Origin of the sequence: Amycolatopsis sp. SB7-3, from assembly GCF_041021335.1 — a bacterium.
Taxonomy (GTDB): domain Bacteria; phylum Actinomycetota; class Actinomycetes; order Mycobacteriales; family Pseudonocardiaceae; genus Amycolatopsis; species Amycolatopsis japonica.
On the sequence record NZ_JBFPJQ010000005.1, the window covers coordinates 287,332 to 399,413 of the forward strand.

The window sequence follows — 112,082 nt, forward strand, 5'->3', positions numbered from 1 at the left end:
AGGTCGCCCGCCTGGCGGGGTATTCGGTCCAGCAGGTGCGCAACCTCGAACGCGACGGCGTGCTGCCGGCGGCGTCGCGGACGGATTCGGGCTACCGGAGTTACGGCGAGATCCACCTCCGGTCCGCGCTGGCCTATCGCGCGCTCGCCGCCGCGGTGGGGCCGGTCGAGGCCAAGAAGATCGTCCGCGCCGTGCACCGGGATCCGCTCCCCGAGGTCCTCGCGCGCCTCGACGCGGCCCACGCCGGGCTCGACGCCGAACGCGCGGATCTCCGGGACGCCAGGGAAGCCGCCCGGGTGATCTCCGGGGAACCGATCGAAGACGTACGCGGCTCGGACTCGATGAGCGTCTCCGAACTCGCGTCGGCGCTCGGCGTGCGCCCGTCGACCCTGCGGCACTGGGACACGGAACAGCTCGTCGTGCCCGGTCGCGATCAAAGGGGGACGCGGCGGTACACGCCGTCGCAGGTGCGGGACGCGCGGATCGTGCATCAGCTGCGGCTGGCGGGCTACCGTGTCGCGCCCCTGCGCGCGCTGATGCCGGAACTACGGCGATCCAGGCGGCTGGAGGACGTCGCTTCCGCGCTCGCCGCCAGGGACGCCGGGATCACGGCCCGCTCGCGGGCGCTCTTCGACGGCACGGCCGCGCTTTCCCGCCTCGTGAGTGGCGAGGACCGCGTCAGGCGCTGGGAGTCCGTTCCCGCAGGGTCGTGAGCGCCTTGTCGGCGTGGACGTCGAATTTCAGCTCGCTCTTGATCACCGCGAGGATCCGGCGGTCGGTGTCGATCACGAAGGTGCGCCGCTTGGCGTGCAGCGGGCTGAAGCGGCGCCAGACGCCGAAGAGTCTGGCGACTTCTCCGTCCACATCGGACAGAAGCGGGTAGTCGAAACCGTGCAGGGTGGAGAATCGCCGCTGCTTGGTGATCCCGTCCGGGCTGATCCCGACACGGTGGGCGCCGACCTCGCGGAACTCCGCGGCAAGGTCGCGGAAGTGGCAGCTCTCGGCCGTGCAGCCCCCGGTCATCGCGGCGGGGTAGAAGAACAGCACGACCGGGCCGGTGGCCAGGAACTCCGACAGCGTGCGGTCCTGGCCGGTGTCGTCGGGCAGGGTGAAGTCCGGGACGAGGTCTCCTTGATCCATGTCCGGTATTCGGAGCCGCGGGCGCGCCGGATCGGTCCCGGCGCGAATTCGATCCGTGGCCGGGGCGCGAAACGGATATCGTCGCGGCATGTCCTCTCGCAAAGTGGGAACCCAGCGCGCCTTCGACGCGGCCGCCGCCGATTTCGCCGCACTCGGGCGGCATCTGTGGGAGCCGATCGGCGCGGCCACGGTGGCCGCCGCCGGGCTCGCCGAGGGAGACCGTGTCCTCGACGCCTGCTGCGGCACCGGGGCTTCGGCGATTCCGGCGGCGCACGCGGTCGGCGCGGGAGGTGTGGTGGACGCGCTCGACCTCTCCGGTCCGATGATCGGCGAGCTGCGCCGTCTTGCGGCAGGCTTGCCGCAGTTGCGCGCGCACGAGGCCGACGCGACGGCGTGGGAGACCGGCGGCTACGACGTCGTGCAGTCCGCGCTCGGCATCTTCTTCTTCCCCGACATGACGGACGGGACCGAGCGCCTGATCGCCAGGGCCCGCTCCGGCGGCCGGGCCGTCTTCACCATCTGGCGCGGCGGGGCCATGGTGGCCGCGGGCCGCCATCTCGGCCGCGCGGTCGCGGCGGTGACCGAGTCCGCGCCGCCGCCGGAGCGTGAACCGAGCCTGATCGATCGCGTCGACCAGGCGGGTCCTTACGCCGAGTGGCTTTCCGAGCGGAATCTGTCCGATGTGGACGTCGTGGTCAACGAACTGCGGCTGACCATGACGCCGGAGATCGCCTGGCTGGTCGTCATCGGCTCCGGCTTCCGGGGACTGCTCGACGATCTGGAGCCCGACGTCGTCGAGCGGGTGCGCGAGCGCTATCTCGAGTCCTTGCGCGCCGACGGGCTGACCGAACTCGACGCCACCACCCTGATCGGCTCCGGCACCGTCCGCTGACGGGTACGGCCCTTTCGGTGTACAGTCGTTCACTCAAACCGGGGTGAACGGCGGGACACGGGTGCGATCAGACAACGACTCCTCTGTTCGGGGCCGCGGGCAAGGGCCGTTCGGCTCCTGGCTGCTCGGCCCGCTCGCTCAGGACCCGGCCGTCTTGCGCCGTCGCGTCCAGGGGCTGCTCACCGGGACCCTGATCGCGACCAACGTCATCGGCGCGCTGGTCGTGGTCGGGCTGGCGGCGCTGCTCATGCCCGCTCCCGGCATGTCCGGCGAACTCATCCGGGTGACCGCGATCGCGGTCCCGGTGTACGTGGTCTCCGCCGTGGTGGTGGGTGCGCTGTGGGGCACCCGCGGCGCGCTGCGGACGTTGCGGTGGGCGGCCGAGGGCCGGACGCCGAGCGACGAAGAACGCGCGTCGAGCCTCCGGGTCCCGCTGCGCCTGACGCTGGTCCAGGCGGTGTTGTGGGGTATCGCGACCGTGGTGTTCGGCGTGCTGGCCGCGCTGGTGCAGCCGCGGGTCGTGCTCACCGAACTGCTCGTGGTCGCGTTCGCGGGAGTGGTCGTCTGTGCGATCGCCTACCTGGCCGGGGAATTCATCCTCCGGCCGTACGCGGCGCTGGCGTTGTCCGGCACGGTGCCGGCGCGGCCGCTCAGCGGCGGGGTGAATCTGCGGATGCTGCTGTTCTGGTGCCTCGGCACCGGGGTGCCGGTGGCGGGGCTGGTGGTCACGGCGGTGCTGGCGTGGGCGCGCGGCGACGTATCGACGACGAAACTCGCCATCTCGGTGATCGCTCTCGGGCTGGTGGTACTGGTCTTCGGACTGCTGGTGACGGTGTTCACCGCCCGCGCCGTGGTGAACCCGATCCGATCGGTGCAGCACGCGCTGGGCCGGGTCCGTGCCGGTGACTTCACCGTCGAGATCCCGGTCTACGACGGCACCGAACTCGGTCTGCTGCAAGCGGGTTTCAACGGGATGGCCGCCGGTCTCGCCGAACGCGAACGTTTGCGGGATCTGTTCGGCAGGCATGTCGGCGAGGACGTCGCGAGCGAGGCGATGCGCACGTCGGCCGAACTCGGTGGCACGGTCCGGACGGTGTCGGTGCTCTTCGTCGACCTGATCGGCTCGACCGCGCTGGCCGCGAGCCGTCCGCCCGAGGAGGTCGTCGGCCTGCTCAACCGGTTCTTCGCGGTGGTGGTCGACGAGGTCGACCGCAACCACGGGCTGGTCAACAAGTTCGTCGGCGACGCCGCGCTCGCGATCTTCGGCGCGCCGGTGCGGCTGGAGGACCACGCGACCCTCGCGCTTTCCGCGGGACGGGCGATCGCGCGCAGGCTGGCGGCGGAGGTGCCGGAATGCCCGGCCGGGATCGGCGTGGCGACGGGTGAGGTGGTCGCCGGGAACGTCGGCGACCCGCGGCGGTTCGAGTACACGGTGATCGGCGATCCGGTGAACGAAGCGGCCCGGCTCACCGAGCTGGCGAAGAACGTCGAAGCCCGGCTGCTCGCTTCGTGGACGGCGATCGAGTCGGCGGCCGAAGCCGAGGCCGCGCAGTGGAAGGCGACGGAGGACGTCACCTTGCGGGGCCGGTCCCGGCCCACCACGCTCGCGACACCCGTGGCGGATTCACAGCCTTTGTGAAGGCGCCGTGAATCTTGCGCGGTAGCCCGGACTCCGCCGGTGGCGGACCGTGAACGATCACAGCGGCTCCTTCGCGCCTGGTGAGGGCGTTGTTCCCGCAGCCCGGGCGGCGCACGGTGATCTCCCCACCCCCCGTGTCAAAGGAGACATCTGTGAAGAGCCTTTCGAGGGCCGTGCTGGCGACCGGAGCCGCCGTCTTCGCGCTGAGCATGCTGCCCGCCACCGCGTTGGCGCAGTCCGGCGACGGGGACCGGCCCAGCGGCCTGATCAAGACCCAGACCCACACTCAAGTGCGGGAGATCGCGCCGGTGGCCGGGACCGCGACGACGGTCGCCGCGACGGCCGCGTCCAAGCAGCTGAACTACACCCAGCAGGTGCAGCAGTACAACCAATGGTGCTGGGCCGCCGACGGTTCGAGCATCGAGCGGTCGCTGGGCGGCACCGCCACCCAGGCCCAGTTCTGCGCCGCGGGCAAGGGAACCTCGGCCGGATACTGCCCGAACCAGCCGGCCCAGATCTACGAGATCGTCCGCGGTTTCCGCGGCACCGGCTTCTCCGCGCAGGACGCGGGCGGCCCGATCGGCTTCAGCTCGGTCGTCAGCCAGATCGACTCCGGGATCCTGAACCTGACGGGCATCTACTGGACCTCCGGCGGCGGCCACGCCGAGGTGATCTACGGCTACGACTCGGCGAACCAGTCGATCATGGTCGGCGACCCGTGGCCCACCTACCAGCGCTACCAGACCTGGAACTACAACCAGTACCGCAGCAACGGCCAGTTCCGCTGGAACGACACCATCGTCAACATCCGGAAGGGCTGAGGCGCGGTCATGAACACGATCTGCCGGAAGTTCGCCGGTTGTCTCGCGGTGGCCGTCGCGACGCTGCTGCCCGCCACGCCGCCCGCCTCGGCGAGCGAGCGCGTCGTCCCGCCCTCGGACGGCGACCTCGCGGCGGCCGTACGTGTCGCCGGGCAGCCGGACGCGATCGGACTCGCGAGATCGAACTTCCGGCAGGTCGACCACATCGAACCGCAGCAAATCACCATGGCGGAGAAGGGAATCCCGGTCTACACCCTCAACCCCGACTTCGTCAGGGGCGTCGAGAGGGCACCGGCGGGCATGCTCAGATCCGTCGCCGTGACGGCCACCGCGGATTCCGGGCAGAAGGCCACGCTGCAGGCGATGCCCGAGGGACCGGGGAAGTGGGTCGCGGCGAGCGTGTTCTCCGGGAACGACGAAGAGACCCTGAGCGCGCGGCTGAAGCCCGGTGCGGTCCTGCTCAACGAACCCCAGATCAACGGCTGGTACGAACTGGGGCCCGACGGTGTGGTGCTGCTGCAGGCGAGCCTGCCGCAGTCGCCGGTGGGGAAGTTCGTCCCGCTTTCCGACTACCAGCGGGCAGTGCACGGCCGCTACGCCGACAAGCTGCCGGGATCGGACTACCAGCGCGGCGGCGGGATCGGCTTCACACAGCCGGTGGCCCCGCCCGCCGAAACGGGGATTCCGGCCGGGATCGTGGCCGGCCTGATCACCGCCGGGGTCGCCGGAGTGGGTGTCGTACTGGTCGCGGTGTGGCGGCGGCGCCGTCTCACTCCCAGATGAGGTCGATCCCCGCGATGCCGACGTCGAGTTCCTCGAAGTAGGCACTGACCGTCGCACCCGGTCCGGGATGCAGCGGCTCGCTGACCACGGGGGCGAGGTCTTCGCGCTCCCGCACGGTTTTGACGCATCGCGCCGGGAGCGCTCCGCCGTCGAAACGCATGCGGAGCAGATACGCCGACATGCGCGACCGCACCGTCCGGTGGAAGCAGGTCGAACGGACCGACGCGGCCAGCCGCAGGGTGAACGCGAAGGTGTGCGTTTCCCCTTCGGCCAGGCTGCGGTCGAAGAGGAGCTCGAAGACCATCCCCGGCGATGTGGCGCTTCGGCGCACTCTGCCTCTTCGGCAGCCGTCGGTGGCGAGGACGGTCGTGGCCTCCATGTCGGTGCCGGGTTCGTCTTGATGGGTCACCACGAAACCGTCCGCGCCGGGCTCCCGTGCCCGCACCACCATGGTCGAGGTGATCTCCGAGATCCGTCCTTCGCCGGTCATGGTGAGCACGTCGACGACGGTGACGACGTCGAGCTTCGCGTTGCCCTCCGTGCCGGGAGACGCGCTCAGCTCGTCCAGCAGCGAACAGGTCTCGGCCCAGCTCTGCCGCAGTTCGGCGACCGAGGGCCTGCGGTCGTCGCCGGGGGAACGTCGTTGCGGGCCGATCAGGACGATGAGGCTGTCCGGCGGCAGGCCCAGCACGGCTTCGAGCGCGCGGACGATGTCGAGCGAGCGCGGCGTCGACGGATGGCGGAGGCCGCGCTGCCAGTAGCTCAAGGTCGATTCGGCCACGGAAACGCCGCGTGCCGCCAGATGCGCGCGGATCCGGGACAGGGAAAGGCCGCGATGCTCCACCGCCTCGGAAAGCGCGCGATGGAACGAGCCGGTTCTGACCTCGCGTTCCTGGTACATGGGCACCCCCACCGACGCCGGATTGGCGCAAAGCATGCGCAGTCCGGCGCCGGTCGGCAACCGCCTAAGGTCGAAAACCGGACTTTCAGGCGAATTCGAGCCGCAGGCTTTCGAGGCCGCGCAGCGTCACCTGCTTCACCCAGACCGGATCGGCGGTCCGGAGGAAGGCGCGGCCGGCGCCGAGCAGCGCCTCGAAGACGATCCGGCCCTCCATGCGCGCGAGCGGGGCGCCGAGACAGAAGTGGATGCCCTGCCCCAGCGCGAGATGCCTCGGCGAGGGGCGATCCACGTCGAAACGGTCCGGGTTCTCGTGCGTGCGCGGGTCGCGGTTGGCCGCTCCGAGCAGTACGACCGCCTGTGCGCCTTTGCCGACGACCTTGTCACCGATCGTCGTGTCCCGCAGGGCGAGCCGCGTCGTCAGCTGGACGGGGGAGTCGTACCGGAGCATCTCCTCGACCGCGTTCGGGATCTTCGACCGGTCCTCGGCCAGTTTCCGGTGCTGCTCCGGATGGTTCAACAGCGCGAGGATCCCGTTGCCGATCAGGTTGGTCGTCGTCTCGTGCCCGGCGACCAGCAGGAGCATCGCGGTGATCACCAGTTCGCCTTCGCTGAGCCGGTCGCCCTCGTCGGAGACCGAAACCAGATCGGAGAACAGGTCACCGGTCGGCCGCTTCCGCCGTTCCTTGGCCAGCTCACGGAAGTAGGCGACGAACTCACGCCGGGCCGCGACGGCCGCCGCGACGGTCTCTTTCGCGATGAGGAAGGACGGGTCGAGTGCGCGCCCCATGGCGTGCGACCAGCCCTCGAAACGCCCGCGGTCGGCGAGGGGCACCCCGAGCATCTCGCTGATGACGACGACCGGCAGCGGTTTCGCGATCTCGGTCATCAGGTCGAATTCGCCCCTTTCGAGCGCTTTCGCCACGAGCTCCTTCGCCAGCTCCTCGATCCTCGGGGCGAGCTGCTCGACCATCCTCGGCGTGAACGCCTTGGAGACCAGCCGCCGCAGCCGCGTGTGATCGGGCGGGTCGAGCGCGAGGAACGACCGGACCACCCGGCCCTGCTCGTCCACCGGCTCGTTCTCGTGCGGATCCGGCAGCACCTCCGGCTCCCCATGGCCGAAAGCGGGGTTCTTGAGCAGGGCGGACGCCTCTTCGAACCCGCTGACCACGAAGAATCCGTCGGCGGCCGCGAAGACCGGCCCGCGGTCGAAGACCTGACGGTAGAACGGGTACGGATCGGTCCTGGTCTCCGGGGTGAGCAGGTTCTCGAGCATGAGCCGATCCTATGCTCAGCCGTCGAGGATCTCCGTGGGTTTCGCGAAGCGGTACCCCAGCGCGCGCAACGAGTTCACCAGGTCCCGCAGGCCGCCCTCGCCGAGGAACGGGTGGTAGAAGAAGCTCGCGACGTTGTCCCGGACGACGAGCGCGCTCTGCGCGTCGGCGAGCATGTCGACGGCGGTGCGGGAGGCGTGCTGGTTGAACGCGACGGGCGCCACGTTGCCGATGTTCTCGGGGACGACGTTCGCGCCGTAGACGTCGCGCACCGGATACGGGAAGAACTGGCCGTACACCTGTTCCGTGGTGGCGGTGGCCGTCGCGCCGCATCGCCCGCCGGGACAGAAGCCCGCGTAGTAACTGCCGCGGTCGTAGCGTGCCTGGAAGATCTCGGTGACCCGCTGATAGTCCACGGCCGAACCGCCGTAGTGCGGGAACTCGAACAGCGTCGGCTCCGGGAGGCCCACGCGCCGGAACTCGCCGAGCCCGGTCGCGACGCGGTCGTCGAACCACCGGGCGGAATCCTCGGGCATCGGGCCGTCCAGCCGGACCGTACCCGCACCGTCCACACTGGACTTGTAGAACTCGAAATCGCTCGCGCTGACCCCGTCGTACGGGTTCGGGCCGCTGTCGCTCTGATGGCTGTAACCGTGCATCACCAGCGTCGCGCCGGCCTGGACGGCTTCCTTGAGCACGGCGACCAGGTCCGGCGAGTCCACCAGCCGCGCGGACGTCGGTACGCCGTCGTTGGCCCGGCCTTGGGGGTCCGAGTAGTACGGGTACACCGCGAGGGAGAACGGGATCTTCTCCCGGACGAGGAAATCCGTGACGCGGCGGAGCTCTTCCGGTTTCGTCCGCGGGCCGACGTCCTCGAGCCGGATCAGCGCGCGGTGCCGGTCCGGCGCCTGCGGAGACAGGGCACCGAGCAGGATGTCGGCCGCCGCGAGGTAGCGGTCCTGCGCTCCGGCGTAGGCGTAGGGCACCTCGGCCACGTACGTCAACTGTCCTGATTGGACGGCCCAGGGTGACGGCTCGCCGCCTGGAGCGCTCGCCTCGGCCAGGATCTGGACCCGCGTCCGATCACGGACGTCGATCGCGACGACCCCGGTGCCCGAACGGGGATCGCGGCGCAGGGGAGTGCCTTTGTAGGTGACGGTGGTGGGGTTGTCGTCGCGGTAGCCCTCCGCGCGCCAGCCCGCGTCCGCGCGGAGTTGCCAGATGTTGGCGCCGATCCAGACCACCGGGACACGCGCGGCCGCGACGTCGTTCAGGAACGCCTTCGGCAGCGCCGCGTCGGAGACCGAGCCGACGTACACGATCGATTGGAACGCGTCCGCCTGCCGCTGCCGGTAGTCGGCGGCGGGCCGCAGTTCCCAAGCGGTGCCACGGGAAACCAGGTTCGCGGTGAACATCGCGTACGCCTCGGCCGTCCGGACCTCTTCGGGCGGTGAGACGGTCCCGTCCTTCTTGCGCCCGTCGTCGTAGAGCACAAGGGTCTTCCTGGCCGGATCCCCGCCGGGGCCGGGCAGCCCCGCTTTTCCCGCGCCGGGAAGGCGATCGGCCAGCGACACCGGAGCCGCGGCCGGCGACGCCGTGACCGGATCCTTCTTCGTCACCTGGACCAGGACGACCACGGCGACGGTGACGGCGACGACCGCGACGACCGCCAGCCGGAACCAAGCGGGCAGGCGAAAGCGCTGCCCGCCGTTGTCCTTCGTCATCGGGTCAGACCTCGGCCGGTTCGTTCGCGGAGGCGGGCCGGAACGGGGTGGGCGGCTCCGCGGCCAGGCCGAGGAGATACGCGAGGGCTTGCTCGGTCCGTTCGGCGGCGGCACCGTCGCCGAACGGGTTGCCCTTGCTCATCATCCGGGTGCGCGCCGCGGGGTCGTTCAGCAGCAGGCTCGCGGTCGACACGATCTTGTCGTGGTCCGTCCCGACGAGCAGGGCGCAGCCCGCGTTCACGGCCTCCATACGCTCGGTGACGTCGCGGAGCACCAGGACCGGGACGCCGAAGGTCGGGGCCTCTTCCTGGATACCGCCGGAATCCGAGAGCACGAGTGTGCTGGCGGCCAAGGTCGCCGCCAGTTCGGGATACGGCAGCGAACCGGTGATCAGCGCGCCCGGCGAATCCGCCAGTTCTGCGCGGACGAGATCACGCACCTCCGGATTCGGATGCGCGGGAAGCACCACCCGCAGTTCCGGATCGGAGGCCATCAACCGGGCCACCGCGCGCAGGACCCGGCGCATCGGCTCGCCCCAGGATTCGCGGCGGTGGAGCGTGACCAGCATCAGTTTGACCGCGCCGCGGGTGGCGTTTTCCAGCAGAGTCGCCAATTCCGGATCGTGCACGGTGGTGGAGCCGTCCGTCACCGTGAGGATCGCGTCGACGACGGTGTTGCCGGCGACGAGCACGTTCTCCTCGGGCACGCCTTCGGCCAGCAGGTTCGCGGCGGCGTCGGGAGTGGGGGCGAGGTGGAGCGCGGCCGCCTGGGTCACCAGTTTCCGGTTGAGTTCCTCGGGGAACGGGGCGCCGAGGTCGAACGAACGGAGGCCCGCTTCCAGGTGCACGACGGGGACGCGGAGCCAGAACGCGGTGAGCGCGCCGGCCAAGGTGGTCGTCGTGTCGCCCTGGACGATCACGGCGGTGGGCGGCCGCCGGCCGGCCACTTCTTCCAGCCCGGTGAGAAGTCCGGAAAGGAGTTCCGGCTGGGAGCCCGTTCGCCGATTCACCGTCAGATTTTCATCCGCCGTCAATCCGAACGTCGCCAAGGCCTGGCCGACCATTTCGGGATGTTGTCCGGTGGCGATGAGTACGGGCCGCATCCGCCCGCCGGAAGCCAATGCCCTGGCCACCGGAGCCAGTTTCACGGCCTCCGGCCGGGTTCCCACGACGAGCCAGATTTCGGGCATGACGTCGGTCTCGTTCTGTGCGTTACGCACCTGGTCCTTCTTCCGGGTCGCGCTTGGTACGGCGTGAATTCGTCAGTGAAGTCACGAAAGAGTGGTGGGTGAGGCGAGGATCACTAACTGATGGTCACCTTTATGGGGGATCCGTCGCTCCTGAACGTTAACACAAGCGGGGTAACGTACCCACTCGAAAGGCTGAATATCGCTTACCAGGGTGACCCGCGACTCGCCGTTGAAAACTGTGAGTAGATGTTTGTGGTGCCCGCCGCCCGGAGGAAAAGACATGTCGATGGTGCCGGTGGGCCCGGTCAAGGTTTCCGCGCTCGGAATCGGCGCGACCATGGCGGGCGCGACGGTGAGCACCGTGCTCGCGCTCGTGATCGGGGTGGTCGCGGTGCTCCTCATGGCGCGTTCGCTGCATCTTCGCCTGAAGGACTGATGGCGAGCCCGGCCTTCGCCGCGACCATGATGCTGTTGCTCCTGTGGTGGCCGGCGCACAATCTCCTGCTCGCGGCGTTCGCGTGGCGCACCGGCCGTCCGCGCCGGTCCGTCGCGGCGCGCGGAGAGGGTCTGGAGTTCTGGATCGTCATCCCGGCGCTCAACGAGGAACGCGTGGTCGGCAACACCGTCCGGAACGCGCTTTCGCTTGGCACGGAACGGAATCCGGTGCGGGTGCTGGTGATCGACGACGGTTCGGACGACGGCACGCCCCGCGTTCTCCGCGAGGTGGCCGACCCTCGGTTGCACGTCCTGCGCCGTGAGCTCCCGCAGGCGCGGAAGGGCAAAGGCGAGGCGTTGAACGCCGGCTACCGCTACATCCTCCGGCTGTGTGAGGCCGAGGGGAGTGTGGCGCGCACGATCGTCGGCATCATCGACGGTGACGGGCGGGGCAGTCCGGGGATGCTGCGTGAGGTGGCCGACGTGTTCGGCGACCGCGGCGTCGGCGCCGTGCAATGCCGGGTGCGGATCCACAATCGGCGCAGCGTGCTCGCGCTGTTGCAGGATCTGGAGTTCGGCGCGGTCGCCGACGCGTCCCAAAGCCTGCGCGATCTCGCGGGCAGTGTCGGAATGGGCGGGAACGGGCAATTCACGCGACTCGGCGTGCTGCGGCGCTTCGATCCGGCTCCGTGGTCGGACTGTCTGGTCGAGGATCTCGAACTCGGGCTGAGGCTGCACGTCGCCGGTATCCGGATGCGATACGTGAAATCGGCGTGGGTGACGCAACAGGGCCTGGTCGATCTGCGCCGGTTGCTGCGGCAACGCACGCGATGGGCACAAGGCAATTTGCAATGTGCGAGACATTTGCGGGAATTGCTGGCCTCACGGCATGTGGGCAGTATCGGTCTGCTGGATTTCCTCGCCTATCTCGTGACCCCGTGGTTGACCGTGCCGTTGTCCTTGGTGGTTTCCCTGTTGTTCGTGGGCACGCTCGTCGCTTCCTGGTCGGGGGTCACGCTGGGCGGCCTGATCGCGCCGCCCTCGGCGTTGCCCGGCGCAGCCTTGATCGGCGTGGCCGTGCTGCTGGTGCCGGGGGTGGTGTGGGCGATCGTGCACCGGCTGCGGCTCGGTGAGGAACCGCTGCACCGCTGTCTGCTCGCGGGTCTGCTCTACCCGGGATTCCTGGTGCTCGGGGTGGTCGCGACCTGGCGCGCGCTGTTCCGGGTGGTCGCCCGCCGCAACAGCTGGACCAAGACGGAACGATTGAGCGAGGAGCCGCCTGAGAAGGTGTCCGTGTGACTGTCGGCGCGCTTGAACGCCAGTTCTTGCCCGATTTCGGGCAAGAACTGGCGCTTCGCTAGCCGGATGTGCATGATGAGCTCCGTGGAGGACGCGGACATCGTCGAGCAGGTGGCCTTGTCGACAGGTTTGTCGACGGCCATCGCCGCCCGTGTCGTCGAGGACGTCCTGGCGTACTACCGGCAGCCCGCCGAGCAGTACGTCCGGTCCAGGCATGCCCAGTTGCAGGCGGAGGGCAGGAAGAACCCCGAGATCTTCCCCCAGATCGCCGGTGAGCTGAGCCGCCGTCTCGTCGCGCCTCCCGACCTGTCCGAGCGGCAACTGCGCCGCATCGTCTACGGCTGACGGACCACACCCGTCCGTTTTCTTTGTGAGGTTGACTCGTCATGTGCGGAATCGTCGGCTACATCGGCGGCCAGAACGCCGCTCCGATCCTGATCGAAGGGCTGACGCGGCTTGAGTATCGCGGCTACGACTCGGCCGGGATCTCCGTCCTCGGCGGTAAGGGCGCCCAGGTGCACCGCATCGTGGGGCGGGTGCGGAACCTGACGGCCGCGCTGCCGAAGCGGCTCGCGGGCAAAGTCGGCATCGGGCACACGCGGTGGGCGACGCACGGTCCCGCGACCGAGGCGAACGCCCATCCGCACGTCTCCGAAGACGGCCGGATCTCCGTGGTGCACAACGGGATCATCGACAACGCCGACGCGCTGCGGGAGCAGCTCACCCAGGCGGGGGTGACGCTGTCGTCGGAGACCGACACCGAGGTGCTCGCCCACCTGATCGCGCGCTCGGGTGCGAAGACGCTGGAAGACGCGGTCGTCGAGGCCGTCTCCCGCGTCACCGGCACCTACGCGATCGCCGTGACCGACACCGAGCACCCCGACCGCGTCGTGGTCGCGCGGAACGGCTCGCCGCTGATCATCGGCGTCGGCGACCGGGAGATGTTCGTCGCCAGCGACCTGTCCGCGCTGGTCCGGCACACCTCGCAGGTGGTGCACCTCGACGACGGCGAGTTCGCCAGCGTCTCCGCCACCGGCTACCGCACCTTCACCGTCGACGAGAGCGACACCGGCAAGGCCGCGACCGCGATCGACATCCAGGCCGACGACCTCGACCTCGGCGGCCACCAGCACTACATGTACAAGGAGATCCAGGAGCAGCCGGAATGCCTGGAGCGGATGATCCGGGGCCGTCTCGACGACCGGTTCGGTGTGTCCCGTTTGGACGGTTTGAACCTGACTCCCCGTGATCTGCGCGGATTCGCGCGCGTGAAGATCCTCGGCTGCGGTTCGGCGTACTACGCGGGCCAGATCGGCGCCACCATGATCGAGGACCTGGCGCGGGTCCCGGCCGACGCGGAGGCGGCGTCCGAGTTCCGCTACCGCAACCCCATCATCGAAGCGGACACCCTCTACATCGCGGTCAGCCAGTCCGGCGAGACCGCGGACACCGCGTTCGCCGTCGAAGAGGTCAAGCGCAAGGGCGGCCGGGTGGTCGGCCTGGTGAACGTCGTCGGTTCCACGATCGCGCGGGCCTGCGACGGTGGCCTGTACCTGCACGCCGGTCCGGAGATCGCGGTCGCTTCGACCAAGGCGCTCACCAACATGGCCGTCGGCTTCGCGATGATCGCGCTGGCCCTCGGCCGCGTCCGGGACCTGTCCAACGCGGACGGGCAGCGTATCGTCGCGGCGTTGCGGGCGCTGCCGAAGCAGGTCGCGGCCATCGTCGAAGCCGAGTCCCAGATCGCCGAGCACGCCAAGATCTGCGCCGACGCGCGCAGCCTGTTCTTCATCGGCCGGGTCCGGGGCTTCCCGGTGGCGCGGGAGGGCGCGCAGAAGTTCAAGGAGATCTCGTACCGGCACGCGGAGGCCTACCAGACCTCGGAACTCAAGCACGGCCCGCTCGCGCTGATCGACGAGGAGCTGCCGACGGTCGCGATCGTGCCGTCCGACGACCTCGCCGACCGCAACCTGGCCGCGATGCAGCAGATCAAGGCGCGCAAGGGTCAGGTGCTGGCGATCACGCACGACGACGTGGACTTCGGCGATCTCGACGTGCCGCGGTTCGTGGTGCCGCGTTCGGAGCCGGAGCTCGACCCGATCCTGCTCACGATCCCGCTGCAGCTGCTGGCCTACCACGCCGCGCTGATCCTCGGCCACGACATCGACAAGCCCCGGAACCTCGCGAAGTCCGTCACCGTGGAATGATTTCCGCCCTCAGCGATCGAGGGAGTCCGCGATGAGGCGATACCTGCTCGCCGTCCAGCTCGACGAAAGCGAGCGGGACGCGCCCGAGGACGAGGTCCGGGCCATGCTGGCCAGGACGGGCAAGGTCACCGACGAGATGAAGGCCGCCGGGTCGTGGGTCTTCGTCGGCGGGCTCGAGCACTCGGACGTCTCCACGGTCGTCCGGCCCGCCGGCGGCACGACCACGATCACCGACGGCCCGTTCGCCGAGACGAAGGAGCAGCTCGGCGGATTCTGGGTGATCCAGGTCGAGGACCTCGACCAGGCGCTCGCGTGGGCGCGGAAATGCGCGCTGGCCTGCGGACAGCCGATCGAGGTGCGGCCGTTCGGCGACCCGTCGCTCCGGCAGTGATGGACTTCGCCGGGATCTACCGGGCGGAGTACGGCCGGTGCGTCGCCACCCTGACCCGCCTCCTCGGCGACATCTCGCTCGCCGAGGAGGCGGTTCAGGACGCGTTCGCGACGGCGGTCGAGAAGTGGGAGAAGACGCCGCCCAATCCGGGCGCGTGGATCGTGACCACCGCCCGCAACCGCGCGATCGACCGGCTGCGCCGGGAATCCACCCGCGAGGCACGGCACGCCCAGGCGTTGCTCCTGCACACGCCGGACGAGCCGCGGGAGACGGGGCCGGTCCGCGACGACCAGCTCCGCATGATCTTCACCTGCTGTCATCCGGCGCTTTCGCCGCCCGCGCGGGCGGCGCTCACCCTGCGCCTGCTCGGCGGGCTGGAGGTGGGGGAGATCGCGCGGGCGTACCTCGTCCCGGAAACGACCGTCTCCCAGCGGATCGTCCGCGCGAAGAAGAAGATCCGCGACGCGGGCATCCCGTACCGGGTGCCGGGGGAGGGCGAACTGCCCGAGCGGCTGGACTCCGTCCTCACCGTGCTCTACCTGGTGTTCAACGAGGGTTACGCGTCCACGTCGGGTGAGCTGCTGCGGACGGACCTCTGCCTGGAGGCGATCCGGCTCGCGCGGGCGCTCGCCGAGCTGATGCCCGGCGAGCCGGAGGTGACCGGGCTGCTGGCGCTGCTCCTGCTCACCGAAGCGCGGCGGCCGGCGCGGGTGGGGCCGTCCGGTGAGCTGGTGGTGCTCGCGGAGCAGGACCGGTCGTTGTGGAACCGGGAACTGATCGCCGAAGGACACGAGCTGGTGCGGCATTGCCTGCGTCTGGACCGGCCTGGTCCGTATCAGGTCCAGGCCGCGATCAACGCCGTGCACACGGACGGCGACGCGACCGACTGGACGCAGGTGCTGGCGCTCTACGACCAGCTGTGGCGGCTCGCCCCATCGCCGGTCGTCGCGCTCAACCGCGCGGTCGCCGTCGCCGAGGTGCACGGCCCGGCGGCGGCGCTGGCAGGCATCGAGGAACTGGACCTGCCGGGCTATCACCACCTGCCGGCCACGCGGGCGAATCTGCTGTCCCGCCTCGGCCGGACCGCGGAAGCCGTCGCCGCCTACGACGAGGCGATCGCCTTGGCCACCAACGACACGGAACGCGCTTTCCTGGCGGCCAAACGGGCAGTCCTAACGTAGCTTCGGGCAACACTCTGTCCTCAATGGACGGAGGGGGTTCCGTTGTCGGACCGGCGGGAAACCAACTATTGTCGCCATGACCGCTCGTCCGCCACGGCAGGAGGTGACCGTTGTACGCCGAAGAGCGGCAGCGCGCCATCCTCAAGCAGGCCAGGCGGAACGGCCGTGTCGACGTGGCGACGCTCGCGGCGGCCTTCGAGATCACCAGCGAGACCGTCCGCCGTGATCTGACGGCGCTGGAACGCAGCGGTGTGGTGCGGCGGGTGCACGGCGGCGCGATCCCCGTCGAACGGCAGGGTATCGAGCCGGGCCTCGACGCCCGTGACGCGGTGATGACCGCGGAGAAGGACCGTATCGCCGCCGCGGCCCTGGAGCAGCTCCCCGACAGGGGCGCGATCCTGCTCGACGCGGGCACCACGGTGGGCAGGCTGGCGACTCTCGTCCCCTCGGACCGTGAACTGACCGTGGTCACCCCTTCGCTGCCGAACGCGTGCGCGCTCGCGAACCGGCCCGGCGTCACGCTGATGCTGGTCGGCGGGAGGCTGCGCGGCCACACCATGGCCTCAGTCGACGGCTGGGCGCTGGACGCGCTCAAGGACACCTACGTCGACGTCGCTTTCCTCGGTACCAGCGGCCTTTCCGTCGAGCGGGGGCTCACCACCCCGGACACCGCCGAGGCGATGGTGAAGCGCGCGGCCATCGCGTCCGCGCGACGGACGGTGCTGCTGGCCGATCACACCAAGATCGGTGACGACCACTTCGCCCGGTTCGGGGACCTCTGCGATGTCGACACCCTGATCACCGACCGCGGTGCCGAACCGCGGGAGCTCGACGAGATCGGCCAGGCAGGCGTCAAGGTGATCATCGTTTGAAGCGTACGGGCGAGCGGCTCGCCGGATACCTGATGACAGCGCCGTTCTACGTCCTCTTCGGCGTGTTCGGCCTTTTCCCGCTGCTCTACACCGCGTGGGTGGCGCTGCATCACTGGCATCTGGTCAACGGTGACACCGGGTTCGCCGGCCTCGACAACTTCGGCGTCCTGCTCCAGGATCCGCATTTCTACAACGCGCTCTTCAACACGGTCAGCATCTTCGTCCTTTCGACCGTCCCGCAACTGTTCGCCGCGCTCGGCCTCGCCGCCCTGCTCGACCGTCCCCTGCGGGCGAGGACCCTGTGGCGGGCCAGTGTGCTGTTGCCCAACGTCGTCTCGGTGGTCGCGGTGGCGCTGGTGTTCAGCCAGCTGTTCGCGGAGGACTACGGCGTCGTCAACTGGGTGCTGGGCCTGGTGGGGCTCGATCCGGTGGATTGGCGGTCGGACCGGTTCGCGTCTCATGTGGCGGTGAGCGCGATGGTGATGTGGCGCTGGACCGGCTACAACGCCCTGCTCTACCTGGCGGCCATGCAATCCGTGCCGCAGGAGCGGTACGACGCCGCGATGCTCGACGGTGCCTCGCGCTGGCGGAGCTTCTGGTCGATCACGGTGCCCGCGATCCGGCCGACGATCGCCTTCACCGTCGTCGTCTCGACCATCGGCGGGTTGCAGTTGTTCGCCGAGCCGCAGCTGCTCGACGAAACCGGCGTCAACGGCACCGGTGGCGCCGACCGGCAGTTCCAGACTCTGGCCATGTACCTGTACGAGAAGGGCTTCGGCGAGTTCGATGCCGGATACGCGGCGGCCATCGCGTGGCTGCTGTTCCTGTTCTCGGCGGTGTTCGCGCTGGTCAATTTCTCGCTCGTGCGCCGGATGCGGGGCGGTGAATGACCGTGGCGGGGAGAGAACGGACCGGTTTCGTCGTCTACGGGCTGCTGCTCGCCGTCGTCGTCGCGTCGATCTTCCCGTTGTACTGGTCGTTCGTGGTGTCCTCGAAGGACAATTCCGCCCTCGGGGAGACGACGCCGCCGCTGGTGCCCGGCGGCAACCTGATCGAGAACGTCGAGCGGGTCTTCGGGACCGTCGATTTTTGGCTGGCGATGCAGAACTCGCTGATCGTCGCCGGCACGGTGACCGTTTCGAACGTGCTGCTCTCCAGCATGGCCGGATTCGCCTTCGCGCGGTTGCGGTTCCCCGGTCGCGACTCGCTGTTCTTGGTCGTCATCGGCACCGCCATGGTGCCCGCGCAGCTCGGCGTCATCCCGCTGTACCTGGTGGTCGGCGAACTCGGCTGGTACGGACGGCTGGAGGCGGTGATCGTGCCGGGACTGGTCGGCGCGTTCAGCGTGTTCTGGATGCGGCAGGCGTGCGAGGAGGCGATCCCCGGCGAGCTGCTGGACGCCGGCCGTGTCGACGGCTGCTCGACGATGCGGCTGTTCTGGAATGTCGCCATGCCCGCCATCCGCCCTCAAGCCGCGGTGCTTGGGATGTTGACGTTCATGACCGCGTGGAACGACTTCTTCTGGCCCCTGATCGTGCTCGACCCCAATGCGCATCCGACCGTTCAGGTGGCGTTGTCGCGGCTGGCCAGTGGGTACTTCACCGATTACTCGCTGATGCTGACCGCGGCGACCATCGGGGTGCTGCCGGTGGTCGGGTTGTTCATCGTGTTGGCCAGGAAGGTGGTCGACGGGGTTATGCGGGGGGCTCCGCGGGGCTGAGGTTGGGTTCTTGGCTGGGGTGTTGCCGTGGTTTGGCGACGGCTGGGGCTCGTTCGTCTTGGGCGGCTTTTGGTGATGTGGGTGGGGCGGCGAGAGGGACTTCGGGCCGGGCCGTTGCCGTATTTCGGCAACTTGGCGGTACTCGGTGGCTGTCGTCGTTTTTCGGTGATGGTTCGGGAAGAGGACGCGTTCGGGTTCCCGGCGTCGTGGCTGTCTTTCGGCGACGGGGGTGATGGGGCTCGGGTAGGGAGGTGGTCGGGTTCGCGACGCCGCGTCGTGCCGTTGCCGTTTTCCGGCGACGGCTCAGAACGGTGGTGCTTCGTCGCGGGGTTCGTGCAGTGGTGGAGGCGTGCTGTCGTAACTCTGCCCCGTGGGCGTGGTGATCGTGAGAGTCCCGTCGGAGGCCAACCGGTAGTTCCAGCCGGGCTCGTCTTTCAGTCGGTGGTCGCGGCGGCAGAGGTCGATCAGTTCGGTGTCTGTGGTGTGGCCGCCGTGTTGCCAGGGCAGGGAGTGGTCGAGGTCGCAGGCTTGGGCCACGCGGTGGCAGCCGGGTCTTCGGCACTCACGGTCTCGCACCCGCACGAACTCGTCCAGACCGGCGGTGGGTCGGTAGCGGTTCCGGCCGAGGTCGAGGACCTGTCCTGAGAGGGGGTCGGTGATGATCCGCCGCAGCACCGTGTTCGAACCACTGGCGATTTCTCGGGCCAGCGAGGCGGGGATATGCCCGTGTCCGGCCATTTCGGCGGGATCGTCGTTCAGCCCGAGGTAGGTGTTCAAATCCATGTAGAGGAACACCTCCGACCGTTCACTCTTCCCACCCTGACCACCCAGCAGAAGGTCAAGGGCGACATCAGCACGTAACTGGTCCAGAGTGCGCGTTTCCCCACCGGCTCGTAGGGCGCGGGCTTCGCGGTCGATCCGCGTGTAGGCGGCGGCCACCTTCTCGACCGGGCCGTCCTCGACCTCGATGGACGCGACGCCGGTGTCGCCTTGTCGTACTGTCACGCGACGTCCGCCGCGGTTGCGTTCGGCCCGGCGGGAGGCGCCGTCACGGTCGGCCATCATCGCCGCATGATTCGCCGCCTTCCGGATCTGATCGGCGTTCCGATCCGGGATCCGATCCTCCAGGACCGCGTCCACCGCACGGGCGTCCTCATCCGAAAGCCAGGCAGTGGCCGTGGCGACTTTCATCGCCCCATAGCCGCCCACCTTCCCCTGATCGAGCAACCCCAATGTGCGCGGCAGCCGAGTCGTCAACGCCTCAGCCGTCGAGACCAGCCCGGCGGCATGTCCGTCCACAACGGACAGAGCGAACGCGACCTCCTGCACCACGCTGGAAGCCCCATCGCGATGACGGCTTAAACGACCTAAAGCACGGAACCGAATTGCCTCCAAGCGTGCGATGCCCTCCGACGCAGCGACAGCCGCATCCACGGCATCGTTGTCCCCCAACGAATCCAGCGAAGCATTAACCTCCCGCAAAACTTCCGACGAGGTGATTTCCTTCAAACGCGCCACAGTGGCGTTGAGTGTGTCCACACACAGAACGTACAACCGACCACCGACAGTTTCCGTCGATGACGGAAGCAACCGCTAAAGACCGTTGCGCGCCACCACATCCGCATAGAACAGGGCGCTGTCCTTGAGTACTCGTTCCTGAGTCTCGAAGTCGACGTGCACGAGACCGAACCGCTGCGTGTACCCCATCGCCCACTCGAAGTTGTCCAGTAGCGACCAGGCCATGTAGCCGCGGACGTCGGCGCCGCGCTCGATCGCGGCGTGTACGGCGGCGAGGTGGTCGGCGAAGTACCGTACGCGTTTCTCGTCGTGTACGCGGCCTTCGATGACTTCATCCTCGAAGGCGGCACCGTTCTCGGCGATCACGAGCGGCAGGCCGTCGCAATGTTCTTGCAGCCAAACCAAAAGTTCGGTGAAGCACTCCGGCCGCTGCTCCCAGCCGAGCGAGGTCAGCTCACCGCGGGGCGGCTGGACGTCCATCCCGCGCAGGCCCGGCAGGGGGCAGTTGCTGTCGGCTTCGGGATCTTCGAGCGGCACCGCGCGGGCGGGCGCGTAGTAGTTGACGCCCAGGACGTCCAGCGGCTGCGCGATGATCTCCAGATCACCGTCGGCGATCGCCGGTTCCAGGGTGCCGAGATGCGCCAGATCCGCCAGCAGCTCGGGCGGATAGCCGCGGCCCAGCAGGGGGTCGAGGAAGAACCTGTTGTGCAGGAAGTCGAATTTACGCGCGGCCTCGCGGTGCGCGGCGTCGTCCACATCGGTCAGCACGGGGGTGAAGTTGAGCACGATGGACACTTCCTGCTCGCCGCCATTAGACCGCAACGCTTGAGCGGCCTTGCCGTGCGCGAGCAGGAGATTGTGCCCGGCGACGAGCGCCGCGCCCTCGTCCTGGATGCCCGGGGCGTGATCTCCGTTGCCGTAGCCGATGAAGGCGGCGCAGAACGGTTCGTTGATCGTGGTCCACTGCCGCACGCGATCACCGAGTGCTTTGTGGACGGTCAGTGCGTAATCCGCGAAAAGATCAGCGAGCTCGCGATTCGGCCAGCCGCCTTCCGCTTGCAGCGCCTCGGGTAGATCCCAATGGTAGAGCGTCACCATCGGGGTGATCCCGTGTTCCAGCAACGTGTCGACGAGGCGATCGTAGAAGGCGAGCCCGCGTGGCTCGACCGTACGGCCGTCCGGCATGACCCGCGACCAAGCGACGGAGAACCGGTAGTACGGCACACCGAGTTCGCTCAGCAGCCGGACGTCCTCGCGGTAACGCCGATAGTGATCGCAAGCCGGATCACCGGTGGCCAGGCCGGATCTCGTGGTGAACGTGTCCCAAATGGACGGTCCGCGACCGTCCGCCGTCGTCGACCCCTCGATCTGGTACGCCGCCGTGGCCGTACCCCACCGGAACCCGTCCGGAAACCCCAGTGTCACGCCGTCCCCGCTCAGTTGGCGGCCGCGGCGCGGCCTTCGGTGGCGGCCTGGTTCCAAGCCTCGTCGAGCGATTGCTTCCCCTCTTCGACGCGGCCGAGCGCGTGCCCGTACACCGGCCGCACCTCACCGTCGCGCAGCCCGCGGTAGTTGGGCCGCAAGGCCTCGGCGGACGCGGCGAAGATCTTGCCGATCGGCGCACCGCTGAAATACGGGCTGGTGTGGGAAAGCACGGCACTGTCCTGGTAGGCGCCCAGCGCGCTCGGCAGCAACCCGCTCTCCAGGAAGATCCGTTTCTGCTGTTCGGGAGCGGTGAGCCAGACGGCGAGGTCGTAGGCCTCCTTGCGGTGCGCGCCCTGCTTCGGGACGGTCAGGAACGAACCGCCCCAGTTGCCCGCCTTCCCCGGAACCGAGGTGACGTCCCATTTTCCGGCCAGCTCCGGGCCGCCCGCCTCCTGGATCTGGGTGAGCATCCAGGCGGGACAGGTGATGGCGGCGAACCGGCTCTGCTTGATCGCCACCGTCCACGGCTGGGTGAACGTGGTGACCGCCGCGGTCTCCTTCTTCAGCGCCATCCCGCCCGCGAGCTCGAAAGCCTTGCGCACGTTGGGATTCGTGTCGGCGATGAACTTGTCGTCCTTGGAGAAGTAGTTCTCCTGCGCCTGGTTGAGCATCGCCGTGTAGACGGTGCCCGCCGAGTCGGCGAACTTGACGTCGTCCGGTGCCTTGGCGCTGAACCGTTCCCCGGTTTCGGCGAACTTCTCCCAGGTCGGCCACAGCGCGGCCACCTGGTCGCGGTCGGTCGGCAGCCCGGCGTTCGCGAACAGGTCACGGCGGTAGCAGAGCGCGAGACTGCCCATGTCGGTGCCGAGGCCCATCACGAACTTCCCGCCCTCGGCGGTGCCCTGATCCCATTTCCAGGCGGGCCAGTGCTCACGGAGGCCCTGCGCGCCGAATTCCGAAAGATCGCTGAACTTGTCCGTCGACTGGCGGAACTTGGGAAGGTACTGCTCTTCGATCGCCACCACGTCGGCGCTGCCGCGTCCGGCGCCGAGTCCGGTGGCCAGCTGCCGGTGATGCGTCTCGAAGTCGGCGACCCGGCCTTCGACGGTGATGCCCGGATGGGCCTTTTCGTAGTCGTCGAAGAGTTTTTCGTACCCGAACTCGCCGAAGGTGGCGACGGTGAGCTTGATCGGGCCGCCGGCTTCCGGCGTGCCGGAACAGCCGGCGAGCAGCAGCACGAGGGCCGTCAATCCGGCCAGTACGCGGGTCATGGTTCTCCTCGATCGTGCGGTCACGCGAGTCGTCTCGGCAGCTGATCGCCGACGGTCAGCCGGGAGTCGGCGTGCAGTTTGGTCAGCACCCTGGACACCAGCGACTGCACCGTCCTTCGCGGAAGGCTCAGCTCCGCGGCGATCTCCGGGTTGGACAGTTTCGCCGCCACCAGCCGCGCGACCCGCAGTTCCAGCGGCGACAGGGCTCCGCTGTGCCGGGGACCCCGTTCCGCGCGGCTCAAGACGCCGTAGCGGCGCAGCCTGCTTTCCGCGCGGCGGATGCTCCAGGTGGCACCGACCGGCCCGAGCACTTCGCACGCCTCGGTGAGCGAACGGGTCGCCTCTTCGAGGTACCCGGCGCGGCCCAGCAGTTCGGCGGCGTCTTCCAGGGCGGACGCCAGTTCGATGGGACGACGGACCTCGCGGTAGTGATCGGCCGCGGCCCGCATGCCTTCGGGATCGCCGTCGAGCAGCGCCCGGCACCGCAGGGCGGCGGCGGTCGCCCTCGCCGGCACGGTCTCCTGGTTCGCCTCTTCGGCGCAGACGGCGAGCGCTTCCTCCGCGACGGCATCGTTCCCGGCGGCGATCGCGACGCGGACGACGTCGGGAAGCCATTGGTGGCGCAGCATCATCCGGGCGTAATCGGGGCGCAGCACCGGCGCGAACAGACGCAGCGCGTCGTCGAGCTCGCCGCGTTGTTCGGCGGCCATCGCCTGTGCCGCCAGGTAGAAGTCGCAGCTCTCGCGTTCGGACGAGTTCGACGGCGAATGCGCCTCGGCCGCTTCCAGATGAGCCCGGACGGCGACGCGTTCGTCGCGATGGCCCGCGATGAGCGCGGCGACCCCGTGCAGCAGCAGGGCGGCGGCACCCGGCTCGCGCACGCCGTAGAAGGTGATCGCCGGACCGTCCTCGGTGACCGAGTCCAGCTCGGCCAGCGCCTCGTCCCAGCGCCCGGTCCAGTAGTAGTGCACGGCCGCCGAGACCTGCGGACCGGTCGGCAGACCGTGCCGCGCCGCGGTCTCGTACCCGGCGTGCAGCGTGGCGTCGGCCTCGGCGAGCCGATCGAGGTTCTGCAGGGTGAAAAGCCGGTTGTCGAGCAGGTCGAACCGCAGCGTCGCCAGGTCCGCCTCGTGGCCCGCGGTCTCCAGCGCGGCGTCGATCGCGGTCAGCGCCCGGTCGTGCTCCCGGCGGATCGAGTGCACCAGCCACAACGTCTGCTGCGCGTGCGCGGCGGGGTAACGCTCACCCGCTTCGGCCGCCTCGGTGTGCAGGCCCCGCGCGATCCGTTCGGTCTCGTCGAGATCGGACAGGTCTCCACGGCGGAAGTTGGCGAGCAGCGTCCGGGTGCTGGTACGCCAGAGTTCCGGGATCGACGGATCGTCCGCGGTGTCACCGAGCGCCTCGATCGCGCCGGGCGTGTCGCCCCGGCGGTAGCGCAGCGCGGCCAGGAAATGCCGCATCTGCGCCAGATCCGCCTTGTCCACGACGGTCTTCACCGCCTCCTCGGCTTCGGCCTCGGGGGTGAGTTCGAGCCGGAACAGCACGCGGACCAGCGCGGCGATCAGCGTCTCCCGTTGCTCACGGGTGGGCACCGCGCTGTCGAGCGCGCCGCGCAGCAGGTCGGCCGCGATATGCGGGGCGCGGTTGGACACCGCGACGTGGTTCGCGGTGAGCCAGCCCGCCAGCCACGGGTCGAACGGCACCGGTCCGGCGGCCAGCTGTTCGGCGACCCGTTTGACCGGCGCGCCCGCCCGCGCGAGCGATTCGGCGGCGCATCGGTGCAGCCTGGCGCGAACCGGTTCGTCGATGGCGCCGTAGAGCGCCTGCCGCTGGAACGGATGGTGGAAGGCGAGTTTGTCGCCGGCGTACTCGATGACGCCCGCGGTGATGGCGGGTTCCAGCTCCTGCAGCACCTCGAGCGGGCTCTTGCCGGCCAGCGTGGCGATGTCCTCGACGGCGAACTCCGCGCCCAGCAGGGAGGCGGTGCGCAGGATCCCGGTCGTGGCCGGGGCGAGGGTCTCCAATGTCCTGGCCACGGCCGCGAGCAGCGACCGCGGCGCGTTCTCAGTGCCGTCCAGCGTCACCTCGGCCACGCCCGCCGTGATCCGTACCGCGCCGCTCCGGACCAGGTCGTGCGCGACTTCCCTGGCGTAGAGCGGATTCCCGGCCGCGCGCCGGACCAGCGAGCGCAGGCTCGGCCCGAGCTTCGCCTCGAGGATCGCCTCGAACACGGCGGCGATGTCGTCGTCGGTCAGCACCTCGACCGGCATGATCTCGCCGTCCCTCGCCTCGACCCCGCGACGCAGCTGGGCCAGATCCCGGCGGCCGTGCCCGGTGCGCGTGGCGGCGACCAGCAGCAACGGCAGCTGGCGGGTGGCGGCGGCCAGCCGCTGCCACAACAGCACACTGGCCTCGTCGGCCCAGTGGAGGTCGTCGATCACCAGCACCAGCGGGCCCGCCGCGCAGGTCTCGTCGACCAGCGTCAGCAATTTGTCCACAGTGGACAAGATCGGGTCGGTCGGCCCCCAGTCCCCGTGCGCGGGTTCGGCGTGCAGCTCACCGGCCAGCTTGGCCTTGGCCGGATCCGCCGCGCCGTGGTGCACGCCGAGGCATTCCATGATCACCTGCAGCGGGAACCGTTGCTGCAGTTCGTCGGCCGCGGTCCAGGCGAGCTGGCAGCCGCGCGCCGCGGCACCGGCCAGCCCGGCGATCAGCAGTTCCGATTTGCCGATACCCGGTTCGCCTTCGAGCCAGACCGGGCGGCCGCGACCGGCGAGCACATCGGTGACGAAGCCGTCCAGCCGCGCGACCTGCCGGGCACGGCCGGGCAGGTGGCCGTGCCCGCCGCGCTCGATCGCCTTGGCCACCGGCGGCGGTACGACGCGGACCGGCACCGGTTTCGGCGCGGTGACGGGCTTTTCGCTGCCGTCGAGGATGCGCTGGTGCAGATCCCGCAGCGGGGCGCCGGGTTCGACGCCGAGTTCGTCGCGAAGGATCCGCCTGGCCTCGCGATACGCGCCGAGCGCCTCGATCTGGCGCCCGCTGGCGTACAGGGCGCGCATGAGCGTCTCGTGCAGGGACTCGCGCAACGGATGCCGCTGCACCAGCGCGGTCAGCTCGGCCACCACTTCACGGTGGTCGCCGATGCCGAGCAAGGCGGTGGCGCGCAGTTCGGCGGCGGTGAGCTGGAGTTCGGCGAGCCGGACGCGTTCCGCTTCGGCGAACGGGCCGGGCACGCCGGAGTAGGCCTCGCCGCGCCAGAGACCGAGCGCGGAGGTGAGCCGCGCGGCCGCGCCCCGCTGATCGGCGTGTGCCGCTTTGGCGGCCGCGACGTCCTTTTCGAACCGGTGGACGTCGAGCGCTTCCCCGTCCAGCCGCAGCGAGTAACTCGATCCGGACGATCGCAGGATTCCGTGCGCGTCCCCGCCCGCCTTGCGGATCGCCCCACGCAGGCCGGAGACGTAGGTGTGGACACTGCCGGTGGCGCTGGCGGGCGCCGACCCGCCCCAGACGTCCGAGATCAGTTCGCCGAGGGAGATCGCCTGGCCGCGCCGCGTCGCCAGGGTGGCGAAGACCGCGCGCTGGCGGGCGGGCCCGAGCTTCAGCTCGACGTCGTCGAGCCAGGCACGAGGCGGCCCGAGCAGCTCGACGCGCAGCCCGTTCGTCACGCCGGCTCCATTTCTCGTGTTACAGCGAAAGTGGCCGGATCACTGGTGTGTCCCCGCAGTTTAGGACGTCCCCGGTGCGCTCGGGTTGCGCACCCGGGCGAGCGCGTGCAGCGGAGTGCACCAGGGCTGGGTGGGCCAGGAGGGCGCGGCGGCCGAGCCGGGCAGCAGCAGCGCGGCGAGCTCGCCGGTCAGCTCCTCGTGCTGCTCCTCGGTGAGATTCCGTTGGTGGGAAAGCACATCGAGTAGTTCGACGGCGGTCCCGGCGGACAGCGCGCGGACGTTGTCGAGCACCCAGCGGGGGATCCAGGGCGCGGTCAGCTCGTCGCCCGCCTGAAGCAGCTGTTCGGCGACACGATCCGCGGGCGCGCCGGAGTCCGCCATGGTCGTGGCGATCTCCTGGTGCAGCACGGCGCGGATGGCGGGCGGCGTGTTCCCGGCGAACACCGCTCGAACGAGCGGAACGCGGAACCGCAGGCGGTCTCCCTCGGCTTCGAGAACGTGCGCGGTGAGCGCCTCCTCGACCGCCCCGGCGAGCGACCGCGGTTCGCGGCCGGTGACGCCCGCCAGATCCGCGACGGTGAACGACGAGCCGAGCAGCGCGGCGGAATTCAGCGTTCGCTTGCCCGGCACGGAAAGCGTGGCGAGATGGTCTTCCACCACGGCGGCGAGCCTGCCGTGCGGCGTGGTGTCCGGCTCGTGGCCGTCGGCGAACTCGGCGAACAGCCCGCGCAGATAGCCGACATTCCCGGCGGTGTACTCGGCGGCGAACCGGAGGAAGTCATCACCCGGGGCCCTGGCCAGGGTCTCTTCGGCGAGCGCGGCGACGGCCGGGCCGTCGAACGGTGGCAGCGGGACGATCTCGCCGTCGAACTCCGAGCGAAGGACGTCGAGCGTGCGGCGCCGGGGGAGCGGGCGCGCCGAGCCGATCAGCAGCAATGGCAGGTGCGCGGTGAGCCGGTGAAGCCGCTGCCAGGCGAGCAGGCTTTCCTCGTCGGCCCAGTGCAGATCTTCGAAGACGAGCACCTGAGGCCCGTCTTCGCAGAGTTCGGTGACCGTTTTGCCGAGATCGTCGAGCGCCGCGGCGCCGAGGCAGTCGGCGATGAGGCTCATCGGGACCGCGCCGCTCAGCTCGTCGGCCACCACCCAGCGTGTCCTGCTCCTCGCCGTGGCCAGCGCCTCGGCCAGGAACGCGCTCTTGCCGCTGCCCGCTTCGCCGTCCAGCCAGACCGTTCCGCCGCGACCTTGGTCCAGCAGCGCGGAGAGGTGCCGTCGCAGGCGGCCGAGCTCGAACTCCCGGCCGACGAAAGCGGACGGCCGGGCGGGGACGGCGTGCGTCCGATGGGGACGTTCCGGCCGGCCGTGCAGTGCCGGATCGTCGTCCAGGATCCGTCGGCGCAGGTCCAGCAGCTCCGGGCCGGGTTCGAGGCCGGACCGCTCGATGATCGTCTCGCGGGCGCGGTCGAACGCGGCCAGGGCCTCGGCCTGCCTCCCGGACCGGAACAACGCGGTGATCAGCATGCGGTGCAGGCCTTCGCGCAGCGGATGACGCTCGACCAGCACGGCGAGCTCGTCCACGAGTTCGCGATGCTCGCCGAGCCGCAGCGCGACCTCGGCCTGACGTTCGAGCGCGCTCAGGCGCAGTTCGTTCAGCCGGGCACGCTGGGTCTCGGCGAACGGGCCGGGGATCCCGTCGAGCGCGGAGCCCCGCCATTGTCCGAGCGCGGACCGCAGCGACTCCAGCTCCCGCTGGTGCGCGCCGTCGAGCCGGTGCGCGCGGGCACGGTCCAGCTCGGCTTCGAAGACATGGACGTCGACCTGCTGCTTCGGCAGGTCTAGGCGGTAGCCCGCGCGACTGGCGACGAGCGGTTCGCCGGCAGGCTCCAGCGCGCGGCGCAGCGCCGAGACGTAGGTGTACACGATGCCGGTGGCGCTGTCCGGAGGCCGCTCGCCCCAGACGGCGTCGATGATCTCCCGGCGGGAGACGACCTGGCCTGCGTGCAGCGCGAGCGTGGCGAACACCGCCTGCCGCTGGGCAGGACCCAGCGCGATCTCGCCGTCGCCGTGGCGGGCGGGGGAACCGCCCAGCAGCCGCACCGTCAGCGAGGAAACCTCGTCCATGACCTGCCGCCCGCGCTTCCGACCGCCGAAAAAGAGTGTCCCGCCCGGCGAAAAGCCTAGTGGCGCCGATGTGGGTTTCGCAATCAATCGGACACTCACCGTGTGGGTTTGGCCGGCCATGATCGGATTTCGCCGTCCCTTGGACTATCGGATGTCCGTTCATGTGGTTTTCCGCCGCCCGGACGGGTGACGGGCGAGTGGGCAAAGCCGGACGTTCGCAGGGGCAAAGTGTCGTCCGGCGCTGGTGGCGGGCATCCGTGGCTGTGCATGCTGTGCCGGTGAGCCAGGATCAGGAGCTGTTCGCCGGTGATGTCCTGCTCAGTCTCGCCCAGAACGGCAGGCTGGTCGTCGACGCCGACGTGGCGGAAGCCCGCGTCGCCGAACTTCGCCGGACGCTGGCGTATGGCTACGCCCTCCTCGCCGACCCGGACTACACCGGCCCCGAGGGCAGGCTCCGCGAGCTCCTGGACGAACTCCCCAAGTACGTCGAGGCGTTTCAGCAGGCCACGAAGTCCTTCACGCCTCGTTGAGGTCTCGTGGAGACTTCGTGAAGAGCTCCTTCGCAGACTGTGTCCCATCCATCCGACTGGGGCCGCGGACAAGCGGAGGGGACGAAGTGGACACGGAAACCCGACAGATCACCGTGGCGGTGCACGCGCCCGACCCGATCACCACGGCGGGCCTGGCCAGCCAGCTGGGCACACAACAGGGGATCGACATCCGGGACTGGGAGCGGCGCGCCGAGACCGACGTACTGGTGTTCGCCGCCGAATGCCTGACGCCGGAGATCGTGCTCTGGCTGCGGCGGCTCGCCGCCGAGGACGGCAAACCGGTGGTGCTCGTGGTGAGCCAGATCAGCGAGGCGGAGCTCGTGCCCGCCATCGAATGCCGGGTGGTGGCGGTCCTGCCGCGATCGGCCACGACCGGCGAACGGCTGGCGCACGCGGTCCGCGCGGCGGCCACCGGCGGCGGCGTGCTCCCGCCGAGCCTGCTCGGCGAACTGCTCAAACACGTCGAACGGCTGCAGCGCGAGGTGCTCGACCCGATGGGCGTCAACACCGCCGGACTCACCACGCGGGAGATCGACGTGCTGCGGCTGATGGCCGAGGGCAAGGACACCGTGGAGATCGCCGGTGAGCTCAGCTACTCGGAACGCAGCGTGAAGCACATCATCCAGGGCATCACCGGACGGCTGAAGCTGAAGAACCGTCCGCATGCCGTCGCGTACGCCGTACGGGCCGGGGTGATCTGACCGCACGGTTCGCCAGGCGTTCGGCGACGACGGCCAGTTCGAGCGGCTGGTCTCGTTCGCGGGCCAGCCAGAGGCATTCGTCGGCGGGCTCTTCACCGAGGCAGGCCCGGACCAGATGCCGATGCAGCAACACGCGTCCCGTCGGCATCGCGGCGGCGAGTGCGTTCAGCGCGTCGAGCGCCTGCTGCGCCGACGCCCGGTCGTTCCTCCGCAACGCGAGGTCGGCGAGATCGGCCCAGGCGATGTCCGTGCCGACGGCGAGCCCGCGGGTGGCCGCGTGGAGGCGCCGGGTGGCCCGGTCGGTTTCACCCACCGCGATGTCGACGCGGGCTTCGGCGATGTCGAGCAGATGTGCCAGCGTCGGGGCCGTGGCGCGGGCTGCGGTCAGCAGTCGCCGTGCCTCGGTGGGCCGTCCCTGTGACAGCAGGACCGACACCGTCGACAGGTACATCGCGGACGCGCCGATGTCATGGCCGGGCCCGGAACGGCCGGCCAGGCTTCGGTGCGCGAAGTCGATCGCCAGAGCGGGCCGTCCGCGCATGGCGGCGAGCAGCGAACGTTCGCTGTCCCGCAGGCCGGATTCGGGGAAAGCCTCGTCGGCGAGCAGCTTTTCCGCGCGTGCTCGCTCGCCCAGCACCAGCAACGCGGCGACGTACGAGGTGATCTGGTCGTTCAGGTGTCGCGGTACCGTCCTCGACGGCCACCGCTCGCGCTCGGTCAGATTCGCGCCGAACCGCGCGGAACGGCCGTCCCAGAGCTCGGCCAGGCCGCCGAAGAGCTCGCCGAGCCAGGAATCGTTCCCCGCCAACAGTTCGGCCGCTTCCGTCCACCGGTCCCGCAGGCACAGCGCGATCGCGCGCGAGACCATCGAGTCGGCTTCCACGCGTGCCATCCTGAGCGGCCGGGGCGATGGCGGCGTGCCGGCCGCCCGGGGTCGGCCCGTATGGACGCGGGGTCCGCCCGAAAGCCGTCAGACGGCTAGCGGGCCGAAGACGAGGGTGCCCGGTGCCTCCGCGTCGTCACCCGCCCAGAACTCCAGCCACAGTGCGGCGAACTCGTCCCGGGACAGCATCCCGTCGCCGTCGGAGTCCAGCAGCGGGAAGGTGGCGTCGGTGTCGGTGGGGCGGCCGTTCCACACCTCGATCATCTGGTGGTACTCCGCCGCGGAGATCAGGCCGTCGCGGTTCTCGTCGACCGCTTCGAACATCGCGTCGGCCGTGGCGGTCACGGCCTCCGGCGTGTCCGGGAGCTTGTCGACCACCATCAGCACTTCGTCCAGGGTGACCTTGTTGTCGCGGTTCAGATCCGAGGCCGCCAGCAACGTCGTCCACCAGCTCAGCATGATGCCGGTCAGCCGCCGTTCGTCGCCCGGCCCGCGCCGCCGCGCCCAGCGGTCGGCCAGGGCCTGGAAGTCCTGCTCTTCAAGGAAACCGTCGCCGTCGACGTCCATCGCGGCGAAGACCCCCGACACCTTGCGCCGCTGCAAGTCGCTTGCCATGCGTCCGAACGATAGAACCGGACGCAGTAGCGGAACAGCGGCCATTCAGGGGCACGGGGAACCACGATCGGGGGACCATCGGGCACGATGGGTGGATGGTGGAGATCAGCTTCCTGACCGAGTCCGATCGCGCCTCCTGGGAAGCGCTGGCCCGCGACAACGACGCGTACTTCGCCGTGGAACGGGACGACGACGCCTACGACCGGACCTGGCGGCGCCTGGTCGACGACGGGCAGCCGATCGGGATCACCGCACGGCTGGACGGCGAGCCGGTCGGCTTCGCGCACTATCTGTTCCACGCGGGGGTCTGGGGAGCGCAGCGGTGTTATCTGGCGGACCTGTTCGTCGACGCGGGCGCCCGGCGGCGGGGTGTCGCGGCCGCGATGATCGCGTGGGTGGCGCGGGACGCCGAGGAGCGCGGTTTCCCCCGCCTGTACTGGAACACGCTGGAGGATTCCCCGGCCCGCGGGCTGTACGACAAGGTGGCCGAGGTCAACGAAGGACTGGTCGTGTACAGCTACCTCCGACGAGGTGTACGGAACTCTCCGCGCGGGTGAGACAACGGCCGAGCCGCGGCAGTGCGGTGGTCGCCGCGCCGTTTCCGTTGGCTGCGAACAGGACATGCCGATTCCGCCCGGGGAACGCCGGCGATACGCGTACCGTATGTACCCGTCAGGAGGTGGAGCATGACAGCCGGAATCGAGCGGGCGGCGCACGCCTACTGCCGGGTCTGCCACCCGGACCCCGGTCTCGGCGAGCCGGTCACCGCGCTCTGCGGAGCCACTCATCCCTACTGGGGCCGTCGTGAGCGGCCGGTGAACAACTGTCCGGCCTGTGCGGCGGTCGTCGCCAGGACGGAGTACCCGTGCGGCCACACGGGCGCCGGAAGGTGACGTGGCGGGCGCCACAGCGAATACGCCGTTTTCGGGGCCGTGAGCCGGGTATCCGTCGCTCAGCGGACAACGAAGGAGGCTCCGATGAACGACAAGGCCGAGAACAAGATCGACGAACTCAAGGGCAAGGCCAAGGAGGCCGCCGGGAACGCCACGGACAACGAGCAGTGGCAGGCGGAAGGCAAGGCCGAGCAGGGCAAGGCCAACGTCAAGCAGGCGGGCGAGAAGATCAAGGACGCGGTCAAGGGCGTCCGGGACTGACCTCGTGACCGCCGGGGCCCGCCTGCCGAGGCGGGCCCCGGTACGGTCCGGGGCATGGAGTTGCGGGATTTCGACGGCGTCAAGGTACGGCGGGCTTCGGTCGAGCGCGAAGACCTCGAAAGCGAACCAGCCGTCTTCAGCGGCTACTTCGATTTCGACACCGTCCATCTCGACGGCGGTGAGCAGGACGGCGTTCGCGGTGGCGGCGAGATCGCGCACTCCCTCGTCTCGGAAGTGAGCTTGGCGAACGCCCGGCTCGACAGGCTGACGCTTTCCGACGTGGTCCTCGAAGGCGTCGACCTGTCCAACGCGGCGATCCGCGACCTGTCGGCCCGCCGGGTCGAAATCCTGCGCTGCCGGGCGATCGGGCTCGGCGTGGCGATCACCGCCGCCACCGATCTGTACGTCGAGAACGCGCGGTTCGACTACGCCTCGGTGACGGTCGAGCGGGTGAAGGGCGCGGTCGTGTTCTCCGGATGTTCGTTCCGGGAGACGGTGTTCTCCGGCGACCTCTCCCGGCTGACCTTCGTCGACTGCGACTTCACCGAAACCGAATTCGCGGCGACCTCCGCGGTGGACTGCGACCTCCGCGGCTCACGCCTGTCCGGCGTCCGCGGTCTGCTGACCTTGCGCGGCGCGAAGATCACCGGTGAGCAGGCCGTCTCGGTCGCCGGGATCCTCGCGGCCGAGAGCGGCCTTTCGGTTCAGCCTTCGGGATAGAAGATGAAGAGCGTGCATCCGGTCGCCGACGCGGGCACGTGCCAGGAGCCGGCCGGAGCGTGCAGGAACGTTCCCGCCGGATAGTCGCGCGCGCCGTCGTTGAAGGTGCCGGAGACGACGAACACCTCTTCGGGGCCCGGTTCGTGGACGTCGCGGTGCGGCCAAGAAGTACCGGGATCCATTTCCAGCAGGTTCGCGTGTGCGCCGTCCGCGCCTGTCCACAGTGGACGAAGGCGGATACCGGGGAAGAGCTCGCGCACGGGGGATTCCTTGACGGAGAAGGAAGTGTAACCCTCTTGGGCGAGGATCTCTGGATGCATGACCCCATGCTGCCGGGGCCATCGGGCCGCCGGACAGTGTCAGGGAAGACATCATGGGGTACTTTCCTGCCATGCATCGGGTGAGGGCACTGGTGCGGCCGGTGCAGTCGACGTTCGAGCTCGGGATCGCCGCCGAGGTCTTCGGCACGGAGCGCGCCGGGGTGCCGCGGTACTACGATTTCGACGTCTGCACGGAGAAACCCGGCCCGGTGCCGACCACGGCCGGGTACGCGATGTCCGTGACGCGGGGTCTCTCCGCGCTGGCGGACGCCGACACCGTGCTCATCCCCGGCTGGTCCCCGGTCGAGGCGCCGCTGTCGGCGTCCGTTCGCCGGGCACTCCTGCGCGCGCACGCCAGGGGAGCGCGGCTCGTCACGATCTGCTCCGGTGTCTTCGCGCTGGCCCGCACCGGGCTGCTCGACGGCAGGTCGGCGACCACGCATTGGGCGCGCGCCGCTCAGCTGCGGGAGGAATTCCCGCTGATCAAGGTGGAACCGGACGTGCTCTACGTGGACCACGGCGACGTCGCCACGAGCGCCGGGGCGGGCGCGGGGATCGACCTCTGCCTGCACCTCGTCCGGCGTGACCACGGTGCCGCGCACGCCGCCCTCGTCGCCCGGCACATGGTGATGCCGCCGCATCGCGACGGCGGGCAGGCGCAGTTCGTCCCGGCCCCGCCGCCCGGCGACGAGCTGGACGGTCTCCTCGAGTGGGCGGGCGCCCGCCTCGGGACGCCGTTGTCGGTGGGCGATCTGGCCGCACACCTCAACGTCTCGCCGCGCACGCTGGCCCGGCGCTTCGCCGATCAGCTCGGCACGACGCCGGGCGCGTGGCTGCTGACCCGCCGGGTGACCGAGGCGCGCACCCTGCTGGAGGAGACCGGCCTGCCGGTGGACGTGATCGCGGCCCGCGTCGGGCTGGCGTCGGCCGTGAACCTCCGCCGCCGCTTCCGCGATCAGGTCGGTACGACGCCGGGCGCGTACCGGCGCGCGTTCCGGGGCCCGGTTTCGCCTTGAGCGGAACGGCGTACGCGGGCCCCGGCCCGGATGTCACGATGACCGTATGGCGGACATCCTCCCTTTCCAGCAGAAGCGTCCCGAGCCGGAACCGCTGTGGCGTGACGTGCTGGGCCGGAGCCTGCGCGCCGCGCGGGAGGAACAGGGTGGCCGCCTCGTCGACGTCGCGGAACGCGCCGGGATCTCGCCGCAGTACCTCTCCGAGATCGAGCGCGGCCGGAAGGAGCCGTCGAGCGAGATGATCGCCGCGGTCACCGGCGCGCTCGGGCTCGACCTGGCGGATCTGCTCTTCGGGATCGCGGGCACGATCAGCCGGGGCGGCAGCACGGGCCTCGCGGTCGGACGGCGTCCGCGAGGGCCCGTGCTCATGGCCGCCTAAGCACGTCACGTCAGTTCGTCGCGGTCGTGAGTGGCGTGTCGGGTTAGACCCGGTCGGGTCCTGGACACCTACCGCCGGGCAGCACGTGTGATCAGACGGACGACACAGGTGATTGAGTGGACGACACGCGTGTCCAGCCGGACGCCTCGCGGCAGGACCGGTTGAGTCCGAGTGTCGTCCAGCCAATCACGCGTGTCGTCCGTCTGATCACACGTGCCGTCCGCCCGGACACGAGATGAAGGGCGCTTTACCCGCGTCGCATGCGGTGAAAGTCCCCTTCATCCGCCTCCGAGAACAGAAGACTTCGCGCTAAGCACGTTCGTCGAGGACGCGGTCCGCCAGCCCGTAGGCGACGGCGCCCGCCGCGTCGAACACGCGGTCCCGGTCGGTGTCGTGGCGCAGATCCGCAACGGCGCGGCCGGTGTGGGCGGAAAGGATCTCCTCCAGCTGCGTCCGCACCCGCACGACCTCGTCGGCCTGCAGGATGAGGTCCGGGATCGTGCCGCGCCCCTGCGCCGCGGGCTGGTGCAGCACCACCCGGGTGTGCGGTAGCACGAACCGGTGGCCCGCCTCGCCCGCCGCCAGCAGGATCGCGCCCGCCGCGACGGCCTGGCCGACACAGGTCGTCGCCACCGGCGCCTTGATGAAGCGCATGGTGTCGTACAGCGCGAGCATCGCCGACGGGTCGCCGCCCTCGGTGTTGATGTAGAGGTTGATCTCCTGTTCGGGGTTGTCCGCCTCCAGGTACAGCAGCTGCGTGATCAGGGCGTTCGCCACCCCGGAGTCGATCGCGGTCCCGAGGTAGATGATCCGCTCCGACAACAGATGCGAATAGACGTCCATGATCCGCTCGCCGGCGGGACTGCGGGAGATGACGTTGGGGATGGTGTAGGTGCTCATGCGCCCGCACCCCTTTCCGTGCCGAGGCCGAGTTTGTGGGTGCGGACGGGGACGACCTGGTCGAGGCTTTCGACGATGTGGTCGATGAAGCCGTATTCGCGGGCCTGCTCGGTGGTGAACCAGCGATCGTGCAGCGAATCGGCGAAGATCCGGTCGATGGGCTGCCCGGTGTCGTCGGCGATGAGCCCGAGCACGGTGTCCCGCGTGTAGCGCAGGTCGTCCGCCTGCACCTCGACCTCGACGGCCGAACCGCCGATACCTGCCGAACCCTGGTGCATCAGGATCCGCGCGTGCGGCAGGGCGAACCGTTTGCCCGGGGTGCCCGCGGAGAGCAGGAACTGCCCGGCACTGCACGCCAGCCCCAGCGCGAGAGTCGCGACGTCGCACGGCACGAGCCGCATCACGTCCCGGATCGCCAGCATCGACGGGACCGATCCGCCCGGCGAGTGGATCCACAACGCGATGTCCTTGCGCGGATCCTCGCTCGCCAGTGACAGCAGCTGGGTGGTGAGGACCGTCCCGTTGTCGTCGTCGAGCGGGCCGTCGAGGACCAGCACACGCTGGCTGAAGAACCGTTCCCGTTGCCGTTGGTCGAAGAGTGGCTGCTTCTCGTTGTCGCTCATGCCCCGACCATGCCGCCGTCGCCCGGCCGGCCGCCGGTTTCTCTGCTGTGAGCGGATCAGCCCACAGCAGGGCGTTTCGCCGGCACGAACCACACGGTGATGGTCAAGAGCATGGCGAAGACGAGGGCGAGGAGGTCGAGGGTGAGCCCCGGTTGCAGGGCAAGGCCCAGGTACTCCGCCTCGCCCAGCGCCTTCAGCAGAAGCAGGCTGAGCAGCGTCAGACCGCCGCCGATGGTGATCATGACCTGCCCACGGCGGACGTTGGCGAGCAGGAGCCCGCCGCCGGCCACCGAAAACACACCGGACAAGACGAGGGTGACCTGACAGAGCTGCAGTGGCTCCCAATGCTCGTGCACCAGGTACGCGTGGTGGATCAGCATCGCGTCCGCCAGCACGAAGAAACCGAAGAGCATGCTCGCCACCCCGGCCAGGACCGCGAAGACCGACGGCGGTGTCAGGCCAGGACGCATCGGCGGGATCGGCACCGGCGTTTCGATCCCGCTCGCGGCCTGGGCCAGCAACGGGAAAGCGTGGTCCGGCAGCATGCGCGCGTGCGGCGCTTTCGCCAGCAGCCCGCGCAGCACGTCCGCGAGCGGGCCGGGCGTCCGGTCGATGGCGGGCTGCTCGTTGACGACGGCGTACAGCGTGGCCGCGACGTTCGCCCGCTGGAAGAAGTTCCCGCCTTCGCTCGCGCTGAGCAGTGTCACGCCGAGCGACCAGAGGTCGGAATGCGGTGTGCCGTCGTGTCCGGCGATCGTTTCGGGGGCGAGGAAGGCCGGTGTGCCCGCAGGGTCGAGGGCCTTGGCGATTCCGAAGCCGGTCAGCTTCACAGTGCCGTCGGGACCCACCAGGATGTTCGCGGGCCGCACGTCCCCGTGCACGACGCCCGCCGTATGCGCGGCGGCGAGCGCGCCGAGCACCTTGCCGCCGATGTCGGCCACGAACCGCGGCGGCAGCGGGCCCGCGGACGCGAGGTCCTCCAGGGTCCGCCCCTCCACCGGGTCCATCACGATGAACGCGTTTCCGTCCGCGACCACGACATCGCGGACGGGCACCACCGACGGGTGATCCACCGAGACGAGGGCTTCCTCCTTGAGTCGCTCCACGCGGGCGGGCTCGTGCGTGGGAAGCGGCAGCTCCTTGATCGTGACCCGCGGCCCGTCCGGCCCGTCCTCGCCGCGCCACAGCACGGCCGTCCCGTCGCCACCCAGCTTCTCGAGCAGGGTGTAGCGCTCGGCGATCGTGCTGGAAACTGCCGTCACAGTGGTGCTCCTCGAATCGTGAAGGGTCTCCGAGGCACGCTAACCAGGGCTCATGACAAAACGATGAAATAGCCGTTCATCCATAAAGGACCGGTGCGACTGGATATATTCACAGTCATGCTGACCTTGGCGGCGCTGGTCGAGGACCCGGCCCTGGAACTGCGGGTGGTCGTCCCCGGCCGCGACGGGGCGCTGGCCGGGCAGGTCTTGTGGGTGCACAACACCGAGCTCCCGGACCCGGGGCCGTACGTGCGCGAGCACGAGGTCGTGCTGACCAACGGCCTGTGGCTGGACCGCGTCGATCCGGCGGATTTCGTCGCGAGGGTGGTCGGCGCCGGAGCGGCGGGGATCATCTTCGGCCTGCGCGTGGAACAACGCGAGACCCCTGCCTCGCTCGCCGACGCCTGCCGGGAAGCCGGGTTGCCGTTGCTGGAGATCTCGGTGGCGGTGCCGTTCACGGCGGTCACCCGCGCCGCCGCGGCGATCCAGGCCACCGACCGGCAGAACGCGCTGATGTCGTTGGTGCGCCGAGGCGACGAGCTGACGTCGGCGCTGTCGAGGGGAGCGGGCGCGTCCGGGGTGCTCGCGGTCCTCCGCCGTGAGCACGAACTCCCGCTGGCGGTCGTGGACCGGATGGGCCGGGAGCTGGCCTCCGCCGGCGCCGAACTGGACGCCGGGCAGACGCGCGCCGCGGCCGAGGCGCTGGCCGGGCATCCGCCGCCGCTGGAGGCGGATCTCGGCGCGGGCACGCGGGCGGCGTTGTTCCCCGTCGGCGCGATCGGGGACGCCGACGCCGCGCTGCTGTGCCTGCGTCCCACGGTGGAGCTGACGCGCGGGGAGCGGGACGCGCTGGAGCAGACCGCCCGCTACCTCAGCCTGGAGGTGGCCAGGCACCAGGCGGTGCAGGCGATCGAGATGCGGTTCGCCGTCGAACTGCTGGACATGGTGCTCTCCGGCGCGCAGCGTGCCGCGGAAGTGCCCGGCAGGCTGCGGGCTTTCGGGGTCGATCCGGACGGGCCGCTGGCGGTGATCGCGCTGGCGTTCGCGGGGGATGGAGCCGCGACCCCGCCGGGGATGGCCGAGGCCGTGACGGACTTCCTCCTGGCGGACGGGCTGCCCGCGGTCGTGGCGGCGGGCAGCCAGGACGTCGTCGCGGTGCTGCCGTTCCGTTCGGGAAGGCAGTCGCCCGCGGCCTTCGCGCCGCGGCTGGCGGCGGCGGTGTCGCACCGGCTTTCCGGTGGGCGCGTGGTCGTCGGGCTCGCCGACCCCGCGCCGGGCGCGGCCGAACTGCGGATGCCGTTGTCGCGCAGCCGCGAAGCCTGCCGCGTGCTCCGGGGCAGGCGCGGCGGGCCGATCGCGGCGAGTTTCGCCGAGCTGGGCAGCTACCGGTTGCTGCTGGAGTCGCACGACGAGCAGTGGCGGCACACTTTCGCCGACGCCCTGCTCGGCCCGCTGCGTGAGCACGACCGCGTCCGCGACGGCGAACTGGAGACGACCCTGCGGGCGTTCCTCGACCACGACGGCCAGTGGGCGGCCACCGCCGCGGCGTTGTTCGTGCACGTCAACACCTTGCGCAACCGGCTGGCCAAGGTCACCGAGCTGACCGGCCGCGACGTCGGGCGGACCGCGGACCGGGTCGACCTGTTCCTGGCGCTCGAAGCGGCTCAGTCCGGATAAATGGCTGGGTCGACTTCGAGGCGCCGCAACGGTTCCACGGGCAAGGCGGGGTCCGCCAGCGCCGCGGCCGCCACGTCGCGGCAGCGGGCGAACCGGACGTCACCGAGCCCGAGTCCGAACTCGATGAGCGAGCGCACCGCCTCCAGCCGCCCCGGCCTGCCCGAAAGGAACGGGTGCAGGCACAGGTTGAACAGGCACCGATAGCGGCGCATCGCGTCCAGCTCGGCGCGCCACATCTCCAGCACTTGTATCGGCGACGTGATCACCGAGCCGACGTGCGGCGCGGGAAGGAACGCGTACTGCTCCCAATCGTCGAGCGACCAGTGCACCGGCAGCTCGGCGATCCGGCCCGCCCCGGTCTCGATCAGATACGGCCGGTCGTCGGCCATCAGCGACGAGTCGTAGCTCAGCCCGTGTTCGGCCACCAGGGCCGGAGTGTCCCAAGTGGACTCCCAGCCCGCCGCGCGATGACCGCTGATCTCGATGCCCTGTGCGGCGAACACCGCCATGCCCCGTTCGAAATCGGCGCGCTGCTCGGCCGCGGTCATCGCGGTCGGCGGCCGGTGGCTGTAGGAATGGTGGGCCACCTCGTGTCCCCGTTCCACGATCGTGGCGGCGAGGCCGGGCCGCTGTTCGGCGACCCAGCCCGGCACGAAGAACGTCGCGGGCACGGCCAGTTCGTCGAGCAGGTCGAGGACGCGCGGCACCCCGACCCGGGGCCCGTACGCCTGATGGGACATGGTCGACAGGTGGTCCGCGTAGCCCCGTCCTCGGGCGAGGATCGGGGACTCCGCGTCGACGTCGAAGGTCAGGGTCGCGACCGCGGCCGCGCCGCCGTGCCAGCTTGCTTCCGTCACGCCTGCCGACTCTCCCGCCAACGGCGCGCGTTCGCCACCGTGACCGTCGGGGAGACCATCGCCCGGTCGAACTCGGCCAGCGGTTCCGCCGCCGCGACGCGGGCGGGCAGATCGGGGTTGGCCAGCGCGCCGTGCCCGATCGACAGCAGGTCCGCGTGCCCGCCGGTGAGGACCTCGTGCGCTTGCGCGAGGTCATGCATCCCGCCGTTGGCGATCACCGGCAGTCCGGTGACCTGCCGGGCGAGCGCGGTGATCGTGCCGCCGTCGGCCAGCTTCGCCGTTTCCAGCCAGTTCCGGCCCTCGCTGGCGATGTGGAGGTACTGCGCGCCCGCCTCGGCGACCGCGGCGAAGATCACCTCGGCGTCGGCGCGGCCGCCAGGCCAGCGATAGGTGAAGTCGTTGACCTTGGTCTGCGACAACCGCACGCCGGTCACCAGCTCCGGCACGGCCTCGGCGACGGCGGTCACGACCCGGGAGGTCAGCCGGATCCGGTTCGCGACCGGGCCGCCGTAGGAGTCGGTGCGCTGATTGGTGTAGTCGGTGAGGAACTGGTCGAGCAGGTATCCGTTGGCCGCGTGCACCTCGACGCCGTCGAAGCCGGCCTGACGGGCACGCACGGCCGCGGCCGCGAAGCCGTCGACGATGTCGTCGATCTCGGTGGTGGTCAGTTCGCGGGGCACCGGCCACGGTCCGGAACCGCCGTACGCGCGCATCTTCTCTCCGCGCGGCTGGGCGGCCGACGGACCGACGGTGTTCGGGTGGCCCTGCGCGATGGCCCCGGCGTGCATGAGCTGCGCGATCATCCGGCCGCCCGCCGCGCGGACTCCGGCGGTGACCACCCGCCAGCCCGCGACGTGTTCGTCCCGCGCCAGGCCGGGCTGGTTGAGGTATCCCTGGCTGGCCTCGCTGTCGGGGTAGGTGCCCTCGCTGAACACCAGCCCGAAACCGCCGCGGGCGAATTCGGCGTAGTAGTCGGCCATTTCGCCGGTCGGGGTGCCGTCGGGCCGCGCGGAGACGCGGGACATCGGGGCGACGGCGTAGCGGTTGCGCAGCGCGAGACCGCCGAGGGTGGCCGGGGTGAGCGCGGGGTGTTCGACGGTGGTCGTCATGACCGGATTCCTCCATTGTGGACGGTTTCGATGGCGAGCGGGGAAAGTCCGGCTTCACTGATCCGGACGAGGTCTTGCGGGCAGGCGGAGACCACGACGACGCAGTCCATCTCGGCCCGCAGAGTCACCGCGTCGCCGGGGCGCGAGTTCGCGGTGAGCCAGTTCAGGCGTCCGCCCTCGCCGACCGGGACGCGCATGAAGACGTTGATCGGCTGCGGGGTCGGGCCGGTGAAGCTCAGGCCCTCCGCTGCCAGCGCCTCTCGCAGGTTCGCCGCGCAGGACCGGTGACCTGGCGCGCCCAGCGCGGTGTACCGAGCCGGGTCACACGCCGGGATGAGCATGTCGTGTTCGCCGGGGGAGGTGTCTTCGACCAGCGTGAGGATCGGGTGGCGCAGGTCGGTCACGAAGGCCTCGCCGACGGCGGGGAACAGCCTGTCGACCCCGGCGCGGGTGTGCGCCGCGCTGTGGTGCTCGGTCAGTTCGGTCCCGGCGCCGTCGCGGAAGGCGAACACGTCCCCGACCTGGCCGCCGTCGACGTCGATCACGCGGATCAGGTCGCCTGCCGCTACGCGGACTGCCTTGGCGGTGCCCGGTGGCACTTCCGTTCTGCTCATGCCCCTAGCAAACAGGGACTGCCCGATGTCTCGCCATGGAGAAACCTCCATGATCAAGCAGCCTAGATGGAGAAAGCTCCAAGTGCCTATGGTTACTCGTCGAACCCTTGAGGTAGTGAAGGCCTCCTTTCCTACTCTGAAGGTAGGGAAGGAGGCCTTCACGGACCGGGCGATCGCGGCCGCGGCCAAGGCAGGTCCGGAAGGTCGCTCGTGCGGCAATTGCCAGTCCGTGAAGGCCTCCTTGAGGGACTCTGGGTCCCTCAAGGAGGCCTCCATTTACTTCTACCGACCCCCAATGAGATCGCAGACGTTGCCAAAAGTAGTTTCGACTTTGACCACTTTCGCGAAGCCGGGTTAGTGTTCGCCGATGGAAGACGTGGACGCCGTGGACGCGGCCGGACTGGACTTCTGGTCGTTCGTGGCGCTGGCGAACCGGCGGCTCGCGCAGGAGTACGGCTTCCGTCACCAGCTGGCGACCGAGGTGCTGCTGACCCTCAATCGCGCCTCCGACCTGGTGACTTACGATCTCGAAGCCGCGGTGCACCGGCCGCGCGGACGGTCCTGGTCGGCGTTCCGGCTGCTGTTCGTGGTCTGGCTCGCCGGACCGCTCGAACCGACCAGCGCCGCGCGGCTGACCGGGATGAGCCGGGCCGCGGTGTCGAATCTGGTCAAGACGCTGGTCACCGAGGGGATGCTCGACCGGGCCCCGGACGAGCGCGACGGACGTTCGGTGCGGTTGTCGCTCACCGAGGCGGGGCAAGAGGAGATGGTCTCGGTCTTCCGCGAGCACAACGAACGCGAATTCGGCTGGACGAACGCGTTGACCGAGACCGAACAGCGCATCCTCGTGATGCTGCTGGGCAAGCTGATCACCAGCCGCGCCGAGTTCGGCACCCGGAGCCGCAAGTAGGCCTTCCCGTCGCCCGGAAGACCGGACTACGCTGCCCGGTGGATAGTAAAAGCATGAACTAAATCGGCGAGGAGGAGACCATGGTGGACGGCGGACGGATTCCCGCGCTCTTCGCCGGGCTGTGCGACGACGCCGCGGTGTTCCCGCCGGGCCTGGCCCCACTACCGGACGCCGTCGCCGCCCACGACGAGCACCTCGATGCCTGGTACGCCGGCCTCGTCGGGCCCTTGGTCATCGCCGCGACCGCGCTCGGCGACCTCGCCGAGGTGCTGGATGGCCGCGAGACCCCGCTGCCGGTCTCGGTCACCCTGCCCGGCGGACCTGCGCAGCTCGACGGAGTGAACGAGGCCGTCGCGAAGCTCCCAGTGAGACTCGAAGCGCTCGAGATCGCCGTCCCGGACGGAATGGGCCCGGACGAGGTGCTCGCCGCGCTTTCCCGCGCCACCGCGCCGGTCTTCGTCGAGATCCCGCGCGACGAGCGGCGCGTCCCGTTGCTGACCGCCCTTTCCGGCACCGGTCATCAAGCGAAGTTCCGCACCGGCGGCGTCCGCGCCGACCTGTACCCCGACGAAGCCGAACTCGCCGCCGCCGTCCGCGCGGCGGTCGCGGCGGAGGTGCCGTTCAAAGCCACCGCGGGGCTGCACCACGCCCTCCGCAACACCGATCCGGAGACCGGCTTCGAACAGCACGGTTTCCTCAACCTGATGCTGGCCACCGACGCCGTCCTCACCGGCGGAGACGCCGAAGCCGTTCTCGCCGAACGAGACGGCGCCGTCATCGCCGAGCGGCTCCGCGCACTGGACGCGGATCGCGTCGCCGCGGTCCGCGCGGGCTTCACGTCGTTCGGCACCTGCAGCATCACCGACCCCCTGACCGAACTGGCCGGACTCGGCCTGCTCGAGGCGCCCCGAGGAGAGGCATGACCACGATCGACATCCCCGCAGGCTCCCTGTTCGGGATCGACAACCTGCCGTACGGCGTGTTCTCCGTCGACGGTGATTCCCCGCGCGTCGGCGTGCGCGTCGGCGATTCCGTCGTCGACCTGGCCGCGGCGCTCGGCGACGACGTGTTCGCCGCGCCGACGCTGAATCCGTTCATGGCGCAGGGATACGACCGCTGGGTGGCGGTCCGCGAGCGGATCCGCGACCTGGTCGCCGGCGAACTCCCCGACGGCGCGGTCCACGCGATCGGACGGGTGACACTGCATCTGCCGATCGAGGTCGCCGATTACGTCGACTTCTACGCCTCCGAACACCACGCCTCGAACGTCGGCAGGCTGTTCCGCCCCGACGCGGAACCGTTGCTGCCCAACTGGAAGCACCTCCCGGTCGGTTACCACGGGCGTTCCGGCACGGTCCTGGTCTCCGGTACGGACATCGTGCGCCCGAACGGTCAGCGCAAGGCCCCGGCCGACACGGCGCCGGTGTTCGGGCCGAGCGCGCGACTCGACATCGAGGCGGAGATGGGCTTCGTCGTCGGCACCGGCACACCGCTGAACACCCCGATCACGCCGGACGACTTCCCCCGCCACGTCTTCGGCGCGGTCCTGCTCAACGACTGGTCGGCCCGCGACATCCAGGCGTGGGAGTACGTCCCGCTGGGCCCGCACCTCGGCAAGAGCTTCGCGACCTCGATCTCCCCGTGGGTGGTGCCGATCCTGGCGCTGGAAGCCGCCCGGATCCCGCTGCCGGGGCAGACCGATCCGGAACCGCTGCCGTACCTGCGGGAGAGTGAGCCGTGGGGGCTCGACATCGACCTCGTCATCGAATGGAACGGTGAGGAGGTCAGCCGCCCGCCGTTCCGCGAGATGTACTGGTCACCCGCGCAGATGCTCGCGCACCTGACGGTCAACGGCGCCTCGTCGCGCACGGGTGACCTGTACGGTTCCGGGACGATCTCCGGACCGGAGAAGCGCCAGCGCGGCGCGTTCCTCGAATTGTCCTGGGGCGGCAAGGAACCGCTCACGGTCAAGGGGGAGGAGCGCACCTTCCTGCAGGACGGCGACGAGGTCGTGATCACCGGCAGCGCGCCCGGCGCGAACGGCTCGCGGATCGGGTTCGGCGAAGTGCGGGGACGCGTGCTGCCGGCGAAGTGACTCAGCTACCGGGAATCCCGTTCGGCGGCGGCGCGTCGTTCGCCGCCGAGTCGTTCGCCTCGATGGGGGCGTCGCCGAGGTCGGTCACCAGTACCGGGGTCAGATCCTTGCCGACGCCTCCCTTGAGTTCGACCACCGACATCCCGGAAATGCCCAGGTGGTTGTCGCCGGTGTAGCGGAACGGCGCCAGGCCCGGTCCCTCGAACGCCTTCCCGGACTGCTGGAGCACCTCGACGATCCGTTCCCGCGTCAGGTCCTTTCCGGCCGCCCGCAACGCTTGGACGAACGTGTACGCCTGTGCCATCCCGTAGATGCGGTAGTTCGTCAGGTCGCCGCCCTTGCCGTGCGCCTTCCAGACGTTCTGCCACAGCTTCGTCCACGCGTTGTCCGGCGCGTCGACCCCGGGCAGGTATTCGGTGGTGAGCACGCCGTCGATGAGCGACGCGCCGTTGGTCACCTTGCCTTCGGAGAACCGCGCGAGCAGGGAGCCGACGAGCGCGGGATCGGATCCGACGTTGCTGTAGAACCACTTCGGCTTGAACCCGATCTTCAGCGAAGCCAGCTGCGAAAGCGCGGTGTACGACGGAACGGTGAAGCCCAGCACCAGATCCACGCCCGCGGCTTTGAGTTTCGCGATCTGCGGCGCGATGTCGGTGTTGCCCGGCGAGTACTTCGCCACCTCCACGACCTGCTCGCCGAGGTAGCGCCGCGCGCCCTTCTCGCCGTCGCGGCCGAAGTCGTCGTCCTGCAGGAACAGACCGACCTTGACGTTGGGCAGGTTCTTGCGCACCCAGTCGCCGATGATCTTGCCTTCGATCTCGTAGTCCGGCTGCCAGCCGAAGGTGAACGGCGCCTTCTTCGGGTCGTCGCCCCAGCGCAGCGAACCCGACGACACGAACAGGTCCGGCACCTTCGAGTTGTTCAGGAAGTCGACGACGGCGCTGTGCGTCGGCGTGCCGAGGCCGCCGACCATCGCGAAGATCTCTTCCTTGAGCACCAGTTCGTTGGTGACGGCGCTGGTCGTGGTGGGGTTGTAGCCGTCGTCCTTCACCACGAACTCGATCTTGCGGCCGTGGACGCCGCCGTTCGCGTTCACGTAGTCGTAGTACGCCTGATGTCCACCGGGGATCTCGCTGTAGCCCGGCGCGGCGACGCCCGTCAGCGGGAAATGCGCCCCGATCTTGATGGTCGTGTCGGTGACGCCGACCGTCGAGCCCTTCTGGTCGCCCTCGGGTCTGCCGCCCGCGCCGCAGGCGGCGGTGACCGTCACGGCCAGGAAGACGGCCACGGCCTTGGTCCAGCGTTTCATGAACTTCGCCTCCAGTGGATGAGTTTCCGCAGCCCGCCGGCGAGGCCCGCCGGTGCGAGCAGCACGATCAAGACGGTGACCAGGCCGTAGAGCAACGGCGCCAGATGCGCGGCCTGCACGTCCGACAGGCCGAGATCCGTTCCCGCGCCGATCACCAGCGGCGGCAGGAAGGTCAGCAGCGCGGCACCGGCGAGCGCTCCGGTGAGGCTTCCGAGACCGCCGAGCACCACCGCGGACACCAGCAGCAGCGACAGCGTCAGCGCGAAACCGCTCGGCGCGGCCAACCGTGCGGACAACGCCATCAGCGCCCCGGCCAGGCCCGCGCATCCCGCACTGACCACGAACGCCCGCACCCGGGCGCGGCCGAGGTCGATCCCGGCCAGCTCGGCGGCCACGTCCTCGTCGCGGACCGCTCGCCAGTCGCGTCCGACGCGGCCGCGCGACAGGTTCGCCAGCAGGACGAACACGGCGATCACCGCGAACCACGAAAGGTAAGCGAGGTAACGGATCGACGTGAGGTCCTGGCCGGTGACGAAATACGCGGCGTCCGCCAGCCAGCCGGGGATTTCCGGCATCCGTACCGGCAAGCCCTGCTCGCCGCCGAGCGCTTCGCCGAAGAACAACGGGATCCCGGGGACGGCGACGGCGAGCGCGAGTGTCGCCCCGGCGAGATACGGCCCGTGCAGCCTGGCGGCGGCGACACCCACGAGCGCCCCGACCGCGAGGGTGATCACCACCGCCAGGAGCACGATCACCAGAAGTGGCAAGGCATCCGATTTCAGCAGGAGCGCCGTCGAGTAGGCGCCGACGGCCATCAGCGCGCCGTGTCCCAACGAGAGCTGCCCGTTGAGTCCGGTAAGGACGGTCAGACCGCCCGCCGCGATCGCGAGATACGCCATCGTGGTGAACTGCGCGGTGAGGTACGGCCCGGAGTTCTCCAACAAGAGCACGACGACGACCAACGCGGCGAGCGCGCTCAGGAGATGACGTCGCAGCACGTCAGACCCTCCGTTCGCGGACGCTGGTGAACAGGCCACCGGGTTTCAGGAGCAGCACCACCATGAGCAACGCCAGCGCGGCCAGCGGCACCAGCTCCGCGCCGACGTAGCCGCTCACCAGGCTCAGCGACAGGCCGAGGACGACGCCGCCGACGACCGCGCCGACCGGGCTGTCCAGGCCGCCGAGCACCGCGGCGACGAAGCCGTACACCACCACTCCGTCCATATAGGACAGATGGACGAGTCCACCGCCGGCGATCAGCAGACCCGACAGCGAACCGGTGAGCGCGGCAAGCGCCCAGCCGAGGGTGAGCATCCGCCCGACCCGCACGCCGAGCAGGCGGGCCACCTCCCGGTCGAAGGCCGCGGCGCGCATCCGCAGGCCCAGATCGGTACCGCGGAACAACACCACGAGCCCGATCAGCACCACGCCGACGGCGGCGATGGTGAACACGCCGAATCCGGTCAGCGCGATCGTCGTACCGCCGACCTGGAAACCGGTGAGCCCGAACGGCGCGGGGAACGACCGGTACCGTGAGCCGAACACCAGCGCCGCCAGCGCGTGCAGCACGATGAACAGCCCCAGTGTCAGGATGACGGCGTTGATCTCGGGTTTTCCCGAAACGAACCGGATCACGAACCGTTCCACGAGCGCGCCGAGCACCAGGCCCGAAAGCAGGGCGACGGCGAAACCCGCCCAGTACGACCAGCCCGCGTCGATCAGGACGAGCGCGACGTAGGTGGTGATCATCGCCATCGGCGCCTGCGCGAAGTTCACGATCCGCGTCGCCCGCCAGATCAGCACGAGCGCCAGCGCGAACGCGGCGTAGACCGCGCCCAGCGTCAGGCCGGTGAGCGCGGTGGTGAGCAGTTGCTGCACGAAGCTCCCTTTCAGAATCCGAGGTAGGCGTGCCGGAGCGCGTCGTCCGCGACGAGCGCGGCCGCGTCCCGCCGGACGACGACCCGCCCGAGGTTGAGCACGACACCGTGATCGGCGATGGACAGCGCGCTGCGGGCGTTCTGCTCGACCAGCACGACGGCCAGTCCTTCGTCGTGGACGAGACCGCGCAGCAGCCCGAAGATCCGCGCCACGATCCTGGGCGCGAGACCCAAGGTGGGTTCGTCGAGCAGCAGTACCTTCGGCCGGGAGAGCAGTGCGCGGCCGATGACCAGCATCTGCCGCTCTCCGCCGGAAAGGACGTGCGCGAGACCGTTCTTGCGCTCGGCGAGCACGGGGAAGAGGTCGTAGATCCGGCGCAGATCGGCCGTCTTCACCCGGCCGCGGGCACCGAGGGCGCCGAGCCGCAGGTTCTCCTCGACGGTCAGTTCGGCCAGTAGGCCGCGGCCTTCGGGAACATGCGCGAGACCCAGAGCGGGAAGGTCCTCTGTGGACACTCTGCTCAAGTCCCTGCCGTCGAGGGAGATGTGGCCGTCCGTGGGGTGGACGAGGCCGGAGATGGTGCGCAACAACGTGGTCTTGCCCGCCCCGTTCGCACCGAGCACCGCGGTGATCTCGCCTTCGGCGGCCGAAAGGCTTACGGAATCGAGTGCGCGCACCGGGCCATAGCTCGCCGAGAGTCGCTCAACGGTCAGCACCGGCCACCTCCTCGCCGAGGTAGGCCGCCTGGACCGCCGGATCGGCGCGGATCTCGTCCGGGGTGCCGCGGGCGATGACCCTGCCGAAGTCCAGCACCACGATCTCGTCGCAGACGCCCATCACCAGATCCATATGGTGCTCGACGAGCATCACCGACATACGCTCGGTCAGGCCGCGGACCAGCGCGCCGATCTCGTCGATCTCCGCCGACGACAGGCCGCCCGCCGGTTCGTCGAGCAACAGCAGGTCGGGTTCGCTCACCAGCGCTCGTGCCAAAGCGACCCTTTTCCTTACCGGGTAAGGAAGACTGGTGGGGTAGCGCTGGGCGACGTCGACGATGCCGAAGTCCTCCAGCTGCGTCATCGCCCGCTCGGTCAGGGCCTTCTCGTCCTTCGTCAGCCCCAGCAACGACGACCAGAAGCCGGTTTTCGCGTGCCTGCCCGCGCCCACGAGGACGTTCTCCAGCACGGTCATCCGGTCGAACAGACCGAGTTCCTGCAGACCGCGCGCGATGCCGAGGCCGGCGAGATGATGCGGGCGCAACCGCCGCAGTTCCGTGCCGCGCCAGGACAGCGTGCCGGTGTCCGGGCGGACGAAACCGCAGGCGACGTTGAACAGCGTGGTCTTGCCGGCCCCGTTCGGGCCGATCACCCCGAGCACCCGGCCCGGCGCGACGGTCAGGGAGACGTCCGACAACGCGACGAGACCACCGAAGGTCACCGATACGCCGGACATCTCGAAGGTCGACAGGGTCACGCAAGAACTCCCAACGGCGGAAGGGGGCCCCGGCGCGGGCGCGCCGGGGCCGAGGACACTCAGGCGTGCGGACACGTGTCCCGGTAGTCGCTGATCGCGCGGTCGTCCGGGGCGGGGCAGAGGAACTGCTCGTAGCGGGTGTCGTTGTCCACGAACCGCTTCAGCCACGAGATCGTGTACTTGGCCATGGTCGTGTTCGCCGTGTTCGGGAAGAAGTGGCTGGCGTTGTCCAGCTCCATGTACGCCTTCTCGGCCGACGCGGGAATGCTGGTGTAGAACGGGATCGAGTGCGAGGCCACCGGCGCCACCGTGTCGGATTCACCGCCGATGATGAACGTCGGCACCTTCAGCGAGGACCACGACTTCTGCGTGTTCCACGGCGCGAGCGGCACCGCCGCCTGCAGCGACGGCCGGTCCTGCGCCGCTTCGAGTGAACCGCCGCCGCCCATCGAATGCCCGGCCACGGCGAGCCGGGAGGTGTCGATGCGCGAGCGGACGGTGCTGCGCTGGGTCAGGTAGTCGAGTGCGGCCAGCAGCTGGTCACCGCGGCTGTCGGGCTGGTCGTAGACGGTGTTGGTGTCGATCGTGAACACCACGAATCCCTGCGACGCCAGCCGTGGGCCGATCCACGCGATACTCGACTGCGTCGCGGTGAATCCCGGCGAGATGGCGACCGCGCCGAACGTGCCCTGCGCGGTGCTGGTGGGGTAGTAGATGGTTCCGCCGCCGAAGCCGGTGACGGCCAGGCTCGACACGGAGGTCTGCGACACCGCGAAGGAGCCGCGCGAGGCTTCGATGCTGCTTTCGGTCGGGTCCGGTCCTCGTTCGTAGGGGTTCTCGGCGGCGTAGGCCGTGGGGGCGACAGTGAGTGCCGCGACGGTGGCCAGTCCACAAAGGATCCGGGTCGTACTACGCATGGTGCCGTCTCCGTTCGCCGTTGAACACAGTCCGTGGTGATGGACTCTGACAAACGGACGGAGGCGCCTGCATCGGTGAAATCGCCGGTCTTGGTCCGCGGTCGCCCCCGCCGGGCCGGGCGCCCGTACGATCGGCGATCGTGAATCCCTCAGCCGAGGACATAGTCCGCGCGGCGGCCCGGTGGATCGATCGCGGCGTCCGCGTCGACACCTCCGCCTTCGCCCAGGATCTGGGCATCTCGCGCAGCACCCTGTTCCGTCGCGTCGGAAACCGGGAAGACCTGCTCGGTGATGCCCTCTACTACCTGTCCGAGCGCACCCTGACGGCCGCCGCGCGCACCTGGGAGCGCGAAGAGGGCGACGTGGTGCGCAACGCGGCCGGCGAACTGCGCTGTCTCGCGATCATGCGGGAGTACCGGTCGGTGCTGGCGGCGAGCGCGGGGTTCCGCCGCTTCCTCGACGACGAGCCGGTGCTGGCGATCAGGCTGCTCACCGACCCGGACGGCCGTGTCCAGCCGAGGGTGATCGCCGCGCACGTCGAGCTCCTGCGCCGCGACGTCGACGCGGGCGGCTTCGAGCCCAGCGTCGGGCTGGACAGCCTCTGCTACGCCATCGTGCGGCTGGGGGAGGCGTTCCTGTATTCGGACGTCCTCGCCTCCCGGACCCCCGATCTCGACGCGGCATCGACGCTGCTCGGAGCGCTGGTGGAAGGGCGGGTGCCGAGCAAGACCTTGTGAAACACTTGCGCCTGGTGTTTCATCGAGAGGGATCTCGAGGAGGCGCGGATGCCTGTGTACCCGTTGCGGGGCAGGGACGACCTCTTCGGCGGGCTGCGCTCGGCCGCCGGGCGCGCCGTGCTGATCCGCGGCACGGAGGGGCTGGGCAAGTCGGCCCTGCTCGCCGAGCTGCGCGCCACCCTCGGCGTCCGGCTCGTCGGGGTGCGGGGCCTGCGGGCGGAAAGCACGCTGCCGTACGGCGCCCTGCAGCGGATGTTCGGCGCGTCGGTCTCCAGCGGCGCGGAAGCGCGGGACCGGCTCGGCGCCGTGTCGGCTCCGACGATCTGCTGGGTCGACGACGCGCACTGGGTCGACCAGGAGTCCTTGGCGGCGCTGGGTTTCGCCGCCCGGCGGTTGGCGGGCGCGCCGGTCGGGATGGTGCTCGCGTCGCGATCCGGGTCGGACGAGTTCGACTCCGTCGAGCTGCCACCGTTGAGCGAATCCGCCGCCGATCAGGTGCTGCGCGACCGTGGCGTGCCGGACGGGGTGCGTCCGCAGCTGGTCGAACTGGGCGACGGGAATCCCGCCGATCTGGTCGCACTGGCGGCGTCGCTGACGTCCGCGCAGGCTGCCGGACGCGAGCCGGTTTCACCGATCCTGCGGGAGCGCCTGCCTCGGTACACGGCCGAGCTCGAGGCGATGCCGCGCGACGAGCGTCTGCGTTTTCTCGGCACCTGTATGGACTTTTCCGCGCGGAAGGCGACTTGGTACGCGGCGGCGTCACCGGCCGACCGGCGGGCGGCGCACGCGCGGCTGGCCTCGGTCGAGGAGGGACCGGACGCGCTCTGGCATCGCGCGATGGCGACGGCCACGCCGTCCGAGCCGCTCGCGGACGCGCTCGCCGCGGCACCCGCGATGGATCACGCGGCGGCGGCACGGCATCTCGAACGTGCCGCCGCGCTGACCGCCGATCCGGGTGTGCGGGCGGCCCGGCTGCTGGCGGCGGCGGACGCGGCCTGGCAGGCGGGCAGACCGGGGTGGGCGCGCCTGCTGTTGTCCAGGGTTGACGCCGAACCGGGCGCGGTCGCGTTGCTGCACGGGGAGATCGAGCTGCGCGACGGCGATCCCGCCGTCGCCACCCACGAACTCGGCACGGCGGCGCGGCTGCTGCCCGATCCCGCCGCCGCGCTCCTGCTGGCGGGCGAGGCACGGAGGCTCGGCGGTGACCTGGGTGGTTACCGGGCTTTGGCGCGGACGGTCCCGGCCGGAGAAGGGCTGGCGTTCGCGCATTTCCGGGGTTTGACGTCGGTTTACGCCGGGCGGCACGACGCCGCCGTCGTCCCGCTGGAGGAAGCCGTCGCCAAGGGGATGGCCGACACCGACGTCGCCGGAGCCGTCTGGGCCGCCGAAGCGGCCTTCGCCCGCGGGCATGCCGAACAGGCACACGAGTACGCGGCGGCCGCGGTGAGCCGCGCACGACTCGGCAAACGCCACGCGGAACTGCCGTGGGCGCTGGTCTACCTCGCGCTTTCGGCCATCGCGCTCGACCGGATCCCGTGTGCGCGGGCGGCGTCCCGCGACGGCCTGCGCGCGCCGCACAACCTGCGGATGGAGCATCTGACGCTGCTGGGGCTGGCCGCCGCGCTCCTCGGCGACCGCGCGCCGGAACTGGACGAGGCGGCCGAGGGCATCGCCGAACGCGGTCTCGGCAGGCCCGCCGCCGTCGCCGCGTGGGCGTACGCCTGCCTGGACCTGGCCGAGGACCGGCCCGACGACGCGCTGAGCAGGCTCGAAGATCTCGCTTCGGGCGTCTCCGGCGACCAGCCGGTGATCCGCGTGCTGGCCACACCGCAACTCGTCGAGGCGGCCGTCTGCGCCGGACGTCCCGAACGCGCCCGTGCCGCGCTGGAGGTGTTCGACCGCTGGACGCTGGCCGGGGCGGAACCCTGCTGGCTCGCGTTGAGCCACCGCTGTCACGCGCTGATGGCGTCGGATCCCGGTGTGGCGGAACGACATTTCCAGTCGGCCATCGAGGCGCACCGGCGGGCGGGCGGCGCGGTGGAACTCGCCAGGACCAGGTTCGCGTACGCCACCTTGCTGCGGCGGCATCGCCGGACCCGTGACGCCCGCGACCAGTTCCGCGATGCCTTGCGCGGCTTCGAAAACGTCGGCGCGGCCCGGTTCGCCGAACGGGCCAGGGCCGGGCTGCGGGCGGCGGGCGAGACCGTCGACGCTCCGCACCGGTCGCTCGCCGGCCTCACGCCGCAGCAGGACGCCATCACCCGGCTGGTGGCGGCGGGGGAGACGAACAAGGAGATCGCGCGGCGGCTGGTGATCAGCCACCGGACGGTGGACCACCACCTGCGGAACATCTTCACGGCACTGGGGGTGCGGTCCCGCGTGGAGCTCGCGCGCCGCGTCGCCTCCGGCGAGTGACGCTGCACGCGAGTCACGCTTCCGCTCACGCCGCACCCTGCGTGCCCAGTCCGTGAAGGCGTCCTTGAGACCCAGGAGGGGTAAGTCAAAGGTGGCGCGTTGTGCCGGCTGGGGCTTGGTGTCCACAGTGGTCACTTTCCGGGCAGAATGCGCCTGCTTTGTGTCGGTAAGTCCAGTTTCGCGGGGAGTCGTGAGTGGCAAATAGGGTTAGAACGACCATCGCCACTCACGACCCCCGGGCGAAACTGCGCAAAGCGCCCAAAGCGGACACTATAGTCTCAGTGAGCGTCCTTTTTGGACAGTCTGAGGGAAGCGCGCCCCACCGACGAGCTCACGTCACGAGCAGGCGAGGACCGGTGCCTGCGGACGGCCACCGCCGTGCAGGTCGCTCAGCGGAACCCTGGCCAGGCCGAGGATCGCCTGCGCGGTCGCGCGCGGAGCGGTCGCCGGGTTCAGGCCGGTGGCGTCGTAGGCGATCGCGCCACGATCCGCCTCGGCGCCGGCGCAGCCGGTCTGCAGCGACCGCAGGAATTCCCGCGCCTTGACCGCGGCGGCGGGACGGTGACCGGCCAGCGCTTCCGCGGCGAGGCCGGTGCTGTTGGCGTTGGGCGCGTTCGTGCCGAAGCCGAAGCCGCCGTTCGCGTGCTGCTTCGTGACCAGCCACGAGATGCCCTCGCGGGCGTTCACCGGGTCACCGGTGGCACGCAAGGCCTGGACGACCGTCGCGGTCGCGTCCACGTCGCTCGTGCACGTCGCTTCGCCGAAGTTCTGCGGGAAACCGCCGTCCGCGCACTGGGTGCCCGCGAGGAACGTCACGGCCGACGCCGGGGCGCCGCCAGGGGTGCGGTCCAGTGCCAGCAGGGCGAGCGACTGCGAAAGGGCGTTGGAGTAGTCGCCGTATTCGGAGCGGTCGGAGAACCGGCCGGACGGCGTGAGCAGCGAAAGCAGGCCTGCCTTCAGGTCGACGCCGCCGAACGACGCCGGGTCCTTGCCCCGGATCTGCGCGGCCAGCATCAGTTTGGCGTGCGCGCCCGCGTAGGCCTCGGTGCCGCTCCCGACGTAGCCGGTGGTGATCTCCGGCTTCGCCAGCCAGGCGATCGCCTTGCCCGCGTTCGTGTCCGACACGCCGGCCGCGGCGAACGCGAAGATCGCGTCGATCGTCAGGCCCTGATCGGGGAACTTCTGGCCGCCGAAGTCGGCCTCGAACCGTTCGCCGTCGGTCATCTGCCTGGCGAGCCAGCCCGCGGCGGCGTCGGTCTTGTTGTGGGTGGCCGCGGCCGCCGCCGGAGCGGTGACCAGCCCGATGCCGCACAGCAGCGCGACAGCGAAAACCAAACGTCTCATGAGAACCCTTTCCCGCATTTCCACGACAGGAGTCGGTGACATCGCGCGACGTGGGTGACCGGGCTCGCCTGGAAGGCATACCGTTGCGGGACAGCGCCGGACTCTCACCGGACTTCCCCCACGACCGCGCGAGAAGACTCTCACCCCGGTCGGGTGCGGGATACCGCCGGGTGCCGATGTGATCCTGGCAACCGACCTGGTCAGCGGTACCTGCCTGAGGTGAACGGGTGTTAACCTCGGCTGGCTCGACAACAGAACACCGCCGCCCGTGACGGGGAAGCCGGTCGAAATCCGGCGCTGTCGCGCAACCGTGGGCCCTTCGGAGGGGCAAGCCGGGATACCGAACGGGCGGACGAACGAACCACTGTCGCGATAAACAGGGGTGACTGCGGCGTCCCGCCTTGTCCTCCGCCATGCCGCAAGGAGGAGTCATGCGCCGCGGGTACCTGGCCGCGTCGGCGTTCGCCGTCATCGTCGCCATGATCGCCGCACCGCTCAGCGGGACGGCGACGGCGGCGAACGATCCCGGTGCCGCGAAGGCGAATGCCCGCTGGCTCGCGACGAAGCTGAAGCCGGACGGCACACTCGACAACCCCAGCGGTGGCACACTGCCCGACCACGGCCTGATGCTCGACGTGCTCTTCGCGATGTACGCCGCGGGCGAAGGCGCGCGGGCCGAGCCGATCGTGAAGTTCCTCGACGACCAGGGCCACGCCACCGACTACTTCACCTGGGACGGGCTCGCTCCCGGCGCGGGCTACGACCAGATCATCGTCGGCGGTGCCGTGGCGAAGACGCTGGTCGCCGCCCAGGTGTCCCGCCGGAATCCCCGGGCCTTCGACGGCTACGACCTGGTCGCCGAAACCCATGCGGCCATCATGCGCAAGGGCCCCGACAAGGGCCGGGTCAGCGATTACGCCAAGGATCCCGCCCTCGCCGACGCGGTCAGCAACAACGCGAACATGTTCGGCCAGGCGCTCGGCGTGATCGGGCTCGCCGTGGCGGGAGAGAACGACCGGATCGCGATCGACAGGCTGCTGACCCAGCAGTGTTCCGAGGGCTACTTCCGCGTCCTCTTCTCCTACATCCCGACGAAGGAGACCGGCGACCACGTCACCCCGGACGGCCGCAAGGTCTCGACCTGCGACGAGGGAAAACCGCTCGGTCTTTCCCCGACCGACGGTGACGCCACCGGGCTCGCCCTCTCGGCGATGCTGGCCGCGAAGAAGGCGGGCGCGGCAGGCCTCGACGCCCCGATCGCCAAGACCGTCTCCTGGCTCAAGGCGAACCAGACACCCGGCGGCGGCTGGGGCGGCGGCGTCGGCACCGAAGCGCCGAACACCAACAGCACCGGCCTGATCGTCCAGGCGCTCGCCGACGCCGGTGGCGCGGACGCGGCGGTGGACAAAGGCGTGCGGTACCTCAAATCCGCGCAGGCGAACGCCGCGTCCGACGCCGGGAACAAGCTCGCGGGCGAACTCGGCGCCATCGCCTACGACCCGGTTTCCTACGAGGCCGCGCGTTCCTCCGGCATCAGCGGCGTCGACACCTGGATCCGCGCGAGTGCCCAGGCTTCGCTCGGGTTGTCGCAGATCGGTTTCCACTCGCTCGCGAAGGGCGAAGTCCTGCCGCCGGCCACCGGCGTCCCGGAAACCCCGGCTCCTGTGACGCAGCCGCACAAGCCGGAGAGCACACCGCCGAAACCCAAGAAATTCGTCACGCCCAGGGCGTCCACCGGCGCCCGGGTGTCGACGGTGGCGGCGACCCCCGCCCCGGCCACCGCGCCCCCGGCCGTCCGCCTCGGGGCCTACCTGACGAACCGGCTCGTCGGCGGCGACCACGTCGAGGTCACCGAGGACGGCAAGACCTACGTCGACTACGACGCCACCGCCGACGTGGTGCTGGCCTTGCGGGCGTTGGACCAGCAGCCGGACGCGGTCGCCCGCGCTTCGCAGTTCCTGCTGAAGCCGGAAGCCGTGCAGGCCTACGCCCACGGAGCGCCGTACGAACAGGGCGAGGCGTCGTACGCAGAACCGCTCGCCAAACTCGTGCTCGTCGCCGAATTCGCGAAGTCGGACGTCGCCGGGCCCTTGCGCGCCGATCTGCTGAAACTGCGCGGTGCCGACGGGGAGTTCACCGACACCGGATCGTTCGCCGACGCCGATCGGACGGTCGAGCGGCACGTTTGGGCGGTGCTCGCCACCGCCGCCGATCCCGGCCCCGCGGTCGAACTGCTCCTTTCCCGCCAATGCGCGGACGGCACCTTCCCGAAGCACCTCGACACCGCGGAATGCGGTTCCGGCGACCTCGCCGCGACGGCCGCCGCGGTCACCGCGCTGGTCGCCCGTCCGCACACGGACGCCGCGCCGCCGACCAAGCGCCCGGACGGCTGGACCGAGCGGCGCGTGTCGGCGTTCGTCTCCGCCGTGGACGCGCTCGGCGTCCGGCCCACCGGCGAGGGCCTGGTGACCGGAGAAGGCGGCGAGGTGGACATCGCGCTCAGCGCCACCGTCGCCGCCGCGCGGCAGACCGCCGGGCTCGACGCGAGCGGAACCGCGCGTTCGCTGGGCAAACTGGTCCAGGCCGACGGCGGATTCACCAAGGGAGCCGGGGGAGAGACCGACTTCCCGACCAGTTCGGCCGCCGCCCAAGGGGTCGCGGGCCGGTCCTGGCTCACCGCCGCGGATTCGCCGCTGTCACCCGCGATCCGGCTGCCGCTGACCGCCGGCACCGACACGCCGGCGCTGGCCGCCGCCCAATCCGACGACCAGCCGGCCTGGGTGATCTGGGGGATCGCGGGGCTGGCCGTGCTGTTCCTCTCCACCGCGATCGCACTCGTCTTCGTACTTCGTCGTTTCACCAAGAAAAAGGGGGTAACACCATGAAGAGACTGCTCGCCGTCACGACCGTCCTCATCGGACTGATCGGGTTGTCCGCCGCACCCGCGAACGCGGTCGACACCACCAAGGGCTACGCCGGGATCTGCACCGGTGCCGACGCGCGCACCGGGGTCACGGTCGTGATCGACTTCCAGGAGCTGGCCGCGCCGACGATCACCCGCTGCTCGCCCAACGCCACGCCGGGCACCGCCCGCACGGGGATCAAGGCCTTGCAGGACGCGGGGATCGCGGTCGCCGGCACCGCGCGCTGGGGGCTCGCTTTCGTCTGCCGTCTGGAAGGACGCCCGTCCGCGACGGAGACGCTCCCGCTGACGGCCAACCCGAACTACAAGGAAGCGTGCGTCACCACCCCGCCCGCGGGCGCGTACTGGGGTTACTGGAACGCCGACGGCTCCGGTTCCACCTGGACCTACAGCAGCTCGGGCGCCCTCAACCGCAACGTCGTCCCGGGCGGTTTCGAGGGCTGGTCGTTCTCGCTGAACAAGTCCGCGACCACCAACCCGCCGCCCGGCGTCACGCCGAGGAACCCGGCCATCCCGTGAAAAGGGTCCTTCCCGCGGTGGCGGCGGTCTTCCTGATCGCCGCCACGGCGCCGTCCGCGCACGCGGTCGACCAGAGCAAGGGATATCCGGGGTTCTGCAAGGACGCCACCGGGGTCACCGTCGTCGTCGACTTCCAGCAGCTCGGCGGCACGACCATCGTGCGCTGCAATCCCCAGACCACCCGCGGCACCGGGCTGGACGCGCTCAAGGGCGCCGGTTTCCAGATCGCCGGGGTCCAGCGCTGGGGTGAGTCGTTCGTCTGCCGGGTCGAGAACCGCCCGTCCGCGGCCGAGACCGTCCCCATCACCGGCCGCGGTGACTACCGTGAGCCGTGCGTCGACACGCCGCCGGCTCAGGCCTATTGGTCCTACTGGCACGCCTCGAACAACTGCGCCTGGGACTACAGCCAGTGGGGCGTCAAGAACCGCGACTTCATCCCCGGCGGTTTCGAAGGCTGGTCGTTCTCCTTGAACGCCACCACCCAGAGCAACCCGGTCCCGCGGATCTCGGCCGTACGGCCGGGTACCGAGAGCCAGCCCTGTGTGCCACGCGAGGAAGCCAAGCCGGTCACCGGTGATCCTGGCGAGCGCCAGCAGCGACCGCCGTCGGGGAACGGACAGCAGGCCGACGGACCTCAGCCGACAACAGGCGCGGGAGAGGCTCCGGCCGCGGGTCCGAGTTCCGGCGCACTGCCGCCGCCCAAACCGCGCCCGAGTGCTTCGGCGCGGCCGAAGGCGCAGGATCCGTCGATGAACGTCGCGTTCACCGGCGGCGAGAACGCCGAGGACGTCAACGCGGTGATCGACCGCGAGTCCGGAGCGGGCGGCTGGGCGCCTTGGGCCGCGGGAGCCGCGGTGCTCGCGTTGTGCGTCGCGGGATTCCTGATGGCACGCAGACGCAAACGCGCACAAGGAGTTTGATGACGTCCTACTTCCTGCCGCGCGATCTGCACCCGGCCGCGTGGTGGGTGTGGGCGCTCGGACTCGCCGTCGCGGCGACCCGCACGACGAACCCGTGGCTGCTGCTGACCATCGTGGCCGTCGCGGGGTACGTCGTCGTGGCCCGCCGCAGTGAGGCGCCGTGGGCGCTGGCGTTCCGGCTCTACCTGTACCTCGGCGCGTTCATCGTCGCGATCCGGGTGTTCTTCCGCGTCGTGTTCGGCGGCGGCGAGGGGTCCACGATCATCGTGCGGCTGCCCGAGATCCCGCTGCCGGAATGGGCGGCGGGTATCCGGCTCTTCGGCGACGTCTCCGCGGAATCGTTGCTGGGCGGGCTCTACGACGGCATGCGGCTGGCGGCGATGGTGATCTGCCTCGGCGCGGCCAACGCGCTCGCGAACCCGAAACGGCTGCTCAAAGCGATGCCGCCGGCGCTGTACGAGGTGGGCACGGCGGTGATCGTCGCGCTGTCGGTGTTCCCGCAGCTCGCCGAGAGCGTGCTGCGGGTCCGGCGGGCACGCAGGCTGCGCGGCGGTTCGGGGAAGAAGAAGGTGAAGGCGCTGCACACCATCCTCATCCCGGTACTGGAGGACGCGCTTTCCCGCTCGCTGCAGCTCGCCGCGTCGATGGACTCACGTGGCTACGGCCGCGCGGGAACGGTCGAAGCGCGGGCCAGGCTCATCACGGGCACGCTGATGATCATCGGCCTGCTCGGCGTCTGCGTCGGTGTTTACGCCACTTTGGACGGTTCGACGCCGCGATATCTGGCCGCACCGGTGCTTTCCGCGGGCGTCGTGGTCGGCCTGATCGGATTTTGGTCGGCGGGCAAACGCGTCCGGCGCACGCGCTACCGGCCGGATCGCTGGCAGCCACCGGAAATCGTCGTCGCCGTCAGCGGGGTCGCCGTCGCGGCGATCCTGTTCACGACGTCGGAGGTGAACCCGATGAACATGAACCCGTCGCTGATCGGCCTGTCCTGGCCGTCGCTGTCGTGGGTGCCGCTGCTCGGCGTGCTGATCGGCGTGCTGCCCGCGTTCCTCACCCCGGCCCCCGAACCTCCGTACGCCGCACTGGAAGAAGAAGTGCACGCATGATCGAACTGGACCACGTTTCCTTCACCTATCACGACCGCGCCGAACCGGTGCTGTCCGACGTGACGCTGTCCATCGGTGAAGGCGAACTCGTGCTGTTCGCGGGCCGGACCGGGGCGGGCAAGTCGACGCTGCTCGGCACGATCAACGGTCTCGTCCCGCATTTCACCGGCGGTCACCTCGAAGGCACGGTGTCCGTCGACGGCGTGACGACGCGGTCCCGGCCGCCGCGCGAGTTCGCGCATCTGGTCGGCGTCGTCGGTCAGGATCCGCTCGCGGGCTTCGTCACCGACACGGTCGAGGACGAACTCGCGTACGGCATGGAGCAACTCGGCCTCAGCCCGCAGGTGATGCGACGCCGGGTGGAGGAGACCCTCGATCTCCTCGGTATCGCGGAACTGCGCAGGCGCGCGCTGCGGACGCTGTCCGGCGGGCAGCAGCAACGGGTGGCGATCGGCGCGGTGCTCACCACCCATCCCAAGGTGCTGGTGCTGGACGAACCGACGTCGGCGCTGGACCCGACGGCGGCCGAAGAGGTGCTCGCGACGCTGGCCAGGCTGGTGGAGGACCTCGGCACGACGGTGCTGATGGCCGAGCACCGGATGGAACGCGTGATCCCGTTCGCGGACCGGATGATCCACGTGCCGGGCACCGGGGAAGTGATCGACGGAACGCCGCCGGAAGTGCTGAAGGACATGCCCATCGCGCCACCGATCGTCCACTTGGGACGGTTGGCGGGCTGGGATCCGCTGCCGATGTCGGTCCGTGATGCCCGGCGGCGCGCTTCTTCGCTGACGTTGGGTGCTCCGCCCGCACGAAGCACGACCGTCGGCGAAGAACTGCTTGCCGCGTCCGGTGTCGTCGTGCGCTACGGGCCGAAGGTGGCGGTGCGGGAGGTCGACCTGACCCTGCGCTCCGGCGAGGTGCTGGCGATGATGGGGCGCAACGGTTCCGGCAAGTCGTCGCTGCTGTGGGCGGTGCAGGGTTCCGGCCCGCGGCAAGGTGGCAAGGTCACGGTCGAGGGCAAGGACCCGAAGACGCTGAGCAGTGCCGCGGCCCGGGCCCTGGTGGGGATGGTGCCGCAGACCGCGAGCGATCTGCTGTACCTGCAGACCGTCGCCGCCGAATGCGAAGCAGCCGACGCGGAATCGGGTGCGCGGCCGGGGAAGTGCCGGGAACTGCTCGACAGGCTCGCTCCGGGTATCGATCCCGCGTCGCATCCCCGTGATCTTTCGGAGGGGCAGCGTCTCGCGCTCGTGCTCGCGGTCCAGTTGTCGGCCGCCCCGCGGATCATGCTGCTCGACGAACCGACCCGCGGCCTCGACTACACCGCGAAGGCGGCGCTGGCGCGGATGATCGCTTCGCTGACGGCCGAGGGCAAGGCGATCGTCGTGGCCACCCACGACGTCGAATTCGTCGCGACGATCGCGGACCGCGTGCTCGTGATGGCGGAAGGGGAGGTCGTCTCGGACGGCCCGACCGGTGAGGTGCTCGGCGGCTCCCCGGCGTTCGCCACGCAGATCGCGAAGATCCTCGGCGAGCCCTGGCTCACCGTCGACGAGGTCCGGTCCGCGCTTCCGCAGGAGGTCTCGTGACCGCGGCGGTCCGGCTCGGCCCCCGCTCGGCGACGGTGCTCGGGCTGGCGTCGCTGGCCGGGCTGATGATGTTCGTCTGGCCGCTGCTGGTCCGCGTCGAGCCGCAGTCGATGCAGCACGGCCCGGACGCGCCGTTCGTGTTCATCGGGATCCTGCCGATCCTGATCGTCATCGTGCTGGCCGAGATGTCCGAAGGGGGCATGGATTCCAAGGCCCTCGCGATGCTCGGCGTGCTGTCCGCGGTGAACGCCGCCCTGCGGCCACTCGGCGCGGGGACCGCGGGTATCGAGACCGTGTTCTTCCTGCTGGTGCTGGCCGGTCGGGTGCTCGGCCCCGGCTTCGGTTTCGTGCTGGGCTGCACGTCGATGTTCGCTTCTGCGCTGCTGACCGCCGGGGTGGGGCCGTGGCTGCCGTTCCAGATGATGTGCTCGGCGTGGATCGGGATGGGCGCCGGGCTGCTGCCCCGCCGCGTCACCGGCAAGGCGGAGATCGCGATGCTGGTGGCGTACGGGATCTTCGTCGCGTACGTCTTCGGATTCCTGATGAACCTGTGGTTCTGGCCGTTCATCACCGACGCCGAAGTGCCGTACCACGACGGGCACATCTCCTACGTGCCCGGCGCCCCGCTGCTGGAGAACCTGCACCGCTTCGCCGTGTTCACCCTGCTGACCTCGACGGCGGGCTGGGACACCGGCCGCGCGATCACCAACACGGTGGCGATCCTGGTGCTGGGGCCCGCCGTGCTGGCGACGTTGCGCCGGGCTTCGCGGAAGGCGTCCTACGGCGTGATCCCCTCGTTCACCGATGGGCCCGCTTGACGGGCGACGTGAGTGCTGATAAAGAAAGTGATACCCTCTAACTAATCGAAAGGGGGTAGTCGGTGGAGACCTCGCGGGAACGGTACCGGGCCCAGGTCCGCGCGGAGATCAAGCGGCACGCGTGGGAACAGCTGGCCACGACGGGGGTGTCAGCGCTGTCCCTCAACGCGATCGCCAAGCACGTCGGCATGAGCGGCCCCGCGCTGTACCGGTACTTCCCCAGTCGCGACGACCTGATCACGGACCTCGTCCGCGACGCGTATCGAAGCCTCGCTGACACCGTCCAGGCGGTGGCCGAGCCAGGGGTGGTCGAAGTCGCCTACGCGATCAGGGAATGGGCGCTGGCGGACCCGCAGCGGTACCTGTTCGTCTACGGAACGCCCATTCCCGGCTACCACGCCCCCGGCGACACCACGGAGATCTCGGACGAGATCATGGCCGTGTTGCTCCGGGCGTACGCGGCGGAGCCGGATGACGGCCGGGCACTCCGTCGTGCCGTCACCTTCTGGACCCGTCTTCACGGCGTTCTTTCGCTCGAGCTCGCCGGGCATTTCACCGGCATGGGGTTCGACCCCGCCCTGCTGTTCGCCACCGAGGTCGACTCTTTGTCCACAAAGGACGGTTCCCGCTGAGCGGGGCATCCTTGGCCGCTTTCGGCGCTGTGCGGTGGTTTCCGCTTTCTCTGTGCTAGCTTCCGGGGATGCGCGGAGGATCCCGGATTCGTACGCTCGCGGTGCTCTCGTCGATGCTCCTGGCTTCGCTGATCGGCCCCGGTGCCGTCGCGAACGCCTCCGGCGGGCACGGTTGCGAATGCGCCACCCCGTCGATCGACCGATTGCAGCAATGGCTCGCTTCCGGCGAGGGCACCACGCTGCCGCCGACCGGCAGCCTGCTCGTCCGCGAACGCGGCGGTTACGCGGCCAAGGTGACCTTCCTGAACGCCGAATGGCACGTTGTGGTCGTCTGGCTGGGGAATCAGTTCGAGGCGCAGGCGGATCTCTCGAAATCCGCCGGTTTCTGGATGACCTACAGCGCGACCAACGACCTCTACGTCCAGCTGCGTCCCGCCTCGCATTGGAGCGGTGGCGACAAGTGGCTCACGAAGGTTCCGTCGACCGGCGGGAAGCTGGTGAAGAAGTTCTTCAGCTTCAAGCCCGCCGCCTGGACGACGTTGCCCGAGCTGGGGACTCCTGGGTACTCCTTCGCTTCGGCGCTCACCGAGGCGCGGGGCCTGGTCTTCGTCGGCAAGACCCCGAACAAGCTCGACTTCCGCGGCCTCTCGATCGACCGCTACCGGCCGCCCTGTCTCTGAACGCTCCTCGGATTTCACCTGTCCGGAGCGACGGCCCTCGCGCACCGTGCCCGATTTGTCCTGTACGGTGAACTTTCAGCCGCCTCCGCACGACCGATCCGAGGAGTACCCCAGATGAGCCTGTTCGACTCGCTGAAGGAAAAGGCCGCCGAACTGCTGGGCGGCGCGGGCGACAAGGTCGGCGAACTGACCGGTGTCGACCTTTCCGGCGCCGCCGACCAGGTCACCCAGGCGACCGGCGGGCTGGCCGAGACCGGTCAGGGGCTCGCCGAGAGTGCCACCACGGCGGGCCAGGACGCCGTCGACTCGGCCACCGCGGCCGGTCAGGGCGTCGTCGACTCCACCGGTGCCTTCGGTGACGCCGCCACCGGACTGGCCGGCGACGTGATCGACCCGAACGCCCGGGGCTGATCGCCCCCGGACTCCCCGGTATCCCGCGGATACCGGGGAGTTCGTCATTTCTCCGGTGGGACGACGTCCGTTCTTCGGCAAGACGATCTTCGCTTTTCCTTGTCCCGCAAGGGAATTATCGCCGTCCGGGTGAATGAGGAAACGGTTGTGGTAACCCGTCCACGGCCGCGAAGCTCGGTTGGTGATCGTCAACCGACTGAGGCCCGTCGGCCTATGCGCCGGGCTTACCGTGCCCGCCCTTCTCCTGCGCTTCACCGGCACCGATCCGGGTGCGCCGACCGGGCTGCTGTTGTTCGGCCTCGCCGTCGTGGCGGCCTCGTTCCTGCTCGCCTGGGCGGCCGAAGCCGCGCAGGTGGACATCTCCGGCGGCCTCGCGATCGCCGTGCTGGCCGTCATCGCGGTCCTTCCCGAGTACGCGGTGGACCTGTACTTCGCCTACACGGCGGGCTCGAATCCCGAGTACATCGCCTACGCCGCAGCGAACATGACCGGCTCCAACCGGCTGCTGCTCGGCCTCGGGTGGTCCACCGTCGTGCTGGTCGCGCTCGCCGTCGCGAAGAAACGCCGTGGCGCCACCGTCCGCGAGCTGATCCTCGACGCGCCGTACCGGATCGAGCTCGGCTTCCTCGCGATCGCCTCGATCGTCGCGTTCGTCATCCCCGGAACCGGGCAGATCTCGCTGCTCCTCGGCTTCGCGTTGCTCGGCTTCTTCGTGTTCTACCTTTGGAAGGTCTCCCGCGCCGAACCGGGTGAACCCGAACTGGTCGGTCCGGCCGCCACCTTGGGCGCGCTGCCCCGGCGGTCCCGCCGGACCCTCGTGGCCGCGCTGTTCGTGTTCGCGGCCGTGGTGATCCTCGCGAGCGCGGAACCGTTCGCGCACAACCTGATCGCCGTCGGGACGGAACTCGGTGTCGACCGGTTCCTGCTCGTGCAGTGGCTCGCGCCGCTGGCGTCGGAGGCGCCGGAGTTCATCGTCGCGATCCTCTTCGCGCTGCGGGGCAAGGGCGACGCGGCGCTCGGCACCCTGCTTTCCAGCAAGGTCAACCAATGGACACTGCTCGTCGGCAGTCTGCCGATCGCCTACGTCCTCGGCGGGGGAGGCCCGGCACTGCGCCTGGACGGCCGTCAGATCGAGGAATTCCTCCTCACCGCGACCCAGACCTTGCTGGGAGTCGCCGCTCTGCTCGCGTTGCGTTTCCCGCGCTGGGCCGCCTGGACGCTGCTCGGCCTGTTCGCGGTGCAGTTCGCGCTGCCCGGTCAGACCGCGCGCTACGTCCTGTGCGGGGTCTACGCGCTCATCGCGCTCGCTGCCCTGATCCGCAACCGCCGCCATCTCCTGCCGACCCTGGCCGCCCCGTTCCGCCGGGCACCCTATGCCTCCGGGAGTAGTCGTGAGGAGCGGATTTCGGCCTGAGAGCAGAGGTTTCCGCGAGTTCGCGCGCTTAGCGTCCAGGTATGACCAAACGAAGGAAAGTACTCGCCGCGGGCCTGGCGATCCTGCTCCTGGTGGACGGCGGGCCACCGGCTTCGGCGACCCCGGCGCCGCGGATCGACTGGCACGACTGCCGGACCGGGCCGGAAGACGAGACGGGACGACGGCTCGCCGCCGCCGGGGCGGCCTGCGGTGAGGTCGTCGTACCGCTGGACCACGCCGACCCGGGTGGCAGAACCCTTTCGGTGGCCGTCGCACGCCGTCCCGCGAGTGACCCCGCGCGCCGACTGGGCACCCTGGTGGTCAACACCGGCGGACCCGGCCCGTCCCGCGACGGTGTGGCACTACTGGCCCAAGGGCTGCCCCCGGAGGTCCCGTCCGGTGCGCCGTCGCTCGCGGCGCGGTACGACCTCGTCGGGATCGACCCGAGATTCTTCGGGCTCAGCTCGCCGCTGGAATGCGGCTGGCCCACCGGGCGATACCTGCAGAGCGCTCAGCTGGCGAGTCCGGACCGGGCCTCCTTCGACCGCAGCGTGCTGGTCGCGCGGGAGCTCGCGCGAAGCTGCGCGGACCGGGGCGATCTTCTCGCACACGCCTCCACCCGCGACATGGCGCGGGATCTGGACCTCGTGCGAGCCGCCCTCGGGGAATCGAAGATCTCGTATCTGGGCTGGTCTTTCGGCAGCCATCTCGGGTCGGTCTACCGCGGGCTCTTTCCTCGGCGGACCGAGCGGATGGTGCTCGACAGCGCCGCCGCGCCCGGGGCCGCCGGTCCCGCGCTCACCAGGGAGACCGCGCCGGCGGACGCCGCGGCCTTGCGCGACTGGGCGCGGTGGGCCGCCCGCCGGGACGCACAGCATCATCTCGGCACCACCGCGGAAGAGGTACTGGCCACGGTGGACCGGATCGCCCGCGCCGCCGCCCGCGCGCCCTTGCGCGTCGGCGAGCACCGGATCGACGCCGCGATGATCCCCGGCCTGCTGCTCACCGTCGACGACAGCGACGCGTTCTACGCGGAGTTCAGTGCCCAGGTCGCCGTGCTGCGTGACGCCGCTCGCGGTCTCACCGTGACACCGACGCCCACGCAGGAGTGGAAACTCTCCCTGTACACGGACCCGAACGTCGAGCCGTCCTTCGGGTTCAGCGCCACGGTCGCCAACCAGTGCGCGGACCGCGCCGCCTCCCGGGATCCCGAAAGCTACTACCGGGACATCGTGGCGCACCGGGCCGCCGAGCCCCTGTTCGGTCCGCTGGCCCGGCACATCACGCCGTGCGCGTTCTGGCCCGTCCCGCCCGCGGAGCCACCTGTCCCGGTAGGGGACGACCGGCCCGCCCTGCTCGTGGGCGCCTCGGGGGATCCGGTCACGCCGTATGCCGGGCAACTGGCGCTGCGCCGCGCTCTGACCGGATCGAGGATGGTCACGCTGGACGGCGCCTTCCGGCACGGGATCTATCTCTTCGACCCGACGTCCTGCGTCACCGACATCGTCGAGTCGTATCTGCTCGGCGGAGCCCTGCCCCGGACCGACGTCACCTGTGCCCGTCACCGCTCGCCGGGCCGGACCACGCCCGCTTCGTAGGCGAGGACCACCGCCTGCACCCGATCCCGCACCCGCAGCTTGGCCAGGATGTTGCCCACGTGGGTCTTCACCGTTCCCGGCGCGACCACCAGCCGCTCGGCGATCTCGGCGTTGGACCAGCCGCGGGCCATCGCGGCCAGCACTTCCCGCTCACGTCCGGTCAGCGTCGCCGCCGACCTGGCCGCGCCGGGATCGAGCGGGGGCGCCAGCCGGTCCAGCAGCCTGCGGGTGGTGGAGGGGGCGATCACCGAGTCGCCGTCGTGCACCGTCCGGATGCCGGCCAGCAGTTCCTCGGGGGTGGCGTCCTTGAGCAGGAAACCACTCGCCCCGGCCCGGATCGCGGCCAGCGCGTGCTCGTCGAGGTCGTACGTCGTGAGCATGAGGACTTTGGGCGCGTCAGGCAGGGCGAGCACCCGTCGGGTGGCCTCGATACCGTCGAGCACCGGCATCCGGACGTCCATCAGGACCAGATCGGGATTCAGGCGCCGGGTGTGGTCGACCGCGGCGAGCCCGTCACCCGCCTCGCCGACGACGGTCAGATCGGCCTGGGACTCGATGACCATCCGGAAGCCTGCCCGGACCAAGGCCTGGTCGTCGACCAGCAGGACACGGACCGGTGGGGCGGTCACGCCGGTCCGTCCCGCAGGACGCCGATCAGCCGCCGGAGATCGCCCAGCGCCTTCCGCGCACAGTCGCCGATCGTGACGAGGGCCGATCTTCCGGCCTCCGGTGTGGCCGCGTACCGGCCGCCGTCGGCCTGCGCGATCACGACGGCGAGCGAATGGGCGACGATGTCGTGCATCTCGTGCGCGATCCGTTCCCGCTCCGCGAGGACCGCGAGCCTCGCCTGCTGGCGGCTGTGGGACAGCCGGACCCGGCGCAACGTCCCGGTCGCCCACGCGGCCATCACGGTGCTGGCCAGGAAGGCGCCGACGAGCAGATGCGCGGCCGCGGACGACGGCAGCATCGGCCAGCTCAGCCCGCCGAGCACCGCGCCGAGGAGCCCTGCCGCCAGCGCGGCGCCACCGGCTCGCCGCGGTCCGTAGGCCGCCGCGGCGTGCACCGCCAACGGTACGGCGAGATCGGCGGGCAAGGCACCGACGCCGTCCCGGATCGTGAGCCACTGGACGCCCGCGACTCCCAGCACCACTGTCGCGCACACCACGGTATTGCGGCGTCGCAAGGCGAGCGGAAGCGCGAGAAGCAGGGAGAACAGGAAATACGCGGCCTCCGCCCGGACGAAGAGTCCGAAAAGGACACAGCATCCCGCGAGGAGCAGCGCGGCCAGGACGTCGACGAGCGATTCGTGTCCGCGCAGCCAGGAGTCGAGCCTTTCACCGAGCACGTCGCCACCTTATGGCCGCGGCGCCGCCGTCACTTCGCCGCGGGGACTGAAACCGCCTACGCCCACCGGGCTAGCCCGAACGGAGCAAGGAAAGGCGGTGGAAATCCCGTATGTCGAAACCCTTCGTCCCGCTAATCTGGCGGAAACGACATATCTGCGGGGGAGCGGACCATGGCCGTGATCTGGATAGTGCTCGGGATACTCCTGCTGGTGATCGGCGTCGCCGTGATCACCGATGTACGCGATCGCGGGCGGGGCGGGACGCGCAAGATCATGTTGCCCGGCTGGGCCTCACGGCGCGCCGATTACACGGAGAACGACCTCGTCCACGGTCGCTGGTCGGAAAAGTCGCCGCGTGAACAGGACGAAGAACTCCAGCGCCGGTACAAATCGGGCGACGAATAAGGGGATCAAGCGGCGGGCCTGGTCCAGCGCCAGGCGGCGTGCAGGGCGGTGATCAGCGCCTCGTCGTCGGCGAAGGTGGGTTCTTCCCCGACCGGTATCCAAGTGCGGTCGACGATTTCCCCCTCGGTCCGCCGGACGACCGAGATCCCGGGGTAGGACAAGGCCGCGCGGCCGCCGTCGTCGGCCACGTGGCGGTGTTCCCAGCGCAGCTGGACAACGCGATCAGCGCTCATCGACCACAACTTTCCGTACTTGCGTATCCGGTAAGTCGTCTGTCGAGGCCCGCGCGTTTCACGTCCGCCTTGTGATCTGTGTCCTTCGCACTGCGGATTCCCATGCCGGATTCGATTCTTTTCGTGAATTCCGTGGAGAGTGACCCCGATCACAACGGGCTCTCCGATCGTGAGAACATGAGGGCCAGGCTGCCGGATCCCGGAGGGTGAATGCTCCGCAGAATGCGTCGCTGGCTCGAATTACTCAGTCTCGGCGGGTTGGCGGTGGCCGGCTTCGCCGTCGGAATCGCGGAACAGCTCGGCTTGCTCGACAAAGTCGCACCGAAAGGCGTCACCACCCTGACCCTGATCATGGTCAGCGGGGTGGTCGTGGTGCTGCTCGTCGAACTGACCCCGTTGCGCGCGCTGGAAGACATCCGCGACCGGCTCGCCGGTCTCGACATCGACACCATCGCCACGAGCCTCCGCCGCTCGCACTACGGCGGCGTGGTCGAAGTACACAAACGCTTTCCGGACGACGAGTTCGCGGCACACGTCGCGAAGGCCAAACAGGTGACGATCCTGAACACCTGGATCCCCAACCTGCAGCGCCTGGAAAAGGAACTCGAGGCCGCGATCGTCGACCGGCGCGCCGAGGTGCGGATCATGCTGCTGCATCCGAACTCGATGCTGGTGGGGCTGCGGGAGGCGGCGCTGGGCCGCAGCGGCGGCGCGGGCAACCCGTTCGTGAGCACGGGGATCGCGGAATGCCTGGAGATACTCTCCCGGCTGCACCGGCGGCTGGCGAAGCGTCAGGCCAACCTGAAGGTGCGGGTCTTCAACTCGCAGGCCTCGGTTTCGGTGTACCGGGCCGACGGGCGCTACCTGGTCAGCATGTTCCTGCACGGCCAACTGGCGGTGAACTCGCCGCAGTTCCAGATCGAGGGCACGCACGACACCGTGCTCGGCGAACAGATCCAGCGCGAGCTCGACACGTTGTGGGACATCGGCCGCGACGTCGACCTCGCCGACTGGAACCGAAGCATCGACATGATCCGTTTCTGAGCAAGAGGTGCAACTGATGCGCGAGCTCGACGAGTTCGAAGACGGTTTGATCGAGCGGTTCCGGAACCATCCGGCGCTGCGGGGCGTCACCGACCTGTCAGGGGAGGAGCTCCAAGCGGTCCTGCTGCAGCGCCGGTTCCTGTCGCTGGCGTTCACCATGGCCTACGACCTGGCGATCGACCTGCTCACCGACGAGCAGTCCAAACGGATCGCCCGCGTCATCGTCCGCGAGGAGTACCCGGACAACACCTCGCCCGGGAGCACACCTTCGCACCGCGAGGATCTGATGACGGACATCCTCGCCCTGGGCGTCCCGCGCGAAGTGCTCGTGCGGTCGCGGAAGTCGCTGGCCACGGCGGCCTGCCTCGACACCACCATGGAGCTGATCTCCTCGGCGGGCGATTCGAAGCACGCCGACGTCGAACTGCTGACCATCCTGCGGTTCTGGGGCGAGGTGCTGGTCTCGGTCGAGTACGGCGAACTCTGGCGCCGGATCGGCCCGGTGCTCGGCGACAAATCCGTCTTCTACTACCCGCACCACGTGCACGACGCGAAGTCGCGCCCGCTCGCCGCCGCGTCCCCGCTCTCGCTGACGCATTCCGACCAGCTCGGGCTGCGGCTCGTGCAGCTGATCGACTCCAGCGAGGCGCGTGAGCGGTTCCGGGAGACCGAGGAAGCGGTCGTCGCGGTCAAGACGGCTTTCTACGACCAGTTCGTGCCCACCTCGTGAGTGGCGTTTCGGGTTCTAACCCGAAACGCCACTCACGACCACCGCGCCCCACCACGCCACTGGCGCGCTCGCTCGCTTGAAGTACGTGAAGGCCTCCTTCACTACCTTCAGGGTAGGGAAGGAGGCCTTCACGGACCTGCGGCCAACGGCCACTCACGAGGGAGTCACTCGGCCACGAGGCCGGCGAACCGGCCCAGCGTCTCCTCGCGCCCCAGCGCCTGGGTGATCGAGTGCAGGTCCGGGCTCCGGGTCGAGCCCGTGATCGCGATCCGGATGATCTGCGAAGCCTCGCGGATGGAACCAGGGAAGCCTTCGGGGTTCTTCTTGAACTCCTTGGCGTTCTTCGCGAAGCCGTGCTTCGCGGCCACGTCGCGGATCTGCTGGAACCACTCCTGGCCGTCGTCGAGCTGCTGGTAGTTCTCGACGAAGTCCCGCGCCACGGCCTGGACGACCGCGCGGTCGACACCGAGCGCGGTGATCCGCTCGTCATCGGCGTTCGCGACGGCGGCGTGCAGCTGCGGGAAGAAGAAGCCGTAGACGGCGCGGAACTCGCTCCACTTCTTCAGGTCCTTGCGCGGGTTCTCGGCGCCGTCACGTTCGACGGCGAGCGCCCGGAGCGCGAGGTCCGGCTCGGCGTCGAGGACGGTCCGCAGCTCGGGGTCGAACCGCTCCGCCCAGCCCCGGACCTCCTCGAGGATCTCGGCGCCGGTCAGCGTGGCGATGTGGTCGGCCGAGATGTCGTCGAGTTTGACCAGGTCGACCAGCGGGCCGGCGACCCCGCATTCGTCGAGGTTGATCGGCTCGGCAAGCGCCTGGTCGAGCGGGAGCTCGGCGAGACGGCCGTTGGCGAGGCCGCGCAGGTAGTACAGGACGGCCTTGGTCGGGTAGCCGGACTCGATGTAGAAGTCGACGCTCGCTTCCGGGTCCTTGCGCTTCGACAGCTTGCGCTTGCTGCCGCCCTCCTGCTTCATCAGCGGCGCGATGTGCGCGTACGTGATCGGCTCGAAGCCGAGCGCGTCGAACAGCTGCTGGTGCACCGGCACCGACGAGATCCACTCGTCGCCGCGGATGACCAGGTTGACCCGCATGAGGTGATCGTCGACGGCGTGCGCGAAGTGGTAGGTCGGCAGCCGCGGGCTCTGGTCGGAGCTCTTGAGGATGACGACGTCGTTGCGGTTGGCCTCGGCCTCCAGCGGGCCGCGGATGGCGTCGGTGAACCGGGCGCGGGCGCCGGTGTCGTCCGGCGCGCGGAACCGCACGACGTACGGATCGCCGGCGTCGAGTTTGGCCTGCACGTCGGCGGGGTCGGCGTCGCGCCAGATGGCCCACGAGCCGTAGTAGCCGGTCGGCAGCTTCGTCGCCTGCTGCCGGGCGGTGATCGCGGCGAGCTCGTCCTTCGTCGCGAAGTCGAGGTACGCGCGGCCGGAGCGGAGCAGGTGACGGACGTAGGTCAGGTAGATCTGCTCGCGCTCGGACTGCTGGTACGGGCCGTAGTCGCCGCCGCGGTGGATGTCCTCGTCGGCGGCGAGGTCGAAGTAGGCGAAACCGCGCTCGAACTGCTCGATGGCGCCTTCGACCTCGCGGGAGCGGTCGGTGTCCTCGACCCGGACGAGGTAGCGGCCGCCGCTGCGGCGGGCGACGTCCTGGTCGATGGTGGCGACGTAGACCCCGCCGATGTGGACGAACCCGGTCGGCGAGGGGCCGAACCGGGTGACCAGGGCGCCCTCGGGCAGCTCGCGGGCGGGGTAACGCTGTTCCCAGTGCTCGGGCTCGGGCAGGTCGGCGGGGAAGAGGGCGTCGATGACTGCTCGGTCCAGCATGGCGGTTCAGATCTCCCGGCGTCGTGGTGCATGGCGGTTTTCGCCACCGAAGAGCCTAACCGTCCGGCCTCCGGGCCTGGTGAGGGTGGTCCCGAAGCCGGATCGAGACGTGCTTTTCCGTCGGTGCTCCCCGGTAAAATGGGCTTGCCGGACATTCGGGGAGGAAATCGGTGACCACCGATAGCTCGCTTCGTGAAGAACCCCAGCTCACCATCCGACCGAAACCCTCGGCGTTCTTTCTGCGCCGTCGCTTTCTCCGCACTTTCGGGCCCGCGCTGGCCCTGGCCGTGACCGGCCTGATCGCCCTGCTCATGAGCGGGACGATCGTGGTGCCGTTCCAGCAGACGCTCGTCCTGCGCGGCAAGATGGGCTCCAAATCGGATCTCTTTGAGGACGCGAAGGTCCAGGAAATCCTGATGCGCCACCACATCCGCGTCCACGTGACCAGGGCGGGCTCGCGGGACGTCGCCACCCACGACCTCAGCCAGTACGACTTCGTGTTCATGTCGGGCGAGCCCGCCGCGAGTCTCGTCCGGCGGTCGAGGGCCGACCAATGGACGGGCAGCGCGCGGCAGCCGTTCACCAGCCCGATCGTCCTCGCCACGTACCGCCGCTATGCGGAAACGCTGGCCAGCAACAAGATCGCCACAAAACCGGAGGGTGAACAGGAACCGCTGTACTACCGGCTGGACACCGAGAAGTTCATCGAGACCCTGCGAAAAGGGCAGACCTGGGACTCGCTCGGCATCAGGCGCTTCGGCGCGGAGAACGGCAACAGGGTGCTCGCCCAGACCTCGAACATCTGCGACTCCAACTCGGGCGCGACGTACCTGATCCTGCTGGCGTTCCTGGAGAACGGCCGCCACGTCCCGGTCGTCGACCCGCGTCCGGCCGGGGCTCCCGCGGGGCCGCCGAACCTCACGGCCGCGAAGGAACTGGCCAACCGGGTGAAACCGCTCGTGGCGGCACAAGGCTTCCCGTCGGCGGATCTGTCGGAGTCGTACGCGAATCTGGCCGAGGGGGACAAGCCGATCGTCGTCATCTACGAGCATCAATACCTCGCCATGCAGTTGCGGGCCAAGGCGCAGAGCGGACGGCCGGACCCAGACCGGGTCCTGCTGTACCCGAAGGACGACATCCTGACGAAACCCCAGTTCCTGGCGCTGAAACCGGAAGCGGAACGGCTCGGCGAGCTGATCACCTTCGATCCGGAGCTGCAGCGCCGCGCGATGGAGCTCGGTTTCGGTGTCGCGACCCCGGCGGGCAGCACGAAAAGCACGCGGCTGTACGAGTTCCTCCGCGAACAGGGGCTGCCCGCGCCGGAGATCGCCACCGACGACAGCACCACGCCGTTGCCGGACAACCCGGTGCTGGAAGAGATGATCAAAACGGTCGGGGACTGCCCGTGAAGCGGCTCCTCGTGATCCTGTGCTGCCTGCTCCTGGCGGTCGCCGCCTGTACGAGCGGTGGGCAGAAGGTGAAGTTGCGCGTGCTGGCCAGTTCGGAGCTGGCCGATCTCGGGCCGATTCTCGACGACCTTCGCGCGGAAACGGGAATCGAACTGGAAATGGATTTCCGGGGAACGATCGACGCCGCGGCCGCCCTCACCCCGGGAAAGGCCACGCACGATCTCGCCTGGCTTTCCACCGACCGGTATTTCCAGCTCAAACACCGGCAGTCGGGGGACAAGGGGGAACGGCCGCTCGCGACCAAGACCATGGTGTCGCCGGTCATCGTCGGGATCACCCCGGCGAAGGCGGCGGAGCTGCGCCGAGGCAAACCGGACGGCAAGCTCTCGTGGGCGGATCTGGCGGACGCGGCGGCCGGCGGTGGCTTCCGGTTCGCGATGGCGGATCCGGCCAAATCGACCAGCGGGCTGACTTCACTCGTCGGGGTGGCGACGGCGGCCGCGGGCACCGGCGCTGCGCTGCGCCTCCAGGACGTGAAATGCGACAAGCTCCAGGGCTTCCGCACCGGGCACACGCTGACGGCGGACACCTCGGCCGCCGTGGCCGATCGGTTCGCCGAGCGCCAGGACGTGGACGCGATCATCGGGTACGAGTCCACCTTGCTCTCCCTGAACGCGAGCGGCAGGCTCAGGACACCGTTGGAGCTGGTGTATCCGCGCGACGGCATCGTCCAGTCCGACTACCCGGTCTTGCTGCTCGACCCGGCGAAACGGGAGGCGTACGACAAGGTCGTCTCCTGGCTCAGAAGCCCGGCGACGCAGAAGAAGCTGATGGAGCGGACCCTTCGCCGTCCGATCACCGGCGAGGTGGGCCTCGACCCGAGGCTGCCCGCCTCGATCGGGAACTCGCTGTACTTCCCGGACGAACAGGCCGTCGTGGACAAACTCCTCGACGACTACGCGGCGTCCGCTTCCCGCGCGCCGGGACGCGTGATCTTCGTGCTGGACTTCTCCGGTTCGATGAAGGGGCCGCGGATCGCCGCGCTCCGCGCGACCTTCGCCGGGCTGAGCGGCGGTCCGGACGGCGGGTTCGACCGCTTCCACCGCGGCGAGCGGCTGACCGTCCTCCGGTTCGGTGGGAAGATACTGGGGGACAAGGAGTTCACCATCGACGGACCCGGTGATCTCGACGCGCTGCGGGCCTTCATCGCGGCCGACGAGTTCGACGGCAACACCGCGGTCTGGTCCGCGCTCGGCGAGGCGTACGCGAAGGCGGGCGGTTATCGCGGCGCCGAGCCCGGCGGGGACGTCTCGATCGTGCTGATGACCGACGGGGAGAGCAACACCGGCCCCGGTATCGAAGAATTCCTGCGCGCGCCAAGGGATCCGGGCGTGCACACGTACACCATCCGGTTCGGTGAGGCGAATCCCGCCGAGTTGGAGCGCGCGGCCGTGGCCACCGGTGGCCGGATGGTCGACGCGAACACGACATCGCTGCTCGACGCCTTCAAGGAGATCCGTGGCTGCCGATAATCTGTGGTGGGACGTCTGGGGACTGTGGCTCGCGGTCTGGGTGCTGACCGTGGTCGCCTTCCTCGTCGCGATCGTCGTTTTCGTGAAGCATTGGCGCCGTGCGCGGTCCGACGGCGATCAGGGCATGATCCGGGGCATCGCCTTCTACCTGCACACGAGATCCGTGATGGGCCTCTACCAGTTGCATCGCTACAACGAGGCGCTGGAACAGGAGGTCGAGAAACGGAAGAGCCGGGGCTGGCGGTTCTGGGGTTCGGGCGGATTCGGCCCGCTGAAAGGAGAATCGGAGCGCACCGACACCGACGAGGAGTTCCGGCGGTACATCCGCAAGGCCGAACCGATCACGGTGATCGGCATCGTGACGAAGGTGCTGGAGAAGCACCACGACATCATCTACGTCGATTTGACGAAACAGGAACTGGTCCACAACCGGGCACTGGTGAAGGAACTCGGCTGGGCAGACGGTCCCGAGAGCACCCGGCAGGTCAAAACCAGGTTGCGCGGCGTCGAGGCGTTCATCTCCGTGAAGGGCCTGTTCCGTAAACGATCCCAGACCGACACCGAGACGGTTTTCGTGGCACCGTACGGGAATCCGGACGATCCGGAGCGAAGCAGGCGGATCCGGTTCACCTGCGTGACCAGCGATCTGCGGGACTCCGCGCCCGCCGGCGCGTTCCGGGCGCGTTGCCTCGGCAAGGTCGAAGACTGGGACCCCGAGACCGGGGAACTCGTCGTCCATCCCATCGCGATCTTCAAATAGCCGGCTGCTCCACTCGCGTCGTCCGGGTGACACGAGTGGAGCAGTCGAAAGCCACACGTCGTCCGTGGCGCTTCGCACTGTCGACACCGGGGCCCGAACCTGCACGATTTCGGTATCCAACACCGCAGGTTCGAGGGAGATCTTCCATGAAGACCACTGTTGCCGACGATATCCGCAGCTTCTTCGCCGACTCCGCCATCGATGTCACCGTGGCCGGGCAGGCCGAGGTCGAACTCGTGATCGACCGCTTCGACAACTGGAAGAACGCGTCAAGCGGAGGCGCCTTCGGTTGCTTCACCGGTGCCTGCTGTCTCATGGCCTGAGTGGTCGGCGCAGAAGCAACCGACGCCCTTCGCGATCCAGTCCCGGCCCTCCCATTCGGGGTGGCGTTCGATCATCAGCGCTTCGACCTCCGCGGCGATGGTCTCTTCGGGGAGTGCCGAATCACGTCGCTTCCAGGTCTCGTCGCGCAGCAGTTCGAGGTACTCGCGGACGTCGGTGAGGATCCGGCGTCCGGAGACGTCGCCGTGGCCAGGGACGACGAGGTCCGGTCCGGCGGCGGCCAGCCGTCCCAGCACTTCGATCCAGCGCCGTCCCGAGACATCGGTGTCGTACGGCGGGAACCACGGGAAGATCGAGAACTGACCGGTCTCGACCAGGTCCCCGGTGAACAGCACGCCCGCGTCGGGCACGGTCACCACCTGATCGCCCTTGCTGTGGGCGCGTCCGGTGGCCGCCAGGCGCACGACCCGCCCGCCGAGGTCGAGGTCGTACTCGTCGTCGTAGACCACGTCGGGGGTGACGAGGTCGACGCCGTCCAGCGCCCGCGCGACCGGGGTGCCGAGGCCGCGGAACATCTCGAGGTAGCCCGGTCCTTTGTGGACCAGATCCGCGGCTTGGGCGCTGTTGACGAGATAGGTCGCCTCGTCCGCGAAGACCTGTGCGCCGAAAGCGTGCTCGGGATGGAAATGCGTCGTGGTCAGGTACAGCCTGCGGCCGCGGGCGTGTTCGGCCGCGAAGGCGAGCACCTTCTCGGCGTTGCGAGGACCGAGTCCCGTGTCGACGACGAGCACCGAATGCGAGCCGCCGATGACGCCGATATTGGGGACGAGGTCGACGCCGAGATTCGGGATCACCACGACGTCGCGGGCGATCTCCTGGACCTGGGCGGGTTCGACGGCGGGTTCGTGGGTGAGTGGTTCGAAGGGCATGCCCCCACTGTCGTGCCGGCTTTCGGGCGCCGTCCAAGACCGATCTCCACGCGCCGATACCTGATAGGTATCATCGCTGGTGATGGAGCTTCGTCTGTTGCGTTATTTCGTGGCCGTCGCCGAGGAGCGGCACTTCGGCCGGGCCGCCGCACGGCTGCACATGACCCAGCCGCCGCTGAGCCGGGCCATCCGTCAGCTGGAGAACGACCTGGGGGTCGCCCTGCTGCTCCGGTCGGCCGCGGGCGTCGAGCCCACCGCCGCCGGAACCACCCTGTACGCCGAGGCCCGCACCCTGCTGGACCAGGCCGAACGCGCCCGCGCGCGGGTGATCGAGACGGCGGGCCCCGCGACGCTCACCGTCGGCACCCTGGCCGACGGCGCGGGGGAGGCGGGCACCCGCCTGGCCGCGGCGTTCCGGCGTCGGCATCCCGAAGTCTCGATCCGCTTCCGTGAGGCGGATTTCACCGATCCCACCACCGGCCTCCGCGCCGGGCTGGCCGACGTCGCGCTGACCCGGTCACCGTTCGACGAAACCGGTCTCACCGTGCGGGTTCTGCGTTCGGATCCGGTCGGACTGGTGCTGCGCACCGGCGACCCGCTCGCCGATCGCGCGACACTGCGGCTGGCCGAGGTCGCCGATCGGCCGTGGTTCCAGCTGCCGGAGGGCACGGATCCACTGTGGCGCGAGTACTGGAACGGGGCGACGCCCGTGGGCGAACGGCTGTCCGGACCGGTGGTGCGCACGGTCGGCGAATGCCTGCAAGCCGTCCTGTGGAACGGATCGGCGGGGATCGCGCCGCTCGGGCACGCCCTGCCGGACGGCCTCACCTGGGTGCCGCTGGCCGACATGCCACCGAGCCCGCTGGTCGTCGCGTGGGTGACCGAACGGGAGAATCCGCTGATCCGCTCGTTCGCGCGGATCGCCGCGGAAGGCCATCGCTAGACCGCACTTGCAAGTGCGTACTTCCCTCCGGAGAGCGGCTCCCTGAAAGTGAGTACAGCTTCGCTCACCATCCACAAGGGAGTCCACGACATGTCCAGACCTGCCGCCAGGTCCCAGATCCGGGCCGGCCGGACCACGGTCACCTACCTGCCCGACGGCCACGCCTGGCTCAACCCCGGCGTTTTCCTGCCGTCGAGTGTCCCGTCCGGCTGGGCGGCCCACGACGCGTTCCTCGACGAACGCGGCTGGTTCCCGGTCAGCATCGGTTCCTTCCTGATCAGGACCGACGACCGGGCCATCCTGGTGGACCTGGGGCTCGGCGCGGCCGACTTCAGCCTTCCCGGTGCCGCCGAGTTCCACGGTGGTGGCCTGCTCGACGCCCTGGCCGCGGAGGGCCTGAGCCCGGAAGACGTCGACACCGTGGTCTACACGCATCTGCACCACGACCACGTCGGCTGGACGACGAACGTCCCGCCCGCGCCGGACGGCCCGGGCGGGACGGTGACCGGGCTGACCTTCCCCGCGGCACGCCATCTCGTCAGCGAGACCGAATGGGCACACTGGTCCGGCACGAACGACCCGGTCGGCCCGGATCCGCTCGCCGTACAGGAGCCGCTGGCCGAGGTGATCGGGTTCTTCGGTGATGGCGACGTCGTCGCGCCGGGTGTGCGGATACTCGCCACGCCGGGGCACACGCCCGGTCACAGCAGCCTGGTGGTCACCGACCCGGACGGGGAGGACCCGCGCCGCGTCGTCGTGCTCGGCGACGTCATGCACTGCCAGGTGCAGATCACCGAAAGCCACTGGACGTTCGCGTTCGACGTCGATCCGGCGGAGGGCGTCGCCACCCGCGAGCAACTGCTGAAGGAGATCGAGGACGACCGGACGATCCTCGCGGGCGGACATTTCGCCGGCCAGGTGTTCGGCCGGGTCCTGCCGCCCGCGCTGCGCCGGACCTGGGCCGCAGGCCAGGCCACCGGATAACGTCGCGGGTATGCCGGAACCACACCGCCGCCGTCCCCGTCCAGGCACTCCGGGCCAGGTGCTGGCCTGGTTGCCGGACGGGCGGCCGGCCGATGTGTACAGCGCGCCGTGTCCCTCACGACAGGTACTGGATCGCATCGCGGACAAATGGACCGCACTGATCGTCGGTTGCCTCTCCACGGGGACCAAGCGCTACAGCGAACTGCGCACCGCGATCGACGGGGTCAGCGAGAAGATGCTCACCCAGACCCTGCGCGGGCTCGAACGCGACGGTCTGGTCACGCGCACCGTGCACCCGACGGTGCCGCCGAAGGTCGAGTACACGCTGACCACGCTCGGCCAGACCATCACCGCACCGCTGGCGGTGATCCGGGACTGGGCCGAACTCCATATCAACGAGATCAACGACGCCAGGACGCGGTACGACGCCGGGGTGTAGGAACGCCGCGTCCGGGGCATTTCCCCGGCATGCCGGACTCATCTTCAGAACCCGACGAGGCGACCGTCGACGCCGTCGGAAAACTGACCTTCGCCCTCGAAACGGTCGAACAGGCGCGTGGTCACCTGTACGCTTTCCACCACCTCACCGGAACCGCCGACTTCGCGCTCGGCGAGGCCGTCGAAGCCCTCCGGAAGGCCGGGCACGCCGAGTGGGCGGAACGGATCCAGACCGAACTGGTCGGGCTCAACGTGCTGCCGGAGCGGTGGACGTTCCAGCTGATCGAGGAGTACGACGAGGGCTACTACGCCGCCTACCGCGACATGGCGCGCGACGTCACCGCTGACCTGACCGGCGGGCGGCGGCACCTGCACGAAGAACGGATCAAGCGCCGGCGGCGGACCGAGGGACGGCCGGGGCACGAGATGGGGCGGCCTTCGAGCGGCTGACTACTTGCAGGGGTCGTGGCCCCAGTTCATCAGCGAATACCGCCAGGTCGTGTCCTCGACGTCGCCGGACGGGCGCTGCGCGAGATGCCGGTGCACGTAACCGACCACCTTGCGCATGTGCCGCTCGTCCTTTTCGGAGAGTTCCGCCTTCTTCGTGCGCAGGATCGTGACGATCCGGCGGCCCGACTCGTGGCCGACCGACTCGCCTCCGTCCTTGTGCTGACCCGCCTCGCGGGACTCGTCGGTCTTCAGCCACTTCTCGAGTTCGCCCGCGGTCATGTTGACCGCTTCGCCGAACTCGGTGTGGACGTCGTCATCGCTCACAGCTTCTCCAGCGCCTCGGGCTTGTGGACCGCTTCGCCACCGCTCTTGTCGCTGCGGACGAGGTACTGCGGTTCCTCCTCGGACGCGCGAACGGTGCGGCCGCCCGCTTCGGTGTCGGAAGTGATCTCCTTCAGGACTTCGCCTTCGGCCTGCCCGCCGTGGCTGTTCCAGCGGACCTTGTCGCCTTTGCGGAATCGCTTGCTCATCGCACTCCTTCTCGTCGTGGACGGTCCGACGCCGGCCAGACGTAGGGCAGGTCGTCGGGGACGTCCGGGAAACTCGCGCGGTAGTGCCCCGGCTCCTTGCGGACGAGCGCGGACTGATGGCTGCGGTGGAAATCCGTGTCGCCGAGCCAGGGCGGCAGCTCCTTCGCGTCGGCGAGCCGGTCCTGGGTGCGGATCTCGTCGAGTCCGGTGGCGCGGAGCAGGTCGAGCCGCAGTGTTTGGCGGCAGGTGTCCTGGCGGCCGGTCTCGCACCAGACGTCGCAGATGTCGAAGCCGTACCGGACGAGCGCCTCCTCGTAGCCGGCCCACATCGCCGCGGCCGGGTGATGCCGCCAGCCGTATCCCGGCACCGTCAGCGCGCGCAGCACCTGGATGGTCTCGACCCGCTGTTTACCGAGCCTCCGCTGGTCGAGGACGGAAGCGGAGGCCCGGAAATCAGCGCACGGGAGAAACGTCTGCACACCGGCGGCTTCCCCCGTCGGCTCGGATCCAAACCGCTCAGAAGATCGACCAGCCGGTCAGGGTGGTGAACCGGTCGAGCGCCGCGACACCCGCGACGGAGTTGCCGCGCGGGTCCAGGCCGGGGCTCCAGACGCAGATCGCGCACCGGCCGGGGACGATCGCGACGATGCCGCCGCCGACCCCGCTCTTGCCCGGAAGCCCGACACGGTAGGCGAATTCGCCCGCCGCGTCGTAGGTGCCGCAGGTCAGCATCACCGCGTTGACCCGCTTGGCGGCGCTCTGTTCGAGCAGGCGGCTGCCGTCGTTGCGCACGCCGTGGCGGGCGAGGAACACCGCCGCCCGCGCGACGTCGCCACAGCTCATCGCGATCGAGCACTGGCGCATGTACTGGTCGAGGACGGCGGGCACCGGATGACGCATGTTCCGGTACGACGCCATGAAATACGCGAGGGCGCGGTTGCGATCGGCGTGCGCGGCCTCCGACGCGGCGACCTCGGCGTCGATCCCGATGTCGCCGCGCCCGCTTTCCTCCCGGAGGAACCGGAGCAGGGTTTCCGCCGCGTCGCCGTGGTGTGCCAATTCGTCGGTCACCACGAGGGCGCCGGCGTTGATGAACGGATTGCGGGGGATTCCGTCCTCGTTCTCGAGCTGGACCAGCGAGTTGAACGGGTTTCCGGACGGCTCGCGGCCCACCCGTTCCCACACTCCGTCGCCGTGGGAGAGCGCGAGCGCCAAGGTGAAGACCTTCGACATGCTCTGGATGGAGAACGGCACTCGCCAGTCGCCGACCCCGTGCAGCCCACCGTCCACTTCGGCCACCGCCATGCCGAACCGGCCGGGTTCGACCCTGGCCAGAGCGGGGATGTAGTCCGCGACGGAGCCGCGGCCGATCTCCGGCGCGACGTCGTCGGCGATCCGGTCCAGCAGCGCGGCGAGGTCCACGGCCGTAGCGTAGAAGCGCTCCTTCGCGCGCGACGATCGGGGTTCGCGGGTGAATCTGTCAAATCGAAAAAGGAAATTCCCGTTAAACCGGCAGAGTGACGTCCCGCACACCTTAAGTCTTCCTTAGCAATGTTGGTGACGTGCCGCACACGCTCTAGCGTCTGGCAACCATGGATTCCTCGCTGCTCACCGAAAAAGGTGAAAGCTATTCAAAAGCACTGGGCAACCGCCAAGTGCAGATGATCGCCATCGGCGGCGCGATCGGCGTCGGGCTGTTCCTCGGTGCCGGTGGCAAGCTCCACCAGGTCGGGCCGTCGCTGGTCCTGTCGTACGCGCTCTGCGGTATCGCCGCGTACTTCGTGATGCGCGCCCTCGGTGAGCTCGTGCTCCACGAGCCGTCCTCCGGCAGTTTCGTCACCTACGCCCGCAAGTTCATCGGGCCGTGGGCGGGTTTCGCCTCCGGCTGGATGTACTGGGTGAACTGGGCGATGACCGGCATCGCGGAGATCACCGCGGTGGCGATCTACGTGCACAAATGGCTGCCCGACGTGCCGCAGTGGATCACCGCGCTGGTCGCGCTCGGCGTCCTGCTGGCGGTGAACCTGCTTTCGGTGAAACTGTTCGGCGAGCTGGAATTCTGGTTCTCGGTGGTCAAGGTGCTGGCCATCGTCGTCTTCCTGGTCACCGCCCTCGGGCTGGTGCTCACCAGCGCCGACATCGGCGGCACCACCGCGGGCGTGCACAACCTGACCGCCCACAGTGGATTCTTCCCGGCCGGTGTCGGCATCGCGCTGATGACGCTGCAGGCGGTCATCTTCGCGTACTCGGCGATCGAGGTCGTCGGCATCGCCGCCGGCGAGACGAAGGACGCCCGCAAGGTGCTGCCGAAGGCGATCAACGGTGTCGTCTGGCGGATCGGCGTGTTCTACGTGGGATCCGTGCTGCTGCTGGCGATGCTCCTGCCGTGGCCGTTCTACAACGGTGGCGAGAGCCCGTTCGTCACCGTGTTCAGCCGCCTCGGGATCCCGGGGATCGGCGACGTGATGAACGCCGTCGTGCTCACCGCCGCGCTGTCGAGCTGCAACTCCGGGCTCTACTCGACCGGCCGCATCCTGCGCGCGCTCGCGGACAAGGGCGAGGCGCCGAAGTTCGTCGGCCGGATGAGCAGCCGGCACGTGCCCTACGGCGGCATCCTGTTCACTTCCGGCGCCTACGTGCTGGGCGTGGTGCTCAACTACCTGGTGCCGAAGGACGCCTTCGACATCGCGATCGCCATCGCGTCGCTCGGCGTGATCACCACCTGGGCGACGCTGATCTTCTGCCAGCTGCGGCTGCGCCAGGCGGCGCTGCGCGGTGAGCTGGAACGGCCGTCCTACCGGATGCCGTGGGCGCCCTACAGCGGGTGGGCGACGCTCGGCTTCCTCGCGCTGGTGGTGGTCCTGATGGGCTTCTCCGACGGCGCCGAGAAGATCGCCTTCTACTCGATCCCGGTGCTGGTCGTGGTGCTGGCGGTCGGCTGGCGGATCGTCGGGAAACGGCAACGGCAAGAGGTGCGCTGACGTCCCGCGTTTCGTCCTCTGAATGCGCGATCGCATTCAGAGGACGAAACGCGGGCGTTCAGCTGGACGTCGGGAAGTGGAAACCGGCGGTGGAGTGCGGCCACCGCGTGGTGACGACCTTCGCCCGCGTGTAGAACCGCACGCCGGCCGGCCCGTGGATCGGGCTGTCGCCGATGAGGGAGTCCTTCCACCCGCCGAAGGAGTAGTACGACATCGGCACCGGGATGGGCACGTTCACCCCGATCATCCCGACCTTCACCTCCCGCTGGAACCGCCGTGCCGCCTCGCCGCTGCCGGTGAAGACCGCGGTCCCGTTGCCGTACGGGTTCGCGTTGATCAGCGCGATCGCTTCGTCCAGTGTGGACACCCGGACGATCCCGAGCACCGGCCCGAAGATCTCGTCGCGGTACGCGGCCATCTCCGTGGTCACATGGTCCAAAAGGGACGGTCCGACGAAGAACCCGTTCTCGTGACCCGCGACCCGCAGCTCCCGCCCGTCGACGACCACGGTCGCGCCCTGCTCCGCCCCGCGGGCGACGGAGTCGATCACCCGCCGCCGCGCGGCCTCCGTGACCACCGGGCCCATGTCGTTGCCCGCCTCGTGGCCGGGCCCGACCTTGATCTCGGCGGCCTTGCGCTCGAGGATCTCGATCAGCCCGTCCCCGGCCGACCCCACGGCGACACCGATGGAGATCGCCATGCAACGCTGCCCGGCGGAACCGAACGCCGCCGCCGTGAGGTGGTTCGCGGCGTACTCCAGATCGGCGTCGGGCAGGACGACAGCGTGGTTCTTGGCCCCGCCCAGCGCCTGCACGCGTTTGCCGGTGGCCGTCGCGCGTTCGTGGACGTACTTGGCGATCGGGGTCGACCCGACGAACGACACGGCGGCGATATCGGGATGTTCCAGGATCGCGTCGACCGCGACCTTGTCCCCGTTGACCACGTTGAACACGCCGTCGGGCAGCCCCGCCTCGGCGTACAGTTCGGCGACCAGCCGGGACGCGGACGGGACCCGCTCGCTCGGCTTGAGGACGAACGTGTTGCCCGCCGCGATGGCGATCGGGTGCATCCACAACGGCACCATGATCGGGAAGTTGAACGGCGTGATCCCGGCGACGACGCCGAGCGGCTGCCGGAAGTCGTGCACGTCCACGTCCCGCGAGACCTGGTCGGAGAAACCGCCTTTGAGCGCGTCGGCGATCCCGCAGGCGTACTCGACGATCTCGCGGCCGCGGACGATCTCGCCGCGCGCGTCGTCGATCACCTTGCCGTGTTCGGCGGAGATGATCCTGGCGAGCTCCTCCTCGTGCTTCACCAGCAGCTCGCGGAAGGCGAACATCACCTTCGTCCGCTGTGACAGCGATGAATCGCCCCACGTCTCGAAGGCCTTGGCCGCGGCGGCCACCGCGGTGTCCACATCGGACGGTTCCGCGAGCAGCACCTCCGCCTGCGCCTGTCCCACGGCCGGGTCGTACACCGGGGCCGTGCGGGCGGAGCCCGCCGTGGTCGCGGCGCCGCTGATCCAGTGGTCGATGGTCTTCACGCGTTGTCCTCCACAGGTGTTCACAGCAGTCCGACGGCCGTGTCGACGGCCTTGGCGACGTCTCCGTCGTGCGGGTACAGCAGGGACCGGCCGACCACGAGGCCCTGCACAGTCGGCAGCGCGAGCGCCCGCTGCCAGGCGGCGAAGGCGGCGTCGGGGTCCTTGACCTCGCCGCCCAGCAGGACCGCGGGCAAGGTCGAGGCGGCCAGCACGCGCTCCATGTCCTTCACCACCGGGAGTTTCAGCCACGTGTAGGCCGACGAGCGGCCGAGGGCGGAGGCGATGGTGATCGAGCGGATCACGGCGTCGGGGGAGAGGTCGTTGCGGAGACGTCCGTCGACCCAGTCCGAGAGGAACGGCTCGATCATCGCGATCAGCTTGCGGTCGGCGAGGTCGTTGACCGCCTTCGCGGTGTTCTCGAGAACGCTCGGCGTCGCCGGATCGGTCAGGCAGATCCGGGTGAGCGTCTTGCCGCCGTCGAAGCGCATCCGTTCGATCGTTTCGGCGTCGTAGCAGGCGAACCGGTCGTCGATCTCGAAACTCGATCCCGCCAGTCCGGTGCGGTTCATCGAGCCGATGACGGTCTTGCCGTCGAGCACGCCGAGTAGCAGCAGATCGTCGATGATGTCCGGCGTCGCCAGCACGCCGGTGACCCCGGGTCGTTCCAGCGCCAGGCCGAGGCGGTCGAGCAGTTCACCGCGGTCGGCCATCGCGAGCGGGTCGGAGCCGCCGCCGTTCGCGCCGCGAGCCGGATGGTCCGCGGCGATGATCATCGTGCGGCCCTTGTCGTTGAACGGCGACTTCGCCCGGACCCGGGTGGCGGCCGCCACAGCCACGGCTCCCGGATCTCGCACTCGCGCAGCGATTATCCGGCGCACTGTGTCCGACACGTTCATACCTCCCGGCTCGCGTGGTCTTTCGACCATCGCAAGCGCCCGGAGACTTTGTCAAGACATATGGACATAAGGTCATAGTCGTCGAGCACGGTAGGCTCCGCGCATGAAACCCTGGGTGCCCGGCGAGATCGTGGTGGATCCGAACGGCCCGGAACCGCTGTACTCCCAGGTCGCCCGGCAGATCGGCGCCGCCATCGAAGACGGCAGACTGCCCAACGGTGCCCGGCTGGACAACGAGCTGGACCTGGCGGCGCGGCTGCACCTGTCGCGGCCGACCATCCGTCAGGCGATCCAATCACTGGTCAATCAGGGCCTGCTGGTCCGCAAGCGCGGTGTCGGCACACAGGTCGTCCGCACCAAGGTGGCCCGGCCGCTGCGGTTGAGCAGCCTCTTCGACGACCTCAGTGAGCTGGGGGACAAGCCGGAATCCGTCGTCCTCGTGAACCAGGTCGAGCCCGCGGGCGAGGAGGCGATCGAACAGCTCGAAACGCCGGGCCTGACCCACGTCCGCCGGCTGAAGCGGGTGCGCTCGACCGGCGGCGAACCGCTGGCGATCATGAACAACTACCTGCCCGACGGTCTCCTCGATCCGTCGGACGACGAACTGAGGGACAAGGGGCTCTACCAGTTGCTGCGCTCGGCGGGTGTCCGGCTGCACGCCGCCCAGCAGAACGTCGGCGCCCGGCAGGCGACCGAGGAGGACGCCGAACTGCTGGACGAGCAGCCGGGCGCGGCGCTGCTCACCATGCGCCGCACCACCTACGACGAGTCCGGCAAGGTCGTGGAATACGGATGGCACGTCTACCGCGCCTCGCGCTATTCGTTCAACCTCTCACTGACCAACAACGTTTGACGGTTCCCGTTCCAGGTCGGTCTCCAGTGCGTCGTAAACCGAAGGACGGAACCGGCGCAGCCAGCCGGCGAGCGCGAGCCCGGCCAGGGCGACCACCAGGAGCAGCCACGGCAGGAGCGGGACGACGCCGTTGCTCGACCCGGCGAGCGTCGGGAAGTTGACGATCGCCAACGTCACGATGAGCCCGAGGCCCACCGCGCCCAGCCCGGGCGCGATCAGCGTCTTCACCACCCGGCGGTCCCGCGTCCGGCGGAAGTAGACCAGGATCGCCACGGCCGCGAACAACTGCAGGGTGAGGATGCCCAGGGTGCCGAAGCCGGTCATGCTCGCGGTGAGGTCGGCGACCGGGTCGAGCCCGGCGAGGCGGAACGCCAGCGCCACCACCGACCCGAAGAGCAACTGGACGATCGAGGCGTAGCGCGGCGCGCCGTTGCGGGGGCTGGTCTTGCCGAGCACGCGCGGCAGCACGCCGACCCGGCCCAGCGCGTACAGATAGCGGGTGGCCGAATTGTGCAGTGCCAGCAGCGCCGCGAACAGACTGACCACCAGAAGCAGCAACATGACCTTCGTCAGCGGGCCGCCGAGGTACTCCTGGGCGACCGAAAGCACGAGATCCCCGCTCGACAGATGCGCGGTGGCCACGTCCTGCGCCTGCTCGGCGCCGATCGCGCTGACCACGGCCCAGGTCGTGAACGCGGCGAACACCCCGATGAACCCGATGGCGATGTAGGTCGCCCGCGGGATCGTCCGCTTGGGATCCCTGGCCTCCTCGCCGAACAGCGCCGTCGCCTCGAAGCCGATGAAAGCGTTGGCGGCGAACAACAACGCCAGCCCGCCGGCACCCTGGAACATGACGGACGGGCTGAACGCGGCGAACGAGAAGCCGTGCCGGAACAGCACGCTGAAGTCCATGATCAGCAGGATCGACACTTCGAGGATCAGCGACGCGCCCAGCACCTTCGCGCTGACCGCGATCCCGCGACGGCTGAGCAAAAGGACCAGCGCGACCGAAAGCGCGCTCCAGAACAGCCAATCGAGTTTCACGCCGAAGACGTCGTCGATCGCCGTGGAGGTGAAGAACCCGCTCGTCCCGATCGCTCCCGCGACGAAACAGTTGTAGCCGAGCATCGCGATGAAACCGGCGACGAGACCCGGTGTCCGGCCCAATCCCTTGACCACGAAGGCGTAAAAGCCACCCGCGCTCGTGAGGACCCGCGACATCTGCGCGTAGCCGACCGCGAACAGCAGTAGGACGACCGTCGCCAGCAGGAACGCCGCGACCATGCCGCCGCCGTTCCCGACCGCGATGCCGATGGCCGCGATCACGATCATCCCGGTCAACGGCGCGACGGCCGCGAGCACGAGGAAGACGATGCCTGGCACGCCCAGGACGTTCTTGGCGAGCGACGTGTCGTCTCGGCTCATGCGCTGCTCCTCATCTCCGCTGGACGGCCAGTATGGGAGCGGAGGTGGGCTGGGGCTTTGCCTTTGCGTGCGCGGCGCTTGTTCGGCAGCGCCCGGTCGTGAGTGGCGTTTCGGGTTAGAACCCGAAACGCCACTCACGACCGTGGTTCGGGAAAGGAAGGCCATCCGTGCGGCTTGTCCAGGATCTCGATCGTCGCCTGGTCGACCAGAAAGTACTGTCCGCCATCTTCACGCGGATTCGTGTAGGCGGCGGTCGCGATCAGACGGCCGAAGTCGGCCATCACGGCGATCGGATAGCCGCCGTCGAAGATCTCACCGTGCGCCGCCGTCGCGACGGTCCCGGATTCGTACCAGGTGACGAAATACTGCGCCGGGCCGGTCTCGAAGACACGCAGTGTCGCCTCTTTCTGGCGGACACCGGCGAAATCGCCGGAAACTCCGGTCCAGATCATCGTCGTCCTGTCCGCGTAATGCTGCTCCAGCACGTTCCCCGAGCCGTAGTGGAAGTTCGCGCGCAGCCCGACGAGGTCGGTGCTGAGCCGATGGGTTCCGGTCACGGGGAAGAAGCGGACGTCGAGTTGCACGGGCTGAACCTCCGGATCGCTGGTATCCGCAGGTTTAGCAGCCCGTCGCACCTCGATCGTTGTCCGGCGAAGCGATCCTGTTGTCGATGAACGCGAGGATCAGTCGAACATGCCGGGCTGGTAGTCGCCCGCCGGCGTCCGGGCGATGACGTTGAGCCGGTTGTACGCGTTGATCGCGGCGATCAACGCGATCAGGGCGCCGATCTGCTCGTCGTCGTAGTGCTTGCGCACCTGCGCCCAGGTGTCGTCACTGACGCCGTGGTGCGCGTCGGCGATCCGGGTGCCCTCCTCGGTGAGCGCGAGGGCCGCGCGCTCGGCCTCGGTGAACACGTTCGCCTCCCGCCAGGCGGCGACCAGGTTGAGCCGGACCGAGGTCTCGCCGGCGTGCGCGGCGTCCTTGCTGTGCATGTCGGTGCAGAAACCGCAGCCGTTGATCTGGCTGGCGCGCAGCTTCACCAGCTCCTGCGTCGCGTGCGGCAGCGAGGACTCCTCGATCGGGCGGTTCGCGGCGCCGAGACGCTTGACGTACTTCAGGACGACTTCGTTCTCGAACAGGTTGACGCGCGGTTCCATGATCTTCCCTCTCGGTCGATTGCTGCCTACATGACGAGCCGGACGGAGAGGTTGTGACAGCTTTCGGAGTGACGCCGGTCACGCAGATCGAAGTCTCGTCCAGTACGCACATCTGAACGCATCAAATGCGTGAAAGTGCGCTAACAGAGCATTGACGTTGCACAAAACTGCACCTAACGTGACAGCTATTGCGCACAACTGGCACGGATGGGGAGTTCATGAGCGGGACCTTCATGGCGGCGGAGATCGCGAGCCAGCCCGGCCGCTGGCGGGACGCGGCGGCGCTGGCCTCGGCGAACAGTGAGCTGCTGCCGCCACCGGGCGCGCGGGTCGCGATCGTCGGCTGCGGCACGTCGTGGTTCATCGGCCAGGCGTACGCCGTCCTTCGCGAGTCCGCCGGGCTCGGCGAGACCGACGCCTTCGCCGCGTCGGAGTTCCCGGAAGGCCGCGGTTACGACCATGTCGTGGCGCTGACCAGGTCGGGTACGACGACCGAGGTCCACGCCCTGCTGGCGAAGCTGCGGGGCCGGACGCCGACCATCGCGATCACCGGGGTGCCCCGCGAGATCGAGGCCGCCGCGGACACGATCGTCGACCTGTCCGTCGTCGACGAGCGCTCGGTCGTGCAGACCCGCTTCGCCACGACGGCGCTGGCGATGCTGCGCGCGCACCTCGGCGAGGACCTGACCGCGGTCGCCGACCAGGCCGAGCGCGTGCTCGCCGAACCACTGCCCGACGAGCTCATCGGCGCCGAGCAGTTCAGCTTCCTCGGCACCGGCTGGTCCGTGGGCATCGCGAACGAGGCCGCGCTCAAGTTCCGCGAGGCGTGCCTGCTGTGGACGGAGTCGTACCCGGCTTGGGACTACCGGCACGGGCCGATCAGCATCAGCGAACCCGGCCGTGTGACCTGGATGTTCGGGCAGGCGCCGGAGGGGCTGGCCGACGACGTCGCCCGCGCGGGCGGCCTGTTCGTCGAGAGCGGCCTGGACCCGATGGCGGACCTGGTCCGCGCGCAGCGTGTCGCCGGGGCCATCGCCGCCCGCAAGGGGCTCGACCCGGACAACCCCCGCAGTCTCACTCGTTCCGTCGTCCTGACCTGAGGCAGCCGTGATCGTCACCGTCACGCCGAACACCGCGCTGGACGTCACGTACACAGTGGACGGTCTGCGGGCCGGTGACGTGCACCGGGTTCGGGAGGTGCGGCACCGGGCGGGCGGCAAGGGCGTCAACGTCGCCCGGGTGCTGCACACGCTCGGGGCCGACGTCCGCGCGCTCTTCACGGCGGGCGGTGCGACGGGCGCCGCCGTCGTGGGTGATCTCGCGGCGGCGGGAATCCCGGCCACGGCCGTTCCGATCGGCGGCGAGACCCGGCGCACCATCACGGTTCTGGCGGACGACGGATCGGTCACGCTGCTGAACGAGCCAGGGCCCCGGCTCACCGGAGACGAGTGGCAAACGTTTGCCGAGGCCGTCCGGGCCCGCAAGCCCGACGTCCTCGTGTGCTCGGGCAGCCTTCCTCCCGGGGCAGGGGGATACGCCGGGCTGTTCGGCGACACACCGTCCATCTTGGACACTTCTGGTGAGGCGCTGCTCGCCGGACTGGCGGGGAAACCGTCCGTCGTCAAACCGAACGCCGACGAACTGCGCGAGGTCACCGGACTGCGGGATCCGGTGGCCGCCGCGGCCGAGCTGCGCAAGGCCGGGGCGGGCGCCGTCGTCGTGTCGCTGGGTGCCGAAGGATTGCTGGCGGTGACCGGCTCCGGCACCTGGCACGCGGCACCGTCCACTGTGCTCACCGGCAACACCACCGGCGCCGGCGACGCCGTCGTCGCCGCGCTGGCACTGGGGCTGAGCCGCGCCGAATCCTGGCAGGACATCCTGCGCCGCGCCGTCGCGTTGTCCGGGGCGGCCGTGCTCGGCCCGCTCGCCGGGGACGTCGACCTCGCGCACTACCGAGCCGAACAGGGGCTGGTCGCCGTGCGCGCCCGCCCGGATTAGGAGTTGTCATGCCTCTGGTGGGAACCGGGGAGATCGTCGGCGCCGCAGCGGCGGCCGGGCACGGCTGCGGCGCGTTCAACGCGATCCAGCTCGAACACATCACCGCGATCATCGACGGCGCCACCGCGGCGGAAGCGCCGGTGATCGTGCAGCTGAGCCAGAACGCCGTGAAGTACCACGGCTCGCTGGCGCCGGTCGGTGCAGCGGCCCTCGCCGCGGCCAGAGGGGCCGCGACACCGGTCGCGGTGCATCTCGACCACGCGGAATCGGCCGATCTGGTCCGCGAGGCGGTCGCGCTCGGCTTCGGCTCCGTCATGTTCGACGCGTCCAAACTGGACTACACCGACAACGTGCGCGCCACCCGGGAAGTCGCCGCGTACTGCCACGACCACGGAGTGTGGGTGGAGGCCGAACTCGGCGAGGTCGGTGGCAAGGACGGCGTCCACGCGCCCGGCGCGCGCACCGATCCGGACGAGGCGGCGGAGTTCGTCGCGTCCACCGGGATCGACGCGCTGGCGGTGGCGGTGGGCAGTTCGCACGCCATGCTCACCCGTGACGCCGCGCTGGACTTCGAGCTGATCGCGCGGCTGCGGGAGAAGGTGCCGGTGCCGTTGGTGCTGCACGGATCGTCCGGTGTGCCCGACGACGGCCTGGCCGAGGCCGTACGAGCCGGGATGACGAAGATCAATATCGCCACCCAGCTCAACAAGGTGTTCACCGCGGCCGCGGCGGAGGACTGGCGCGCGCATCCTGAGCGGGTCGACCCGCGGAAATACCTCGGTGCCGGGCGCGCCGCGGTCGCCGTCGAGGTGCGGCGGTTGCTGGGAGTGCTCAAGCTTGATCATGTTGAACCGGTCAAGGTGACGATTGAGCAGACTTTGCGCGATTGAGTGTTGACATGTGCGTGAAACCTCACAAAACTGCGCAAGAACAAGCAGAACTTGTGTGATCTTCGATCCAGGTGGTGGCGGATGCGGGTAGGCAGGCTCACGGCATTGACGGCAGGGGCGGCGCTCCTGCTCGCGGGATGTGGCGGCGGGGACACGGCGGCCGGTGGCACCGGCGAGAACGCGCTCCCGGGCGTCGATCAGTTCCTCAACGCGCCCTGTCCGGAGGCGGGGGTGAAACCCACGACGGACAAGGAATTCACGTACTGGTCCATGTGGACGGCCGACGAGCCGCAGGGCAAGGTCCTCCAGAAGGCCTTCAAATGCTTCCAGGAGAAGACCGGCGTCAAGGTCGACGTGCAGTGGCTGGGCCGCAAGGCCTACACCCAGAACCTGGTGCCCGCGCTGAACACCGACGCCGTGCCGGACCTGTTCGACCAGGACGTCAGCAAGGTCGGCGCGGCGGTCATGACGCCGGGCGGCACGCAGAGCGTCGACGACGTTTTCGCGATGAAGGTCGGCGAGGGCGACAAGACCGTCAAGGACGTGCTTTCGCCCAGCTCGTACGACTTCCCGCAGAACAAGGACCGCGAGGGCCACAACTTCATGGTCCCGTACACGATCCAGTCGAGCGCCTGGTGGTTCAACAAGGACACCGCCGGCGACATCCAGCAGCCGAAGACGATGGACGAGCTGATCGGCCTGTTCGACAAGGCGAAGTCCGACGGCAAGGCGGCGATCAGCCTCGACGGCGACATCCCGTTCTACAACATGTACTTCTACACCCAGCTCGCCGAGCGCTATGTCGGCGCGGGCGGGCTGTACAAGGCCGCGACCGACAAGACCGGTCAGGCGTGGAAGACCGACCCCGGTTTCCTCAAGGCCGCCACCGAAACCGCGAAGCTGCCCAAGTACTTCATCGACGGCTGGGACGCGGCGAAGTTCCCGCAGGTGCAGCAGCGCTGGGCCGACGGTGACTCCCGGTTCCTCTACGTCGGCAGCTGGGCGCCGAGCGAGACCCGCGAGTACCTGGACAAGCAGGGCGCCGGAACGAAGATCAACTACGGCTCTTTCCAGTTCCCGATGCCCGAAGGCGCCACGCACGACACCGTCGAGCAGATGTCGATCGGTTTCTCGGTGACCAAGAAGGCCAAGCACGCCGAAGCGGCCAAGGCGTTCATCGCCTACTTCCTCAACAAGGACCTGCTCGCCGGGATCCCCGTGGTGGCCGACAACCTCGTGCCGCGGGCGGACCTCGCCGTGCCGGACGACCTGAAGCAGGTCAAGGCCGCGCTGGACGATCCGAAGAAGGAGCACGTCCTGCAGTACGACGGGATCGACGGTATCGCCGGCGGCAAATGGCAGACCGACGTCTTCGACCCCGCCGACATCGCGCTGCTGAAGGGCCAGATCACCCCGCAGCAGTTCGTCGACCAGCTCGCCACCAAGGGTGCCGAATTCTGGAAGAACCAGGGCTGATGGCGACAGTCACGACTCCGGCGAAACCGCCGGCGCGGGCCGTGAAGGCCGGGGCGCACCTGAGTCGCAAGAAACGGCTGTTCTGGCCGTTCGCCGCGCCGGCGCTGGTGCTGTACCTGGCCTTCCTGGTCCTGCCGACGATCGCGACCGTCGTGCTGAGCTTCACCAGCTGGGCCGGGGCGGGGGACACGCCGGAACCCAACGGCGTCACCAACTACACGCAGATGTGGGCGAGCGACTCGTTCCAGTACGCCTTCCGCAACACGCTGATCTACGTGTTCCTCGGCGGCATCGGCACGTTCGCGCTGGCGTTCCTGTTCACCATGGTGCTGCGGGACATGAAGGGCGGCAAGATCGTCCGGGCCATCCTGTTCTTCCCGAACATCGTGGCGCCGGTGGCGCTCGGCATGTTCCTCGGCTTCGTCTTCAAGTACCAGCCGGGGAAACAGGGACTGGCGAACTACGTGCTGGAAAGCCTCGGCGCGGACGCGGCGAAGTTCCTCGCACCGTCCAATGTGACCGGTGTGGTGACGGCTTCGCTGATCTGGGCCAGCTCGGGTTTCTACATCACCATCCTGATGGCCGCGGTCGACCGCATCCCGCCGTACCTCTACGAGGACGCGGAGCTGGGCGGCGCGTCGCCGTGGCAGAAGTTCAAGAACATCACGCTGCCGATGACCTGGGACGTCGTCGGTGTCGCGGGGGTGCTGTGGACGATCAACGCGCTCAAGATCTTCGAGCTGGTGTTCGTGCTGGCCGGTCCGGGCACCTACGCCCCGCCCAACGAAGCCTGGACGCTCGGGATCTACGTGTTCGACCGGACCTTCGGCTCGAATGGCACCCCGGACTTCGGTGCCGCCTGTGCCTGCGCGGTGGCGATGATCGTGCTGGTGTCCGTGCTCGTCGTCCTGCTCCGCCGGTTGATGCGCCGTGACGCGATCCAGTTCTGAGGGAGACGAAATGTCCGTCACCGACGTCGAGGCGCCTCCGCGCCCGTCGCCGAAACCGGTGCGCAAGCCGCCACGCAAACCACGTCCGGCGCCCGGCTCCAAACGGTTCAGCCCGTTGCGCGTCCTGGGTTCCACGATCGTGTGGCTGTTCACCGCAGGCAACATCCTGGTGCTGTACTGGCTGCTCACGGCGTCGTTCAAGACACCGGTGGAGATCTTCACCAAGCCGTTCGACCTGCCGTACCAGTGGTTCAAGGTCGGCAAGCCGTTCCGGAACTTCATCTACGCCTGGAACAACGCCGGTTTCGGCGAGGCCGTGCTCACCACCGTGATCCTGGTCGGGTTGGCGACGGTCGTCACGGTCGCCGTTTCGGCGCCCTGCGCGTACGCCCTGACCAGGCTCGGCGTCCGCGGCGCCGGGCCGATGACGAACGTCGTCGCGATCGGCATGGGCGTGCCGTTCCAGACCGTGATCATCCCGCTGTTCGTGGTGCTCAGCAAAGTGCACCTGGACAACGAATACGGCCTGTTCGTGCTGTACGTGGCGTTGTCGATCCCGTTCACGGTCTTCCTGATGACCGGGTTCTTCCGGTCGCTGCCGGACGAACTGGAGGAGGCGGCCGCGCTGGACGGCGCGTCGCCGATGCGCACGTTCTTCTCGGTCATGCTGCCGCTCACCCGCGGCGGCATGATCACCGCGCTGACGCTGAACGCCATCGGGCTGTGGAACGAGACGCTGCTGGCGATCGTGTTCCTCAAGGACCAGGCGCATTTCACGTTGTCGCGCGCGCTCTTCACCTTCTACGGGGCGGCGAGTTACCAGTCGGAGTACGGCGGACTGATCGCCGGTGTGGCGATCGTCGTGCTCCCGATGCTCGTGCTCTACCTCGTACTCGCCCGCCGGATCATCACCGGCCTGACCCTCGGCGCCGGAAAGTAGGACCTGATGGCCACCGTGACCTTCTCCGACACCACCCGGTTCTACGCCGGGGTGGACCGTCCCGCGGTCGACGGCCTCGACCTCGAGGTCGCCGACGGCGAGTTCCTGGTGCTGGTCGGCCCGTCCGGCTGCGGGAAGTCGACCACGCTGCGGATGCTCGCCGGGCTGGAAGGCGCCGACGACGGCTCCATCCACATCGGCGACCGCGACGTCACCGAACTGCCGCCGAAGGACCGGGACATCGCCATGGTGTTCCAGAACTACGCGCTCTACCCGCATATGACGGTGGGGGAGAACATCGGCTTCCACCTGAAGCTGGCCAAGATGCCCAAGGCCGAACGCGACCGCAAGGTGCGCGAGGCCGCGGCCGTGCTCGACCTGACCGAGTACCTGGACCGCAAACCCGCGAAGCTGTCCGGAGGTCAGCGGCAGCGGGTCGCGATGGGGCGGGCGATCGTGCGCGAGCCCAGTGTGTTCCTGATGGACGAGCCACTGTCCAACTTGGACGCCAAACTCCGCGTGCAGACACGCACCCAGATCGCGTCACTGCAGCGGCGGCTGGGCATCACCACGCTCTACGTCACGCACGACCAGGTCGAGGCGATGACCATGGGAGACCGGGTCGCCGTACTGAAGGACGGCATCCTCCAGCAGTGCGACACACCGGTCGGGCTGTTCGCCAAGCCGGTCAACGTGTTCGTCGCCGGGTTCATCGGCTCGCCCGCGATGAACCTGCTGGAGACCACTGTGGACAGTGATGGTGCCGTCGCCGGTGGAACGCGGCTTCCGCTGACCCCGGCGCAACGTTCGGCGCTGACCGGGCCCGGTATCGTCGTCGGCGTCCGGCCCGAGGGCTGGACGATCGGCGACGGCGGTTTCGAGGCCATCGTCGAGGTCGTCGAGGAGCTGGGCAGCGACCAGTACCTCTATTGCCGTGACGGCGATCGCGTGCTGACCGTCCGCACTCCCGGGATGGCCCCGTGGCAGCGCGGCGAGCCGATCTCCCTGACCCCGCAACCGGGTGCGGTGCACCTGTTCGACGCCGCGACCGGTGACAGGCTCCCGGACGCATGACCAGCCTGTATCGCACCGGGCTGGTGCTCCCGGCCGCCGAGCTGGGCCCGGAGAACCCGTTGCCGCCGCTCCGGAAACCGGAGGCGGTGGCGAAGGTGTCCAATGTGGACGAGCTGCCGCCGGACCTGGCGGAGAACATCGGCTACGGCCGCCTGGACACCACGCTGCCGTGCCTGCTGCAGGACGGTTACTCCCGCGAGCGCACCGACCGTGAACTCCCGGCGGTGGTGCTGGAGAACGACAAACTCCGCGCCACCGTGCTGCCGTCGCTGGGCGGACGGCTGTACTCACTGGTCCACAAGCCGTCCGGACGTGAGCTGCTCTATCGCAACCCGGTGTTCCAGCCGGCGAACCTCGCCCTGCGGGACGCGTGGTTCGCCGGCGGTGTCGAGTGGAACCTCGGCAGCACCGGGCATACGACGCTGACCTGCGAGCCGATGTTCGCCGCGGAGATCGCGGGCCCGGACGGCACGCCGGTGCTGCGTTTGTGGGAGTGGGAACGCACCCGCGACCTGCCATACCAGGTCGACTTCTGGCTGCCGGAAGGGTCGGAGCAGCTGCTCGTGGCGGTGCGGGTGCGCAACCCGCATCCCTACGACGTCCCCGTGTACTGGTGGTCGAACATCGCGGTGCCGCAGAACGAGGGCACGAGGGTGCTGGCGCCCGCGACGCAGGCCTGGCATTACGGCTATTCGGGACGGCTCGACCTGGTCGACGTACCCGGCGAGCTGACGTATCCGGCGCGGGCGGAGGCCGCGGCGGACTACTTCTTCGAGGTGATCGGGCGACCGTGGGTCGCGGCCGTCGAAGCCGACGGGACGGGGCTCGCTCAGCTGTCCACCGGCCGGTTGCGCGGCCGGAAGCTGTTCCTGTGGGGCGAATCCACCGGCGGACGTCGCTGGCAGGAGTGGCTGGCACCGGAGGCCGGGGGCTATCTGGAGATCCAGGCCGGGCTGGCCCGCACCCAGCTGGAGCACCTGCGGCTGCCGCCGGGGGAGAGCTGGGACTGGCTGGAGGCCTATGGTCCGGTCGCCGCCGATCCGGCCGCGGTGCACGGTGACGACTGGACGGCGGCTCGTGAAGCCGTCGCCGCCGGTCTGCCGTCTGCGGAGACCATGGACGAGCTCCACGACGCCTGGCGGAAGATCGCCGACGTCACCCCGGAATCCTTCCTGGCCACCGGTTCCGGCTGGGGTGCGCTGGAGAACCGGCGGGCGCCGATGTGTCTCCCGGGCACGCCGTTTCCGGACGAATCGCTGGGGCCGGACCAGGAGCCGTGGCTCGCGTTGCTCGACGGGACGCCGCCGGACGGCGATCCGCTCGCCGTCCCTCCGGCGACACTGGTGAACCGGTACTGGGCGGATCTCATGGAGTACGCCCCGAAGAACTGGCTGACCTGGTATCACCGCGGCGTCGCGCACTGGGCGGCCGGACGACAGTCGGACGCGGTCCGCGCGTGGCGCGAGTCCGTGTCGGCGGCCGAGAACCCTTGGGCGTTGCGGAATCTCGCGATCGCCACGGCCGGGCACGAGGCCGCCTGGCTGTACCGGCGGGCGGTCGCCCTCGCGCCGTCACTGCGTCCCCTGGTCGTCGAGGCCATCGCGGCGCAGCTCGCCGCGGGGCTCCCGGACGAAGCGAGTGTGCTGCTGGACGGACTGCCCGTGGAAGGGCGGATCGCCCTCCTGACCGCTCGGACCCGGCTCGCCCTCGGCGACACCGCCGGGGCCAAGGCCGTGTACGACAGCGGTTTCGAGGTCGCGAACATCAGGGAAGGGGAAACGTCTTTGTCCGACACCTGGGCGGCGGTTTCCGATGAACCGCTGCCGGAACAGCACGACTTCCGGATGAAGTGACCGGCCGGGCCACTCGACCGGCGTGCCGCTCGCGGCGGACAACCGCGATGCAGCATACTGCTCGAAACAGTGGCCAACAGCGCACCGGTATGCGCGATAGGCCGCAGCGAGCTAGGAGTGGCGCCGATGGCCCGGCACGAACGGCTGAGCACCCTGCTGGACCTGCTGGGGCAGCGGGAGAAGATCGACGTCGAGGACGTGGCCGAGGAGCTGAACGTCTCCGCCGCCACGATCCGGCGCGACCTCGATCACCTGGCGGAGCAACAGTTGCTCACCCGCACCCGAGGTGGCGCGGTGGCCAACGACCTCGCCTACGACCTGCCGTTGCGCTACAAGACCGCGCGGCACGTGCCCGAGAAGCAGCGGATCAGTGTCGCCGCGGCGGCGCTCGTCGCGCAGGGCATGGTGGTCGGCCTCAACGGCGGGACGACGACGGCCGGTGTCGCGCGTTCGCTGGCCACCCGGTCCGATCTGGCCGGACGCGGCGATTCGCCGGGGCTGACGGTGGTCACCAACGCGCTGAACATCGCGCACGAACTCGCGGTCCGGCCGCATGTGAAGATCGTGGTCACCGGTGGTGTCGCGCGTCCGCAGTCGTTCGAGCTCAGCGGTCCGCTGGCCACGCGCGTGCTCAGCGAACTGACGATCGACCTGCTGTTCCTCGGGGTCGACGCGTTCGATGCCGACGCCGGCGCCTTCGCCCACCACGAGGGTGAGGCGAGTATCAACCGGCTGATGGTCGAGCGCGCGGAACGCGTCGTCGCGGTCGCCGACGGTTCGAAGCTGGGCCGCCGGGCGTTCGCGCGGATCTGCGCGACGCCGCAGGTGCACGCGCTGGTCACCGACTCCAACGCGGACCCGAAGGTGCTGCGGGCGTTCGAGGCCGCCGGGGTCGAGGTCCAGGCGGTCTGACCTCTCCGGTCCTGAGTGTCATGAAAGGGCCGTTCAGGACATCTTTTGTCCTGAACGGCCCTTTCATGACATCCGGGGCACGCACACCCGTTGCCGCATAAGGATCTTGCCCCGACCCGACGAAAGTCGGCAGCACCGCTTCGGCGGATGACTTTGCGCGAATCGTGCGCTATACAGAGACCCTATTGCGTATTCATGCGCGAAAGGTGTCTCGAATGAGCAGAGTTGCGCAATCCCTGAGTTGTTTGGCCGCAGTGGCCCTTCTCGGGCTTTCCCCGGTCGCCGCCCACGCCGACCCGGCCGCGGCGGCGTCCGGGAAGCTGGGCGATTTGACCGGGATCTCGGCCGAAGGCCCCACCGTCACGCTGAAATCGGGAAGTGCCGCGGTGCGCGTCGGCTTCCCGGCCGAAGGCGCCGTCCGGGTCTGGCTGGCGCCGGACGGCACGTTCACCGATCCCGCCGGGAGCAAGATCGTGCTGCCGCGCACCGGTGCCCCGGTGACGCCCAAGACGGCCGACAAGGGGGACTACTGGGCGGTTTCCACGGCCAAGGCGACGTTGCGGGCGTACAAGCATCCGCTGCGCCTCGCGTTGTACGACGGCGCGGACCGCAAGCGGCTCTGGGAGGAGTCGGCGCCGCTGTCCTGGACCGACAAACAGACCACGCAGACCCTGGCGCGGACGGCGACCGAGCAGTTCGTCGGCGGCGGCGAGCAGAACGGCCGTTTCAGTCACCGCGGCCAGACGATCCGCATCTTCGCCGACTACAACTGGAACGACGGCGGGGCCCCGAATTCGCAGCCGTTCTACGCCTCCACGGCGGGATACGGCGTGCTGCGCAACACCTTCGCGCAAGGCACCTACGCCTTCACCGAGCCGGTGCGCACCACGCACGACGAACGCCGCTTCGACGCGACATACGTCGTCGGCGACGGGCTCAAGGACGTCATCACCGGCTACACCGATCTGGTCGGGAAACCTTTCCTGCCACCGCTCTACGGGCTCGAACACGGTGACGCCGACTGCTATCTGCACAACGCCAACCGCGGCGAACGCCACACGCTGGACGCGGTGAAGATCGCGGAGGGCTACACCGAGCACGGCATGCCCAACGGCTGGATGCTCGTCAACGACGGCTACGGCTGCGGCTACGAAAACCTTCAGCAGACCGGCGAAGGCCTGCGCAAGAACAACATGCAGCTGGGCCTGTGGACCGAGAACGGCGTGCCGAACCAGGTCGAAGAGGTCAAGGCCGGGGTGCGGGTCCGCAAACTCGACGTCGCGTGGGTCGGCCCGGGCTACCAGTTCGCGCTGGACGCCTGCGACACCGCGCACAAGGGCATCGAGGACAACAGCGACGCGCGCGGCTTCGTCTGGACGCCGGTCAGCTGGGCGGGCGCACAGCGTTGCGGCGTGCTGTGGAGCGGTGACCAGGCCGGTTCCTACGATTACATCAAGTGGCAGATCCCGACCTACGCCGGCGCCACGACGTCGGGGATCGCGTACAACACCGGCGACATCGACGGCATCTTCGGCGGCAGCCCGCAGACCTACGTCCGCGACCTGCAGTGGAAGGCATTCCTGCCGGTCTCGATGACGATGGACGGCTGGGCCGCGTCGGACAAGCAGCCGTGGCGCTACGGCGAGCCGTACACCTCGATCAACCGCAAGTACCTGCTGCTCAAGGAGCGGCTGCTGCCCTACACCTACAGCCATTCGGTGGAGGCGCACGAATCCGGCGTCGGCCAGGTCCGCCCGCTGGCGCTCGAATACCCCGACGACCCGAACGTGTGGGGCGAGAAGGCGAAGTACGAGTTCCTGTCCGGCAAGGACTTCCTCGTCGCGCCGGTGTACGAGAACTCCACCGTCCGCAACGGCATCTACCTGCCGAAGGGCACCTGGGTCGACTACTGGAGCGGCAAGACCTACACCGGTCCGACCACTGTGGACGGTTACGACGCGCCGCTCGACACGCTGCCGTTGTTCGTCCGCGCCGGTGCCGTGGTGCCGATGTGGGCCGAGGGCACGAAGTCGTGGCAGACGCGGGACAAGGGCGTGCTCGATCTCGACGTCTACCCGCAGGGCAAGGGTTCGTTCACGCTCACCGAGGACGACGGCGTGACCAGGGCGTACAAGAACGGCGACCAGGCGAAGCAGACCTTCACCGTGGACGCCCCGACGTCCGGGCTCGGCACGGTGACGGTCGGGATCGGTGCCAGTTCCGGTTCCTACGCAGGGAAACCCGCGTCGCGGAACTACCAGCTGACCGTCCACACGGGAAGCAAGCCCGCGACCGTACTGGCCGGGAACTCCGTCCTGCGGCAGTACGGCAGCAAGGCCGAACTGGACGCGGCGCCGTCGGGCTGGTGGTTCGATCCGGCCGCCGGTGGGGTCGCGCGGGTCAAGACCGGCAAGATCGGCGCCGGTGACCGTCAGGACGTCCGGCTGTTCGGCACGAGCGCGGTCGGCGGGATCTTCCCCGAGGACCGCAACGGCTCCGTCACCCTGTCCGTCCCGGCGGTCGCCGGTCCCGGGCAGACCGCGACGGGCACGCTGAGCTTCACCAACGGCACGCCGCTGCCGGTCCGGGACGTCACGTTCTCGTTGCCCGCCAATGGTTTCCGTGCCGAGGTGCCCGCCGGCCCCCGGCTGGTGATGCCCGGCGCGACCGTGCGTGTCCCGGTGAAGGTGACGCCGGACGCGGGGATCAAACCGGACGACTACCAGCTCACCGCGTCGGCGTCGTACAAGGCGCGGCTCGGGGAGAACCGGGTCACCGACTCGGTGACGGTCACCGTCCCGCACGGTTCGCTGGCCGCGGCCTATGGCAACGTCGGCGTGACCGACGCGGCCCACGTCGCGGTGGGGGACATCGACGGCGGCGGCAGCAGTTTCCGGGCGGAGGGCCTCGCCGAGGCAGGGCTCAAACCGGGCGCGGGCTTCTCGGCGCTCGGTGCGCAGCTGACGTGGCCGCAGACCGGTTCGGGACAGAAGGACAACGTCCTCGCGTCCGGCCAGACCATCGCGGTGCGCGGTACCGGGGCGAAACTCGTGCTGACCGGAACCGGTACCGGCACGGCGAAGGGCACTGTCGTCGTCCGTTATGCCGACGGCAGTACCAGCCAGGCCGAACTCGGCTTCCCCAACTGGTGCTGTGCGGATCCCGCCCAGTACGGCGCCACGACGGTGGCGACGGTGATGGGCAAGAACACCCGCACCGGGGCCGCGTATCCGACCACGCCGTACCGGGTGTTCGCGAACTCCGTCCCGCTGACCGCGGGGAAGGAGGTCGTCGCGGTGACCTTGCCGTCGAACAGCGCGATGCACGTTTTCGCGGCGGGCATCGGCTGAGTCCTCGTGAGTAAGGACGGTTAGGGCCAGCCGTGTCTCTGTACCTGCCGGCCGGAAGTCCGTGAAGGCCTCCTTGAGGGACTCTGGGTCCCTCAAGGAGGCCTTCACGGACTGGGCACACAGACCGCGGCGTGCGCGGAGGCGTGACTCGCGTGATCAGGGACGTGACTCGCGTGATTGGAGGCCGCATTCGGGTGTTCCGTCTCTGATCACGCGAGTTCCGCCTTCGATCACGTGGGTGCGGTGCTACGTCCTCACGAGTCAGGCGGCTACGGGAGTCCACAAAGCGTCGATGGCGCGTTCCGCCTCGACCTGGCTGGCTTCGGCCAGCGGGATGAGGTCCGCCATCGCCGGATTGACCTTCGCGAGCGTCAGCTCGGCGGTGACGAACCGCGGTTCGAGCCCGGTCAGCGAAAGACCGTGGGGGATCCACGACTGCGCGTGGTCCCAGCCCTCGCGGGGCGTGCCCGCGCCGTATCCGCCGCCGCGCGCGGCGAGGACGATGAAATCGCGTCCGCCCAGGAGGCCCTCCCTGGTCTCCATGTCGATCGACAGCCCGGGCGCGATCAGATGGTCCACCCAGGCCTTGACCGTGCTCGGCGGGCCGAAGTTGTACAGCGGCAGGCCCAGCACGATCGTGTCGGCCGCCTTGACCTCGTCGACGAGCTCCTTGATGAGCCGCCACGCCGCGGCCTGCTCCGGGGTGTGCTGTTCCGGCGGCACCGTCCTGGCGGCGTTGGTGACCGCGTCCAGATGCGGCAGCGGGTCGGCGCCCAGGTCGCGATAGGTGACCGTGCCCTCCGGATGCGCCGCACGCCAGGCCGCGGCCGCCCGCGCGGTGAGGCGACGGCTGGTCGAGTGCTCGCCCGTGATGCTGGAGTCGATGTGCAGCAGGTTCGTCATACGTACTATCTTGCATAGATAGTTTGTGTAACGCAAACCATTGATGCTGTGGTGGTCATCATGTGGGAACGTACACTTGACGAGTGTCCGAACTCCCGGTCGTGAGCCAGCCCCCGCATCGCTGCGGCGCGCTGCTCGACCACGTCACCCGCCGCATCCGGCTGCGCAGCGAGTCCGTCCTGGCCCCGCTCGGCCTGCGCCCCCGGCATCTCGTCGCGCTGACCGTGCTGCGCGACCTCGGCGGCTGTTCGCAGCAGGACCTCGCGAAGACGCTGGAGATGGACAGCACGAACGTCGTCGGGCTGCTGAACGACCTCGAATCCGCGAACCTCGTCGAACGCAGGCGGTCACCGGAGGACCGGCGGCGGCATATAGTCGAACTCACCGACGTCGGTGCCAAGCAGCTCGTCAAGGCCGAGTTCGCCCTCGCCGGAGTCGAGGACGAGGTGCTCGGCGCGCTCGACAACGGCCAGCGCGAAACGCTGTACAACCTGCTGTACCAGGCGGCGGGTCACGCCGAGGCCGCCGCCTGCGTCGAATCCGCGCACGTCGACGACTGCTAGCCGCCGAAATCCGTTGTGGGCGCCGTCATGCCAGCGCCGCGATTCGCTGGTCAGGGATATCGAAGACGTCGCAACTCCACAGCCGCACATTAGCCCCGGGACCGGGCAGAATCTACGGGGTGAGTGAATGGCGCAACACCACGCACGACTGGGCCGGTTCCGTGGATCTCGACCATTTGGCGCGCATCCGCCGGAACCCTGGGGAGTTCGCTCCCGGCGGTGTTCCCCACCTCGTCCTCGAAGTGCTCGCCTATGCGGCTGAGGAGGCCGAAAGCACCGGGGGCGGGCACGCCGTCGTCACGGTCCATCCCGACGGCTCGATCTCCGTGGCGGACGACGGGCGGGGCACCGACACCCGCGCCGACGGCCACGGTGGCTTCGTGAAGAAGCCGGTCATGTCGACCAAGGATCTGCGTTTCTTCGATTCCCCTGAGGCGCAACGGCTCCCGGACGGTCACCCGCGCCGCGGCGTGTCGGTCGTGGCCGCGCTGAGCGACTGGCTCGTACACACCAACCGGCGTCGCAACGGTTCCTGGACCCAGCGTTACGAACGCGGCGTCCCGGTCACCGACCTGTCGCCGATCGCCGACGACGGTACGACCGGCACGACGGTGCGTTTCCTGCCAGGGCGGGAGATCGGCCCCCTGCGGCTGCCGGAGGTCGGCGACTGGCCTTACCTGAGCGTGGAGGTGGTCCGATGAGAAAGCGCCTGACCGTGGCGGCTTCGCTCCTGGTCTTACTCGCCGGGTGCTCCGCCGAGCAGGAGCAGCCGCCCGCCAAACCCGTCTACGACCTCCCCGCGCGGGAGGTCCGGCCGGACGAGACCGCGCTGCACCTGCCGCCCGCGCGCAACGGGGAGACCGAGTTCTCCCTCATCGGGCTGGCCGCCGGGTTGCCCAGTCTCACCGGCAGCCACGCCGAATTCGAAGCGAAGGGACAGTTCGTCCGGCTCCGGCTGGTGGTCACGGGCAGGGGCCTGTCCGGCATCCTCTTCGACACCCGGCGCCAGCAGCTGATCACCGATTCCGGCGCGGTGATCGCGGTCGACAACCAGGCGATGACGATCAAACGGCAGCCGGACAAGTTCGAGCTGGGACGCGGCGTACGGGTCGAGTTCGACCTCTACTTCGACCTTCCCAAGGAAGCGAAACCCGTGCTGCTGCGGGCTTTCGGCGGTCCGACGCTGACCGACATGAAGAACCTCACGGGCACCGACATCAAGCTGGCATGAGAAGGGCCCCGCCGCGGAAGCGACGGGGCCCTTCTCGAAAAGGCGTCAGACGCCCAGGTCGCCACCGAGATAGGCGGCCCGCACCTGCGGGTCGTCCAGCAGCTCGGCACCGCGGGCGCTCTTGACCACTTCACCGGTCTCCAGCACGTACGCGCGGTCGGAGAGCTTCAGCGCCTGCTGCGCGTTCTGCTCCACCAGCAGGACCGTGGTCCCGCGCTTGTTGATCTCGCGGATGATGTCGAAGATCTGCGCGATCAGCATCGGCGCCAGGCCCATGGACGGCTCGTCGAGCAGCAGCACCTTGGGCTTGGTCATCAGCGCGCGGCCGATGGCGATCATCTGCTGCTCGCCACCGGACATCGTGCCGCCGAACTGGGTCTTGCGCTCGTTCAGCCGCGGGAACAGCTCGTAGACCTCGTCGAGGTCGGCCTTCAGGTCGTCCTTGCGGGTGTAGGCACCCATCAGGAGGTTCTCCTGCACCGTCATACCGGGGAACACGCCCCGGCCTTCCGGTGACTGGCCGATCCCGAGCTCGACCCGCTTGTGACCGGGCGTCTTCGAGATGTCCTTGCCGTCGAAGAGGATCCGGCCGCTGGTCAGCGGACGCAGGCCCGAAATCGTCTTCAGCGTCGTGGTCTTGCCGGCACCGTTGGCCCCGATGAGCGAAACGATCTCGCCCTCGCCGACCTCGATGCTCATTCCCTTGAGCGCGGCGATCTTCCCGTAGTGGACGTTGATGTCCTGAACCTCAAGAAGCATCTTCCGCCACCCCCAGGTAAGCCTCGATCACCTTCTGGTTGTTCTGCACCTCGTGGGGGAGCCCTTCTGCGATCTTCTGGCCGAAGTCGAGCACGGCCAGCCGGTCGGCGATCTGCATGACCAGGCCCATGTCGTGCTCGATGAGCAGCACGGTGCGGCCGTCGTCGCGGATCTTGCGGATCAGTTGCTGCAGCGAGTTCTTCTCCGCCGGGTTCATGCCGGCGGCGGGCTCGTCGAGCAGCAGCAGCTTCGGGTCGGTCGCGAGCGCACGCGCGATCTCCAGACGGCGCTGGTCGCCGTAGGAGAGGTTCTTCGCGGTGTTGTGCTCGACCCGGCCGATGCCGACGAAGTCCAGCAGGTCCCTCGCCAGTTCGCGGCCCCGCTTCTCTTCCTTGCGGTGGATGGGCAGGCCCAGTGTCGCCGAGATCGCGCCGGTCTTGTGGTGCGAGTCCGCACCGACCATGACGTTCTCGAGCGCCGACATGTTGTGGAACAGCCGGATGTTCTGGAACGTGCGGGCGATCCCGGCCTGGTTGACCTTGAACCGCTTCATCCCGTCGATCCGGGTGTCGCCGAAACGCACCTGGCCTTCGGTCGGCCGGTAGACGCCGGTGACCACATTGAAGACCGTGGTCTTGCCCGCACCGTTCGGGCCGATCAGGGCGAAGATCTCACCCTGGTTGATGGTGAGGTTGACTTCCTTCAACGCCGTGACCCCGCCGAAGCGCATCGTCACGTTGTCGAATTCGAGCAGCGCGCTCATTTCGTCACCTCCGCCGAAGCCTCGGAATCCGGACCCGCGACTTCGGCGCCCATGGCACCCATCCCGCCCGTTCCCTCGTGTAGTTCCGCCTTGCGCTGCCGCGACGGCAGCAGACCCTCCGGCCGCAGCGCCATCATCAGCACCAGCACGCCACCGAAGATCAGGATGCGGTACTCGGACAGGAACCGGAACCGCTCCGGAAGCCAGGCGACCAGGAAGGCACCGAGCATGACGCCGGGCAGGTTGCCCGCGCCGCCGAGCACCACGGCCGCGAGGATGGTGGCGGACAGGATGAACGGGAAGTTGTTCGGCTCGATGAAGACGGCCTTGCTGGCGTAGACCACACCGGCCATACCGCCGAGCATGGCGCCGATGGCGAACGCCAGCAGCTTGAACTTGAACGTCGGGACACCCATCAGCTCGGCGGCGTCCTCGTCCTCGCGGATGGCCGCCCACGCCCGCCCGACCCGGCTCTTGTGCAGCCGCACCGAGAAGATGATCGCGATCACGATCGCCGCGAGGATCAGGTAGTAGTACGGCGCCGGGTCGAGCAGGAACTCGGTCCCGAAGATGGGCTCCGGGTGCGGGATGTTGGTGATACCGCGGGCGCCGCCGATGGCGTCGGTGTTGGTCGCGGTGATCCGGACGATCTCACCGAAGCCGAGGGTCACGATGGCCAGATAGTCACCGCGCAACCGGAGCGTCGGAGCACCGAGGATCACCCCTGACATCGCCGCCAGGAAGATGCCGAGCACGAGCGTGCCCCAGAATCCCCAGCCGTGCTGGGTGCCCATCACGGCGAGCGTGTACGCGCCGATCGCGAAGAACGCGACGAACCCGAGGTCCAGCATGCCCGCGTGGCCGACCACGATGTTCAGGCCGATCGCCAGCAGGATGTACACCCCGACCGGGAAGATCAGGACCGTGGTCCAGTCCGATTCCGGCGACATGAACGACCCGATCGCGGGCGCGGGCAGGATCAGCGCGCCGATGATCAGGGCGATGTACACGCCATAGCGTTGCCAATGCGGAGCGCGTGCCCACCAATCCCGCATACCGTCCACGGGGTGGAAGCCGGCGCGCGTCGGCTTTCCGTTCTCTGGGGACTTTTCAGCCACTTCTTCGTTGCCCTTCATGCGCGTGCCCGCTGCAGCGATTCACCGAGGATGCCGGTGGGACGGAACATCAGGACGAGCACCAGTACCACGAAGGCGGTGACGTCCTTCCAAGCCGAACCGAAGAAGATGGAACTCCAGTTCTCCACCAAACCGAGCACGATGCCACCCAGCAGGGCGCCGCGCAGGTTGCCGATACCTCCCAGCACGGCCGCGGTGAACGCCTTGATGCCGAGGAGGAACCCGATGCGGTAGTCGGTGTTCTCGTACTCCATCACGTACAGCGCGGCGGCGACACCGGCCATCGCGCCACCGAGGAGGAAGGTGAGGCGCACGATCTTGTCGATGCTGACGCCCATCAGCACGGCGGCTTCGGGATCCTGCGCGGTGGCGCGGATACCTCGGCCGATGCGGGTGCGGCTGACCAGCTGGTCGAGTACGACCATCATGATCACGGCACCGACGACGACGAACACGTGGTCCGTGCGCACGACGCCGTTGCCGATGTGGAACAGCGGTTCGTGCGGGATGAACCGTGGCGCGTTCTGTTGCACACGACCGGATTTGTCGGTGATCCATTCGATGATCTCCAGACCGAACAGCTCCTGGAGGAACAGCGAGGCGCCGATGGCGGAGATCAGGGCGGCGAGCCGGGTCGCGCCCTTCTTGCGGAGCGGCCGGTAGGCCACTTGCTCCAGCAGGACCGCCGCGCCGCCGGACACGGCGGCCGAAGCGATGATGATCAGCAGCAGTACCGCGATCATCCCGAACACGCCGAGCGTGATCGGGGCGGTGCCGCCCGCGATGGTGATCAGGACGAACAGGGACGTGACCGTCCCGATCATGAAGATCTCGGAATGTGCGAAGTTGATGAGCCGGAGCACGCCGTAGACCATTGTGTAGCCGAGGGCGATGAGGGCGTAGATGCTTCCGGCGACCAGTCCGCCGATGGTGCTACCGAGGAACTGGGCTTGCAGATCTTGAAGCATGACGTGGATGCCTTACGGGACGGGGCGAGGATTTCTTTCGCCACATTTGCGGGAAGCGGGGGTGCTGTGCCCGCACAGCGCCCCCGCTTCCGTTAGGTGTTCCTATCTGCTCCGTCAGCCGTTGAGCTTGGCTTCGGTCGAGACGCCGAGGTTCTTCAGGACGCCACCGGTGACCTGGTAGATGTTGATCGCGTCCGTCGACGGTTCGCCGTTCTCCTTGAACTTGATCTGCTTGGAGGCACCCTTGAAGTCGATCGTCTTCAGGGCTTCGTTGATCTTCTCCGAGGTGTTGGCGCCGGACTTGACCGCGTTGATGATGGCGGTCGCGGCGTCGTAACCCTCGCTCGAGTAGATCGCCGGGTCCACGTTGAACGCGGCCTTGTACTTGGTGCTGAACTCGTCGGTGGAGCCGGCGTCCGGGATGTTGCACGGGCAGCCGACGACGGCCTTCTCGGCGGCCGCGGCACCGGCACCGCTGATCAGCTGGGCGTCGAGCGAACCGTCACCGGTCGCGAAGGTGGCGGTCACCTGGCTGTCACGCAGCTGCTTGAGCAGACGGCCACCCTGGGCGTAGTAGCCACCGAAGAGGATGATGTCCGGGTTCGCGGCCTTGACCTTCTGGACGGTCGAGGAGTAGTCCGACGCGTCCTTGGCGAACTTGTCGCGCTCGGTCGGGACGTTCTTCTCCTTCAAGGTCTTCTCGAAGTTGTCGGCCAGGCCGACGCTGTATTCCTGGTCGTCCGAGATGATGTAGGCCTTCTTGGGCGACTTCGCCGTGACGAGGAAGTTGGCGATCGCCGGTCCCTGGCTGGCGTCGCTCGCGACGACGCGGTGCCAGTACTTCCATCCGTTCGCGGAGAGGCCCGCGTTGGTGGCCGAGGGCGAGACACTCGGGATCTTGTTCTGCTCCAGCTGACCGCCGATGGCCTTCGACTCACCGGAGAACGCCGGGCCGATCAGGGCGGTGATCTTGTCCTGGCCGACGGCCGTCGCGATCAGCGACGTCGCCTGCTCGGGCTTGCCCTGGCTGTCGTATTCCTTGAGCTCCAGCTTGATCGCCGGGTTCGTCTTGTTGTACTCGTCGATAGCGAGCTTGGCGCCGTTGCGGGGCGGGATCACGATCCCGGAGTTCTCACCGGTGAGGTCACCCATGAACCCGATCTTCAGCGTGCTGCTGTCACCGCTGCCGGACGAGCTGCTGCCGCCTGCACAGCCCGCCAGCGCCAGCGACGCAGCCGCCGCGACGGCGAAAACCCGTCCAAAACGCACTCCTGACACCGACTACCTCCCATGACCAACCAGCCGCCGGTAGGCGTTGCCCCCGACACAGGGGCTAGGTTAGGGCAGGAAGATATCCCCCTACGCCATGATCTGCCCAGACGCCCATCACTCTGTGTCCACATCGTGACGGTCGAAACCAGAACGAATTGCACGAAAAGGCGAATGTTGCCGGTTGGCAAGTCTTCGCTGGTCACGCTGGGGATTCACCGCTACCACGTCGATCATGCTCGTGGGTAATGATCCTGTTTCGGGCGCGTATCTTGCGCTTTTTCAGCTCCTTCGAGGGCGGCCGTTCGTCGTAGCAATGCTGCCCCAAAGGGCGTCAACGGTGCCCCCTCTTCCTTCGGTGCCATGACAACCGATGGTTGTCGTGGCGGTCCGAACGGCTGTTGGATCTCGCCCCTGACCTCGGGATTGACTGTTCCCATGACGACGAGTACCGAAGCGATCGAAGGCGTGGCGGCAGGAGTTCCGTTCGTGGCGTTGCCGCCGTCGGACAGTGGCCGTCCGGCGCCACTGGTGCTGACCTGGCATCTGCTGGGCGCGCCGTTCAGCGAGGCGGCCATGGCGGCGGCACTGCCGATGCGGGACCTGCACGCGTGGCGGGTGCACCTGGGGTTGCCGCTGACCGGGAAACGGTTCCCCGAAGGCGGTTTCGAGGGCTTCTTCCGGCTGGCGAGCGAGGACAACGTGCTCAACGTCGTCGAACCGCTCACCAGGCAGGTCGAGGCGGAGTTCCCGGCGGCGGTGGCGGAACTGCGCTCCCGCTTGTCCATTGAGGACGGTCCGGTGGGGCTGGTCGG

112 protein-coding genes and 2 riboswitches (2 of these 114 only partly in view) are annotated in these 112,082 nt (G+C 69.3%); of the genes, 66 read left to right on the plus strand and 46 right to left on the minus strand.

Annotated features, from left to right (window positions below; all coding sequences use genetic code 11):
- Positions 1–713 carry the 3' portion of a MerR family transcriptional regulator gene (locus AB8M46_RS31525; RefSeq protein ID WP_394362584.1) on the plus strand. 31 nt of this gene lie to the left of the window's left edge, so the window shows 713 of its 744 coding nt (coding positions 32–744); the start codon falls outside the window, past its left edge; the stop codon is at positions 711–713.
- Here the strand turns inward: AB8M46_RS31525 and AB8M46_RS31530 are convergent.
- Entirely contained in the window at positions 679–1,140 is a 462-nt protein-coding gene (locus AB8M46_RS31530; RefSeq protein ID WP_037345292.1) for a peroxiredoxin, read from the minus strand. The two genes, AB8M46_RS31525 and AB8M46_RS31530, sit on opposite strands and share 35 nt — an antisense overlap.
- An 88-nt stretch (positions 1,141–1,228) precedes the next feature.
- Here AB8M46_RS31530 and AB8M46_RS31535 point away from each other — a divergent pair, with 88 nt between their 5' ends.
- The 4 genes from AB8M46_RS31535 to AB8M46_RS31550 all read left to right on the plus strand — a co-directional run bounded on the left by AB8M46_RS31535 (position 1,229) and on the right by AB8M46_RS31550 (position 5,275).
- A complete protein-coding gene (locus AB8M46_RS31535) occupies positions 1,229–2,032 on the plus strand; it encodes a class I SAM-dependent methyltransferase (protein ID WP_394362585.1) in 804 nt (267 codons plus the stop codon).
- Between the two features lie 61 nt (positions 2,033–2,093).
- A complete protein-coding gene (locus AB8M46_RS31540; protein ID WP_394362586.1) occupies positions 2,094–3,671 on the plus strand; it encodes an adenylate/guanylate cyclase domain-containing protein in 1,578 nt (525 codons plus the stop codon).
- Between the two features lie 152 nt (positions 3,672–3,823).
- Positions 3,824–4,492 (plus strand): papain-like cysteine protease family protein, encoded by a 669-nt coding sequence (locus AB8M46_RS31545; protein ID WP_125735005.1) that lies wholly within the window; start codon positions 3,824–3,826, stop codon positions 4,490–4,492.
- Positions 4,493–4,501: 9 nt separating this feature from the next.
- Positions 4,502–5,275 (plus strand): hypothetical protein, encoded by a 774-nt coding sequence (locus tag AB8M46_RS31550; RefSeq protein WP_394362587.1) that lies wholly within the window; start codon positions 4,502–4,504, stop codon positions 5,273–5,275.
- Here the strand turns inward: AB8M46_RS31550 and AB8M46_RS31555 are convergent.
- The 4 genes from AB8M46_RS31555 to wecB are packed head-to-tail and all read right to left on the minus strand — an operon-like array spanning position 5,262 to position 10,390.
- Positions 5,262–6,236, minus strand: a complete 975-nt coding sequence (locus tag AB8M46_RS31555; RefSeq protein WP_235213428.1) for a helix-turn-helix transcriptional regulator — start codon at positions 6,234–6,236, stop codon at positions 5,262–5,264. The two genes, AB8M46_RS31550 and AB8M46_RS31555, sit on opposite strands and share 14 nt — an antisense overlap.
- 25 nt (positions 6,237–6,261) lie before the next feature.
- Entirely contained in the window at positions 6,262–7,449 is a 1,188-nt protein-coding gene (locus AB8M46_RS31560) for a cytochrome P450 (RefSeq protein WP_394362588.1), read from the minus strand.
- A gap of 15 nt (positions 7,450–7,464) precedes the next feature.
- Positions 7,465–9,171, minus strand: coding sequence for a DUF2334 domain-containing protein (locus tag AB8M46_RS31565; RefSeq protein WP_394362589.1), 1,707 nt, complete (start codon positions 9,169–9,171; stop codon positions 7,465–7,467).
- Between the two features lie 4 nt (positions 9,172–9,175).
- Complete coding sequence (gene wecB, locus AB8M46_RS31570; protein ID WP_394362590.1) at positions 9,176–10,390, minus strand: non-hydrolyzing UDP-N-acetylglucosamine 2-epimerase; 1,215 nt, start codon at positions 10,388–10,390, stop codon at positions 9,176–9,178.
- 250 nt (positions 10,391–10,640) lie between these two features.
- Here wecB and AB8M46_RS31575 point away from each other — a divergent pair, with 250 nt between their 5' ends.
- The 9 genes from AB8M46_RS31575 (at position 10,641) to AB8M46_RS31615 (ending at position 18,465) form a co-directional block, all read left to right on the plus strand.
- Positions 10,641–10,796 carry a hypothetical protein gene (locus AB8M46_RS31575; RefSeq protein WP_162836908.1) on the plus strand — a complete coding sequence of 52 codons (156 nt, stop codon included), beginning with the start codon at positions 10,641–10,643 and terminating at the stop codon, positions 10,794–10,796.
- A complete protein-coding gene (locus AB8M46_RS31580) occupies positions 10,796–12,094 on the plus strand; it encodes a glycosyltransferase family 2 protein (protein ID WP_125735000.1) in 1,299 nt (432 codons plus the stop codon). The genes AB8M46_RS31575 and AB8M46_RS31580 overlap by 1 nt, the downstream gene beginning before the upstream one ends.
- A 72-nt stretch (positions 12,095–12,166) precedes the next feature.
- Positions 12,167–12,439, plus strand: a complete 273-nt coding sequence (locus tag AB8M46_RS31585; RefSeq protein WP_037345821.1) for a hypothetical protein — start codon at positions 12,167–12,169, stop codon at positions 12,437–12,439.
- Between the two features lie 41 nt (positions 12,440–12,480).
- Positions 12,481–14,301 carry a glutamine--fructose-6-phosphate transaminase (isomerizing) gene (gene glmS / locus AB8M46_RS31590; RefSeq protein WP_037345307.1) on the plus strand — a complete coding sequence of 607 codons (1,821 nt, stop codon included), beginning with the start codon at positions 12,481–12,483 and terminating at the stop codon, positions 14,299–14,301.
- A 31-nt stretch (positions 14,302–14,332) separates the two neighbouring features.
- Positions 14,333–14,692: a YciI family protein gene (locus tag AB8M46_RS31595; protein ID WP_037345308.1), complete on the plus strand. Its 360-nt coding sequence runs from the start codon at positions 14,333–14,335 to the stop codon at positions 14,690–14,692.
- Positions 14,692–15,873, plus strand: coding sequence for an RNA polymerase sigma factor (locus AB8M46_RS31600; protein WP_037345823.1), 1,182 nt, complete (start codon positions 14,692–14,694; stop codon positions 15,871–15,873). The genes AB8M46_RS31595 and AB8M46_RS31600 overlap by 1 nt, the downstream gene beginning before the upstream one ends.
- Before the next feature lie 110 nt (positions 15,874–15,983).
- Positions 15,984–16,745, plus strand: a complete 762-nt coding sequence (locus AB8M46_RS31605) for a DeoR/GlpR family DNA-binding transcription regulator (RefSeq protein WP_037345311.1) — start codon at positions 15,984–15,986, stop codon at positions 16,743–16,745.
- A complete protein-coding gene (locus tag AB8M46_RS31610) occupies positions 16,742–17,635 on the plus strand; it encodes a carbohydrate ABC transporter permease (protein WP_037345313.1) in 894 nt (297 codons plus the stop codon). Before AB8M46_RS31605 ends, AB8M46_RS31610 begins: the two co-directional genes overlap by 4 nt.
- Positions 17,632–18,465: a carbohydrate ABC transporter permease gene (locus AB8M46_RS31615; RefSeq protein ID WP_037345315.1), complete on the plus strand. Its 834-nt coding sequence runs from the start codon at positions 17,632–17,634 to the stop codon at positions 18,463–18,465. Before AB8M46_RS31610 ends, AB8M46_RS31615 begins: the two co-directional genes overlap by 4 nt.
- 303 nt (positions 18,466–18,768) lie before the next feature.
- On the opposite strand, the gene AB8M46_RS31620 is transcribed toward AB8M46_RS31615, so the two are convergent.
- Genes AB8M46_RS31620 through AB8M46_RS31640 form a run of 5 tightly spaced genes read right to left on the minus strand, consistent with a single transcriptional unit; the run spans position 18,769 to position 28,465 of the window.
- Positions 18,769–20,004 carry a DUF222 domain-containing protein gene (locus AB8M46_RS31620; RefSeq protein WP_394362591.1) on the minus strand — a complete coding sequence of 412 codons (1,236 nt, stop codon included), beginning with the start codon at positions 20,002–20,004 and terminating at the stop codon, positions 18,769–18,771.
- 54 nt (positions 20,005–20,058) lie between these two features.
- Positions 20,059–21,408 carry a GH1 family beta-glucosidase gene (locus AB8M46_RS31625; protein WP_394362592.1) on the minus strand — a complete coding sequence of 450 codons (1,350 nt, stop codon included), beginning with the start codon at positions 21,406–21,408 and terminating at the stop codon, positions 20,059–20,061.
- An 11-nt stretch (positions 21,409–21,419) separates the two neighbouring features.
- A complete protein-coding gene (locus tag AB8M46_RS31630; RefSeq protein ID WP_037345318.1) occupies positions 21,420–22,679 on the minus strand; it encodes an ABC transporter substrate-binding protein in 1,260 nt (419 codons plus the stop codon).
- A gap of 20 nt (positions 22,680–22,699) precedes the next feature.
- The gene (locus AB8M46_RS31635; RefSeq protein ID WP_394362593.1) at positions 22,700–26,347 is read right to left on the minus strand and encodes a BTAD domain-containing putative transcriptional regulator; all 3,648 of its coding nucleotides are present in this window, start codon (positions 26,345–26,347) and stop codon (positions 22,700–22,702) included.
- Positions 26,348–26,407: 60 nt separating this feature from the next.
- Positions 26,408–28,465, minus strand: coding sequence for a BTAD domain-containing putative transcriptional regulator (locus AB8M46_RS31640; protein ID WP_394362594.1), 2,058 nt, complete (start codon positions 28,463–28,465; stop codon positions 26,408–26,410).
- A 278-nt stretch (positions 28,466–28,743) separates the two neighbouring features.
- On the opposite strand from AB8M46_RS31640, the gene AB8M46_RS31645 reads away from it, so the two are divergent.
- Positions 28,744–28,995 carry a hypothetical protein gene (locus AB8M46_RS31645; protein ID WP_038522963.1) on the plus strand — a complete coding sequence of 84 codons (252 nt, stop codon included), beginning with the start codon at positions 28,744–28,746 and terminating at the stop codon, positions 28,993–28,995.
- 86 nt (positions 28,996–29,081) lie between these two features.
- Complete coding sequence (locus tag AB8M46_RS31650) at positions 29,082–29,717, plus strand: response regulator transcription factor (protein ID WP_037345324.1); 636 nt, start codon at positions 29,082–29,084, stop codon at positions 29,715–29,717.
- Here AB8M46_RS31650 and AB8M46_RS31655 read toward each other — a convergent pair.
- Positions 29,647–30,600, minus strand: a complete 954-nt coding sequence (locus tag AB8M46_RS31655; RefSeq protein ID WP_394362595.1) for a hypothetical protein — start codon at positions 30,598–30,600, stop codon at positions 29,647–29,649. The two genes, AB8M46_RS31650 and AB8M46_RS31655, sit on opposite strands and share 71 nt — an antisense overlap.
- 87 nt (positions 30,601–30,687) lie before the next feature.
- On the minus strand, positions 30,688–31,215 hold the full coding sequence (locus AB8M46_RS31660; protein ID WP_199755051.1) for an EF-hand domain-containing protein: 528 nt from the start codon (positions 31,213–31,215) through the stop codon (positions 30,688–30,690).
- Between the two features lie 95 nt (positions 31,216–31,310).
- Here AB8M46_RS31660 and AB8M46_RS31665 point away from each other — a divergent pair, with 95 nt between their 5' ends.
- The 4 genes from AB8M46_RS31665 to AB8M46_RS31680 all read left to right on the plus strand — a co-directional run bounded on the left by AB8M46_RS31665 (position 31,311) and on the right by AB8M46_RS31680 (position 33,089).
- Positions 31,311–31,772 carry a GNAT family N-acetyltransferase gene (locus tag AB8M46_RS31665; RefSeq protein WP_037345326.1) on the plus strand — a complete coding sequence of 154 codons (462 nt, stop codon included), beginning with the start codon at positions 31,311–31,313 and terminating at the stop codon, positions 31,770–31,772.
- A 129-nt stretch (positions 31,773–31,901) separates the two neighbouring features.
- Positions 31,902–32,108: a hypothetical protein gene (locus AB8M46_RS31670; protein ID WP_125734991.1), complete on the plus strand. Its 207-nt coding sequence runs from the start codon at positions 31,902–31,904 to the stop codon at positions 32,106–32,108.
- Between the two features lie 84 nt (positions 32,109–32,192).
- Complete coding sequence (locus AB8M46_RS31675; protein ID WP_034316186.1) at positions 32,193–32,369, plus strand: CsbD family protein; 177 nt, start codon at positions 32,193–32,195, stop codon at positions 32,367–32,369.
- Positions 32,370–32,423: 54 nt separating this feature from the next.
- Positions 32,424–33,089, plus strand: a complete 666-nt coding sequence (locus tag AB8M46_RS31680) for a pentapeptide repeat-containing protein (RefSeq protein ID WP_394362596.1) — start codon at positions 32,424–32,426, stop codon at positions 33,087–33,089.
- Here the strand turns inward: AB8M46_RS31680 and AB8M46_RS31685 are convergent.
- Positions 33,074–33,409, minus strand: coding sequence for a cupin domain-containing protein (locus AB8M46_RS31685; RefSeq protein WP_394362597.1), 336 nt, complete (start codon positions 33,407–33,409; stop codon positions 33,074–33,076). The two genes, AB8M46_RS31680 and AB8M46_RS31685, sit on opposite strands and share 16 nt — an antisense overlap.
- A gap of 71 nt (positions 33,410–33,480) precedes the next feature.
- Between AB8M46_RS31685 and AB8M46_RS31690 the strand changes: the two genes are divergently transcribed.
- On the plus strand, positions 33,481–34,425 hold the full coding sequence (locus tag AB8M46_RS31690; protein ID WP_394362598.1) for a GlxA family transcriptional regulator: 945 nt from the start codon (positions 33,481–33,483) through the stop codon (positions 34,423–34,425).
- A 46-nt stretch (positions 34,426–34,471) separates the two neighbouring features.
- On the plus strand, positions 34,472–34,804 hold the full coding sequence (locus AB8M46_RS31695) for a helix-turn-helix domain-containing protein (RefSeq protein ID WP_037345333.1): 333 nt from the start codon (positions 34,472–34,474) through the stop codon (positions 34,802–34,804).
- A 309-nt stretch (positions 34,805–35,113) separates the two neighbouring features.
- On the opposite strand, the gene AB8M46_RS31700 is transcribed toward AB8M46_RS31695, so the two are convergent.
- The 3 genes from AB8M46_RS31700 to AB8M46_RS31710 are packed head-to-tail and all read right to left on the minus strand — an operon-like array spanning position 35,114 to position 37,589.
- Positions 35,114–35,704: a ClpP family protease gene (locus AB8M46_RS31700; protein WP_034316174.1), complete on the minus strand. Its 591-nt coding sequence runs from the start codon at positions 35,702–35,704 to the stop codon at positions 35,114–35,116.
- Positions 35,701–36,327, minus strand: a complete 627-nt coding sequence (locus AB8M46_RS31705) for a ClpP family protease (protein WP_073848930.1) — start codon at positions 36,325–36,327, stop codon at positions 35,701–35,703. Before AB8M46_RS31705 ends, AB8M46_RS31700 begins: the two co-directional genes overlap by 4 nt.
- A 56-nt stretch (positions 36,328–36,383) precedes the next feature.
- Complete coding sequence (locus tag AB8M46_RS31710; protein WP_394362599.1) at positions 36,384–37,589, minus strand: serine/threonine-protein kinase; 1,206 nt, start codon at positions 37,587–37,589, stop codon at positions 36,384–36,386.
- Between the two features lie 117 nt (positions 37,590–37,706).
- On the opposite strand from AB8M46_RS31710, the gene AB8M46_RS31715 reads away from it, so the two are divergent.
- Positions 37,707–39,266 (plus strand): PucR family transcriptional regulator, encoded by a 1,560-nt coding sequence (locus tag AB8M46_RS31715; RefSeq protein ID WP_394362600.1) that lies wholly within the window; start codon positions 37,707–37,709, stop codon positions 39,264–39,266.
- Here the strand turns inward: AB8M46_RS31715 and AB8M46_RS31720 are convergent.
- From AB8M46_RS31720 to AB8M46_RS31730, 3 genes are read right to left on the minus strand one after another with little or no spacing between them, the layout of a single operon-like run.
- Positions 39,254–40,123, minus strand: a complete 870-nt coding sequence (locus AB8M46_RS31720; RefSeq protein ID WP_394362601.1) for a polysaccharide deacetylase — start codon at positions 40,121–40,123, stop codon at positions 39,254–39,256. The genes AB8M46_RS31715 and AB8M46_RS31720 overlap by 13 nt on opposite strands.
- Positions 40,120–41,232, minus strand: a complete 1,113-nt coding sequence (locus tag AB8M46_RS31725) for a tRNA-dihydrouridine synthase (RefSeq protein WP_394362602.1) — start codon at positions 41,230–41,232, stop codon at positions 40,120–40,122. Before AB8M46_RS31725 ends, AB8M46_RS31720 begins: the two co-directional genes overlap by 4 nt.
- Positions 41,229–41,846 carry a DUF1989 domain-containing protein gene (locus AB8M46_RS31730; protein ID WP_394362603.1) on the minus strand — a complete coding sequence of 206 codons (618 nt, stop codon included), beginning with the start codon at positions 41,844–41,846 and terminating at the stop codon, positions 41,229–41,231. Before AB8M46_RS31730 ends, AB8M46_RS31725 begins: the two co-directional genes overlap by 4 nt.
- A gap of 367 nt (positions 41,847–42,213) precedes the next feature.
- Here AB8M46_RS31730 and AB8M46_RS31735 point away from each other — a divergent pair, with 367 nt between their 5' ends.
- The 3 genes from AB8M46_RS31735 (at position 42,214) to fahA (ending at position 44,851) form a co-directional block, all read left to right on the plus strand.
- Positions 42,214–42,756 carry a MarR family winged helix-turn-helix transcriptional regulator gene (locus AB8M46_RS31735; protein WP_394362604.1) on the plus strand — a complete coding sequence of 181 codons (543 nt, stop codon included), beginning with the start codon at positions 42,214–42,216 and terminating at the stop codon, positions 42,754–42,756.
- An 80-nt stretch (positions 42,757–42,836) separates the two neighbouring features.
- Positions 42,837–43,679 (plus strand): hypothetical protein, encoded by an 843-nt coding sequence (locus tag AB8M46_RS31740; RefSeq protein WP_394362605.1) that lies wholly within the window; start codon positions 42,837–42,839, stop codon positions 43,677–43,679.
- The gene (gene fahA / locus AB8M46_RS31745; protein ID WP_394362606.1) at positions 43,676–44,851 is read left to right on the plus strand and encodes a fumarylacetoacetase; all 1,176 of its coding nucleotides are present in this window, start codon (positions 43,676–43,678) and stop codon (positions 44,849–44,851) included. The genes AB8M46_RS31740 and fahA overlap by 4 nt, the downstream gene beginning before the upstream one ends.
- A 1-nt stretch (position 44,852) precedes the next feature.
- On the opposite strand, the gene AB8M46_RS31750 is transcribed toward fahA, so the two are convergent.
- From AB8M46_RS31750 to AB8M46_RS31775, 6 genes are read right to left on the minus strand one after another with little or no spacing between them, the layout of a single operon-like run.
- Positions 44,853–46,160 carry an ABC transporter substrate-binding protein gene (locus tag AB8M46_RS31750; RefSeq protein ID WP_394362607.1) on the minus strand — a complete coding sequence of 436 codons (1,308 nt, stop codon included), beginning with the start codon at positions 46,158–46,160 and terminating at the stop codon, positions 44,853–44,855.
- A complete protein-coding gene (locus AB8M46_RS31755) occupies positions 46,157–47,158 on the minus strand; it encodes a branched-chain amino acid ABC transporter permease (RefSeq protein ID WP_394362608.1) in 1,002 nt (333 codons plus the stop codon). The genes AB8M46_RS31750 and AB8M46_RS31755 overlap by 4 nt, the downstream gene beginning before the upstream one ends.
- 1 nt (position 47,159) lies before the next feature.
- Positions 47,160–48,038, minus strand: a complete 879-nt coding sequence (locus AB8M46_RS31760; protein ID WP_394362609.1) for a branched-chain amino acid ABC transporter permease — start codon at positions 48,036–48,038, stop codon at positions 47,160–47,162.
- 11 nt (positions 48,039–48,049) lie between these two features.
- On the minus strand, positions 48,050–48,754 hold the full coding sequence (locus AB8M46_RS31765; RefSeq protein ID WP_394362610.1) for an ABC transporter ATP-binding protein: 705 nt from the start codon (positions 48,752–48,754) through the stop codon (positions 48,050–48,052).
- Positions 48,741–49,511 (minus strand): ABC transporter ATP-binding protein, encoded by a 771-nt coding sequence (locus AB8M46_RS31770; protein WP_394362611.1) that lies wholly within the window; start codon positions 49,509–49,511, stop codon positions 48,741–48,743. Before AB8M46_RS31770 ends, AB8M46_RS31765 begins: the two co-directional genes overlap by 14 nt.
- 59 nt (positions 49,512–49,570) lie before the next feature.
- Positions 49,571–50,428, minus strand: coding sequence for an alpha/beta hydrolase family protein (locus AB8M46_RS31775; protein WP_394362612.1), 858 nt, complete (start codon positions 50,426–50,428; stop codon positions 49,571–49,573).
- A gap of 140 nt (positions 50,429–50,568) precedes the next feature.
- On the opposite strand from AB8M46_RS31775, the gene AB8M46_RS31780 reads away from it, so the two are divergent.
- Together AB8M46_RS31780 and AB8M46_RS31785 are read left to right on the plus strand one after the other, a co-directional pair.
- Positions 50,569–51,165, plus strand: a complete 597-nt coding sequence (locus AB8M46_RS31780) for a QsdR family transcriptional regulator (RefSeq protein ID WP_038511150.1) — start codon at positions 50,569–50,571, stop codon at positions 51,163–51,165.
- 48 nt (positions 51,166–51,213) lie between these two features.
- The gene (locus tag AB8M46_RS31785; RefSeq protein WP_394362613.1) at positions 51,214–53,580 is read left to right on the plus strand and encodes a LuxR C-terminal-related transcriptional regulator; all 2,367 of its coding nucleotides are present in this window, start codon (positions 51,214–51,216) and stop codon (positions 53,578–53,580) included.
- Positions 53,581–53,916: 336 nt separating this feature from the next.
- On the opposite strand, the gene AB8M46_RS31790 is transcribed toward AB8M46_RS31785, so the two are convergent.
- Positions 53,917–54,924: a prenyltransferase/squalene oxidase repeat-containing protein gene (locus tag AB8M46_RS31790; RefSeq protein WP_394362614.1), complete on the minus strand. Its 1,008-nt coding sequence runs from the start codon at positions 54,922–54,924 to the stop codon at positions 53,917–53,919.
- A gap of 31 nt (positions 54,925–54,955) precedes the next feature.
- Positions 54,956–55,087: riboswitch (cobalamin riboswitch) on the minus strand.
- A 111-nt stretch (positions 55,088–55,198) separates the two neighbouring features.
- Positions 55,199–55,266: riboswitch (cobalamin riboswitch) on the plus strand.
- Between the two features lie 89 nt (positions 55,267–55,355).
- Here AB8M46_RS31790 and AB8M46_RS31795 point away from each other — a divergent pair.
- From AB8M46_RS31795 to AB8M46_RS31845, 11 genes are all read left to right on the plus strand, one after another.
- The gene (locus AB8M46_RS31795; protein ID WP_394362615.1) at positions 55,356–57,809 is read left to right on the plus strand and encodes a hypothetical protein; all 2,454 of its coding nucleotides are present in this window, start codon (positions 55,356–55,358) and stop codon (positions 57,807–57,809) included.
- Positions 57,806–58,366, plus strand: a complete 561-nt coding sequence (locus AB8M46_RS31800) for a hypothetical protein (RefSeq protein ID WP_037345367.1) — start codon at positions 57,806–57,808, stop codon at positions 58,364–58,366. Before AB8M46_RS31795 ends, AB8M46_RS31800 begins: the two co-directional genes overlap by 4 nt.
- Positions 58,363–59,286 (plus strand): ABC transporter substrate-binding protein, encoded by a 924-nt coding sequence (locus AB8M46_RS31805; RefSeq protein ID WP_394362616.1) that lies wholly within the window; start codon positions 58,363–58,365, stop codon positions 59,284–59,286. The genes AB8M46_RS31800 and AB8M46_RS31805 overlap by 4 nt, the downstream gene beginning before the upstream one ends.
- Positions 59,286–60,398, plus strand: coding sequence for an energy-coupling factor transporter transmembrane component T (locus tag AB8M46_RS31810; protein WP_037345371.1), 1,113 nt, complete (start codon positions 59,286–59,288; stop codon positions 60,396–60,398). Before AB8M46_RS31805 ends, AB8M46_RS31810 begins: the two co-directional genes overlap by 1 nt.
- On the plus strand, positions 60,395–61,990 hold the full coding sequence (locus tag AB8M46_RS31815; RefSeq protein WP_394362617.1) for an ABC transporter ATP-binding protein: 1,596 nt from the start codon (positions 60,395–60,397) through the stop codon (positions 61,988–61,990). The genes AB8M46_RS31810 and AB8M46_RS31815 overlap by 4 nt, the downstream gene beginning before the upstream one ends.
- The gene (locus AB8M46_RS31820; protein WP_394362618.1) at positions 61,987–62,808 is read left to right on the plus strand and encodes an ECF transporter S component; all 822 of its coding nucleotides are present in this window, start codon (positions 61,987–61,989) and stop codon (positions 62,806–62,808) included. The genes AB8M46_RS31815 and AB8M46_RS31820 overlap by 4 nt, the downstream gene beginning before the upstream one ends.
- A 62-nt stretch (positions 62,809–62,870) precedes the next feature.
- On the plus strand, positions 62,871–63,440 hold the full coding sequence (locus AB8M46_RS31825) for a TetR/AcrR family transcriptional regulator (protein WP_394362619.1): 570 nt from the start codon (positions 62,871–62,873) through the stop codon (positions 63,438–63,440).
- Positions 63,441–63,541: 101 nt separating this feature from the next.
- Complete coding sequence (locus AB8M46_RS31830; RefSeq protein ID WP_394362717.1) at positions 63,542–64,120, plus strand: hypothetical protein; 579 nt, start codon at positions 63,542–63,544, stop codon at positions 64,118–64,120.
- Between the two features lie 114 nt (positions 64,121–64,234).
- Complete coding sequence (locus AB8M46_RS31835; protein ID WP_038511178.1) at positions 64,235–64,531, plus strand: hypothetical protein; 297 nt, start codon at positions 64,235–64,237, stop codon at positions 64,529–64,531.
- A gap of 229 nt (positions 64,532–64,760) precedes the next feature.
- Entirely contained in the window at positions 64,761–65,945 is a 1,185-nt protein-coding gene (locus tag AB8M46_RS31840) for a sodium:proton exchanger (protein ID WP_394362620.1), read from the plus strand.
- A 41-nt stretch (positions 65,946–65,986) separates the two neighbouring features.
- Complete coding sequence (locus AB8M46_RS31845; protein WP_394362621.1) at positions 65,987–67,543, plus strand: alpha/beta fold hydrolase; 1,557 nt, start codon at positions 65,987–65,989, stop codon at positions 67,541–67,543.
- Here AB8M46_RS31845 and AB8M46_RS31850 read toward each other — a convergent pair.
- Together AB8M46_RS31850 and AB8M46_RS31855 are read right to left on the minus strand one after the other, a co-directional pair.
- Positions 67,507–68,172, minus strand: coding sequence for a response regulator (locus AB8M46_RS31850; RefSeq protein ID WP_394362622.1), 666 nt, complete (start codon positions 68,170–68,172; stop codon positions 67,507–67,509). The genes AB8M46_RS31845 and AB8M46_RS31850 overlap by 37 nt on opposite strands.
- A complete protein-coding gene (locus tag AB8M46_RS31855) occupies positions 68,169–68,888 on the minus strand; it encodes a sensor histidine kinase (protein ID WP_394362623.1) in 720 nt (239 codons plus the stop codon). Before AB8M46_RS31855 ends, AB8M46_RS31850 begins: the two co-directional genes overlap by 4 nt.
- 171 nt (positions 68,889–69,059) lie before the next feature.
- Between AB8M46_RS31855 and AB8M46_RS31860 the strand changes: the two genes are divergently transcribed.
- On the plus strand, positions 69,060–69,293 hold the full coding sequence (locus AB8M46_RS31860; protein ID WP_360091937.1) for a hypothetical protein: 234 nt from the start codon (positions 69,060–69,062) through the stop codon (positions 69,291–69,293).
- Positions 69,294–69,298: 5 nt separating this feature from the next.
- On the opposite strand, the gene AB8M46_RS31865 is transcribed toward AB8M46_RS31860, so the two are convergent.
- On the minus strand, positions 69,299–69,526 hold the full coding sequence (locus AB8M46_RS31865) for a hypothetical protein (RefSeq protein ID WP_052121038.1): 228 nt from the start codon (positions 69,524–69,526) through the stop codon (positions 69,299–69,301).
- 210 nt (positions 69,527–69,736) lie between these two features.
- On the opposite strand from AB8M46_RS31865, the gene AB8M46_RS31870 reads away from it, so the two are divergent.
- Positions 69,737–70,570, plus strand: a complete 834-nt coding sequence (locus AB8M46_RS31870; RefSeq protein ID WP_394362624.1) for a hypothetical protein — start codon at positions 69,737–69,739, stop codon at positions 70,568–70,570.
- Positions 70,571–70,586: 16 nt separating this feature from the next.
- Positions 70,587–71,300 carry a hypothetical protein gene (locus AB8M46_RS31875; protein ID WP_037345393.1) on the plus strand — a complete coding sequence of 238 codons (714 nt, stop codon included), beginning with the start codon at positions 70,587–70,589 and terminating at the stop codon, positions 71,298–71,300.
- Positions 71,301–71,464: 164 nt separating this feature from the next.
- Here the strand turns inward: AB8M46_RS31875 and AB8M46_RS31880 are convergent, their stop codons facing one another.
- A complete protein-coding gene (locus AB8M46_RS31880) occupies positions 71,465–73,120 on the minus strand; it encodes a glutamate--tRNA ligase (protein WP_394362625.1) in 1,656 nt (551 codons plus the stop codon).
- Positions 73,121–73,290: 170 nt separating this feature from the next.
- Here AB8M46_RS31880 and AB8M46_RS31885 point away from each other — a divergent pair, with 170 nt between their 5' ends.
- The 4 genes from AB8M46_RS31885 to AB8M46_RS31900 all read left to right on the plus strand — a co-directional run bounded on the left by AB8M46_RS31885 (position 73,291) and on the right by AB8M46_RS31900 (position 77,144).
- The gene (locus AB8M46_RS31885) at positions 73,291–74,529 is read left to right on the plus strand and encodes a hypothetical protein (RefSeq protein ID WP_394362626.1); all 1,239 of its coding nucleotides are present in this window, start codon (positions 73,291–73,293) and stop codon (positions 74,527–74,529) included.
- A complete protein-coding gene (locus AB8M46_RS31890) occupies positions 74,526–76,061 on the plus strand; it encodes a substrate-binding domain-containing protein (protein ID WP_394362627.1) in 1,536 nt (511 codons plus the stop codon). Before AB8M46_RS31885 ends, AB8M46_RS31890 begins: the two co-directional genes overlap by 4 nt.
- Positions 76,048–76,821, plus strand: coding sequence for a hypothetical protein (locus AB8M46_RS31895; RefSeq protein WP_394362628.1), 774 nt, complete (start codon positions 76,048–76,050; stop codon positions 76,819–76,821). Before AB8M46_RS31890 ends, AB8M46_RS31895 begins: the two co-directional genes overlap by 14 nt.
- A 146-nt stretch (positions 76,822–76,967) precedes the next feature.
- Positions 76,968–77,144, plus strand: coding sequence for a hypothetical protein (locus AB8M46_RS31900; RefSeq protein WP_199755049.1), 177 nt, complete (start codon positions 76,968–76,970; stop codon positions 77,142–77,144).
- On the opposite strand, the gene AB8M46_RS31905 is transcribed toward AB8M46_RS31900, so the two are convergent.
- Entirely contained in the window at positions 77,091–78,032 is a 942-nt protein-coding gene (locus AB8M46_RS31905; RefSeq protein WP_394362629.1) for an MBL fold metallo-hydrolase, read from the minus strand. The genes AB8M46_RS31900 and AB8M46_RS31905 overlap by 54 nt on opposite strands.
- 82 nt (positions 78,033–78,114) lie before the next feature.
- Here AB8M46_RS31905 and AB8M46_RS31910 point away from each other — a divergent pair, with 82 nt between their 5' ends.
- The 4 genes from AB8M46_RS31910 to AB8M46_RS31925 all read left to right on the plus strand — a co-directional run bounded on the left by AB8M46_RS31910 (position 78,115) and on the right by AB8M46_RS31925 (position 80,847).
- Entirely contained in the window at positions 78,115–78,975 is an 861-nt protein-coding gene (locus AB8M46_RS31910; protein WP_394362630.1) for a LysR substrate-binding domain-containing protein, read from the plus strand.
- Positions 78,976–79,065: 90 nt separating this feature from the next.
- A complete protein-coding gene (locus AB8M46_RS31915; protein WP_037345406.1) occupies positions 79,066–79,959 on the plus strand; it encodes an MBL fold metallo-hydrolase in 894 nt (297 codons plus the stop codon).
- A 10-nt stretch (positions 79,960–79,969) separates the two neighbouring features.
- Positions 79,970–80,398: a helix-turn-helix domain-containing protein gene (locus tag AB8M46_RS31920; protein ID WP_235213433.1), complete on the plus strand. Its 429-nt coding sequence runs from the start codon at positions 79,970–79,972 to the stop codon at positions 80,396–80,398.
- A 29-nt stretch (positions 80,399–80,427) separates the two neighbouring features.
- Positions 80,428–80,847, plus strand: a complete 420-nt coding sequence (locus tag AB8M46_RS31925) for a hypothetical protein (protein WP_394362631.1) — start codon at positions 80,428–80,430, stop codon at positions 80,845–80,847.
- Here the strand turns inward: AB8M46_RS31925 and AB8M46_RS31930 are convergent, their stop codons facing one another.
- From AB8M46_RS31930 to AB8M46_RS31945, 4 genes are read right to left on the minus strand one after another with little or no spacing between them, the layout of a single operon-like run.
- On the minus strand, positions 80,848–81,171 hold the full coding sequence (locus tag AB8M46_RS31930; protein WP_037345411.1) for a DUF3140 domain-containing protein: 324 nt from the start codon (positions 81,169–81,171) through the stop codon (positions 80,848–80,850). It lies immediately after the preceding gene.
- Positions 81,168–81,377, minus strand: a complete 210-nt coding sequence (locus tag AB8M46_RS31935; protein ID WP_125734956.1) for a DUF2945 domain-containing protein — start codon at positions 81,375–81,377, stop codon at positions 81,168–81,170. The genes AB8M46_RS31930 and AB8M46_RS31935 overlap by 4 nt, the downstream gene beginning before the upstream one ends.
- Positions 81,374–81,856: an MSMEG_6728 family protein gene (locus AB8M46_RS31940; RefSeq protein ID WP_394362632.1), complete on the minus strand. Its 483-nt coding sequence runs from the start codon at positions 81,854–81,856 to the stop codon at positions 81,374–81,376. The genes AB8M46_RS31935 and AB8M46_RS31940 overlap by 4 nt, the downstream gene beginning before the upstream one ends.
- A gap of 37 nt (positions 81,857–81,893) precedes the next feature.
- A complete protein-coding gene (locus AB8M46_RS31945) occupies positions 81,894–82,799 on the minus strand; it encodes a glutaminase (RefSeq protein ID WP_394362633.1) in 906 nt (301 codons plus the stop codon).
- Positions 82,800–82,969: 170 nt separating this feature from the next.
- On the opposite strand from AB8M46_RS31945, the gene AB8M46_RS31950 reads away from it, so the two are divergent.
- Entirely contained in the window at positions 82,970–84,358 is a 1,389-nt protein-coding gene (locus AB8M46_RS31950; protein WP_037345418.1) for an amino acid permease, read from the plus strand.
- A 58-nt stretch (positions 84,359–84,416) separates the two neighbouring features.
- On the opposite strand, the gene AB8M46_RS31955 is transcribed toward AB8M46_RS31950, so the two are convergent.
- Positions 84,417–85,901, minus strand: a complete 1,485-nt coding sequence (locus tag AB8M46_RS31955) for a CoA-acylating methylmalonate-semialdehyde dehydrogenase (RefSeq protein WP_394362634.1) — start codon at positions 85,899–85,901, stop codon at positions 84,417–84,419.
- Between the two features lie 20 nt (positions 85,902–85,921).
- Positions 85,922–86,791 (minus strand): aldolase, encoded by an 870-nt coding sequence (locus AB8M46_RS31960; protein WP_394362635.1) that lies wholly within the window; start codon positions 86,789–86,791, stop codon positions 85,922–85,924.
- A 109-nt stretch (positions 86,792–86,900) separates the two neighbouring features.
- On the opposite strand from AB8M46_RS31960, the gene AB8M46_RS31965 reads away from it, so the two are divergent.
- Positions 86,901–87,650: a GntR family transcriptional regulator gene (locus tag AB8M46_RS31965; RefSeq protein ID WP_394362636.1), complete on the plus strand. Its 750-nt coding sequence runs from the start codon at positions 86,901–86,903 to the stop codon at positions 87,648–87,650.
- Here AB8M46_RS31965 and AB8M46_RS31970 read toward each other — a convergent pair.
- The 3 genes from AB8M46_RS31970 to AB8M46_RS31980 form a co-directional block, all read right to left on the minus strand.
- Positions 87,630–89,075: an APC family permease gene (locus AB8M46_RS31970; protein WP_394362637.1), complete on the minus strand. Its 1,446-nt coding sequence runs from the start codon at positions 89,073–89,075 to the stop codon at positions 87,630–87,632. The genes AB8M46_RS31965 and AB8M46_RS31970 overlap by 21 nt on opposite strands.
- Before the next feature lie 134 nt (positions 89,076–89,209).
- A complete protein-coding gene (locus tag AB8M46_RS31975) occupies positions 89,210–89,659 on the minus strand; it encodes a MoaF C-terminal domain-containing protein (RefSeq protein ID WP_378428780.1) in 450 nt (149 codons plus the stop codon).
- A gap of 99 nt (positions 89,660–89,758) precedes the next feature.
- Complete coding sequence (locus AB8M46_RS31980) at positions 89,759–90,232, minus strand: carboxymuconolactone decarboxylase family protein (protein ID WP_125734948.1); 474 nt, start codon at positions 90,230–90,232, stop codon at positions 89,759–89,761.
- A 218-nt stretch (positions 90,233–90,450) separates the two neighbouring features.
- Here AB8M46_RS31980 and AB8M46_RS31985 point away from each other — a divergent pair, with 218 nt between their 5' ends.
- From AB8M46_RS31985 to AB8M46_RS32030, 10 genes are all read left to right on the plus strand, one after another.
- Positions 90,451–91,332: an SIS domain-containing protein gene (locus tag AB8M46_RS31985; protein ID WP_037345428.1), complete on the plus strand. Its 882-nt coding sequence runs from the start codon at positions 90,451–90,453 to the stop codon at positions 91,330–91,332.
- 7 nt (positions 91,333–91,339) lie between these two features.
- Entirely contained in the window at positions 91,340–92,230 is an 891-nt protein-coding gene (locus tag AB8M46_RS31990) for a 1-phosphofructokinase family hexose kinase (protein WP_394362638.1), read from the plus strand.
- A gap of 8 nt (positions 92,231–92,238) precedes the next feature.
- Complete coding sequence (locus AB8M46_RS31995; protein ID WP_394362639.1) at positions 92,239–93,120, plus strand: ketose-bisphosphate aldolase; 882 nt, start codon at positions 92,239–92,241, stop codon at positions 93,118–93,120.
- 81 nt (positions 93,121–93,201) lie between these two features.
- Entirely contained in the window at positions 93,202–94,596 is a 1,395-nt protein-coding gene (locus AB8M46_RS32000) for an ABC transporter substrate-binding protein (protein WP_037345434.1), read from the plus strand.
- Positions 94,596–95,546, plus strand: coding sequence for a carbohydrate ABC transporter permease (locus AB8M46_RS32005; protein WP_037345437.1), 951 nt, complete (start codon positions 94,596–94,598; stop codon positions 95,544–95,546). The genes AB8M46_RS32000 and AB8M46_RS32005 overlap by 1 nt, the downstream gene beginning before the upstream one ends.
- A 10-nt stretch (positions 95,547–95,556) precedes the next feature.
- Positions 95,557–96,486 (plus strand): carbohydrate ABC transporter permease, encoded by a 930-nt coding sequence (locus tag AB8M46_RS32010; RefSeq protein WP_378428784.1) that lies wholly within the window; start codon positions 95,557–95,559, stop codon positions 96,484–96,486.
- A gap of 6 nt (positions 96,487–96,492) precedes the next feature.
- Entirely contained in the window at positions 96,493–97,560 is a 1,068-nt protein-coding gene (locus AB8M46_RS32015; RefSeq protein ID WP_394362640.1) for an ABC transporter ATP-binding protein, read from the plus strand.
- Positions 97,557–99,413: a DUF5107 domain-containing protein gene (locus AB8M46_RS32020; RefSeq protein WP_394362641.1), complete on the plus strand. Its 1,857-nt coding sequence runs from the start codon at positions 97,557–97,559 to the stop codon at positions 99,411–99,413. Before AB8M46_RS32015 ends, AB8M46_RS32020 begins: the two co-directional genes overlap by 4 nt.
- A 126-nt stretch (positions 99,414–99,539) precedes the next feature.
- Positions 99,540–100,325, plus strand: a complete 786-nt coding sequence (locus AB8M46_RS32025; RefSeq protein WP_016335505.1) for a DeoR/GlpR family DNA-binding transcription regulator — start codon at positions 99,540–99,542, stop codon at positions 100,323–100,325.
- A 215-nt stretch (positions 100,326–100,540) separates the two neighbouring features.
- Positions 100,541–103,675 (plus strand): TIM-barrel domain-containing protein, encoded by a 3,135-nt coding sequence (locus AB8M46_RS32030; protein WP_394362642.1) that lies wholly within the window; start codon positions 100,541–100,543, stop codon positions 103,673–103,675.
- Positions 103,676–103,936: 261 nt separating this feature from the next.
- On the opposite strand, the gene AB8M46_RS32035 is transcribed toward AB8M46_RS32030, so the two are convergent.
- On the minus strand, positions 103,937–104,578 hold the full coding sequence (locus AB8M46_RS32035; RefSeq protein ID WP_394362643.1) for an FMN-dependent NADH-azoreductase: 642 nt from the start codon (positions 104,576–104,578) through the stop codon (positions 103,937–103,939).
- A gap of 83 nt (positions 104,579–104,661) precedes the next feature.
- On the opposite strand from AB8M46_RS32035, the gene AB8M46_RS32040 reads away from it, so the two are divergent.
- The 3 genes from AB8M46_RS32040 (at position 104,662) to AB8M46_RS32050 (ending at position 106,372) form a co-directional block, all read left to right on the plus strand.
- Positions 104,662–105,141 carry a MarR family winged helix-turn-helix transcriptional regulator gene (locus AB8M46_RS32040; protein WP_394362644.1) on the plus strand — a complete coding sequence of 160 codons (480 nt, stop codon included), beginning with the start codon at positions 104,662–104,664 and terminating at the stop codon, positions 105,139–105,141.
- A 119-nt stretch (positions 105,142–105,260) separates the two neighbouring features.
- Entirely contained in the window at positions 105,261–105,842 is a 582-nt protein-coding gene (locus tag AB8M46_RS32045) for an ATP-binding protein (RefSeq protein ID WP_394362645.1), read from the plus strand.
- Positions 105,839–106,372 carry a hypothetical protein gene (locus AB8M46_RS32050; protein ID WP_394362646.1) on the plus strand — a complete coding sequence of 178 codons (534 nt, stop codon included), beginning with the start codon at positions 105,839–105,841 and terminating at the stop codon, positions 106,370–106,372. Before AB8M46_RS32045 ends, AB8M46_RS32050 begins: the two co-directional genes overlap by 4 nt.
- A gap of 45 nt (positions 106,373–106,417) precedes the next feature.
- Here the strand turns inward: AB8M46_RS32050 and AB8M46_RS32055 are convergent, their stop codons facing one another.
- From AB8M46_RS32055 to AB8M46_RS32075, 5 genes are all read right to left on the minus strand, one after another.
- Positions 106,418–107,131 (minus strand): ABC transporter ATP-binding protein, encoded by a 714-nt coding sequence (locus AB8M46_RS32055; protein ID WP_016335497.1) that lies wholly within the window; start codon positions 107,129–107,131, stop codon positions 106,418–106,420.
- Positions 107,121–107,894, minus strand: a complete 774-nt coding sequence (locus tag AB8M46_RS32060) for an ABC transporter ATP-binding protein (protein WP_394362647.1) — start codon at positions 107,892–107,894, stop codon at positions 107,121–107,123. Before AB8M46_RS32060 ends, AB8M46_RS32055 begins: the two co-directional genes overlap by 11 nt.
- Positions 107,891–109,030, minus strand: coding sequence for a branched-chain amino acid ABC transporter permease (locus AB8M46_RS32065; protein WP_394362648.1), 1,140 nt, complete (start codon positions 109,028–109,030; stop codon positions 107,891–107,893). The genes AB8M46_RS32060 and AB8M46_RS32065 overlap by 4 nt, the downstream gene beginning before the upstream one ends.
- Positions 109,027–109,998, minus strand: a complete 972-nt coding sequence (locus AB8M46_RS32070; RefSeq protein ID WP_037345462.1) for a branched-chain amino acid ABC transporter permease — start codon at positions 109,996–109,998, stop codon at positions 109,027–109,029. Before AB8M46_RS32070 ends, AB8M46_RS32065 begins: the two co-directional genes overlap by 4 nt.
- A 114-nt stretch (positions 109,999–110,112) precedes the next feature.
- Positions 110,113–111,267 (minus strand): branched-chain amino acid ABC transporter substrate-binding protein, encoded by a 1,155-nt coding sequence (locus tag AB8M46_RS32075; RefSeq protein WP_378427144.1) that lies wholly within the window; start codon positions 111,265–111,267, stop codon positions 110,113–110,115.
- Positions 111,268–111,705: 438 nt separating this feature from the next.
- Here AB8M46_RS32075 and AB8M46_RS32080 point away from each other — a divergent pair, with 438 nt between their 5' ends.
- On the plus strand, positions 111,706–112,082 hold the 5' end (the start) of the coding sequence (locus AB8M46_RS32080) for an alpha/beta fold hydrolase (RefSeq protein WP_394362649.1). It continues 436 nt past the right edge of the window; only the first 377 of its 813 coding nucleotides appear in the window; its start codon is at positions 111,706–111,708; the stop codon falls past the right edge of the window.

Excerpts from the sequence above, each read along its gene's own strand:
- AB8M46_RS31530 (WP_037345292.1), bottom strand. The coding sequence starts at position 1,140 with ATGGATCAAGGAGACCTCGTCCCGGACTTCACCCTGCCCGACGACACC.
- AB8M46_RS31535 (WP_394362585.1), top strand. The coding sequence starts at position 1,229 with ATGTCCTCTCGCAAAGTGGGAACCCAGCGCGCCTTCGACGCGGCCGCC.
- AB8M46_RS31550 (WP_394362587.1), top strand. The coding sequence starts at position 4,502 with ATGAACACGATCTGCCGGAAGTTCGCCGGTTGTCTCGCGGTGGCCGTC.
- AB8M46_RS31560 (WP_394362588.1), bottom strand. The coding sequence starts at position 7,449 with ATGCTCGAGAACCTGCTCACCCCGGAGACCAGGACCGATCCGTACCCG.
- AB8M46_RS31565 (WP_394362589.1), bottom strand. The coding sequence starts at position 9,171 with ATGACGAAGGACAACGGCGGGCAGCGCTTTCGCCTGCCCGCTTGGTTC.
- AB8M46_RS31575 (WP_162836908.1), top strand. The coding sequence starts at position 10,641 with ATGTCGATGGTGCCGGTGGGCCCGGTCAAGGTTTCCGCGCTCGGAATC.
- AB8M46_RS31580 (WP_125735000.1), top strand. The coding sequence starts at position 10,796 with ATGGCGAGCCCGGCCTTCGCCGCGACCATGATGCTGTTGCTCCTGTGG.
- AB8M46_RS31585 (WP_037345821.1), top strand. The coding sequence starts at position 12,167 with ATGATGAGCTCCGTGGAGGACGCGGACATCGTCGAGCAGGTGGCCTTG.
- glmS (WP_037345307.1), top strand. The coding sequence starts at position 12,481 with ATGTGCGGAATCGTCGGCTACATCGGCGGCCAGAACGCCGCTCCGATC.
- AB8M46_RS31595 (WP_037345308.1), top strand. The coding sequence starts at position 14,333 with ATGAGGCGATACCTGCTCGCCGTCCAGCTCGACGAAAGCGAGCGGGAC.
- AB8M46_RS31600 (WP_037345823.1), top strand. The coding sequence starts at position 14,692 with ATGGACTTCGCCGGGATCTACCGGGCGGAGTACGGCCGGTGCGTCGCC.
- AB8M46_RS31615 (WP_037345315.1), top strand. The coding sequence starts at position 17,632 with ATGACCGTGGCGGGGAGAGAACGGACCGGTTTCGTCGTCTACGGGCTG.
- AB8M46_RS31630 (WP_037345318.1), bottom strand. The coding sequence starts at position 22,679 with ATGACCCGCGTACTGGCCGGATTGACGGCCCTCGTGCTGCTGCTCGCC.
- AB8M46_RS31640 (WP_394362594.1), bottom strand. The coding sequence starts at position 28,465 with ATGGACGAGGTTTCCTCGCTGACGGTGCGGCTGCTGGGCGGTTCCCCC.
- AB8M46_RS31660 (WP_199755051.1), bottom strand. The coding sequence starts at position 31,215 with ATGGCAAGCGACTTGCAGCGGCGCAAGGTGTCGGGGGTCTTCGCCGCG.
- AB8M46_RS31665 (WP_037345326.1), top strand. The coding sequence starts at position 31,311 with ATGGTGGAGATCAGCTTCCTGACCGAGTCCGATCGCGCCTCCTGGGAA.
- AB8M46_RS31670 (WP_125734991.1), top strand. The coding sequence starts at position 31,902 with ATGACAGCCGGAATCGAGCGGGCGGCGCACGCCTACTGCCGGGTCTGC.
- AB8M46_RS31675 (WP_034316186.1), top strand. The coding sequence starts at position 32,193 with ATGAACGACAAGGCCGAGAACAAGATCGACGAACTCAAGGGCAAGGCC.
- AB8M46_RS31680 (WP_394362596.1), top strand. The coding sequence starts at position 32,424 with ATGGAGTTGCGGGATTTCGACGGCGTCAAGGTACGGCGGGCTTCGGTC.
- AB8M46_RS31685 (WP_394362597.1), bottom strand. The coding sequence starts at position 33,409 with ATGCATCCAGAGATCCTCGCCCAAGAGGGTTACACTTCCTTCTCCGTC.
- AB8M46_RS31690 (WP_394362598.1), top strand. The coding sequence starts at position 33,481 with ATGCATCGGGTGAGGGCACTGGTGCGGCCGGTGCAGTCGACGTTCGAG.
- AB8M46_RS31695 (WP_037345333.1), top strand. The coding sequence starts at position 34,472 with ATGGCGGACATCCTCCCTTTCCAGCAGAAGCGTCCCGAGCCGGAACCG.
- AB8M46_RS31700 (WP_034316174.1), bottom strand. The coding sequence starts at position 35,704 with ATGAGCACCTACACCATCCCCAACGTCATCTCCCGCAGTCCCGCCGGC.
- AB8M46_RS31705 (WP_073848930.1), bottom strand. The coding sequence starts at position 36,327 with ATGAGCGACAACGAGAAGCAGCCACTCTTCGACCAACGGCAACGGGAA.
- AB8M46_RS31715 (WP_394362600.1), top strand. The coding sequence starts at position 37,707 with ATGCTGACCTTGGCGGCGCTGGTCGAGGACCCGGCCCTGGAACTGCGG.
- AB8M46_RS31725 (WP_394362602.1), bottom strand. The coding sequence starts at position 41,232 with ATGACGACCACCGTCGAACACCCCGCGCTCACCCCGGCCACCCTCGGC.
- AB8M46_RS31730 (WP_394362603.1), bottom strand. The coding sequence starts at position 41,846 with ATGAGCAGAACGGAAGTGCCACCGGGCACCGCCAAGGCAGTCCGCGTA.
- AB8M46_RS31735 (WP_394362604.1), top strand. The coding sequence starts at position 42,214 with ATGGAAGACGTGGACGCCGTGGACGCGGCCGGACTGGACTTCTGGTCG.
- AB8M46_RS31740 (WP_394362605.1), top strand. The coding sequence starts at position 42,837 with ATGGTGGACGGCGGACGGATTCCCGCGCTCTTCGCCGGGCTGTGCGAC.
- fahA (WP_394362606.1), top strand. The coding sequence starts at position 43,676 with ATGACCACGATCGACATCCCCGCAGGCTCCCTGTTCGGGATCGACAAC.
- AB8M46_RS31750 (WP_394362607.1), bottom strand. The coding sequence starts at position 46,160 with ATGAAACGCTGGACCAAGGCCGTGGCCGTCTTCCTGGCCGTGACGGTC.
- AB8M46_RS31775 (WP_394362612.1), bottom strand. The coding sequence starts at position 50,428 with ATGCGTAGTACGACCCGGATCCTTTGTGGACTGGCCACCGTCGCGGCA.
- AB8M46_RS31785 (WP_394362613.1), top strand. The coding sequence starts at position 51,214 with ATGCCTGTGTACCCGTTGCGGGGCAGGGACGACCTCTTCGGCGGGCTG.
- AB8M46_RS31790 (WP_394362614.1), bottom strand. The coding sequence starts at position 54,924 with ATGAGACGTTTGGTTTTCGCTGTCGCGCTGCTGTGCGGCATCGGGCTG.
- AB8M46_RS31795 (WP_394362615.1), top strand. The coding sequence starts at position 55,356 with ATGCGCCGCGGGTACCTGGCCGCGTCGGCGTTCGCCGTCATCGTCGCC.
- AB8M46_RS31800 (WP_037345367.1), top strand. The coding sequence starts at position 57,806 with ATGAAGAGACTGCTCGCCGTCACGACCGTCCTCATCGGACTGATCGGG.
- AB8M46_RS31810 (WP_037345371.1), top strand. The coding sequence starts at position 59,286 with ATGACGTCCTACTTCCTGCCGCGCGATCTGCACCCGGCCGCGTGGTGG.
- AB8M46_RS31815 (WP_394362617.1), top strand. The coding sequence starts at position 60,395 with ATGATCGAACTGGACCACGTTTCCTTCACCTATCACGACCGCGCCGAA.
- AB8M46_RS31835 (WP_038511178.1), top strand. The coding sequence starts at position 64,235 with ATGAGCCTGTTCGACTCGCTGAAGGAAAAGGCCGCCGAACTGCTGGGC.
- AB8M46_RS31845 (WP_394362621.1), top strand. The coding sequence starts at position 65,987 with ATGACCAAACGAAGGAAAGTACTCGCCGCGGGCCTGGCGATCCTGCTC.
- AB8M46_RS31860 (WP_360091937.1), top strand. The coding sequence starts at position 69,060 with ATGGCCGTGATCTGGATAGTGCTCGGGATACTCCTGCTGGTGATCGGC.
- AB8M46_RS31865 (WP_052121038.1), bottom strand. The coding sequence starts at position 69,526 with ATGAGCGCTGATCGCGTTGTCCAGCTGCGCTGGGAACACCGCCACGTG.
- AB8M46_RS31870 (WP_394362624.1), top strand. The coding sequence starts at position 69,737 with ATGCTCCGCAGAATGCGTCGCTGGCTCGAATTACTCAGTCTCGGCGGG.
- AB8M46_RS31875 (WP_037345393.1), top strand. The coding sequence starts at position 70,587 with ATGCGCGAGCTCGACGAGTTCGAAGACGGTTTGATCGAGCGGTTCCGG.
- AB8M46_RS31880 (WP_394362625.1), bottom strand. The coding sequence starts at position 73,120 with ATGCTGGACCGAGCAGTCATCGACGCCCTCTTCCCCGCCGACCTGCCC.
- AB8M46_RS31900 (WP_199755049.1), top strand. The coding sequence starts at position 76,968 with ATGAAGACCACTGTTGCCGACGATATCCGCAGCTTCTTCGCCGACTCC.
- AB8M46_RS31905 (WP_394362629.1), bottom strand. The coding sequence starts at position 78,032 with ATGCCCTTCGAACCACTCACCCACGAACCCGCCGTCGAACCCGCCCAG.
- AB8M46_RS31910 (WP_394362630.1), top strand. The coding sequence starts at position 78,115 with ATGGAGCTTCGTCTGTTGCGTTATTTCGTGGCCGTCGCCGAGGAGCGG.
- AB8M46_RS31915 (WP_037345406.1), top strand. The coding sequence starts at position 79,066 with ATGTCCAGACCTGCCGCCAGGTCCCAGATCCGGGCCGGCCGGACCACG.
- AB8M46_RS31920 (WP_235213433.1), top strand. The coding sequence starts at position 79,970 with ATGCCGGAACCACACCGCCGCCGTCCCCGTCCAGGCACTCCGGGCCAG.
- AB8M46_RS31925 (WP_394362631.1), top strand. The coding sequence starts at position 80,428 with ATGCCGGACTCATCTTCAGAACCCGACGAGGCGACCGTCGACGCCGTC.
- AB8M46_RS31935 (WP_125734956.1), bottom strand. The coding sequence starts at position 81,377 with ATGAGCAAGCGATTCCGCAAAGGCGACAAGGTCCGCTGGAACAGCCAC.
- AB8M46_RS31950 (WP_037345418.1), top strand. The coding sequence starts at position 82,970 with ATGGATTCCTCGCTGCTCACCGAAAAAGGTGAAAGCTATTCAAAAGCA.
- AB8M46_RS31965 (WP_394362636.1), top strand. The coding sequence starts at position 86,901 with ATGAAACCCTGGGTGCCCGGCGAGATCGTGGTGGATCCGAACGGCCCG.
- AB8M46_RS31970 (WP_394362637.1), bottom strand. The coding sequence starts at position 89,075 with ATGAGCCGAGACGACACGTCGCTCGCCAAGAACGTCCTGGGCGTGCCA.
- AB8M46_RS31980 (WP_125734948.1), bottom strand. The coding sequence starts at position 90,232 with ATGGAACCGCGCGTCAACCTGTTCGAGAACGAAGTCGTCCTGAAGTAC.
- AB8M46_RS31985 (WP_037345428.1), top strand. The coding sequence starts at position 90,451 with ATGAGCGGGACCTTCATGGCGGCGGAGATCGCGAGCCAGCCCGGCCGC.
- AB8M46_RS31995 (WP_394362639.1), top strand. The coding sequence starts at position 92,239 with ATGCCTCTGGTGGGAACCGGGGAGATCGTCGGCGCCGCAGCGGCGGCC.
- AB8M46_RS32000 (WP_037345434.1), top strand. The coding sequence starts at position 93,202 with ATGCGGGTAGGCAGGCTCACGGCATTGACGGCAGGGGCGGCGCTCCTG.
- AB8M46_RS32005 (WP_037345437.1), top strand. The coding sequence starts at position 94,596 with ATGGCGACAGTCACGACTCCGGCGAAACCGCCGGCGCGGGCCGTGAAG.
- AB8M46_RS32010 (WP_378428784.1), top strand. The coding sequence starts at position 95,557 with ATGTCCGTCACCGACGTCGAGGCGCCTCCGCGCCCGTCGCCGAAACCG.
- AB8M46_RS32015 (WP_394362640.1), top strand. The coding sequence starts at position 96,493 with ATGGCCACCGTGACCTTCTCCGACACCACCCGGTTCTACGCCGGGGTG.
- AB8M46_RS32020 (WP_394362641.1), top strand. The coding sequence starts at position 97,557 with ATGACCAGCCTGTATCGCACCGGGCTGGTGCTCCCGGCCGCCGAGCTG.
- AB8M46_RS32025 (WP_016335505.1), top strand. The coding sequence starts at position 99,540 with ATGGCCCGGCACGAACGGCTGAGCACCCTGCTGGACCTGCTGGGGCAG.
- AB8M46_RS32030 (WP_394362642.1), top strand. The coding sequence starts at position 100,541 with ATGAGCAGAGTTGCGCAATCCCTGAGTTGTTTGGCCGCAGTGGCCCTT.
- AB8M46_RS32035 (WP_394362643.1), bottom strand. The coding sequence starts at position 104,578 with ATGACGAACCTGCTGCACATCGACTCCAGCATCACGGGCGAGCACTCG.
- AB8M46_RS32050 (WP_394362646.1), top strand. The coding sequence starts at position 105,839 with ATGAGAAAGCGCCTGACCGTGGCGGCTTCGCTCCTGGTCTTACTCGCC.
- AB8M46_RS32055 (WP_016335497.1), bottom strand. The coding sequence starts at position 107,131 with ATGCTTCTTGAGGTTCAGGACATCAACGTCCACTACGGGAAGATCGCC.
- AB8M46_RS32060 (WP_394362647.1), bottom strand. The coding sequence starts at position 107,894 with ATGAGCGCGCTGCTCGAATTCGACAACGTGACGATGCGCTTCGGCGGG.
- AB8M46_RS32065 (WP_394362648.1), bottom strand. The coding sequence starts at position 109,030 with ATGAAGGGCAACGAAGAAGTGGCTGAAAAGTCCCCAGAGAACGGAAAG.
- AB8M46_RS32070 (WP_037345462.1), bottom strand. The coding sequence starts at position 109,998 with ATGCTTCAAGATCTGCAAGCCCAGTTCCTCGGTAGCACCATCGGCGGA.